Annotated in this window: 105 protein-coding genes and 5 pseudogenes (1 of these 110 only partly in view); 62 read left to right on the forward strand and 48 right to left on the reverse strand. The window is 59.4% G+C overall.

The window, feature by feature from the left end:
* Positions 1-699 carry the 5' portion of an alpha/beta hydrolase gene (locus FHT84_RS20290; RefSeq protein WP_113248540.1) on the reverse strand. Its footprint begins 51 nt before the window's first position, so 699 of the gene's 750 nt are visible here — the first part of the coding sequence; its start codon is at positions 697-699; the stop codon falls past the left edge of the window.
* Between the two features lie 224 nt (positions 700-923).
* A complete protein-coding gene (locus FHT84_RS20295; protein WP_113248541.1) occupies positions 924-2,390 on the reverse strand; it encodes a mechanosensitive ion channel family protein in 1,467 nt (488 codons plus the stop codon).
* A gap of 593 nt (positions 2,391-2,983) precedes the next feature.
* On the opposite strand from FHT84_RS20295, the gene FHT84_RS20300 reads away from it, so the two are divergent.
* The 3 genes from FHT84_RS20300 (at position 2,984) to FHT84_RS20310 (ending at position 6,320) form a co-directional block, all read left to right on the forward strand.
* Entirely contained in the window at positions 2,984-3,958 is a 975-nt protein-coding gene (locus tag FHT84_RS20300; protein ID WP_113248542.1) for an alpha/beta hydrolase, read from the forward strand.
* 100 nt (positions 3,959-4,058) lie between these two features.
* The gene (locus FHT84_RS20305) at positions 4,059-4,733 is read left to right on the forward strand and encodes a type 1 glutamine amidotransferase domain-containing protein (RefSeq protein WP_113248543.1); all 675 of its coding nucleotides are present in this window, start codon (positions 4,059-4,061) and stop codon (positions 4,731-4,733) included.
* Positions 4,734-5,084: 351 nt separating this feature from the next.
* On the forward strand, positions 5,085-6,320 hold the full coding sequence (locus FHT84_RS20310; RefSeq protein ID WP_162736900.1) for an MFS transporter: 1,236 nt from the start codon (positions 5,085-5,087) through the stop codon (positions 6,318-6,320).
* Positions 6,321-6,572: 252 nt separating this feature from the next.
* Here FHT84_RS20310 and FHT84_RS20315 read toward each other — a convergent pair whose 3' ends face one another.
* From FHT84_RS20315 to FHT84_RS20330, 4 genes are all read right to left on the reverse strand, one after another.
* On the reverse strand, positions 6,573-9,485 hold the full coding sequence (locus tag FHT84_RS20315) for a winged helix-turn-helix domain-containing protein (protein WP_183763858.1): 2,913 nt from the start codon (positions 9,483-9,485) through the stop codon (positions 6,573-6,575).
* A gap of 288 nt (positions 9,486-9,773) precedes the next feature.
* Complete coding sequence (locus FHT84_RS20320) at positions 9,774-10,550, reverse strand: molybdopterin-dependent oxidoreductase (protein ID WP_113248546.1); 777 nt, start codon at positions 10,548-10,550, stop codon at positions 9,774-9,776.
* Positions 10,547-11,407, reverse strand: a complete 861-nt coding sequence (locus FHT84_RS20325; RefSeq protein WP_113248547.1) for a cytochrome b/b6 domain-containing protein — start codon at positions 11,405-11,407, stop codon at positions 10,547-10,549. Before FHT84_RS20325 ends, FHT84_RS20320 begins: the two co-directional genes overlap by 4 nt.
* Positions 11,408-11,534: 127 nt before the next feature.
* Positions 11,535-12,122: a hypothetical protein gene (locus FHT84_RS20330; protein ID WP_246698587.1), complete on the reverse strand. Its 588-nt coding sequence runs from the start codon at positions 12,120-12,122 to the stop codon at positions 11,535-11,537.
* A gap of 284 nt (positions 12,123-12,406) precedes the next feature.
* Here FHT84_RS20330 and FHT84_RS20335 point away from each other — a divergent pair, with 284 nt between their 5' ends.
* Positions 12,407-12,964, forward strand: coding sequence for a sigma-70 family RNA polymerase sigma factor (locus tag FHT84_RS20335; RefSeq protein WP_112342906.1), 558 nt, complete (start codon positions 12,407-12,409; stop codon positions 12,962-12,964).
* Positions 12,951-13,592 carry a DUF1109 domain-containing protein gene (locus FHT84_RS20340; RefSeq protein WP_112342905.1) on the forward strand — a complete coding sequence of 214 codons (642 nt, stop codon included), beginning with the start codon at positions 12,951-12,953 and terminating at the stop codon, positions 13,590-13,592. Before FHT84_RS20335 ends, FHT84_RS20340 begins: the two co-directional genes overlap by 14 nt.
* 492 nt (positions 13,593-14,084) lie before the next feature.
* Here FHT84_RS20340 and ugpC read toward each other — a convergent pair whose 3' ends face one another.
* The 8 genes from ugpC to FHT84_RS20380 all read right to left on the reverse strand — a co-directional run bounded on the left by ugpC (position 14,085) and on the right by FHT84_RS20380 (position 22,964).
* A complete protein-coding gene (gene ugpC / locus FHT84_RS20345) occupies positions 14,085-15,188 on the reverse strand; it encodes a sn-glycerol-3-phosphate ABC transporter ATP-binding protein UgpC (RefSeq protein WP_113248550.1) in 1,104 nt (367 codons plus the stop codon).
* Positions 15,188-17,296, reverse strand: coding sequence for an ADP-ribosylglycohydrolase family protein (locus FHT84_RS20350; protein ID WP_113248551.1), 2,109 nt, complete (start codon positions 17,294-17,296; stop codon positions 15,188-15,190). The genes ugpC and FHT84_RS20350 overlap by 1 nt, the downstream gene beginning before the upstream one ends.
* Before the next feature lie 28 nt (positions 17,297-17,324).
* Positions 17,325-18,158, reverse strand: coding sequence for a carbohydrate ABC transporter permease (locus tag FHT84_RS20355; protein ID WP_113248552.1), 834 nt, complete (start codon positions 18,156-18,158; stop codon positions 17,325-17,327).
* Positions 18,155-19,000, reverse strand: a complete 846-nt coding sequence (locus FHT84_RS20360; protein WP_112342902.1) for a sugar ABC transporter permease — start codon at positions 18,998-19,000, stop codon at positions 18,155-18,157. Before FHT84_RS20360 ends, FHT84_RS20355 begins: the two co-directional genes overlap by 4 nt.
* Before the next feature lie 51 nt (positions 19,001-19,051).
* Complete coding sequence (locus FHT84_RS20365; RefSeq protein ID WP_113248553.1) at positions 19,052-20,371, reverse strand: extracellular solute-binding protein; 1,320 nt, start codon at positions 20,369-20,371, stop codon at positions 19,052-19,054.
* 24 nt (positions 20,372-20,395) lie between these two features.
* Positions 20,396-21,409 carry a LacI family DNA-binding transcriptional regulator gene (locus FHT84_RS20370; RefSeq protein WP_113248554.1) on the reverse strand — a complete coding sequence of 338 codons (1,014 nt, stop codon included), beginning with the start codon at positions 21,407-21,409 and terminating at the stop codon, positions 20,396-20,398.
* 487 nt (positions 21,410-21,896) lie between these two features.
* The gene (locus FHT84_RS20375; RefSeq protein ID WP_183763861.1) at positions 21,897-22,088 is read right to left on the reverse strand and encodes a hypothetical protein; all 192 of its coding nucleotides are present in this window, start codon (positions 22,086-22,088) and stop codon (positions 21,897-21,899) included.
* A gap of 426 nt (positions 22,089-22,514) precedes the next feature.
* Positions 22,515-22,964, reverse strand: coding sequence for a cupin domain-containing protein (locus FHT84_RS20380; protein WP_113248556.1), 450 nt, complete (start codon positions 22,962-22,964; stop codon positions 22,515-22,517).
* 41 nt (positions 22,965-23,005) lie between these two features.
* Here FHT84_RS20380 and FHT84_RS20385 point away from each other — a divergent pair, with 41 nt between their 5' ends.
* The 3 genes from FHT84_RS20385 (at position 23,006) to FHT84_RS20395 (ending at position 25,588) form a co-directional block, all read left to right on the forward strand.
* Positions 23,006-24,031 (forward strand): LysR family transcriptional regulator, encoded by a 1,026-nt coding sequence (locus FHT84_RS20385; protein ID WP_246698575.1) that lies wholly within the window; start codon positions 23,006-23,008, stop codon positions 24,029-24,031.
* A gap of 958 nt (positions 24,032-24,989) precedes the next feature.
* A complete protein-coding gene (locus FHT84_RS20390) occupies positions 24,990-25,295 on the forward strand; it encodes a hypothetical protein (RefSeq protein ID WP_183763864.1) in 306 nt (101 codons plus the stop codon).
* 92 nt (positions 25,296-25,387) lie between these two features.
* On the forward strand, positions 25,388-25,588 hold the full coding sequence (locus tag FHT84_RS20395; RefSeq protein WP_113248557.1) for a hypothetical protein: 201 nt from the start codon (positions 25,388-25,390) through the stop codon (positions 25,586-25,588).
* A 170-nt stretch (positions 25,589-25,758) separates the two neighbouring features.
* Here the strand turns inward: FHT84_RS20395 and pepT are convergent, their stop codons facing one another.
* The 7 genes from pepT to FHT84_RS20430 form a co-directional block, all read right to left on the reverse strand.
* Entirely contained in the window at positions 25,759-27,003 is a 1,245-nt protein-coding gene (gene pepT / locus FHT84_RS20400) for a peptidase T (protein WP_183763959.1), read from the reverse strand.
* Between the two features lie 96 nt (positions 27,004-27,099).
* Positions 27,100-28,383 carry a CapA family protein gene (locus tag FHT84_RS20405; protein WP_113248558.1) on the reverse strand — a complete coding sequence of 428 codons (1,284 nt, stop codon included), beginning with the start codon at positions 28,381-28,383 and terminating at the stop codon, positions 27,100-27,102.
* A gap of 98 nt (positions 28,384-28,481) precedes the next feature.
* Positions 28,482-30,152: an ABC transporter ATP-binding protein gene (locus FHT84_RS20410; protein WP_113248559.1), complete on the reverse strand. Its 1,671-nt coding sequence runs from the start codon at positions 30,150-30,152 to the stop codon at positions 28,482-28,484.
* Complete coding sequence (locus tag FHT84_RS20415) at positions 30,149-31,024, reverse strand: ABC transporter permease (protein WP_113248560.1); 876 nt, start codon at positions 31,022-31,024, stop codon at positions 30,149-30,151. The genes FHT84_RS20410 and FHT84_RS20415 overlap by 4 nt, the downstream gene beginning before the upstream one ends.
* Before the next feature lie 11 nt (positions 31,025-31,035).
* Positions 31,036-32,013, reverse strand: a complete 978-nt coding sequence (locus tag FHT84_RS20420) for an ABC transporter permease (RefSeq protein ID WP_112342896.1) — start codon at positions 32,011-32,013, stop codon at positions 31,036-31,038.
* A 5-nt stretch (positions 32,014-32,018) separates the two neighbouring features.
* The gene (locus FHT84_RS20425) at positions 32,019-33,608 is read right to left on the reverse strand and encodes an ABC transporter substrate-binding protein (RefSeq protein WP_113249044.1); all 1,590 of its coding nucleotides are present in this window, start codon (positions 33,606-33,608) and stop codon (positions 32,019-32,021) included.
* 259 nt (positions 33,609-33,867) lie between these two features.
* Positions 33,868-34,326, reverse strand: coding sequence for a hypothetical protein (locus tag FHT84_RS20430; RefSeq protein WP_246721539.1), 459 nt, complete (start codon positions 34,324-34,326; stop codon positions 33,868-33,870).
* Positions 34,327-34,543: 217 nt separating this feature from the next.
* Here FHT84_RS20430 and FHT84_RS20435 point away from each other — a divergent pair, with 217 nt between their 5' ends.
* On the forward strand, positions 34,544-34,816 hold the full coding sequence (locus FHT84_RS20435; protein WP_113248562.1) for a helix-turn-helix domain-containing protein: 273 nt from the start codon (positions 34,544-34,546) through the stop codon (positions 34,814-34,816).
* A gap of 1,216 nt (positions 34,817-36,032) precedes the next feature.
* Here the strand turns inward: FHT84_RS20435 and FHT84_RS20440 are convergent.
* A complete protein-coding gene (locus FHT84_RS20440) occupies positions 36,033-36,269 on the reverse strand; it encodes a hypothetical protein (RefSeq protein WP_169645938.1) in 237 nt (78 codons plus the stop codon).
* Positions 36,270-36,330: 61 nt separating this feature from the next.
* Here FHT84_RS20440 and FHT84_RS20445 point away from each other — a divergent pair, with 61 nt between their 5' ends.
* Complete coding sequence (locus FHT84_RS20445) at positions 36,331-36,486, forward strand: hypothetical protein (RefSeq protein ID WP_162736903.1); 156 nt, start codon at positions 36,331-36,333, stop codon at positions 36,484-36,486.
* A 631-nt stretch (positions 36,487-37,117) separates the two neighbouring features.
* Here the strand turns inward: FHT84_RS20445 and FHT84_RS20450 are convergent.
* Positions 37,118-37,759, reverse strand: a complete 642-nt coding sequence (locus FHT84_RS20450) for a TetR/AcrR family transcriptional regulator (RefSeq protein WP_113249045.1) — start codon at positions 37,757-37,759, stop codon at positions 37,118-37,120.
* A gap of 70 nt (positions 37,760-37,829) precedes the next feature.
* Between FHT84_RS20450 and FHT84_RS20455 the strand changes: the two genes are divergently transcribed.
* Entirely contained in the window at positions 37,830-38,999 is a 1,170-nt protein-coding gene (locus FHT84_RS20455) for an FAD-dependent monooxygenase (protein WP_162736904.1), read from the forward strand.
* A gap of 1,867 nt (positions 39,000-40,866) precedes the next feature.
* Here FHT84_RS20455 and FHT84_RS20460 read toward each other — a convergent pair.
* Together FHT84_RS20460 and FHT84_RS20465 are read right to left on the reverse strand one after the other, a co-directional pair.
* On the reverse strand, positions 40,867-41,433 hold the full coding sequence (locus tag FHT84_RS20460) for a hypothetical protein (RefSeq protein ID WP_183763867.1): 567 nt from the start codon (positions 41,431-41,433) through the stop codon (positions 40,867-40,869).
* The gene (locus tag FHT84_RS20465; protein ID WP_162736905.1) at positions 41,426-41,641 is read right to left on the reverse strand and encodes a hypothetical protein; all 216 of its coding nucleotides are present in this window, start codon (positions 41,639-41,641) and stop codon (positions 41,426-41,428) included. The genes FHT84_RS20460 and FHT84_RS20465 overlap by 8 nt, the downstream gene beginning before the upstream one ends.
* A gap of 528 nt (positions 41,642-42,169) precedes the next feature.
* Between FHT84_RS20465 and FHT84_RS20470 the strand changes: the two genes are divergently transcribed.
* Complete coding sequence (locus FHT84_RS20470; RefSeq protein ID WP_113248571.1) at positions 42,170-42,643, forward strand: cupin domain-containing protein; 474 nt, start codon at positions 42,170-42,172, stop codon at positions 42,641-42,643.
* A gap of 132 nt (positions 42,644-42,775) precedes the next feature.
* Here the strand turns inward: FHT84_RS20470 and FHT84_RS20475 are convergent, their stop codons facing one another.
* The 4 genes from FHT84_RS20475 to FHT84_RS20490 all read right to left on the reverse strand — a co-directional run bounded on the left by FHT84_RS20475 (position 42,776) and on the right by FHT84_RS20490 (position 46,761).
* Complete coding sequence (locus tag FHT84_RS20475; RefSeq protein ID WP_113248572.1) at positions 42,776-43,294, reverse strand: GNAT family N-acetyltransferase; 519 nt, start codon at positions 43,292-43,294, stop codon at positions 42,776-42,778.
* A gap of 64 nt (positions 43,295-43,358) precedes the next feature.
* The gene (locus FHT84_RS20480; RefSeq protein ID WP_113248573.1) at positions 43,359-44,762 is read right to left on the reverse strand and encodes a hypothetical protein; all 1,404 of its coding nucleotides are present in this window, start codon (positions 44,760-44,762) and stop codon (positions 43,359-43,361) included.
* 33 nt (positions 44,763-44,795) lie between these two features.
* Positions 44,796-45,842 carry a class I SAM-dependent methyltransferase gene (locus FHT84_RS20485; protein WP_183763870.1) on the reverse strand — a complete coding sequence of 349 codons (1,047 nt, stop codon included), beginning with the start codon at positions 45,840-45,842 and terminating at the stop codon, positions 44,796-44,798.
* Positions 45,843-46,041: 199 nt separating this feature from the next.
* Positions 46,042-46,761 (reverse strand): LuxR family transcriptional regulator, encoded by a 720-nt coding sequence (locus FHT84_RS20490; protein WP_113249046.1) that lies wholly within the window; start codon positions 46,759-46,761, stop codon positions 46,042-46,044.
* 575 nt (positions 46,762-47,336) lie between these two features.
* Here FHT84_RS20490 and FHT84_RS20495 point away from each other — a divergent pair.
* Positions 47,337-48,041, forward strand: coding sequence for an autoinducer binding domain-containing protein (locus FHT84_RS20495; protein ID WP_112342879.1), 705 nt, complete (start codon positions 47,337-47,339; stop codon positions 48,039-48,041).
* A 3-nt stretch (positions 48,042-48,044) separates the two neighbouring features.
* On the opposite strand, the gene FHT84_RS20500 is transcribed toward FHT84_RS20495, so the two are convergent.
* The gene (locus FHT84_RS20500) at positions 48,045-48,365 is read right to left on the reverse strand and encodes a transcriptional repressor TraM (protein ID WP_113248574.1); all 321 of its coding nucleotides are present in this window, start codon (positions 48,363-48,365) and stop codon (positions 48,045-48,047) included.
* Between the two features lie 237 nt (positions 48,366-48,602).
* Between FHT84_RS20500 and FHT84_RS20505 the strand changes: the two genes are divergently transcribed.
* The 3 genes from FHT84_RS20505 (at position 48,603) to FHT84_RS20515 (ending at position 49,911) form a co-directional block, all read left to right on the forward strand.
* Positions 48,603-48,824 carry a helix-turn-helix transcriptional regulator gene (locus FHT84_RS20505; RefSeq protein WP_112342877.1) on the forward strand — a complete coding sequence of 74 codons (222 nt, stop codon included), beginning with the start codon at positions 48,603-48,605 and terminating at the stop codon, positions 48,822-48,824.
* Between the two features lie 86 nt (positions 48,825-48,910).
* Positions 48,911-49,516, forward strand: coding sequence for a DUF433 domain-containing protein (locus FHT84_RS20510; protein ID WP_112342876.1), 606 nt, complete (start codon positions 48,911-48,913; stop codon positions 49,514-49,516).
* Between the two features lie 20 nt (positions 49,517-49,536).
* The gene (locus tag FHT84_RS20515) at positions 49,537-49,911 is read left to right on the forward strand and encodes a DUF5615 family PIN-like protein (RefSeq protein WP_113248575.1); all 375 of its coding nucleotides are present in this window, start codon (positions 49,537-49,539) and stop codon (positions 49,909-49,911) included.
* A gap of 2 nt (positions 49,912-49,913) precedes the next feature.
* On the opposite strand, the gene FHT84_RS20520 is transcribed toward FHT84_RS20515, so the two are convergent.
* Genes FHT84_RS20520 through traA form a run of 4 tightly spaced genes read right to left on the reverse strand, consistent with a single transcriptional unit; the run spans position 49,914 to position 55,572 of the window.
* The gene (locus tag FHT84_RS20520) at positions 49,914-50,516 is read right to left on the reverse strand and encodes a TraH family protein (protein ID WP_113248576.1); all 603 of its coding nucleotides are present in this window, start codon (positions 50,514-50,516) and stop codon (positions 49,914-49,916) included.
* 16 nt (positions 50,517-50,532) lie between these two features.
* Complete coding sequence (locus tag FHT84_RS20525; RefSeq protein ID WP_113248577.1) at positions 50,533-51,696, reverse strand: conjugal transfer protein TraB; 1,164 nt, start codon at positions 51,694-51,696, stop codon at positions 50,533-50,535.
* Positions 51,686-52,252: a conjugative transfer signal peptidase TraF gene (gene traF / locus FHT84_RS20530; protein WP_183763873.1), complete on the reverse strand. Its 567-nt coding sequence runs from the start codon at positions 52,250-52,252 to the stop codon at positions 51,686-51,688. Before traF ends, FHT84_RS20525 begins: the two co-directional genes overlap by 11 nt.
* Positions 52,249-55,572, reverse strand: coding sequence for a Ti-type conjugative transfer relaxase TraA (gene traA, locus FHT84_RS20535; RefSeq protein WP_183763875.1), 3,324 nt, complete (start codon positions 55,570-55,572; stop codon positions 52,249-52,251). Before traA ends, traF begins: the two co-directional genes overlap by 4 nt.
* A 254-nt stretch (positions 55,573-55,826) precedes the next feature.
* On the opposite strand from traA, the gene traC reads away from it, so the two are divergent.
* The 4 genes from traC (at position 55,827) to FHT84_RS20555 (ending at position 58,723) form a co-directional block, all read left to right on the forward strand.
* Complete coding sequence (traC, locus tag FHT84_RS20540; RefSeq protein ID WP_113248580.1) at positions 55,827-56,135, forward strand: conjugal transfer protein TraC; 309 nt, start codon at positions 55,827-55,829, stop codon at positions 56,133-56,135.
* Between the two features lie 4 nt (positions 56,136-56,139).
* The gene (locus FHT84_RS20545) at positions 56,140-56,355 is read left to right on the forward strand and encodes a type IV conjugative transfer system coupling protein TraD (protein WP_169645944.1); all 216 of its coding nucleotides are present in this window, start codon (positions 56,140-56,142) and stop codon (positions 56,353-56,355) included.
* Positions 56,342-58,297: a Ti-type conjugative transfer system protein TraG gene (gene traG, locus FHT84_RS20550; RefSeq protein ID WP_169645945.1), complete on the forward strand. Its 1,956-nt coding sequence runs from the start codon at positions 56,342-56,344 to the stop codon at positions 58,295-58,297. Before FHT84_RS20545 ends, traG begins: the two co-directional genes overlap by 14 nt.
* 264 nt (positions 58,298-58,561) lie before the next feature.
* Positions 58,562-58,723 carry a hypothetical protein gene (locus FHT84_RS20555; protein ID WP_169645911.1) on the forward strand — a complete coding sequence of 54 codons (162 nt, stop codon included), beginning with the start codon at positions 58,562-58,564 and terminating at the stop codon, positions 58,721-58,723.
* A 62-nt stretch (positions 58,724-58,785) separates the two neighbouring features.
* Here FHT84_RS20555 and FHT84_RS20560 read toward each other — a convergent pair whose 3' ends face one another.
* Together FHT84_RS20560 and FHT84_RS20565 are read right to left on the reverse strand one after the other, a co-directional pair.
* Complete coding sequence (locus tag FHT84_RS20560) at positions 58,786-59,094, reverse strand: DUF736 domain-containing protein (RefSeq protein WP_169645946.1); 309 nt, start codon at positions 59,092-59,094, stop codon at positions 58,786-58,788.
* A 636-nt stretch (positions 59,095-59,730) separates the two neighbouring features.
* A pseudogene (locus FHT84_RS20565) lies at positions 59,731-60,194 on the reverse strand (zincin-like metallopeptidase domain-containing protein); the annotation flags it as partial.
* 511 nt (positions 60,195-60,705) lie between these two features.
* On the opposite strand from FHT84_RS20565, the gene FHT84_RS20575 reads away from it, so the two are divergent.
* On the forward strand, positions 60,706-61,008 hold the full coding sequence (locus tag FHT84_RS20575) for a hypothetical protein (RefSeq protein WP_113249047.1): 303 nt from the start codon (positions 60,706-60,708) through the stop codon (positions 61,006-61,008).
* Between the two features lie 186 nt (positions 61,009-61,194).
* Here FHT84_RS20575 and FHT84_RS31495 read toward each other — a convergent pair.
* A pseudogene (locus FHT84_RS31495) lies at positions 61,195-61,421 on the reverse strand (IS30 family transposase); the annotation flags it as partial.
* Positions 61,422-61,684: 263 nt separating this feature from the next.
* Between FHT84_RS31495 and FHT84_RS20580 the strand changes: the two are divergent.
* From FHT84_RS20580 to FHT84_RS20640, 13 genes are all read left to right on the forward strand, one after another.
* Positions 61,685-62,308, forward strand: coding sequence for an acyl-homoserine-lactone synthase (locus FHT84_RS20580; protein ID WP_112342866.1), 624 nt, complete (start codon positions 61,685-61,687; stop codon positions 62,306-62,308).
* Positions 62,309-62,318: 10 nt separating this feature from the next.
* Entirely contained in the window at positions 62,319-63,296 is a 978-nt protein-coding gene (gene trbB, locus FHT84_RS20585) for a P-type conjugative transfer ATPase TrbB (RefSeq protein ID WP_113248585.1), read from the forward strand.
* Positions 63,286-63,669: a TrbC/VirB2 family protein gene (locus FHT84_RS20590; protein WP_183763878.1), complete on the forward strand. Its 384-nt coding sequence runs from the start codon at positions 63,286-63,288 to the stop codon at positions 63,667-63,669. Before trbB ends, FHT84_RS20590 begins: the two co-directional genes overlap by 11 nt.
* On the forward strand, positions 63,662-63,961 hold the full coding sequence (locus tag FHT84_RS20595) for a conjugal transfer protein TrbD (protein WP_183763881.1): 300 nt from the start codon (positions 63,662-63,664) through the stop codon (positions 63,959-63,961). The genes FHT84_RS20590 and FHT84_RS20595 overlap by 8 nt, the downstream gene beginning before the upstream one ends.
* A gap of 10 nt (positions 63,962-63,971) precedes the next feature.
* Entirely contained in the window at positions 63,972-66,428 is a 2,457-nt protein-coding gene (locus FHT84_RS20600) for a conjugal transfer protein TrbE (RefSeq protein WP_183763884.1), read from the forward strand.
* Positions 66,400-67,203, forward strand: coding sequence for a P-type conjugative transfer protein TrbJ (trbJ, locus tag FHT84_RS20605; RefSeq protein ID WP_113248587.1), 804 nt, complete (start codon positions 66,400-66,402; stop codon positions 67,201-67,203). Before FHT84_RS20600 ends, trbJ begins: the two co-directional genes overlap by 29 nt.
* Positions 67,200-67,388, forward strand: a complete 189-nt coding sequence (trbK, locus tag FHT84_RS20610) for an entry exclusion protein TrbK (protein ID WP_112342860.1) — start codon at positions 67,200-67,202, stop codon at positions 67,386-67,388. The genes trbJ and trbK overlap by 4 nt, the downstream gene beginning before the upstream one ends.
* On the forward strand, positions 67,382-68,563 hold the full coding sequence (gene trbL / locus FHT84_RS20615) for a P-type conjugative transfer protein TrbL (protein ID WP_183763887.1): 1,182 nt from the start codon (positions 67,382-67,384) through the stop codon (positions 68,561-68,563). Before trbK ends, trbL begins: the two co-directional genes overlap by 7 nt.
* 18 nt (positions 68,564-68,581) lie before the next feature.
* Complete coding sequence (locus tag FHT84_RS20620; RefSeq protein ID WP_183763890.1) at positions 68,582-69,244, forward strand: conjugal transfer protein TrbF; 663 nt, start codon at positions 68,582-68,584, stop codon at positions 69,242-69,244.
* A gap of 16 nt (positions 69,245-69,260) precedes the next feature.
* Positions 69,261-70,073 carry a P-type conjugative transfer protein TrbG gene (trbG, locus tag FHT84_RS20625; RefSeq protein WP_183763893.1) on the forward strand — a complete coding sequence of 271 codons (813 nt, stop codon included), beginning with the start codon at positions 69,261-69,263 and terminating at the stop codon, positions 70,071-70,073.
* A 3-nt stretch (positions 70,074-70,076) separates the two neighbouring features.
* Entirely contained in the window at positions 70,077-70,514 is a 438-nt protein-coding gene (gene trbH, locus FHT84_RS20630) for a conjugal transfer protein TrbH (RefSeq protein WP_169645954.1), read from the forward strand.
* An 11-nt stretch (positions 70,515-70,525) separates the two neighbouring features.
* Positions 70,526-71,821 carry an IncP-type conjugal transfer protein TrbI gene (gene trbI, locus FHT84_RS20635; protein WP_183763898.1) on the forward strand — a complete coding sequence of 432 codons (1,296 nt, stop codon included), beginning with the start codon at positions 70,526-70,528 and terminating at the stop codon, positions 71,819-71,821.
* Positions 71,822-72,159: 338 nt separating this feature from the next.
* Positions 72,160-72,888: a calcium-binding protein gene (locus tag FHT84_RS20640; protein WP_183763901.1), complete on the forward strand. Its 729-nt coding sequence runs from the start codon at positions 72,160-72,162 to the stop codon at positions 72,886-72,888.
* A 56-nt stretch (positions 72,889-72,944) separates the two neighbouring features.
* Here the strand turns inward: FHT84_RS20640 and FHT84_RS20645 are convergent, their stop codons facing one another.
* Together FHT84_RS20645 and FHT84_RS20650 are read right to left on the reverse strand one after the other, a co-directional pair.
* Positions 72,945-73,556, reverse strand: coding sequence for a hypothetical protein (locus tag FHT84_RS20645; protein ID WP_183763904.1), 612 nt, complete (start codon positions 73,554-73,556; stop codon positions 72,945-72,947).
* A gap of 332 nt (positions 73,557-73,888) precedes the next feature.
* Positions 73,889-74,398, reverse strand: coding sequence for a LysR substrate-binding domain-containing protein (locus FHT84_RS20650; RefSeq protein ID WP_112342851.1), 510 nt, complete (start codon positions 74,396-74,398; stop codon positions 73,889-73,891).
* 214 nt (positions 74,399-74,612) lie between these two features.
* Here FHT84_RS20650 and FHT84_RS20655 point away from each other — a divergent pair.
* Positions 74,613-75,125, forward strand: a pseudogene (locus tag FHT84_RS20655) (zinc-binding dehydrogenase); the annotation flags it as partial.
* 119 nt (positions 75,126-75,244) lie between these two features.
* Here the strand turns inward: FHT84_RS20655 and FHT84_RS20660 are convergent.
* Complete coding sequence (locus FHT84_RS20660) at positions 75,245-76,141, reverse strand: LysR family transcriptional regulator (RefSeq protein ID WP_112342850.1); 897 nt, start codon at positions 76,139-76,141, stop codon at positions 75,245-75,247.
* 137 nt (positions 76,142-76,278) lie between these two features.
* Between FHT84_RS20660 and FHT84_RS20665 the strand changes: the two genes are divergently transcribed.
* The 5 genes and pseudogenes from FHT84_RS20665 (at position 76,279) to FHT84_RS20680 (ending at position 79,726) form a co-directional block, all read left to right on the forward strand.
* Positions 76,279-76,608 carry a nuclear transport factor 2 family protein gene (locus FHT84_RS20665; RefSeq protein WP_183763907.1) on the forward strand — a complete coding sequence of 110 codons (330 nt, stop codon included), beginning with the start codon at positions 76,279-76,281 and terminating at the stop codon, positions 76,606-76,608.
* Positions 76,605-77,384 (forward strand): SDR family oxidoreductase, encoded by a 780-nt coding sequence (locus FHT84_RS20670; protein WP_112342848.1) that lies wholly within the window; start codon positions 76,605-76,607, stop codon positions 77,382-77,384. Before FHT84_RS20665 ends, FHT84_RS20670 begins: the two co-directional genes overlap by 4 nt.
* Before the next feature lie 129 nt (positions 77,385-77,513).
* Positions 77,514-77,639, forward strand: a pseudogene (locus FHT84_RS31500) (IS3 family transposase); the annotation flags it as partial.
* Positions 77,640-77,798: 159 nt separating this feature from the next.
* Positions 77,799-78,107, forward strand: coding sequence for a DMT family transporter (locus FHT84_RS20675; protein WP_183763910.1), 309 nt, complete (start codon positions 77,799-77,801; stop codon positions 78,105-78,107).
* 290 nt (positions 78,108-78,397) lie between these two features.
* Complete coding sequence (locus FHT84_RS20680) at positions 78,398-79,726, forward strand: acetyl-CoA hydrolase/transferase C-terminal domain-containing protein (RefSeq protein ID WP_113248599.1); 1,329 nt, start codon at positions 78,398-78,400, stop codon at positions 79,724-79,726.
* A 19-nt stretch (positions 79,727-79,745) separates the two neighbouring features.
* Here the strand turns inward: FHT84_RS20680 and FHT84_RS20685 are convergent.
* A pseudogene (locus tag FHT84_RS20685) lies at positions 79,746-80,035 on the reverse strand (DDE-type integrase/transposase/recombinase); the annotation flags it as partial.
* Positions 80,036-80,131: 96 nt separating this feature from the next.
* Positions 80,132-81,334 (reverse strand): FAD-binding oxidoreductase, encoded by a 1,203-nt coding sequence (locus FHT84_RS20690; protein WP_112342846.1) that lies wholly within the window; start codon positions 81,332-81,334, stop codon positions 80,132-80,134.
* A gap of 229 nt (positions 81,335-81,563) precedes the next feature.
* On the opposite strand from FHT84_RS20690, the gene FHT84_RS20695 reads away from it, so the two are divergent.
* Positions 81,564-81,848: a helix-turn-helix domain-containing protein gene (locus tag FHT84_RS20695; protein ID WP_162736927.1), complete on the forward strand. Its 285-nt coding sequence runs from the start codon at positions 81,564-81,566 to the stop codon at positions 81,846-81,848.
* Positions 81,838-83,160 (forward strand): type II toxin-antitoxin system HipA family toxin, encoded by a 1,323-nt coding sequence (locus tag FHT84_RS20700; protein WP_183763913.1) that lies wholly within the window; start codon positions 81,838-81,840, stop codon positions 83,158-83,160. The genes FHT84_RS20695 and FHT84_RS20700 overlap by 11 nt, the downstream gene beginning before the upstream one ends.
* A 645-nt stretch (positions 83,161-83,805) precedes the next feature.
* Here the strand turns inward: FHT84_RS20700 and FHT84_RS20705 are convergent.
* The 6 genes from FHT84_RS20705 to FHT84_RS20730 all read right to left on the reverse strand — a co-directional run bounded on the left by FHT84_RS20705 (position 83,806) and on the right by FHT84_RS20730 (position 90,872).
* Positions 83,806-85,320, reverse strand: a complete 1,515-nt coding sequence (locus tag FHT84_RS20705) for a carboxypeptidase M32 (protein WP_112342843.1) — start codon at positions 85,318-85,320, stop codon at positions 83,806-83,808.
* A 15-nt stretch (positions 85,321-85,335) separates the two neighbouring features.
* A complete protein-coding gene (locus tag FHT84_RS20710; RefSeq protein ID WP_113248600.1) occupies positions 85,336-86,340 on the reverse strand; it encodes an oligopeptide/dipeptide ABC transporter ATP-binding protein in 1,005 nt (334 codons plus the stop codon).
* On the reverse strand, positions 86,337-87,335 hold the full coding sequence (locus tag FHT84_RS20715) for an ABC transporter ATP-binding protein (protein WP_245430378.1): 999 nt from the start codon (positions 87,333-87,335) through the stop codon (positions 86,337-86,339). The genes FHT84_RS20710 and FHT84_RS20715 overlap by 4 nt, the downstream gene beginning before the upstream one ends.
* Positions 87,336-87,340: 5 nt before the next feature.
* A complete protein-coding gene (locus tag FHT84_RS20720; RefSeq protein WP_112342840.1) occupies positions 87,341-88,189 on the reverse strand; it encodes an ABC transporter permease in 849 nt (282 codons plus the stop codon).
* Entirely contained in the window at positions 88,186-89,124 is a 939-nt protein-coding gene (locus FHT84_RS20725; RefSeq protein ID WP_112342839.1) for an ABC transporter permease, read from the reverse strand. Before FHT84_RS20725 ends, FHT84_RS20720 begins: the two co-directional genes overlap by 4 nt.
* A gap of 170 nt (positions 89,125-89,294) precedes the next feature.
* Positions 89,295-90,872 carry an ABC transporter substrate-binding protein gene (locus FHT84_RS20730; RefSeq protein ID WP_113248601.1) on the reverse strand — a complete coding sequence of 526 codons (1,578 nt, stop codon included), beginning with the start codon at positions 90,870-90,872 and terminating at the stop codon, positions 89,295-89,297.
* Positions 90,873-91,044: 172 nt separating this feature from the next.
* Here FHT84_RS20730 and FHT84_RS20735 point away from each other — a divergent pair, with 172 nt between their 5' ends.
* The 20 genes from FHT84_RS20735 (at position 91,045) to FHT84_RS20830 (ending at position 114,203) form a co-directional block, all read left to right on the forward strand.
* Entirely contained in the window at positions 91,045-92,055 is a 1,011-nt protein-coding gene (locus tag FHT84_RS20735; RefSeq protein WP_112342837.1) for a GntR family transcriptional regulator, read from the forward strand.
* 14 nt (positions 92,056-92,069) lie between these two features.
* Positions 92,070-92,771, forward strand: a complete 702-nt coding sequence (locus tag FHT84_RS20740) for a creatininase family protein (RefSeq protein ID WP_112342836.1) — start codon at positions 92,070-92,072, stop codon at positions 92,769-92,771.
* Positions 92,768-93,784 (forward strand): 2-dehydropantoate 2-reductase, encoded by a 1,017-nt coding sequence (locus tag FHT84_RS20745; RefSeq protein WP_112342835.1) that lies wholly within the window; start codon positions 92,768-92,770, stop codon positions 93,782-93,784. Before FHT84_RS20740 ends, FHT84_RS20745 begins: the two co-directional genes overlap by 4 nt.
* Positions 93,781-94,527, forward strand: coding sequence for an SDR family NAD(P)-dependent oxidoreductase (locus FHT84_RS20750; protein ID WP_112342834.1), 747 nt, complete (start codon positions 93,781-93,783; stop codon positions 94,525-94,527). Before FHT84_RS20745 ends, FHT84_RS20750 begins: the two co-directional genes overlap by 4 nt.
* A complete protein-coding gene (locus tag FHT84_RS20755) occupies positions 94,524-95,897 on the forward strand; it encodes a dipeptidase (protein WP_113248602.1) in 1,374 nt (457 codons plus the stop codon). The genes FHT84_RS20750 and FHT84_RS20755 overlap by 4 nt, the downstream gene beginning before the upstream one ends.
* Positions 95,858-96,868: a M14 family metallopeptidase gene (locus FHT84_RS20760; protein ID WP_112342832.1), complete on the forward strand. Its 1,011-nt coding sequence runs from the start codon at positions 95,858-95,860 to the stop codon at positions 96,866-96,868. Before FHT84_RS20755 ends, FHT84_RS20760 begins: the two co-directional genes overlap by 40 nt.
* Before the next feature lie 188 nt (positions 96,869-97,056).
* Positions 97,057-98,058, forward strand: a complete 1,002-nt coding sequence (locus tag FHT84_RS20765) for a GlxA family transcriptional regulator (RefSeq protein WP_245430377.1) — start codon at positions 97,057-97,059, stop codon at positions 98,056-98,058.
* Positions 98,059-98,310: 252 nt separating this feature from the next.
* Positions 98,311-99,984: an ABC transporter substrate-binding protein gene (locus FHT84_RS20770; protein ID WP_112342831.1), complete on the forward strand. Its 1,674-nt coding sequence runs from the start codon at positions 98,311-98,313 to the stop codon at positions 99,982-99,984.
* 73 nt (positions 99,985-100,057) lie between these two features.
* A complete protein-coding gene (locus FHT84_RS20775; protein ID WP_112342830.1) occupies positions 100,058-101,071 on the forward strand; it encodes an ABC transporter permease in 1,014 nt (337 codons plus the stop codon).
* A gap of 3 nt (positions 101,072-101,074) precedes the next feature.
* The gene (locus FHT84_RS20780) at positions 101,075-101,950 is read left to right on the forward strand and encodes an ABC transporter permease (RefSeq protein WP_112342829.1); all 876 of its coding nucleotides are present in this window, start codon (positions 101,075-101,077) and stop codon (positions 101,948-101,950) included.
* Positions 101,947-104,043, forward strand: coding sequence for an ABC transporter ATP-binding protein (locus FHT84_RS20785; protein ID WP_183763916.1), 2,097 nt, complete (start codon positions 101,947-101,949; stop codon positions 104,041-104,043). Before FHT84_RS20780 ends, FHT84_RS20785 begins: the two co-directional genes overlap by 4 nt.
* Positions 104,040-105,311 (forward strand): MFS transporter, encoded by a 1,272-nt coding sequence (locus tag FHT84_RS20790; RefSeq protein ID WP_112342827.1) that lies wholly within the window; start codon positions 104,040-104,042, stop codon positions 105,309-105,311. The genes FHT84_RS20785 and FHT84_RS20790 overlap by 4 nt, the downstream gene beginning before the upstream one ends.
* Positions 105,308-106,741, forward strand: a complete 1,434-nt coding sequence (gene hydA, locus FHT84_RS20795) for a dihydropyrimidinase (protein WP_113248605.1) — start codon at positions 105,308-105,310, stop codon at positions 106,739-106,741. Before FHT84_RS20790 ends, hydA begins: the two co-directional genes overlap by 4 nt.
* On the forward strand, positions 106,738-107,511 hold the full coding sequence (locus tag FHT84_RS20800) for an SDR family oxidoreductase (protein ID WP_246698574.1): 774 nt from the start codon (positions 106,738-106,740) through the stop codon (positions 107,509-107,511). Before hydA ends, FHT84_RS20800 begins: the two co-directional genes overlap by 4 nt.
* Before the next feature lie 35 nt (positions 107,512-107,546).
* Positions 107,547-108,587 carry an NAD(P)-dependent oxidoreductase gene (locus FHT84_RS20805; RefSeq protein ID WP_183763919.1) on the forward strand — a complete coding sequence of 347 codons (1,041 nt, stop codon included), beginning with the start codon at positions 107,547-107,549 and terminating at the stop codon, positions 108,585-108,587.
* Entirely contained in the window at positions 108,587-109,528 is a 942-nt protein-coding gene (locus FHT84_RS20810; protein ID WP_112342824.1) for an allantoinase PuuE, read from the forward strand. The genes FHT84_RS20805 and FHT84_RS20810 overlap by 1 nt, the downstream gene beginning before the upstream one ends.
* Complete coding sequence (locus FHT84_RS20815; protein WP_245430375.1) at positions 109,521-111,230, forward strand: thiamine pyrophosphate-requiring protein; 1,710 nt, start codon at positions 109,521-109,523, stop codon at positions 111,228-111,230. Before FHT84_RS20810 ends, FHT84_RS20815 begins: the two co-directional genes overlap by 8 nt.
* Positions 111,231-111,251: 21 nt before the next feature.
* Positions 111,252-112,586, forward strand: a complete 1,335-nt coding sequence (locus tag FHT84_RS20820; RefSeq protein ID WP_112342822.1) for a dihydroorotase family protein — start codon at positions 111,252-111,254, stop codon at positions 112,584-112,586.
* Between the two features lie 10 nt (positions 112,587-112,596).
* Complete coding sequence (locus FHT84_RS20825) at positions 112,597-113,370, forward strand: SDR family oxidoreductase (protein ID WP_112343057.1); 774 nt, start codon at positions 112,597-112,599, stop codon at positions 113,368-113,370.
* A gap of 47 nt (positions 113,371-113,417) precedes the next feature.
* Positions 113,418-114,203, forward strand: a complete 786-nt coding sequence (locus FHT84_RS20830) for an SDR family oxidoreductase (RefSeq protein ID WP_112342821.1) — start codon at positions 113,418-113,420, stop codon at positions 114,201-114,203.
* Positions 114,204-114,644: the final 441 nt, after the last annotated feature.

Here is a 114,644-nt window from a genome sequence, read left to right on the forward strand (position 1 = left end):
CATCGCGACATGGCTGGAAGGTATCTCAATCGCCTTCGCATTGGCCGCCTTCACCTGATCCTTTTCCAGTTGCGGCGGAATGATCTGGTCCTTGGTTGCCACTACCATAAAGGTCGGTTTTTCACGCCAGGCGGCTGCAGTGACCTTCGCGCTCAGGCACCTGATGTGAAAGGGGCCTTGCGTTGCAGCGACGACAGCCTTCGATTCAGGATCGAGATCGGCGGCGAAGTACTTCTTGATTCCCTGGTCGCTGATTCTCAGGAAGCCGTCGTCATCCTTCATGTACTCCTTACGACTTTCCAGCAGGGGGTATTTTGACGTGATGTCCTCCAACGACTGCCCCTTGTCGGGCGCGTAGGCTGCCACATAGACCAGAGACTTCACCTTGGGATCAGCCCCCGCTTCCGTTATGACGACGCCCGCCCAGGAATGCCCGACAAGAACCACCGGCCCCTCGGCGTTCTTGATGGCGCGCTTGGCGGCGCTGACATCATTGTCCAGCGAGTCGAGAGGGTTCTGGACGGCTATTACCTTGAGGCCGGCCTTTTCCAGGTGTGGGATAACCTTCTGCCAGGAGGTGCCGTCGGCGAAGGCTCCGTGCACGAGGACGACGGTTTTGGCTGGCGCATCCGCAGCCAACACCGCGGTCGATGCCAAATTTGAAATCAGAACTGCGGCGAGTGGCAATATCTTCATCATGTCAGTCTCCTTGTTGCCGGGTAGGCGAGCTTGAGAGTTGATCGATTGTCGAGCTTTTCCGGTAGGCCCGATCCGTGTCCAAATGAGATGCGCGGAGTGAGGGATTGGCCGCATTGGCCCGCCGCGTACTCTGGGAGCCTCCCGTGCGGGACGCTTCCATTGCACCCAGGCTAGAACACGGCACCTCGGATTTCGCGTTAATTCCTGAAAAAGCTCGCGAAATGCTAGAGATGGAAGAGTCGTAGAATTCGCATCCTCAAGTCAGGTACTGTCTTTGAAGCGTGATTAAGTCCGGCTTGGTGCAACGCTTCCTCGGCCTTGGTCCGCACCGAGAGAAGGGCTGCGAGGTCCTCTGCGATAGTCGGGCGTTCTCGAAGCAGGTCGGCAATCTTCGCCTTGCTTATCTGATAGAGGATAACGTCCGTGAGACACTTCGTATCAGCGACTTCCTTACCACCGAGGAGAACGCCACGCTCTCCGAGAAGGTCACCAGGCGCGAGACGGGCGAACTCGATCCTGCCTTCTTCACTGCCGTCTTCAACGATCGCCACTCCGCGCGCCAAGATCATCAGGGACGTCGTGGTCGAGCCCTTCTTCGCAATAACCGCACCCTGCTTCATCATCAGGCGCTCCGCCGCGGCGACCAATGCATTCCTCTCGTCATCAGAGAGATTGGCAAAAATCGGAGCCATGTTTACGAGGCGCCTCACAATGTTGGGTGGACCGTCAGCGCTCTCCGGGTGCTCTCCTGGAGGGTCTGAAGCGAGGGCAAATCCCGCAGCCATCGTATGGCGATAGACCAAGTCGAAGATCTCGTTTTTCGCCTTCGTGACGGACAGAAGAGTAGGGACGCGGAACGACAGCTCTACCTCGATGCAATCCCGGCTCAGCCCTAATATCGAAACAGATGGGCTCGGTGTTCTCAGGATTTCGCTACTGCTGAGGAGGACCTGTTGCATCGTGCTCTCGATGAGGCTCGGTTGCGAGTTTGCCTGCATTTTTACCGTTAGACTCGCTCCGTGCGACATGTCGGGAACGCTCAGGTTCGTAATGCGGCTCTTCGCAAGCATGCTGTTTGGGACAACCACCAGATCACCGGTTTTGTTGAGGAACTGCGTGGATCTCCAATTCGTCTCCACGACTTTTCCCTGGACATCATGGTCCAGAACAACCCAATCACCCACGGAAAGGGGCCGGTTGAGATTGAGAGCTATACCGGAGAACACGTCGTTCAACGTGCTTTGAAGAGCAAGGCCAAGCACGATGGCGAATACTCCCGACGTCGCTATGATTGTCCCGACCGGCAGGCTGAAAACATAGGCGATGATGCATAACGCGGCGCTGACATAGATAATCGCGACAACGAGATCCTGAAGAAGTCTTCCTTCGCGGGGCTTGTGTTCGAGTATCAGAAATACCCGGGCGCAATTGGCCAGCACCATTGCGCCTGCGAGCCACCAGACGGTCTTGAGAACACCACGCACGAGACGCAGCGTAACCCCGGGATCGACGCCTTCGATCGAGTATGGCGGAATGTTGTTCCACAGCAACAACGTGGTCAACGCAGCGAAGAAGACGCAATCGATGATCAGGCGGCGAGTCCCAGGTGCAGGGAACACAATATGTGCGGCGCCTCGGGCCGCAAACAGCACGCCGAACTGTATCCAGATATCCGTGAGTACGGATGGCATTCATAACTCCCGGCGGAACTTGAATGGCTGCCGTGCTCCGACGTCGCGGCTGTTCGCAAGATATCAAAGCGATACGACACCTTTGAGTGGCAAGCAGGTGAAATCGTGTGAAACCTCGTAAAACCTGCCACCTCGCAAGTGTCGGCGTTGAAACTTTTTCGCTATTTGACGACCTTTAGCACCCGCTCTCGGTCCGCGCTGGTATCGTGCAGCCTCCACATCCCGGCCTGCCACATCGCTCACAGCCGGTATCGCTTTATGGTCACTGAGCCTCAAGATGCGGGAGTTTTACCGATGCTGGAAGAGACGCTCGAGCAGATCAATGAGCAACTCGAGCTTTCAAGGGCGGGTGAAATCATCGGGCGAGCCGTACTTCAGTTCTAAGAGCCTGTAACTCGTCGATTAGGGGACTGCGGTGATTGCCGCAATCCGCTTGCCGCGCCTGAGCATCCTCGCTGAACCAACGCTTAATCCAGCGCGAACGATATTCGTTTCCCTGGGATTTACGAGGATTAACTCGTTCGCGGTTCTGCGGTCAGGCAATATCCAACAATTAATAAAGTACTTTGCGATCGTAAGAAGGAAGAACGTGCATGCGCTGTTTTGTCTTGGCTTTGCTGCTCGCTATCATCTCAGCGCCACCTATTGCGCGGGCTACGGATGCCGCCGCGCAGCAGGCCCCAGAGATGCACGTTCCCATCGTCACCGTGCACTACCGGTCAGCCAAAATCCAGGGCTTGAACATTTTCTACCGAGAGGCCGGACCGGCGGACGCCCCCGTCGTGCTCTTGCTTCACGGGTTCCCGACCTCTTCGCACATGTTCCGAAATCTCATTCCCCAACTGGCGGATCGATACCACGTTATCGCCCCCGATTATCCCGGCTTTGGGCAATCCGACGCTCCGGATCACAAGGATTTCAAATACGGCTTCGGCCCGTATGCCGACATCGTCGACGAACTGCTGTCCCGTATCGGCGTCAAGAGTTACGCGATGTACGTGATGGACTACGGCGCACCTGTCGGTTACAGGCTTGCACTGAAGCATCCCGATCGCGTCACCGCGTTGATTATTCAAAATGGAAACGCCTATGATGAGGGCCTGCGAGGTGCCTGGGACCCTATCAAGGCCTACTGGGCAGACGGATCAAGTGCACACCGGGACGCGCTGTCCGGCCTGGTGACTCTCGATGCGACCAAGTTCCTATATACCGACGGGATGTCGGACGTCAGCCGCATAAGTCCAGACAACTGGGTTCAGGACCAAGCGCTGCTGGACCGGCCTGGTAACAAAGATATCCAAATGGATCTCTTCTATGACCACCGCACCAACGTGCCGCTCTATCCGGCATTTCAGAAATACTTCCGCGACTATCAGCCGCCGACGCTAATCGTCTGGGGAAAGAATGATAAAGTCTTTTCCGAGGAAGGAGCGCATGCCTATCTTCGGGATCTGCCAAAAGCCGAAATCCACTTGCTCGATAGCGGACACTTCGCGCTCGAAGACAAGTTGGATGAAATGGTTCCGCTAATTCGCGGCTTTCTGGATCGTGAATTAGCCAAACCATAGATGAGGCCCAGACGAGCCGGTCCTGTCGCTTTAAGCTCGCGTATGGCGTCTGCCGACGATCAAGATCCCGCATACTCAACTATCAACGAAGGAGAAGACAATGACAAAGCACGTCCTATTCATCGTCACTAACGCAGCGGTGATCGGTCCGCACAATCGCCCCACTGGGTTCTTCTTCGCGGAAGTCGCCCACCCGTTCGACGTCCTCGACAAGGCGGGCGTCGCCGTCGAGTTCGCGTCACTGGCTGGCGGATGGACTCCGTTTGACGCCTATGACGAGAAAGACGCCGCGCAGAAAGAGTTTCGCGAGAGTAAGGCTTTCCGCCGACTGAACCGCAGTCGCCGGCTGTCCGAAGTGGACGCCGCGGATTATGATGCGATCCTCATTCCAGGCGGCCTGGGGCCGATGGTCGACATTCAGCGCAATCCCCAGGTCCAGAGTTCGATCGTGCGCGCCTGGACGACGAATAAGATCGTCAGCGCGGTCTGCCATGGACCGTGCTCGCTGCTTGGCGTTGATCTTGGCGACGGGGCACCGTTCGTACGCGGCAAAAAGGTTACGGGCTTCTCGAAAAAAGAAGAATACGACTACGCCCGCGAGGATGTACCGTTTGAGCTTGAGGATGCCCTGACGGGCGAGGGAGCTGTCTATTCGTCTGCGGCGAACTGGGAGCCCCATGTCGTCGTTGATGGTCGCCTCATCACCGGCCAGAATCCGGCTTCGGCTGGCCCCCTGGCGCAGGAGTTGCTTGCGGCCCTCAAAAAGCAGGGGTGATCGAAACGCTAGCTTTCGCCCCTGTCCGAGCCCGGGCGTCACGGATTTTCCCGAGCCGCCGTAGGGGGGCCTGGTGGAGGCTTCTCGTGGAGCCGAAACTCATTCAAAGGGCCGCTTACCGTCGGAGCGAGCGCTGCGGACGCATCGTCTTTTACGGTCGCAGCACAGGGGATGTTGCAAGGGCTAAGGCGCTCGATGCCACGACCTCTTGCTTCGGCGACTGCCGTTTCACGCCGGCTCGGCAACCGTTGCCTCGCAGCGGCACCCGTAACCTCTTGCATAAGCTGCTGACGGAGATACGTTGCGCATCATGGTTGCCGAACTCTTGGTTTCGATGAAGGGAAGTCTTTGGTGAAAGAAACGGACTTTTCCGAGTTTAGGAACGGCTGGCGGATCGTTTTGGCCGGCCTTCTTGGAACGGCTTTCGGCCTGCCTGCCATTCCGTTCTACACAATCGGCGTTTTCGCGCCGATTTTCGCGAGAGAATTCGGCTGGTCGTTCGCAACAATTTTTGGCGGCCTGTCGCTGCTCGCCGCTTCAGTTCTTATTATTGGGCCATTTTTCGCGATGCTGATCGACAAGTTCGGAGCGCGCCTGGTGGCATCGGCCTCTCTGCCGTGCCTGGGCTTGAGCTATATGACGCTCGCGGCGTCGAACGGCTCGGTCGGACAATATTATCTCTCGTGGCTGGCTATTGCGATCTTCGGCCTGGGGGCGACGCCAGTCGTTTTCACACGGGTGATCAACAGTGCGTTTGAGGAGCGGCGGGGCCTTGCCCTTGGCCTCACCTTGTCCGGCCCCGGTTTATTTGCCTTTGTGGTGAAGCCGCTCGCTCAATTATTGATCGAGACCGGCGGTTGGCGTGTCGCAATCGTCCTAGTCGGCGCAATGCCGATACTCATAGCGTGTCCGATGGTTCTTTGGGGCTTCGCCGGATTGCGCGCCAGGAATGTTGATGCGGGACCAGTGCGAGTGAATGCTTCGGAAGGCATGACCGTACGCGAGGCCTTTCGCTCGCGCTCCTTCTGGCTTCTGGCCGTCGTTTTCATCCCGATGTCGCTCGCCGTCGCGGCGCCGCTTCCCAATATCGAAAACATACTTCGTTCGTTGCGCCTGTCGCCAGGTGAGATCGTCCCGCTCGCCTCGCTTGTCGGAATAGCGGCCGTAGCCGGTCGGCTTCTTGGCGGCGTTCTGGTCGACAGATTCTGGGCGCCTGCGGTCGGCACGGTCATATTGGCGCTCGGCGCGGTCGCCTGCTTTATCCTTTCGCTGGACGATGCAAACTTCTTCATGGCTTGCATCGCCGTTTTATTGCTCGGCCTCGTTTCAGGAGTGGAATTCGACCTAATGGCTTATCTGGTTTCCCGCTATCTCGGGATGCGCAGCTACGCCACCATCTACGCAATACTATACGGAATATTCGTGGTGGGCGCCTTCGTGGGGCCAAGCCTGTTTGGCTACGTATTCGACCGTACGGGCACCTATACAGGTATCCTGAAAGCCTGTGCGCTGCTGCTTATCGGTGGCGCAACAACGGTTCTCTTTCTGGGGCCTTATCCTATCAGGAAAATCCAGAGATTCGCGTAGCGCCGCCGGGCCGATCCCGATCGTTGTGGCTCAGTTCCGTTTTTAGGTTGTCAACCAGCCGACCCGCTGTCGCCACGATATCGTCTGCGAAGTTGCTCAGATGGCCGACTTCGGTCCGCGATCCAATGCAGCGCTAAAATGGGTAGCCGCCGCATGTCGTGACTGACCATTGTCAATAAAGCGGGCAATGCGCTCCCGCAGGATCAAGTGAATAGGCTTTGGTCATCGCAAATCACCGCCGAACGAAGCGGATCACGAAATGCCATCGACAGGAATCCCAAACGGTTCAATCTGAATGTCCGACGCTCTGGTGCCCCGAGGGTTTTGCCGGCAGGCTTCGAGAAGTTGACGCGCCTTCATCACGCTCACGCAGGGCAACACGTCATCGAACTGGGCGCAGACGGGCGACAGCAACTCGGCCGCCGCCGCATGCCGATCGGCTTCCGCCCATAGCTCCGCTAGCGCCGTCGACGCCCGAAGCCGGAAGAAGAGCGCACCGCTTTCCCTTGCCGTGTCTGCGGCGAGCAGCAGGGTGTCAGAGGCGCCGGACAAATCGCCATCCAGTCGCTGCAGCATTCCGCGCACGCGCAGCAGTTCCGGCCGGGACCAGTGCTCGCCTTGCCGGTCGGCGCGGTCGAAGGCTGCGCGCAGGCTGTCACGGGCAAGCGCGATGCGTCCGCCGCGCAACGCGGCTTCGGCGAGGGTGGTGAGATAGAACGGCACCCGAACGAGGAAGTTGTTGGTGATGAGCTGCTCGATGGCGAGGTGCATGGCGTCAACCCCTTCGGGGTCGCCGTCCATGCTCGCAACGGCGCCATCGTAGAAGCGACAGACTGGGTTCCAGATCGCGATCTCACGTAGAGCAAGATTGCGTGCAAGCGCCTCGACATGTAGGCGCGCGATCCTCGTCTCCCCTGACCACAGGGCGATCGGTAGGGCCGCCTGCGCCAGAGCGTTGGAATGAGAGACCACATGGTCGAGCGCGAGACTGTGGTCGAGAGCATCCTTTAGTGCCGCCGTCGCCTCGCTGCGATCTCCCGCTACCCAGGCCGTCATCGCCAGGGCCACGCGGATCGACACGAACCGGTCCATCTGGAAGCGGGCGACGCCGGAGCGCTTCGCGGTGGTCGCGTGATCGCGTGCAAGCCGCTTCAGGTCATTATGCGCACGCCGGACATCGCCGCAATAGAAGAGGGCCGTCAACCTGACCCGTTCTCCCTCCGCGACAGCCAGCCGTTCATCCTCTCGGCCGGCGAGTTGGGCGAACTCTTCAAGCGTCGCGATCGCCTGCCGATGCCGCCCGGTGAAAGTTTGCAATATGCCGTAACCCCACAAGGTGCGAAGCTGATAGTCGACATTCCCGATCTCCCGCGCCAGCCTGTTGGCCTCCATCCACGCCGCGTCGGCTTCGGGACCGAAATGATCCGAGAAATTGAGGCCTGAAGCATAAGACGCGATGAGCTTCATGTTGACGGCGGCGTCGCAGCGCGACAGGGCATCCGCACATTGCAGCGCCCGCTCGACACGTCGCCGGCTTTCGGCGACGGTTGACAATTCGTCCCATAGCGGGATTGCGGCTGCGGTGAGGCGAACGCCGACCTCTGGTTGTGCGCCGTCGCCGAGAGCCCAGTTGATCGCCTCGCGCAAATCGTTCGTTCGCTGTGCGTAGCGAGCGGTCCAATCGCTCCTCGGTCTCCAAAGCCACTCCGCCTCGGCTTGCTCGAACAGTCGGAGAAGATACCGCGCGTGGCTCGATCGGACGTGGGCAGCTTCTCCACTCCTGTCCAGCCGCTCGGCGGCGAAACTCCGGGTGCTATCGAGCAGGCGATAGCGTAGCCCCTCGGCGTCGTGCGCGGCCGACAAGAGCGATTTGGCCGCGAGGCTTTCCGTGCAAATCACGATGTCCTCTATGCTTCGGCCGAGGTCACCCGCGACTCCGATGACATCGGAGAAAGAAAAGCTTGCCGAGAAAACCGACAGAAGACGCAGAAGCTGGGCTTCGTCCTTGGATAGAAGCTGATAGCTCCAGTCCAAGGTCGCGAGCAAGGTCTGGTGCCGTGGCGGAGTACCGGCGGAACTGGCGACAAGTGGCTCGAAACTGTGTTCGAGAAGAATGAGCAGCGTTGTCGGTTTCAAAACCGGAAGCTGCGACGCGGCAAGTTCGATTGCAAGCGCAATTCCGTCAAGACGTCGGCAGATGGCCGCCACCACAGGTGCGCTGGCGTCATCAAGTTGGTACCCGTAGGCCTCGTTTGCGCGTTGAACAAAGAGCTGCACGGCGGGGAAGGTTAGGGCCGCGGTCCGGTCTTTTCCGCTGCGCTCATCTGGATATGCCAGCGGAGACAAGCGATAGACGCTCTCCGACCGCGATCGAAGCGGCTCGCGGCTCGTGGCGATAATATGAAGACCGGGAAGCGCAAGCGTAAGGTGTTCCGCGATCGCCGAAGCGGTGCTGAGAACATGCTCGCAGTTGTCGAGCACGAGCAGCATTTCGTGCCCCCGCAATGCCTCGACGATTCCGGCAAGCGTATTTGACCATTTGCCGCCGATTCCGAGCGCGGCCGCTATCGTCGCGTCGACAAGCTGAGGATCGCCGATGACGGCAAGATCCACGAAACAAACACCCTCCCGATAGTGGTCCAGGAGGCTTTTTGCCACGGCGACGGCAACAGTCGTCTTTCCAACCCCCGCCTGTCCGACAACCGTTAACAGGCGTCTTTTCGGAAGCCTCGCACCGAGCTCCGCAACGATGTCGTCGCGACCGACGAGATGCGGCAGGCGAGGCAATTCACGGGTGGAAGCCTTCACCGGATCGAAGGAGTGTTGCCTCCGGTCTCCACCGTAGGTGCGCACGGGCGCAACGAAGCGGTAGCCGCGCCCCGTCACGGTGGCGATGTACGACAGGCCTGAAGCGTCCCTTGATAGGGCACGGCGCAGCGCGGCGATGTTGACTTTCAGGTTGCTCTCATGAACAAAGATGTCCGGCCAAGCGAAGCTCATAAGCTCGTTCTTGCCGACGACCTCCCCCGAGTGACTGATGAGCTTGTGGAGCAAATCGAGAGCTCGGCTTCCCACGCGTACCGGCTTGTCCCCAAGCATCAGCAGTTGCCGGTCCGGAATGAACCGATAATCACCAAAGCAATATGTTTTGCCGTCCGGTTCCATGCACCTCAAATGACTCCGCCATGAACGTGCTGTTCTGATTTGCGCCGAACTTCATTCGGCCGAGCGTATCCAAGGCTCAAATCTAAAGCTTGGCACGTATGAGCGAATCTAGCTGCATTTTGCGCAAACGTCACCTATGCGTGTGTTTGCCACGCATGTCGAGCCTTCATGACGGAAAAGGTTTCTTGCAATGGGAAGGAGACGCGGTATCAAAACCGCACCTTACGCCTATGCCACTGATCTCGTCTATGGTCGCTGCGGCCAATCAGTGACGTCTGGCACGACATCTCAGATGCCGGCATACCATTCGTAGCCACGATCCTCCCAGAACCCGCCGTTACCACCCCAGAGGTCATCAAACCGATCACGTATTTCGATGCGCATGACGTATTTGGCATGTTTGTAGCCAAGATGACGCTCGACTCGCAGGCGCAAGGGGGCGCCGTGTTCGACTTCCAGATCCTTCCCGTTAAGCGAATAGGCGAGGATCGACTGCGGATGAAAGGCGTCGATCAGGTCAATACTCTCGTAGTAGCGGCCGCTGCCATCGAGTGTTTGTTCCAGTTCATCTGCGCAATAGAAGACGGCGTAGCGAGCACCGGGCTTCAATCCGGCAGTCTGCAGGATTAACCCGAGAGGAACGCCCTGCCATTTACCGATGGCGCTCCAGCCTTCGACACAGTCGTGGCGGGTGATCTGGGTGCGAGAAGGCAGCTTCTTCAGATCGGCCAACGAAAATTCCATCGGCCTATTGACCATGCCGTCGATCTTGAGCCGCCACTCGGCAAATTGGGTTTCGACCATCTGGATATATTCAGCGCTGTTGGGCTGAGTTGATCCATTCGGATGAAAGCTCGGTGAAATGTCCGCGTCGGTATATTCTCGGGCAAGCGTTTGCGGAGAGACGATGAGCCGCTGTGTGCCCATGGTCAGCCGCTCAGCCAGAGCGAGTACCTTCTGGACGTGCTGGCTCTGAGAAATGTCATCGCAGCCGGTCAGGCCTACGGCGCCCAGGCTGGCGGCCGAGCCGATGAGAAAACGGCGGCGGGTGAAGATGGAGCTCATCGGTCGGTCTCCTCGTTGATGATCGCGTAGCGGCCGGTCACCATCGAACGCATGTTGTTCCAAAGGCCGGAGAGAATGACCATCGCGATATGCACGACGACGAAGGCCACCAGGCTCCAGGCGGTGATGAAATGAATGGAGCGGGCCGATTGGCGACCACCAAAAATATCGAACAGGAAGGGGTAACCGGCGTCTATCGCGGGTGACATGGTCAATCCCGAACCGATCATCAGCGGCAGCAGGACGAAAATTACGATGAGATAGGTCAACTTCTGCAACGCATTGTAGCGCCGCGCCTTTTCGCCCTGCGGGAAGCGCAGCCGGGCGTGGTCCTTGATTTCATGCCATATATTTCTGGGCGCGATATCTCGAGCCGTCGGTGCGAGATCGCGGCGGAAATGACCGCCGATCAGGCCATAGGCTATGTAAACGAGCCCATTGATGACAAACAGCCAGGCGAAGAAGAAATGCCAGCGTCGGCCAGCTGCAAGATCCTGGTAGCTGGGTATCGTCGCCCAGGCCGGGAATGCGCGCGGCATGATTTCGCCGTCGGCCGTGGAAGCACCGAGTATGCCGGTTGTGGTGATCGAGAGACGGCCGATACGCACTATTCCCGTGATGTTGTCGCCATCCTGATTGCTGGCGATTTCGAACCATGACGGATCTTCAACCGCGCCGTAATTTCCCCAATGCAATTGTGGATCTGCATTGAAGATCTGCATGCCACTCATCAGCAGCAAGGTCAGACACAGCACATTGATCCAGTGCGTTATCCGCGTAAGAGCCGAATGACGGCGAATGAAGATCTTGGCTGGGGGCGGTGGCGGCGCTGTGCCGATCTGCTCGATGCTTGTCATGGACAATTCTCCTGACGTGCCGCCGGACGGCGGTGTACGAAATCATATGCTGCGACGCTATCGCGCTCATTGAGCTGCCCGGATGCGATTGGCAACCGGGCAGCCCCGTGATGTCGGCATCGATGCGTCACATTGGCGGGATGACGCCGTTTATGCCGACCACGACACGGTCGGATTCAACCGTATTGTCTCCATCGGTCGTGCCGTTGATGATGACTCCTGCGCCGGGCTTGATGTCGTCCTTCGTCGCCTTGCCGAAGGTGACGACCGGCGTGCCTGGAGGGATCGAGATCTTCTTCTCGCCGCCTTTGTAGGTGAGCGACAGGGTGGGACCATTGACCGAGGTGACGGCGCTGGCAACCGTCGCATTGGTCATCGAGCTCTTCGGCTTCAGATCCCAGCCGTAATCGCCTTCGCCGGTGCCTTTCATCGCGGCGGGGAAGATCAAGACTTCGAGCGCCCCGTTGATGCCGCTGTCGGTCGGAACGGACGCGATGCCGACGAAATCCCCAGGCTTGATGTCTGTCACGGAGGCGTTGACGATGCCGTTGATGGCCCAGCCGGATTTCAGCTTGATCGTCACGTCCTTGCCTTCGCGCGATTTGACCATCAGCGTATCGCCGCTGAGGCTTTCCACGACGCCGCGAACGCGTGCCTTGTCGGCAGCCTGTGCGGATAGTGTGGTCACGGCACCAAGCGCCAGCACCATACCCATGATCTTCAACTTCGTGAGCGACATTCTGCTCTCCATATCTTTCATCTTTTCGATATGATACCCATCCGGCTATCTCGAGCGGGTAGGGCGATCGTTCTGGAAATGAGGCACGGCGGCGATGGCATCTTGCCAGCGACAACCGATTGTCCCTCAATTCCGCCCCCTCATTCGGCGCTTGTGCGAATGCGTTACAGCGATCACGTCGTTGTGATCGCAAGAAGGGCGACAAAAAATCCGGTTCAGGATGTAACAAATAACGCCGATCAACGAATGACTGCACGCGAATGACGAAATCGGTATCGGAACAGGTCCTGAAAGGCTTGATGCTTCTCTCGCTTGACGGCGATGAGGCTGCGTACAGGCGTTTGCTCGTCATTTTGCGAGATCTGCTTTTGGCATTTTATCGAAGGAGGCTTGGATCGAATGCAGACCGTGACGCCGAGGATCTAGTTCAGGAGGTGCTTTTGGCGGTGCATAGCCGGCGCATTACCTATGATCGGGAACGGCCGTTCACCGCGTGGTTTTTCCAAATCGCGAAATACAAGCTGATCGACCACTTCAGGGTAAATGGCAGCAAAAGAGGCGTGGAAATTGCTTTGGGAGATGAGATCGCGGCTGAATTTCGAGAGGAGACACTCTTTGCTCACCTCGATATCGACCGTCTTCTCGACCAATTGCCTGCCAAACAGAGGGAGCTTCTGCGGCAGGTAAAGATTGCAGGAAAAACCACTGCTGAAGCCGCGAGCGAGAGCGGCCAGTCGGAAGCAATGGTTCGCGTCAGCATTCATCGAGGGATGCGCGCGATTGGACGCACGCTGGGTTTTGCCAATGACGAAAAATGATGAATTCATCGAGGTTCTGGTACGCGATCTCACTCCGGTTCGCCATCATGCGCTGCGAGTGAGGCTTGGGCTTACAATCATTGTCGGCGTGACCGGCGCGGCCATCGCACTGCTGATATCGCTCAGCTTTCGCCCGCATCTGCACCACGTGACGGTGGCGGCGTTTTTGGTGAAGTTTTTATATACAGCCGTACTAATGAGCGCGACGATCGTGGCTCTTGAACGGGTTGCGCGCCCAGAGGGTTCGATTGGAAGTATGGTTCGGGTTCCGGTCGTGGCATTCAGCATTGTCGCGCTTCTGGCCATCGCTCAACTCGCGCTGTCGCCAGCTTCATCCTATCCAGGTTTGATCATCGGATATTCAGCGTTCTTTTGCCCGTTCCTGATCGTGGCTTTCGGCATTCCCGCTTTCTGCGCCAACATGTGGTTTCTCAGGCGTGCAGCCCCCACGCGCCCGGCACTTGCCGGCTTTGTCGCGGGTGCTTGTGCCGGGGGCGTCGGCGGCTGGGTATATTCCTGGGCCTGTGTCGAAAACGGTATCCCATTCATCGCGATATGGTACACGTTCGGCATCGTGCTGGGCGGGCTGGTCGGAAGCCTGTTCGGGAAAGTCAGCCTGCGCTGGTAGCTTCGTTTTGACGTGCAGAGGGCGAGCGGCCGGAGACGATCGGGCATTTTCGCCTTATAAATGGTAGTCATTGATCCTACCAATCAGGCGCTGAGGTGTGGCGGTTGAAGTCACAGCTTTCTTCCGATACCTTTCAACATGGCTAACATCGGTTTTTGAGAGGGGCCGCGGAGGGGTTACTTATTCTGACAGATACGCCTCCGTTGAAGCTGAGTTTTTTATAGCATGCATTTATGGTGCCATGTTTTCTGTCCGCGCCCGCGAGAAGCCTGAGATATTCGCCACGATACTGGCGCCTGCGATCAGGCGGCTGACCTGGGCAATATGTTGCTGAAGGTGCGCCAGTCGATCGATTCGGCAACACTCGATGTCGGCCTTGCCGATATCGGCTGTCAGGACCTGTGTCGTGGGCCCGATCAACTGATCGAACAGGTATCCCGCCAATTCGACATGGCGCGGGTTGAAGTGCCGCCTTACGGCGGCGCTTTGGCGTCACGAATGTTGCAGATCCCGCTCGACGGCCTTGTCGGTCAGCCGGCGTCCGCCGGCATCGAACAGGCAGATCCGTTCCGTTCGGGGCTGCAGCCAGATCGTCTCTTCCAGTTCGATATCGAGCCGGTCATGGAAGACGATGACGATTGTCTGCCCGCCCAGGGTCGCCGTTATATGCGTTTCGGAACCGAGCGGCTCGACGACTACCACGCGCGCGGGAATGCCGATATTTGCAGGCGAGAGGGTGAAATATTCCGGTCGGATGCCGTAGACGCCTTCCACACCGGAAACCCTGGGAGCGTTGTTGGGCAGGGGCAACAGGACGCCTTCATTGGTCTTGAAGACAGGCTTTCCGCCACCAGTGTCGAAGCGTCCATTCAGGAGGTTCATGGCCGGCGAGCCGATGAACGCGGCAACGAAGGTGCTTTGCGGATTGTCGTAAAGCTCGAGCGGCTTGCCGATCTGCTCGATATGGCCGCCGTTCATGACGACGATGCGGTCGGCCATGGTCATGGCTTCAACTTGGTCGTGGGTGACGTAAACGGTCGTCGTTGCCAGGCGCCGGTGCAGGCTCTTGATCTCGGCACGCATGGCGACGCGAAGCTTCGCGTCCAGATTGGACAGAGGTTCGTCAAACAGGAAGACTTGCGGATTGCGGACGATCGAACGGCCCATGGCGACGCGCTGGCGCTGGCCGCCGGAGAGCTGGCGGGGATAGCGCCCGAGGAGATCGGTGAGGCCGAGAATCTGCGCGGCATGTGCCACGCGCTTTTGCTTTTCTTCCTTCGCGGCTCCGGCAAGTGTCAGCGAGAAGGCCATGTTTTCGGCGACCGTCATATGCGGGTAGAGCGCATAGTTCTGGAAGACCATGGATATGTCGCGTTCCTTGGGCGGCAGGTTGTTCACGACGCGTCCGCCGATGCCGATTGTGCCGCCGGTAATATCTTCAAGGCCGGCGATCATCCTGAGCAGGGTTGACTTGCCGCAGCCAGACGGGCCCACAAGGACGACGAATTCGCCGTCGGCAATGTCGGCCGAGACGCCGTGGAGAACCTCCACGGCGCCATAAGCCTTGCGTGCCTTATCGATGGTGACCGTTGCCATCATACTCCTCCTATCCGGATCTCGTTCGACGACAAGGCGCCTTCATGGATGAGAAGGCCGACGCCGCCGTCACGGAAGGCATCGGCGGCGGTATCTTCCGCCGTCACCGAAACACCGTCGGCCTCGAAGGTGATGCGCGCACCCTGCGCCGAGATCTTCATGGCGATATGCTTGTCGAACTCGGTCTTGAAGGCGGTTTCGGCAAGAACCTTGGTTTCCTCGTCACGCACCTTGACGATCTGCATCTTGCCGTCGCGCGTCACGCGCGCGCCGTAGTATCGGCGCAGGCCCTGAGCGCGGATGGCAAGGCCGCCGTAATTGCCGAGATGGATCATAACCTGGCCTGAGGCCTGGTAATCGGTCCATTGGCGCGTGCCATGAATGATGATGCCTTCGCCTCGGTTCTGCGCGATGCGGAAGGCGGCCGGGAAGCGCTTGGAGAAGAAGCTTGCGCCGTTCACCCAGGCCATGCGCCAGAAATCGCCATCGCCAGCCGGGCGCTTCAATGTCAGTTTGGGCGCGCCGTCCCAGCGGAGATAATCCACGAACACGCGGCCATCGGCGCGCCTGCCGGTGCCGGTTACGGCGATGCCGATCTCGGCGATCGGCTGGCCGTCGGTCTCAGGAAGGGTCCATTCGAGAATGGCTTCCGAGCCGGGCTCTATGACAACCAGCGCCGAGTCGATGTCGCTCAACTGATCGCGTCCATCATAGACCCGGATGCGTAAACGCGCTTCGATTATGCCGCGGTTCTGGCCGTCGGCCTTGACGCGGGCCTTCACCGTCTGGCCCGGATAGACGAGTGGTGTCGCCATTAGGTCGTAGGTGCGCATGTCGAGCATTTCGCGTGGCGAGAATGTCGGCGTCGTCACGACGGCGCTTTGCGCCGGTCCGAGGGCTTCGTAGTCGATCGTCAGCGCGCGGCCGCTTTCGAATTCAGTATTGCCGACACGCACGCTGCTTGCCGCGCCGAGACCTGTCAGAGGGCGGAAGCCCTGCTGGCTGCCGGGAAGTGAGAAGTGAAACTGCGCACCGCTCTTCGGGGCCTCGAGCGACAGTTGCCCGGCAAGCTGGAGACCGAGATTGGTCAGGAAATAGGCCTGACGCACCGCATCGTTGATAGAATTGCCGCCGTCAGCTGAGGAGATCAGCATGCGGTCGGCGATGGGGCCGCGAAAGTCGGGGCCTTCGGCAAGTCCATCAAGGCCGTTCATGATGCCGAGCAGGCAGCCGACGTTGCCGGCGTTGCAATCGGTATCCCAGCCCGATGTATTGATGATCATCTGCGCCTTCTGGAAATCATGCGGCGCATAGAGCACCGTCATGATCATCAACGCGTGGTTGGGCATGATATGGCAGTTGCCGGGATATTTGTCGTAGCCGTAATTGTCCTGGATCTTCTGGCGTGTGTCGCGCCAATCGGGATGCGCCTTGTGCCAGGCCCTGATGTCGGCAATCAGCCGGGCGATCTGGCTGTCGCTTGGGATCTGCTTGAGCCCGGTATCGATCAGATGGTCGATGTCGGAGGTGACGAAAGCCTCGGCTTCCATCGCTGCCCAGAGCATGGCGGCATAAACGGATTCGCCATCATGGCTGACCTTGCCGGCCTGTTCTGCAAGCTTGGCCGCGAGTTCCGGCTGACCGGGGGCGACCATCGCCCATCCATCGATGAAGATCTGGGCGCCGATCTGCTCGGCAACGCCCTGGCCATTGGTGGTGATCGAACCGGACTGCGGGGCCGGCACGCCCTTCTTGAGATTAAGCCAGGCGGTGTGTTCGGTGGAGTTGCCGTTGCCGCCCCACCAGAGGATCGTGCGTTCCTCGACGATGTAATTGAGCCAGGCCTTGCCGATTTCTTCGGCGGAGAGGTTCGGCTTGATGCCGTAATCTTCCAGCGCGCGGATGAAGGTGAAGGTGCCGGCGACATCGTCGTCGGTGACGACGAGCGGCTGGTTCAGGCGTTCATGCACGTAATATTCGATAGGGCCGAGTTCTTCCATGATCTTCTCGTAGGTCCATCCCTCGAAGGGGCGGCCGAGATAGACGCCGATGAGCTTGCCCAGGACACCAGCATAGACACGTTCGAGATAGTCGTTCGGAAGCTGCATTGCTTACTCCATTTATCGATAAATTCGTTCAGCCTTTGACGGAGCCGCCAGCCATGCCCTCGATGAAGCGCTTCTGCATGAAGACGAAAAGCGCGACGACAGGCACGACGATGATGAGCGCTGCGGCCATGATCTCCCCCCAATCGGAGCTGTACTGGCCGGACAGCAGGAAGAAGGCGATGACGGCGGTCATGTTCTCCTGCTTTTGCAGGAAGGTCGTGGCGATCAGGAACTCGTTCCAGGAGTTCAATCCGATAATCAGCGCCACGGTGAGGATGCCCGGCGAGACGATCGGCAGCATCACCCGCCAGAAGACCTGCCAATGCGTAGCGCCGTCGACGATCGCTGCTTCCTCAAGCTCCTTTGGAACCGCCAGAAAATAGGTTCTGAGCAGCATCACGGCAAAGGGGCTGTAGAGCGCGGTGTAGATCAGTGCCACGCCGAAGATGTTGTTGATCAGCCCGAGCTTGGCGAAGCCGAAATAGAGCGGGAAGATATAGAGCTGGATCGGTGCGGTCGTGGTCGCCAGCAGATAGAAGGTGAAGATCTTCCAGCTTTTGATCTTGCGGCGCGCGATGACATAGGCCGTCAGCGACGATGTCGTGCAGACGAGCGCGATCGTCGTGCCGGAGACGATCAGCGAATTGACGAAAGTCTTTGAGAATTTCGCGTGGTTCCAGGCATTGGCAAAATTCTGCCAACGGATCGTTTGTGGCAGGCCGAGCGGATTCTGCACGATCTGAGCCGCCGGCTTCAGCGAGTTCAGCACCAGAAGCGCGATCGGGAAGAGGGCGATGAAGGCGAATATGCCGAGAAGGATGTAGCAGATCCAGAGGGTCAGGCGGCTTTCCACGAGCCTCATTGTTCGCCCTCCCTGGTTTGGATGCGCACGTAAAAGAAGGTGCCGATCAGCCCGAACAGGCTGATGACGAGGGCTGCGGCGGCCGCTTGTCCGACGTTCAGATCATAAAAGGCCTTGCGATAGGCGAGTGTCGAAAGCAGTTCGCTGGAGAAGGCTGGGCCGCCCTGGGTGAGGATGTAGACGAAATCGAAGGCGAGGAACGACCAGATGACGGTCATGATCATCATCAGCGTGATCGTCGGCCGGATGCCGGGAAGCAGCACATAGCGCATCATCTGGACATAGGTCGCGCCCTCGATGCGGGCCGCCTCGATCTGTTCCTGCGGCACCTGGCGGAGTGCGGCGAAGAAAATGACGCAGAGAAAGCCCCACCAGTGCCAGAGGTCAACGGTCGCGACGCCGAACAGCGCGATCGGCGGTTGGGTCAGCGGATTGGGGATCGGCAGCCCGTATTTTTTGAGGAGGCCGAAGACACCGGTCACGGGGCTATAGATCATACCCTGCCAGATGCGGGCCGTGATCGCGGTCGCGATGACGACGGGCAAGAAATAGACGACCTGAAAGAAATTGCTGCCGCGGCGCACGATCAGCAGCATCGAGGCGGCAAGCAGCCCCATGAGGATTGGCACCGTCAGGAAGACGATGGTCCAGATGATGTTGTTGCCGAGCGCCAGCCAGAAGACGCGGTCACCGGCAAGCGCGCGGAAATTGTCGAGGCCCGCAAAGGTGGGCGGGGAAATGCCGTCCCAATTGCAGAAGGCGAGTGCCACCGTCAGCAAAGCAGGGACGAGGACGATGATGATATTAATGATCATCGTCGGAACGAGATAAAGTCGGTGCATAATATCCTCCGGACGAGGACGGCGCTTTCAACGCCGTCCTGCCGCGGCTTGTCAGGTGCGGGGTGGGACCGCCGGCGCCTTGCCGGCGTCGCGTTCCTGCTTGAAGGTCTCGTCAAGTTTCTTCAGGAAGTCGGTCGACTTCGTTTTCTTGAGCCAGACCTCTTCCATGCCGCTGACCAGGTATGTGTCTGTGGCCGGCGGCAGGAAGGTCCAGGTCGTGTAACCGTATTTGCCGGCGGCGACTGCGCCTGCCAGCTGCTTCATGGCGTCCTCGTAAAGAGGCAGGACTTTATCGGAGAGCTTGACCTTGGAGAGATCGGCCAGCGGCAGGTTCCATTCGCCCTGCCAGACCGAGTTCATCTTGCTGTAGTAGTCGTCGGTGAACATGTAATCGAGAACGGCAGCGGCGCCATCGGCATTGCCTGACTTGGCGTTGATTGACAGCGTCGAGCCGATGCCAAGTGCGAAGATCGGATCGCCCTTCTCGCTCGGGAAGCCGACGAAGCCGGGCTCCGCGTTGTTCTGCGGAAAGTAGGTCTGGACGTTGGTGAAATTCCACGTGCCCGTCGGTGCCATTCCGGCCTGGCCGCTGGCGATCTGCGCGAAGGCCTGTTCCAGGGTCAGCGAGAAGTAGTTTTCGCCAAAATATCCCCTGTCCCACCACTCCGCGAGCTTGTCGATCGAGTGGACAAAGGCGGGATCGGTCCACGGAATGGCGCCCGTCAGCGCTTTGTAGACATTCTCGGGTCCGGCAATCGAATTGATGGCGATCGAGACATAATGCTCGTTGGCCGGGCGCCAGTCGGCATTGCCGGCACCGAATGGAGTCAGGCCCTTGGCCTTCATCTCGTCGGCAAGCGCCTCGAAATCAGATATCGTCGTTGGCACCTTCCATTTGTTCTGTTCGAACAAGGTCCTGTTGTAGAAGAGGCCGAGTGTTTCATATGTCTTCGCGAGCGCGTAGAGCTTGCCGTTGTAGCGGCCGAGATCGAGGAAGAGCGGCAGCAGACGCTCGTCCCATCCGTATTTCTTGGCGTAGTCGTCAAGCGGCATGAGTTGACCGGCCTGTGCCATTGCCGCGACATAACTCGGGCCGGCCGTGAAGACGACATCGGGGCCGGTGCCGGCCAGCATCGCGACGCGCAGCTGCTTGTCGAGATCCGAGCCGCGGAAGTCGATGCTCAGGAGGTCTTCGGGATGTGCCGCATTGAACGGATCGATCAGAATGTTCTTGAGGTTATCCTGGTTCTCCGGCGAAGCGGATTCGTACCAGAAGGATACAGGCTTCTGATCCGCCGCGAAGGTGAAGCGGGACATAAGCGGCAGGGCAGCCAGGCCGAAGCCGGCTTTCAAAACTGTACGTCTGTGCATCGGTTTTCTCCTCCCGATTTGGTTTTATTCGTTGCTAGTCGAACCCCTGACGATGAGATCGAAGGGCATTTCAACGGCGGTTCCAGCACCGGTCTTCTCTCCGCGCAGGCGTTCCATCAGCATCTGCGCGGCACGTTCTCCCATTTTCCATTGAAACTGCGCGACCGTCGTCAGCGTCGGGGTGACGAGCTTGGCGGCGGAAATATCGTCGAAACCGACGACGGCGATATCCTCGGGAATGCGGATGCCGCGCTCGCGCAGCGACTGCATCACCCCGATCGCCATCAGGTCGTTTGCGGCGAAGATGGCGGTCGGTCTGAAGTCGCCGCCGAGGATGCTCTCAGCCGCTCGGACGCCGCCCATCTCGGAAAATTCATCATCGGTAACAACATGGTCGGGATGGCCGAACTCTGCGAGTGCCTTACGATAGCCCTCGATACGGTGGGCCTGTGGACCGCCGCGACCGGCGACCAGCGCGATGCGCTTATGACCGAGGCCCAGCAGATATTCCGTCACCGTCTGCGCCGCCGCCCTACTGTCGACATAGATGTCGTCGATCGGGATTTCGCCACCGCGCTTCTTGGATGATTCAATTCTCACTATGGGAACGCCGGCCTCGACCAAGGAATTGAAATCCTTGGCCTTCAGCGTGAAGAAGACGCCGATTACGCCATCGACACGACCCTGTCGGGCCCAATCGAGAAAATGACGTTCGCGCTCGGGCGTCCCGTCCGTGTTTACCGTGATCACATCGTAGTTCTGACCGTCAGCGACCGATTGAATGCCGCGGATCAAAGACGGATAGAACGGATTGGTGATGTCGGGCACGATGCAGGCAATGGTCATCGTGCGGCTCGTCTTGAGCGCTTGCGCAAAACGGTTTGGTACGTAGCCAAGGTCCTTTGCCGCCTTGGTGATGCGCTCCCATGTCTCCGCGGGAATGGATGCTCCGCCGCCGCTCAGCACCATGGAAACCGTAGCCTGCGAGACCCCCGCAGCCCTCGCCACATCTTTTTGCGTCGCCCGCCCAGTTGTCATCGCTTGTGTTCATTTATACGTATTAGTGATACGTATCAATAAAACGACGTTCTCAATGTGTCAAGCGTGCCACGTACGCCAAGAACGGCCTCCAAGGTGCAGGCCTCTCATCGTCACAACTTCAGGCTGCGATTTCGCATGCGCCTCTACACTGGAATTGGCTTTACTTTAGTGGGTGGAGGCTTTCTCGTTGGCGAGAAAGATAACATAGTCCTCCGAAGCGTCGGCCAAAGCTAACGCGATTTCCTCGATCAAAAATCCTTGCTGCAAATTCCTCTATCATTTCCAACATCGCGATTTCGACACGGGCACGAGCAGGGCCTCGGGGCCTTGCGGATATGCTATTATTTGCCCGCCTACACTCATTTCATATCCCTTCTTAAAGGCAAGAGCGCTAATGACATTACGCACATCGTAGAGATTACGCGAGTAATGGATGAATAAATAGAAAATTTCACAACTATTATTGGCAGCGTTATTTAACGATCTAATGTTCCGGTTTAAAGCTATACTTATAACTCCATGCATCAAAAAGCGGGATTTTTTGGGCGCTACGCTCGAAATGGTTCTGGTTGAACAGCGTGATGGCAAGTGCTTCGGCGATGCTCGATCTCCAGTCGTGACTGACGACGGAGAACCGCTCGATGCCGAGACCATCGATCAGAGCAATCGCGTCCATTGCAAGAACCGCGCTGTTTGCAGTGTGCAATGACATCTCGTTCTGGAAAATGATTCCGCCGAAGGCCCCGCAGGAAGGCGCAATGAAGCGAAGGTTCCGGTCCTGGAGCGGCGACGAAATCGCCGTCTAGATGGAGGCGTCGTCAGGCCATTCATGCAGCGAGAGAAGGGGATGGCGTCGCGTGCTCCGCAATCTTCGAAAGCGATCTGCAGGTCGTGAGTGTCAAGGTGTGACTGACAACACTGCTAGCTCTACAAGGCAACGCGCCGATCCACTGGCGTACATTGCGCGCCAGAACTCGCATCTACACTTGGCAGCGCCCTGCATGACGCCGGATTGCCGGAATAACGTGTCTTGAACCTACCGTAGCAGGATAGAACATCCGGATGACAGGCCTGTATTTTCTCCCATAGGCTGCACGGCTGGCTAGGCCGCGCCCAACGGCGGTCCAGTGAAGCGAAGGCCGTGCCTGCCCGCAGATTTTGCAATCATTTCCATATCCTGTGGGATTTGGAACTGGCCTGCAGCCATTTCCGCGAAAAAGCCTTCAAAGCCGCCCGGAGTCAGGATAACCAGATGCCGCGAAGGCATATCGCCGACAACCCGGAAGGTATGTTCGATCCCCCGCGGCACAAACATGGTTTCGCCCGGCCTTTTGGTAAAGGTGTGACCTCGCGTCCAGAATTCGCAGCAGCCGGAAAGAAGGACGAATGTCTCATCCTCTCTTTCATGAACATGTCGCGGCGGTCCGCTACCAGCGGGCGAGAGGCTGTCGACGATGGACATTGCCCCACTCGTCGCCGCGGTTGCGAGAATAGTTCGGTAATGAACGCCGAGCCATTTAATAGTATCGGTGTGTTCAAGAAGATCAATCATCGCTTCCTCCGTTGTCGGAATGGAACGAAAGCGCTTTCGTCTTGCAATTCTTAGCATTCCGGGCGTTATTAGAAAAATCGTTTGATGATATAGAAGCTATCGATAAAATGAATTTCGCGGCCTTGGATCTTAATCTTGTGCGTGTGCTCGACGCATTGTTGCGGGAAGGATCGACGGTTAAAGCTGGCGAAAAGCTGGGCATGTCCCAATCGGCAGTTTCTGGCGCACTTTCGAGACTGCGTTATGCACTCGATGATCAATTGTTCGTCCGTCATGGTCACGGCCTGCGACCCACGGATTATGCGCGAGATTTAGCGATACCCCTCCGCGAGACGCTAGACAGATTGGAAGCAACCTTGAGTGGTGCATCCTTTGATCCCAAGAGCGCCAGCATAACTTTCAAGTTGTCAGGTAGCGATTTTTTTGCGGAGATGCTCATGCCGCGGCTGGCGCGAGAGGTTCACGAGCGTGCACCGGGCATTCGGGTGCAATTGGTCGACCTGGTGCCAAACAGCTACATCGAGTCTCTTGAGCGATATGAGGCCGATATGGCTCTCATTCCTGCTGCAGAATTGCCGGATTGGTCGGAACGACGCCCATTATTCCGTTCGTCCTTTGTGACCATCGCACGTAAAGGAAACGTCGCGATCGAAGCAGCGGGAATAAAGGCAGGCGAAACCTTGCCCATCGAGCTGTTCTGCGATCTTGGCCACATCCTCTTCTCGCCGGAGGGAAAGACCAAGGCCATGGGCGATGCGGCTCTGGCGAAGATCGGACGCTCACGAAATGTAGTCATGACGGTTCCTGTCTTCTTCGGCGTCTGCCGGGCTGTCGGCGAGAGTGATCATATTGCACTCGTTCCTCGCCAGCTGGCGGAACGGTTGGCGGATCTTTTCGGGTTCGCTCTTTATGCGCCACCTATGCAGCTTCCGCCAGCACTGATCGTTGGCGTGTGGCATAAGCGGTCCACGGGGAACCCGGCTCATCGCTGGATCCGGAACCTCATCGCCGAGATCTTGTTGCCGCTTAACGTCGGCGAACAGCCGCTGCCTAACGAAACAAGGTGAGAGCGATTTGATGCCGATCAGCGCCAAGCATCCCTGAAGCTCATCTTGGTTTCGAGCGGTTGACGGAGTGGTTGAGCATTCCGAAATCGACGCCCTCGTTCCACGCCATCACAAACTGAAGATAGGGTGGCAATACTGGCAGGAGGGAGGGGACGCTGAGTTCAACCAATGAAAAATGATCAGCTTAGAAAGCTGGTCTAGCATTATCGCGATTAACGCTGCCATGGCCACCCAAAGTAGTTGCATCACTAAGCTCCTTAGATGGTCGCAAGCGCCAGTACTTTAAATGTCCGCGAACGCCCTATTCTCGACGTCACCGTTGCTCGCTGATGCGAACTCCGACCGCCCCCGTGTGTAATGATGGAAGAGATCTTCATCGAGATGGCCCCCCATTTGAGCAGATCACCTTTTCTCTTATGATCGCCTTGAACTCCCTCCTCAGTTTTGCGCGTCTCGCATTTATCACAGCGCAACGTGTACTCTCGACGCCAAGTGCCGAAAGCCACGAGTAGGCCGCCAGCGCATCGATCAAGCTGCGTCTGCTGCCGCGAAGTGAGCTAGCTGGTCGTCGTAAGCTTTGAGAAATGCGGGTCTTGCGGTCAGGCGCTCGACGTAAGCGCGGCAAGCTGGATGATTTGCTAGCCCTCATCCCATCTTGCACATTCTCTCGCCCGTTATGTTATTTTGGAAAACAGTGTAACTGTCGGAGCCGCACTATGGAGGGTAGAGTGCCAGTCGAGAATGACGATGACTATTGTCGTGAGAAGTTCAGCAGCGGCGATATCGGCCATTACCTGCATCTGGAACCGCAAGTCGGACGCGACGCGGCCCGCGTAGCCGGCAAGGCTGCGTGCGGTTGCAGCATAATATGCCAAGCTTAGCAACGCTGCGTCGGTCCGACGTTATGAAGCGATCGAGCAGCAACTCGATAACCAGATCGAATGACGGCCGAGGTCTAATGCGGTATGGCGGTTGTTTGTTGATGCGAATGTGTCTTGCGATGCCATCATTCGCGGAAAATGACGCGCTCCCAGGCGATATCCGCGCGTTTATCAAACGCCGCGATAACTGTGATCATTTCCGTGGCGAGACAGCCTCCGTTGAAGATCGTCAAGCCGAAATCGACAGGCAACTGGACAGGCTGTGCCGCGGAAGCGACGCTGATGTGGCCCATCTGAAGCGAAAATACATAGGGAAGAAGACTGTCCTGAAGATTCTTGGCACTTACGATCCCGTTATTGAAGGCGGGGATGTGAACGAGTGAGGTGTGATGCGCAGATCACCATCTGAAAATGCGACTTGAAGTGAAACGAATGTTACAAACGTCAAAGAGAAGCTAATCTGGAGATGGATGCCATGTCGAGTTCTTCCAAAGGCCTGATAACTGCTGTCGCACTTATGATTGGCGGCGCAGTAGCTTTCTTCCTCTTTCTTTACATCACAGGGCATGATCCCGATGAGCGCCCATTAAGCTTGGTTGAGTGGGTTATCGCCGGGATCCTAATCGGGCCGGGATTCGGTTATCTTCTGAAATGGAAAGGCCAAAAAGGCCGTTAGAATTTCCTACTGGCTGCGCCTCGACTGGGTTCACGTCGAGCTTGCATCAAATTCTGAAGTTCACCGCAACAGTTGCTGTCGTGAATTGCCCCGCCATAAACTGACCTTGAGCCACTTCGCATCGGAAGCATAGACGGTTCCGACAGCGACAGGTCGCGGTTCATGTCCTCTTAATGGCAGTCCGGTATCTTTTCCCTGGTGGCCAACTGACATATTCGTGCCGCAACATCCAGCGATCTTTCGAAGGCTTTTATGGGTAGAAACTCGAACCTGGAATGGAAGTTATGGGCCCCAGTAAAAAAGTTGGGTGTCGGTATTCCTCTAGCGGAAAGCACGGCACCATCGGTGCCGCCACGCATGGGCAAGAGCTTCCTTTCGATCCCGAGATCACTGAGGGCCTCGAAAAGTAGCGTTGCGGCACGATTATCAGCGGAAAGGCTGCTGGCGATATTTTGATAGGTATCAGCCAACTGGCAACGAACAGCGCAAGTCGGATATCGCGATCTAATCAAATCCGCGACCTCGACGATCCGATGTTTGCGGACATTGAAGCCGACCTCGTCGAAGTCCCGGATCAGGGCGGTCAATGTCGCCTCGCTATCGTTTGCGATCAGATCCTTGAACCAGAAAAACCCCTCGCGATCCTGCGTGTTCTCAGGTGTGTCCCAACGCTCGAAGTGAGAGATGAAGTCGATCGCCATCAGCAGCGGATTGACGAGGGTGCCCTTCGCCGACATGGGGTGTGCGCTGACACCGGTGAAGACGATTTCACACGTTGCGGCGTTGAACGTCTCCAGGACCACCTCGCCAAGCCCGCAGCAGTCGATCGTATAGGCGAAATCGCAGGGGAAGCGGGAAAGATCGAGCGCCTTGGATCCCCGCAACCCGACTTCCTCGTCCGGCACGAAGGCGACGAAAATGTCTCCGTGATCGCCTTGTGCATCGAGCCGAGCAACCAGCGTCATTATGACCGCGATCGCCGCCTTGTTATCCGCGCCCAGGACGCTGGTGCCGTCGCTGAAAATGATCTCCTCTCCTGTCCAGGAGCGGATCTCCGGATGTTCGGCGACGCGCAGCCAAATGTCTTCCTGACGATTGAGGCAAAGATCCATGCCCTCGTAGCGAAGAACTTGCGGGCGGACGACCGGGGACAGGCCCACGTCTACGGTGTCGAGATGGGCTATGAAGCCTACTTTTGGAGCCTTCGGTCTGTTCCCACGCTTCACGCCCGTGACAATGGCATGCTCGTCGACCAGGACATCATCAACCCCGAGCGTTCGCAATTCCTCAGCTAGTAAGTCGGCGAGCTTCAGCTGCCCAGGCGATGAGGGCAGCAATTGAGAACGGCCGTCGCTCTGGCTCTCGATCGCCGCATAGCGAAAAAATCGGTCGATGAGTTCGTCTCGAACTTGCATGTTTTTCATCCCGTCTAGGTTGACCCAAGAAGATGCCGCTTTCATTCGCGGCATTTCCATTTCTTGGCGCGTCGATCATAGCATTCGAGCGGGGTGTCAGATCACAAAGCGATCGTGCATGACCTCTGAACCTGATGTCCCCGGCTGGAGCCGCACGACACCGATATTGTCCTCGACCACGACATGGACGCCGAGGCCGGCGGATTGTTGGGAAAACCGCCGCAAGATTCTCTCGGCGCTCTTCCCTATTGCCAGATGTGGCACCAGCCGACGCTCCAGCAGACCGTCCTTCAGTCCCTCGTCGCCGCCGATGATGACGGGATGAAGGTTTATGTCCGTCAGATTGTTGTTCCGGTCGAAAGAGCACGAGCCGATCACGCTCTCCCAAACCTCCGGCGCCGTCCAGGTCGATTTCTCCGAGCGGACATGGAAGATAAAGTTGCCGAGGCTGTAAAAGATCGGCTTGCCGCGATAGATCTCCAGTGGCTGGAGAACCGGTGCGCCGTGGCTGACAAACATGGCGGCGCCGGCATCGATGCATTGCCTGGCAACGCCGCCAACCCATTCGGGAACCTGGTACCAATCCGAGGCCCAGTGATGATGGTGAAGGTAGGCGACCACCAGCGACCCGTCGGCCGCGGCAGTGTCGATAGCCGCGAGATTTCTCGCCATGTCGCGCTCATCGATCTTCACGCCACGGCCGAACCTGTTGGATCGCGTGAACACCGCCCGCCCGATACCGATCTCGCAGTCTGGAGCCAGCCGGCGCGGATCGTCTGGCTGGCTGTCATTGGCAAGATCGATCGCCGTGTAGCCGACCCGGTCCCGGATCACGCCGATCCGCCGGAACGCGTCTTCGTCCACTTCGATCACCTGTGACAGGCCAAGCCGGTTCACGCCGGGGCGTTCGGGACGGCCGTTGTCCGCATCCGCTGCATACATGAAATCCGGGCCGGGGCCGCCATCCATTGCGACGATCGCGACACGTCGGCCGTTGATGGTCCCCACGCCCGGACGCGAGGCCTCCTGAGCGTTGCAGCCGAGACCGGCGTGAAGGAAACCCCGCTTCTCCACCTCCTCCAGCGTCGACAGCACGCCCGGCGGACCAAGATCAAAGGCATGATTGTTCGACAGCGAAAGTGCCCCGAAGCCGATGGATCGGAGAGCATCCAGGACTGCCGGTCCGCTGCATCCGAAGAACGAGCCCTTGAGCGGCCAACCGCCGTGATGTCCAAGGATTGTCCCCTCGAAGTTAGTGAACGAAAGATCGGCCCCATAAAGCAGCGAGCGAACCTGCTCGAAGGCTGGAGCGCTGATATCGCGAATATCGTGCTTTATGAGCGATTGGCCGGTGACGACCAATGTGAAGCTGTTGTTCATATGTCACCTTTTGCAGTGGCGAAGGCCACCAATTTCCGAAAACCAAAAAACCAAATATTGAAGCGCGCCGGCACTCAGCCGACGCAACAAATCGAAGCTCAGGCGGTGAAGCGGTGAGGCCGCGCACTGATGAGCGTTCGCGTGTAGGGGTTGCCGGATTGCGAGAAGATGACGTCGCAAGGCCCGGCATCCTCCACCTGGCCATCCCTGAAGATGTAAAGGGAATCGCAGAGCTGCTGCACGACGGCCAGATCATGGGAGATGAAGATCATTGTTATGTCCCGCTCGGTGATGGTGTCGTTCAGCAGCCTCACGATCTCGGCTTGCACGGAGACGTCGAGAGCCGATGTCGGTTCGTCCGCCACGATGATTTGCGGCCTTGCCAGCAGGGCTCGCGCGATGCAGGCGCGCTGCTTCTGGCCGCCTGAGAGCTGGTGCGGATACCGGCTTAGCAGGTTTCGCGCGAGGCCGAGCCGATCCATCATCGTCACGAGATCGTCATGCTCCCCATCGTGACATGAAATTTCGCCAAACCGGATGCTTTCGCTCAGTGTCTCCTCGATCGTCATCCTGGGATTGAGCGACATGGCCGGATCCTGAAAGATCATTTGCACGCGGCCGAGAAGACCGCTGTGCCGACCATTCTTCGAAATGTCATGCTCGTTTCCACCGATGACGATCCTGCCGGCAGATGCGGTGTCCAGACCAGCGACGACACGGCCGAGCGTCGTCTTGCCGCTGCCACTCTCACCGACAATGCCAGTGATCGTGCCGCGCCGCAGCTCAATATTGACGTCACGCAGCGCGAACTTCGGGCTGTTCCGGCCCAGGCGCCACGCCAAGCCCGGCGAGAAGGTCTTCGAAAGACCTTCAACGACGAGAAACATGTCCTGACGGTCGTTGACGTCAGACGACGGGTCATGCTCTCCATCATAGTCCGCGTTCATAGCTGGCGCGGAAATGCGCAGCCGTGGCACCGCCGCGAGCAGGTTTCGCGTATAGTCGTTGCGCGGAGCGTCCAGGATGGCGGTGGTACGATCCTGCTCGACCACCTGACCCTTCCGCATGACCAGGACCCGGTCGGTGATCTCGGAGACGACGCCCATATCGTGCGTGACGAGGATGATCGAGACGCCGGTCTCATCGACGAGGGTTCGAAGGAGCCCGAGGATCTGTTTCTGGACGGTGGCATCCAGCGCCGATGTCGGCTCGTCGGCGATGATGATGTCGGGAGAACCGGCAAGCGCGATGGCGATGACGATCCGCTGCCTTTGGCCGCCGGAGAACTGATGTGGATAGTCGCTATATCGCCGCCCCGGGTCGGGGATTCCGACCCGGACCAGCAGATCGATGGCATGCGCGCGCGCTTGGCATCGTGAAAGAGATCGGTCCACCGCCAGGATCGTCTCCTCAACCTGCATCCCGACGCTCATCAGGGGATCGAGCGAGGACGTATGATCCTGAAAGATCGCCGATATCCGCCGCCCGCGAAGGGCATCGCGCTCGCCCGGCGTCATGGCGCCGATGGATTTGCCATCGAATTCGATCGTTCCGGCGGTTTGCTGGAATTCCGGTGCAAGCAGACCGAGTACGGCATTGCCCAGCGTGGATTTTCCCGCTCCCGACTCGCCGATGATGCCGAGGATCTCACCACGATCTAGCTCGAAGCTCACATTGGTCAGGATTGTCACAGGCCCGGAGGCCGAGAGGTGACGAAGGCCAAAGTTTCTTACCCGAAGCAGGGGAGTCTTCACATTCTCTTCGCTCATACCGTGCGGCTCCTTGGATCGAGGCGACGGCGAATATCCTCGCCGACCAGATTGATGCTGGCGATCAGCCCGAACAAGGCGAGACCGGGAAAAAGGCTTATCCAGTACTGGCCGGTCAGGAGATACTGAAAGCCGTTCGCGACGGTGGAGCCGAGGGAAGGCGTGTCGAGCGGGACCCCAAGGCCCAGAAAGGACAGTGTCGCTTCGAGCGCGACCGCATGACCGATCTCGATCGGTATCAGTGTCACGGCCGGCGCGATGCTGTTCGGCAGCAGATGACGGAAGATGATCCGCGAGGTCGGCATCCGCAGCAGGCGCGCGGCATCCATGTAAGGCTTGCCCGCCTCACTCAGCGCGATGCCGCGCGCCAGCCGTGCATAGGTCGCCCACTGGGCAATGATCAGGGCCAGGATGATCCGGTCCATTCCGGGCCCGAGCGTGACGATGGCGATCAAGGCGATCAGGATCGTCGGAAGGCTGAGCTGCAGGTCGACCAGCCGCATGATCGCGATATCAACCCACTTGCCGAAATAGGCCGCGCTGACGCCAGCCGTCAGTCCGATCAGGGCCGCGATGGCGGCGCTGGTGACCGATACGATGAGGCTGATGCGCAGCCCATACAGGATGCAGCTGACGATATCTCTGCCGAGCCCGTCGGTCCCGAGCAGGTAAAGATAGCCGCCACTGCCCGATGTGCCCGGCGGAGAGGACGCCTCCCAGCCGTAGATCTGCAGCGGATCATAGGGATTTTGCGGTGCGATCGCCGGTGCGGCGAGGGCGAGGAGAATATAGACAGCGAGAAGGATGTTGGATGCGGTCAGGACCCGCGGATACGAACGCCTCTTCAACGCCTTGAGAATTTCAGCTTTCATGATGGATTACCTTATGAAGACAGGCGCACACGTGGGTCGAGCACGGCCTGAAACAGGTCGACAAGGGCATTCAGCACGACGAAGGCGACCGCGATGAAGGTCAGGGTGGCCATCACCACCGGTCGGTCGAGAAGCTGGATGGAATCGATCAGCAGCTTACCGACGCCCGGCCATGCGAAAATCGATTCCACGACCACCGCGAAGGCGAGCATGCCGCCGAACTGCAGGCCTATGATCGTCACGATCGGCACGCTGATGTTGGGAAGCGTATGGCGAAGCAGTATTCTTCGCGCGGAAAGCCCTTTGGCGCGACAGAACCGCGTGAAGTCCAGGTTTTCGACCTCGATCGTGCCCGCGCGCGACAGCCTGGCGATCAGCGCGATATTCGGGATTGCAAGCGCCAGGGCGGGGAGGGCGAGATGCCACAAGCCGCTTGCGGTGAATACACTCCATTCCACTCCCAGGATGGCCACAGTCGAACCCCGGCCGCCGGATGGGAACCAGCCCGTCAGGATGGCGCCGACGAGGATCAGCATCATGCTCAGCCAGAATGAGGGAATGCTCAGCGCGAACACGCTCGATCTCAAGATGGTCTTATCGAGCGACGTAGCTTTCCTCCGGCCGGCAAGGAGCCCCACTCCTGTGCCGACCGGAGCCGCGATGAGCATCGCCACACAGGCGAGCTCAAGCGTCGCGGGAAGCTTCGCTATGATCAGCGCGAAAGCCGGCAGGTGATAGATGTAGGACGTGCCGAAGTTTCCACGCACGACATTGTCCAGGAAGAGGAGATACTGGCGCCAGATCGGTTGATCGAGCCCGAGCGCGATCGTCGCGCGCTGAATATCCTCGGGCGTGGCGGTTTCCATATTGACGATGCTGAAGACCGGATTGCCGACGCTGTGAAGCCCGATGAAGCCGATCAGCGACATGGCGAGGAGGAGAAGGAGGGCTTGCGAAAGCCTTCCGAATGCGACTGAAACCAGGGCCATGATACTTACTCCGTCGCTGCCAGCGCCTGCATGGCGGTCGTCCAGCCACGGGGATGCATCACGTAGGAGGCGATCCGCGGCCCGTAACCGACGATGTGATGGAAGTGATAGAGGGGAATGATCGGCTGGTCGGCCATCACGAATTCTGTCGCCGCGGCAAGCGCCTTGTTCCGCTCCGGCCCGCCCTGCATGCTTTCCGCCTTGGCGAGCATCGCGTCGAAAGCCTCGTTACGATAATGCCCGAAGTTCAGGGCTCCGGTGCCACGGCCGGGATTGGGGGAGGCAAGCAGCGCATCGAGGATGACATCCACCGTTTCGCCCGAACTGCCGCCATACCACAGGGCGTAGTCGCCCGCCGCCCGCTTGGTGTTGAAGACAGAAAACGGCGAGGCGATCGGCCGGACGCTGACGCCGATGCGAGCCCAGCTCTGCGCGATGGCCTGAAGGCTTTCGGCGTCGCCGGGATAACGGCCGGCGGGACCGGCGAGAACGACGTTGAAGCCGTTCGGAAAGCCTGCCTTCGCAAGCAGTGCCTTCGCCTGCTCATAATTCGGAGCCTCAGGCTTCAGCCTGGCCGATGTGCCTGGCAGGCCGGCCGGAAAGACCTGCGCGGCGGCCGTGCCATAGCCCGAGAGGATCTTGTCGACGAGGATACCGCGATCGGTCGCCATGGCGAGCGCCCGGCGGACGGATGGGTCCTTGAAGGGGTTGGGAATGGGTTCGCCGGCCTTTCCCGTGACGTCCGGGAGCGTATTCCTGCCCACGTCGAACTGCAGGAAATTGATCCGCGCCGCGCCGATGCTGGCGATCCTGACGCCGCGATTTTTTAAGGAGGCGACATCGCGCGCGGGAATGGCGTCCGCCACGTCGACGTCGCCGGTGGCCAGCGCCGCCACGCGTGCGGCGGGGCTTTCGATGACCCGGAACGTCACTGCGGACCAAGTGGGCTTACCGCCCCAATAGTCGTCGTTTCTGCTGAGCTTCAGTGTCTCGCCGGAGCTCCAGCTCTCGAACTTGTAAGGTCCCGTGCCGACAGGGCGGCCAGTATTGAGCTCCTCGGTGGTCTGGAAGCCCTGCGCCGGCCGGTGCATCACGAAGATCGAGGAGAAGGACAGCGGCAGGTTCGGGAGATTGCCGTCCGTGTCGATGACCACGGTGAGGGGGTCTTTTGCCGCAACCGACTTGATCCCGGTCAGATAGGACCGAAAGCCGCCGCTCGGTGGCTTCAGGACATCGCGGATGCGCTCGATCGTATAGACGACATCGTCCGCCGTGAACGTCGAGCCGTCGTGAAAACGGACATCGTCGCGAAGCTTGAACTCCCATTGCGTGGCAGAGACGGCGCGCCAGGAGACCGCGAGTTCGGGCCTGAGGTCGAGATGCTCATCCTGGTAGACCAGCCGTTCGTAGATGTGGGAGAGCAGCGACGTGTTCTCGTTGAGGTTCGCGTAATGCGGATCGAGCGTCATCAGCTTGTACGAGGTCGCGATCCGCAGTTCCTGAGCCCCCGCCACCCCGGCCAGCACGCTCCAGGCGGTAAGCAGGATCAGCGGCGCGGTGAGCATGAGCCGACGCAATGGATTTCCGAGTGTCATCATGAAGTTCCCTTTTTTGATTTTTGGCGCGGCCGACGCCGCCGCAGCGGAAGCGATCCCACCACGCATGTCTGTTGAGATGATTTCTTCAGGGATCCGGCTCGCACCGTTTGGCCTCGCCAGCCCTCCCGATAAGCAGCCCCGAAGCGCAATCCTCCGATCACAAAAGGCATCACCACGTCAGCGGAGGCGAACGAAAACCAATAATTTCCTAGGGGGAATCGAAACGGTGAACCTGACCTACGGCAGACGCGCGGTGCTAAACGCCGTGAAGGGCTCCCTGCATCGCCGCCGTCACCTGACGACGTACGCTCCCACGAGACGATATCTCCGCGTCGATCTTCAGCAAGTCGGCGATGAGGGAACGAAGCTGCGCCCAGGGATACTCTTCGCTCGAAGCGGATGGTTGCCATCTGAAGAGCATGGCATCGAGCTTGACAGTCGCACCTAAGATCGATTCCGCCGGCGTATCCCACAGCCTTCCGGCCAGCTCGTCCTCAATGGCGGCCGCGCGTTCCTCTTCCTGGACCGCTTCGCAATATCCGATCTCCTGGTCGGCGGCCTTCCAGGCTTCAGGCGCATCGGATGGCGTGCCAACCATCTCGAACAGCCTCTGTTCGAGCCCCTGCTGCCGCAGACATGATTCGATCAACCGGTGCCGCGCCACGCACCATTGCTCCCAAATGGTAAAGGCAAGATCGTCATTTTGGATATCCAAGGGGCTCGTAAGTCGGGCTGCAAGCCCAGGATGTGTGGGAAAAGACGCCGTCACGAAGGAATGGAGGTCTCCCTGCGTGACCCTAGACAAAGTTCTGCTATTGTCGGAATCAGCCATGATCCGAGCTCCCGTAAGCTTAGGTTGTGGTCAGGCTGCATGCGGTGTGCCAGCACCGGATGCAGCTGCTAGTAGCACTTACGTAGCACACGAGATCCGATTGATCAATTCGAAATCACATGAGTTTAACAAAATCACCGGCACGCAACTGCGCGCGGCGCGAGCAATGCTTCGTTGGAGTGCAAAGGACCTTGCGCAAGCTGCGGGAATTGGTGTCGCGACAGTCAGTCGCGCAGAGGTCGAAGACGGAGTGCCTTCCGTGACGACTGCAAATCTAAAGGCCATGCAACTGGCTTTGGAAACCGCCGGAATAGAATTTATCCCCGAAAACGGCGGCGGAGTCGGTGTTCGTCTCAAGAAGCCGGGGGCGTAGCGTACCCTCTGCACCCCGGCCAGTGCTGGGCAGGCCAAGCGCTGATCTACACAGCAAGGGGCCTAAATTGGATGCCAATAAGAGGTGAACTTTGGACGCCGATTGACACTACATGTGCCGTAGAGCTCATCGAGTTCGTGCGAATCCATTCGATCACCCGTCGTCCATGGCTTGTGTGTTTGGCACGACTCCTTGTGGAATTCAATGGCGCGGGGTTTCTCGCTTAAGGGGCTGGTTGTCTAAATGAGGAAATCAGGAAATAGCTAAATAGAGAAGCTCCTATGGCTCCTAAGTGCGCTCGAAGGGATAGGCTAACGTATCTCTCAGCCACTCTAAGGCATTCATTGCCCATGAGACGCATCGCCGAGGCTTGGCAACGCTCCAGGCTCTAAAGCCGCTATTGACGAGATTGTATCGATCCTCAGTATTTGAGGCAAAAGGTGCAAGCTGAAAGTCATTTGCCAAGGAAGTCTTCAATTTAATGAAGCAGGTGTGTGAGGTGTCTGTCTGGCCGTTGATCGTCCATCCCTTTGGCTTTGCGAGCCAGGTGGAATCTCCACGAATGCATCGCTCGCTTACGTGTTCTACTAGTTTTCCGTTGTCGGAAATATCGCTTGTGATCTGAATCCCGCTCACGAAACGCTGATCATTTTGCGGCGTCCATTGCACACGGATTACGAGATCCCGATCGCTTAGCTGCTGCAAGTAGTCAAGCGTATCAAAGTTAACCCAGCCACCCCTCATATCTGTTCCTGATCCGTTCACCATGAATTGGTGGTAAATGAGGATTTTGTCCGTGAGCCGCACGCGGATTCAGCCCTGAATCGGGACGTGCTCCAGGAGATCCGTGTCCAGGTTGAGTTGGCGCGCGTTCATGTGGCGTCGAACCAAAGAAGTTCAGCGAGAGTGCTGTCATCGGGCTGTAGACGGCACTGGATCACAAGCATTGCCGGCGACCGGATGGATTTAGTGCGTACAACGTCGCCGACCCGAATTGTCATAATTTTTCCCATTGCACATAGTAGTCGCCAAATCGGCGCCGACCGCGTTTGCGTCTGCTAATAAGGACACGGATGACCGCTTGCATAAGCAAGTCCGGCGGGTCGTCTTCCAACTCTTGTAAGATGTCGTCAATCGTTTCCCTCTTGGTCCAGGACGTGCCCATAAAGATGTATGTGACGCGATATAGGGTCATGGTGCAGCCATATCGCGCCGGTCACCACCCGCTCCTGAATGGGTAGGGGAGGGTAGTCATGAAATTCTTGGCTGCCCTGATCGGATCCGCGATATTTCGGAATTGCTGCTTCTCCTCGACCGTGATGGCGAACAACTGGCCGCCCATGCGGAGAAACAGCTTGTTGTGTTCCATGCCTATCCCAGTCTCGCCGCTCTCCGGCATGCGATCGGTCAAAGCTTCGGCGATGTGATTGTAGATCTCGTTGCGCGTGGTCATGGCAAATCTCTTTCACTCACCAATGTGTTTCGTGATCTCGGCTGTGAGGAGAATTGCCACGATGACGAAGAGAATGGCAATGGCAAAGTTTCCCGATGCCGTCGCTTCGAACAAACCAAGAAACTTGATGCTGAGCGAGGATTGCATGGGCAGACCTTTCACCAAAATTAAAGTGATGGCCTGCTGCCTGCTGTGCACTGTGCCGGGCAACGGCTAAATCTGCAAGGGGTAGCGCGGCATGAATTACAGGGATCACGCCGCTGCTCACAGGGCTAGCTCCTTCTGTCCGGTGACGGCGTGCCAAAAGTCCAGGCGATCGCCGATGCTATTCCCTGCGGGAGCCGTTTGAAGCACTGTGTTCATGGGCAGCGGCCAACGGCGACAAGATTGAGGCAGCCACGCTACGCTATGGCAACATGGGAAATCGTCGCTGACAGTGTCGCTATGACCGCTTCTGGCGCGCAGGGGACATGACTATGCCGCGGAACTATGTCACCTTCCAGGCCATGCAATGACGACCGATACGAACCTTCACTCGCAAATTAATCAATTCAGATCAATGGCTTAGGCGCAGGGATTCTCGAGTTCCGGATGGTTAGGAGCGTAAGGGAATTCAGACACAATTGCTCCGAACACGCGCTCTCGCCGATCACTCGCGTGCATGGAAAAATCAATGGTCCAGCCGAGGAGCCTTGAAGAGGAACTAGATGAGCGTCACGCCGTGGCACGCGCTGCATATCTCAATCGTGACATAGTCGCATATGGTGCGCTGTTCTCACCCGATCTGGCATAAGCAGCCTCCCGGCCGGGAATGATCGGCCTAAAGCCGAAAAGGATCAATTGCCGGATCAGGCATAGGCGGTACCGGCGAGCGCCGCCCCAACCCCAACCGTCCCTCGATCAATCAGGTCCAGGAAAATACGGTTCGCATCGTTCGTGTCGCGCGTGCGGCCAAAGAGCACATGCGCCTGAATGAATGCTACGCTCCATACAGACGCGATCATGCCGGCGGCAAGATGCGCATCAGGATCGTCACGCGAGCGGTTGGCGGCATCGGCGAGGACATCGGCTAGCGCGCGGACAAAGTCGTCGCGCATCTGGCGGGCACGCGCCTTGAGCGATTCGCTGGCGAGCGCCGTTTCCACAAACAGGTATGTGCCGCCAAAGAGCGGATAGGAAGGATGAGGCTGCTCAATCAAGCGATGCGCCAAAGCACCTAACGCGTGAATGGGCGAGGTGCCCGCATCACGCGTTTGGATGGCCGCAAACGCGATGTCCCTCATCTCCTGCTCCCGATCGAAGAACATGTCCTCCTTTCGGGGAAAGTGGTTGAACACCGTCATTCGCCCCACGTCGGCAGCCGCGGCAATTTCGTCGATCGTCACGTGGTCGAAGCCCCGCTCAAAGAAGAGGCGGGTCGCAACATCGGAGATGGTTTGGCGCGTTACCAAGCGCTTTCGCGTTCGCCGCTTGATGGCTGACTCAGACATGCCTTGCTTTCTATACGCAGTATATTTATGTATCGAGTATATTTTACACAGATTCGATATTGAGGGCTCCTTGGTCAATCCGTCAACCTCCGTCTTCTCCCCTACCCATGTTGACCACCCGTCGGTGCTGGTCAGCGGCGCAAGCTTCGCCGGTTTGGCAACCGCCTATTGGATGACAAAGCTCGGCTATCGCGTGACGGTCATTGAACTTGCTAGCAGTTTGCGGCGAGGCGGCACCCCGGTCGATATCGAGGGCGAGACGATAGAGATCCTGTCCCGCATGGGGATGATGGAAGCGGTACGTGCAAAAGCGCTTCCTCCGCGCGACCTTGAATTCAAGGACGAGGAGGATGCCACTTTGGGCGGGTTGACGGCAGCCTCCGGGCCTGACGATCCATCGGGGCTACGATACGAGATCCATCGCAATGATCTGCTCGACATCCTGTTCGAGTCGATCGACGGCTCCGTCGAAATATTGTTCGGACGATCCTTGAGCCAATTGGAGGATGGGCCAGCAGGCGTCGCAGTTACATTCAGCGATGGCTCGCGGGGCGACTATGCGCTGGTGCTTGGATGCGACGGCAATCGCTCCAATACCAGAGAGCTTGTGTTCGGAGACTCCGACTCATCGTCCTATTTCATGGGTGGCTACTTCTATCTGCGAGTAGTGCCGGAGTCCGGCATGCTTCCAGCGAACAAGACGCAGATCTTCAGCGTGCCGGGCCTGACGGCCATGCTGAATGGTTATGACGATCGCACCGACATCGCCCTAGCGTTTCGCTCCGATCACCAGATCGTCTACGACTATCGCGACAAGGAGCAGCAGCGCCGCCTCATCCATGATCACTTCGACGGGCTCGGATGGAAGGTACCGGCCATGCTCGCTCACGTCGACACGGATGGCGACTTCTACTTCGACCGGGCGAACCAGATCAGGATGCAGCGCTGGTCCAAGGGGCGGGTGGCGCTAGTTGGTGACGCGGGATACTGCGTTTCCCCCGTCGCCGGCATGGGAGGATCCATGGCCCTGATCGGCGCGGCGCGGCTGGCCGACGCTCTTCGGCGCCATCCGGGCGATCATGCCGCCGCCTTCCAGGAGTACGAAGACAAGCTGCGACCCTTTGTGGAAGAGGTGCAGGAGAGAGCAGCCACCGACGGCATGTCATTGCTGTTTCCGGGGGATGAGCTCGAACTTGCGGAGCGCGACCGCAAGCTCCGCGAAGGGACAATAAATCTGTGAGACTCAGCACCACCCTTAGAAGTTTCGTCCAGTGAGCAACGCGCCCACGGCGTAATTGTCGGTGAACGCCGGAAAGGGGACGCGTATAGCTGCTGTTTAAACCGTCCTAGGCCTGTATTCGGAGTGGTGACGCAAACATCAGATGTCGTCGGGCGACGCCCTTTGATATCCCGGCAATAGCGACCGCCATCATACGGCGGATGGTCACATTGAAGCGTCCGACGACGCATTTGATTGGGGGTAGCGCCGTCGGACCCTGCATTCACCGGATCGGGGGTGGCATCCAATCCGACGGCTGACAGGATGACATCTACCAAAGGTTTAATGAAGCTGCCCGGACGGGTGGTTCCGGAATCGCAAGGATACGGATTTTTGCAGGATCCCCGGGCAGGAAGGACCAGGCGGAAGACGGATCAAGACGAGGGTCTCGGCTGGGTTCTCTTAACAGCCGCCTTCGCAAAAAAAAGCCGGACGTTAGGTCGGGCCGAGCCGGGCGGGAGCGCATCAAACTGTCGCCCTATCAAGGCCCCAGTGGTCTGAAATGAATTGCCCTGCCTGGTGGGGCCAGACAGGGCAGCAACAGGAGCACTATTGAACGCGCGAGTGGGGGTGAACTGGAGTCCAGTAACTTGCGCAACTCAATCTATCATTGTGCGCAAGATTTGTGAATACTACCATTCATATCTAGGCCGGACATGAGGAACCAGAGCCAGGTTCTTTCGCGCGGACTACTCGCAAACGGTTTCGCGGACGACCACCCGATGAGGATGGCGATAGCCGTAGCGCCTTTCTGTCCAGCACCGGCGATGATAGCTGTGCGCGGGTCGTTCCATTTCGTTTTGCATAAGGCTGCTGCGCGGCGACCCACCTTTAAATGTAATCGGTCAGGAGCTCTGCTGGCGGATACCGACCAAAGTCCCGACCAAGGGGAGACTTACGCCTTGGAGTTCATGACGCCCATCAGAATGGATGGACTCGTCGTCTGCATAAGTAGGCGGTGGCGACTGAGGGTTTATACGTGCTCTCGCCTCCAAGACTGAGGAAGCGGTATTATGCCCTTTCGGAAATTCACATCTATTCCAAATGATCCCAATTTCCGCGAGGCATTATTGCGTTGGGCTCGCCAGCTTGTCGGATCCGAGGCAATCGCAAGACGTGTGGCTCAGCGGACGATCGATGTGCTATGCGACAATCCCAACCTCCTCGACGGACGTGACGTAAACGAAGCGATTTTCACGCTATTGCGTCGGCACGCGTTCGATGAGGCCGAATTGTCTTCCGCGAATAGCCTTCGAGATGATGGCGCCATTTCTGAAAAGCGGCCTGTATGCTGATGTGGACGGCCCATTGCTTGTTAGCAATTAGCCCTGCCTCGGGGGGTCTGAGGCAGGGCTGTGAGGCTAAGCAATTAACCTCGAATGCAAAGATCCGGTTGGGCAGATCCGTTCGCACGGTCATTCTCTAAGCGGCCTTCCTGAAATGAGCATGGAGGCTCCGCTTGCCAGTCGCAGGCAACGCGAAAGCCGAGATGAACGTGCTAGATTTTCACGTCTTTCCATATCGGCTTGCGAATAATCCTGATCTCCGTGAGCCGTCGCACGCTCATACCGACGAGCTCTCTCGATGGAGGGCTTACCAGGTGGGCGGTCAGATAGTCCTTCCTCTTGCATTGCTTGCATCGGAACTGCTTTGCGATTTGCCGAACCGAGATGTTTCCGCATAGCTGCAGGAGATCCACCGGCTCGTAGAAGCGCTTCACCTGGCAAAACGCACAGTCGATTTTGACGTAGTAGGCCCCTGTCGCGTAATCGCGCAACGTTGACGCTGACAGCACCTCTACCCGGCTCGGAGCTTTCTCGGGCATTTATCATGCGCTGGGCTCAGCGCCGCCCTCTTCTTTGAATGATATGGCGTTGACGAAGATGCCGATGGTCTCATCCATGCTTGCGCCGGCCTTCGTCCATGTTGCTGCGCTCGTCATGCCTCTGACGCTCACTATTGCGCAGGCCTCGCCGGCCTCGTCGTCAATGGCGACTTCCAGCGAACCAACATGAATGCCGTCCGGAGCGAGGTAAATGCCGACACAGTGGAAGTGGACTTCCGTCCGGTCCGCCACGGCCGATATTAGCTCTGGTTCCACCTGATCTGCCGGAATTTCGCTCGGAGGAGACCAATAATAGAATGGCTCGATGCGGGGGTAATCCCGCAGAGTGTCGAGGATTTGCTGCACGCGATCGAGATGACTGCGTAGGGCAGGAGATTTCATCATCCCGCGATCCTTGAAGCGTTTGTCGTAACAACGAATGTTCACATGGCGCACGAATTCGCTAAGGGCCATTGCATCGCTGCCGCTGATCGTCATGGTGTCAGCCTTCGGCCTCGGCCCGTCACTGCCTTCGTCAGCATCATTTTCCAGATAGATCACGTCACCCATGGCGGTTCTCCTCCAATCTGGCCATGTCATAGGCGCCAAGCCCTTTCAGCACGCTCCTGGCGTCGCTAATCCGACGCTGAAACGCATCCGATTTGGCGACTGCTCCGTCGCGCCGACGCTGGTCAAAAACATCCTCGCCAAGGAATGCGACGAGATCCCTGAAAACCTCTGCGTCGTGGGGCGTAATGGTGTAGCCGGTCGTTTGCATGGCACACGTCTCCGTTCCGCCGGGGTGGCGGTTCGTTTCCTCGAATTTTGTGTAAACCCAGGCCATTAGCCTTGTTTGTTCTATAGATGTTCTCATTTTGGAGAAGAGTCAAGTCCGCGGCGGGTGGCCAGAATAGCACCGTTGACGCGTAGCTGATGGTGCCTTGGCATGGGCAGAATTACATGAGCCATGCAACAAGGAAAAGATCCGGGTCGAGGTTCAACGTAGGCACTTGCTTTCGCGGCCGAATTCTCGTCTGCGGGGCAGTTGGCCGGAATCGGCTGCGTGATCCTTGTTGTCTGATTGCTCGGTCAGAGCGGCATAAAGCTCTACGAAGAAGTCAGGGCGGTGGGATTTCGCAGCCCGTTTATCTTCATGCGCCGCCGGGCTACGCAGTCGATTGGCGACAGCACAACGACCGAACAGCGCCGACTTGTTCAGGGTGGACTTAGTGACGTTTAAGTAGCTTAATTGCGGGGCCGCTGTCGGGGACGGGATGCCCGACGAGAGCGAAGGGGGGAGTGCCGAATGTCATCTCGGAAGGCGATCATTTCGTTGCCCGACAAGCCGCGGGTAGCAAGGACTCCTTTTGGAGCGAGGATCGTAATCCACGCCACCGCCGCCGAGACCGGGGGAGCCCTTGGCATGTGGGAGACGTTCACCCCACCGGGACAGGGGCCAGCGCCTCATACCCATACCCGGGAGACCGAAATCTTCCGAGTGATAAAGGGACTATATCGCTTCGAATGCGGAGGCGAGATATTCGATGCGCCGCCGGGGGCGGTGGTCGTCCTACCACCTCATGTCCAGCATGCGTGGAGAAACATCAGCGACGAACCTGGTCAGATGTTCGGGACCGTCATTCCCGGCGGCTGCGAGCAATTGTTCATCGACATCGAGGCGCTTCAGGCCGACACACCTGAGAAGATCGCCGTAATCGAAGCGCGACTGGGGATCATGAACGAGATGACGAGGGCACTCGGGCTGGGCACTAGGGTGTAGCGGACACCCGGTTGTCGATCGCCGCAGTGACCGCACCCAGCAAGTCCTGGTGCCGTACTGGCTTCGTCAGGAATTCGACAGCACCAGCCTTCATCGCTCGTAGCTAACTTGGGATACGGGCGTGGGAACCGCTCATCCGCCCAATCGCCACACCATGATAATGTCGTCGACTTCCCTGCCTCCATCAAGCACTCCGCCGGGAATTCGGCCGACCTCGACAAATCCATGGCGCAGATAGAACTGCATCGCCACCGCATTCTCCGCATTGACCGCGAGTTCCAGCTGCGCAATTCCAAGACGTCTTGCGTAATCCGAAACCGCGGCCAGAAGATCGGCAGCGATCCCGGTTCCACGCTCACTCTTTCGCAGATAGACACTCACGATGGTTGCGCGATGCGCCATTTTCCTCGGTCGATGACACGACAGGCCCATCATCCCAACCGGCTCCTTATTGATGAATGCGACGAAAACCGGCTCGCTCAACCGGTTACGCCACTCCTCGTCCGGAAGATCTACCCAATCGTCGTGGACGCTCGCAAATGAGGACGGGTCGCACGAAAGTGCCTCCAGACGAATGCGGCGGAAGATTTCGACATCGTCGACTGACAGGCGCCTAATCAATAGCCTTCGTGCGTTTGGCGACATGTCCATCTCCAGTAGGGTAGGCTGGTTATGACGGGTGAGGGAGCCGCATGTTTTTCTCTAAGGGAGTTTGCTACGACGACCGTGCCCACCGCCACTCTGGCGGCGGAACGCGAATTTCCTCGCTCTTCATGCGCGCCGTCAGCCCCGCCCAAATCGGATCGCCGGTAAAACTCGCGAGATCACCGCATGTCTCGGCAAGCGTCTGCTTGCCGTAGAGCTCGAGCAGATCCATCACGGTCTCATTCTCCAAGTCCGCGAAGGGGGAACCATTATGCGGCTTCAGCACGCGATGTCCCCATACGCCTGGACGGACGTCGGCGCGGAGGGCGTGCAACAAACTGGTTTCACCTGTTTTCTGAAGCGCTGTCGCAAGAACATGACGCATGAGGGGATAGTAGGCGACCTGACGACATCCACCGAGAACGCGTGTTCCAGGCAGGATGGAGATCACCAGAAACGTCATAAACAGGCTGGGCACGATTCTACGTTGCCGGAGCGCCACGGCGATACTCGCGGGTTTGAACCGTACGTCCGGCCGGGATCCTTTGACGTCCCAAAGGAGGCCATCTTTCAACCGCAAGGGAAAAATCTTGCCGTCAGCCAACCCCCAGAAGAGGTCTGTTGTCCTGCGGATCCATCCTGCCCATGGCCCGGCGTCAAGTTCATCGATCGCCTCCAGGATGGCGGAAGCCCATGCGCCATCTCCACCGATGCACTTTGACAGCCACGAGTCCGTATCCTCAAGGTGATCGGCTACGAGATCAGCGACGTCGATGTCGTCAAGCTGAAGCAACCGAACCTGCCTCGGAAAAAACCGCGCCCATAGGGCCTGATTTCCGGCCTTGATCGCCTCGGCGGCCGATGCGAAATCTTCACTGGGCAGGATCGTTTTCAGCCTTTCCACCGATGGATTGGCCGCTTGTCCGCTTTCGCGTCCCGACAGCAGGAAACGATAGGGACCGTTTGATCCGCATAGGCTATAGGCGTCCATTCGGCTTCGCGGAAGACCGAACACATTGATCGGTTCGTTCTCAAGATTGAGCCAACCGGGACCCTTCTTCGCCTTCTCGATGAATTTGACAGTGGAGGCGCCATACCAGATATGCCATTGAAGTCGACGAGCGCTAAGACCAAGCAGGCTGAACAGATGTGTGTAAAAGGCATCGGGCTCTATCAACAGATGGCAATGCGGTCCGGTTTGCATGACCGGCGCCGTGGTCAATTGTTCCGCGGCCTCTCGCGCCTGCGCGCGATCCGCACCTGACCTTAGCGCTGTTCGTTCGACACAGGCTTGCAGCCGGATCATCGCATCGCGGCGGATAGCGCAACCGGCTCGGTGGCTCTCGACTTCGTAGAGAGCTCTCGCATAATCCTTGAGCTCTCGGTTCCAAAACTGGTCAAGACCTGGCATCACGTGTGACAAGGCCTTCTTCAGGTCCGCCAAAGTCAAACACCCGTTGGAACTTGCATCCATGCGTGTCTGGTTCCCTTGTTTTGAACGGCGATGTCAGAACCGTCCGGCGGGGCGAGCAGCGCGCCATGCCCAAGGCTCATCGAGCGGCGGCGCTGTCTCGCGCGCGAAAACGAGAGGCAGCTGCTCGTAGCAAAACTCTTCCGGAATCGCCGGCTTCACCATTGAGCTGACGAAATCTAGCAGGGAAGCGGCCGAATTGGACGACACTATCGTGTAGAAATTGCCACTGTTCCAGGTGACGACGGAACAGCTGAAATACGCCCTCAGAGCTGAAATCGTGGTTTCCAGGTCGACTTGATAATCTGCCATCGTGTCGAGAACTTCGCGCTTCTTTGCGACGATCTGCGTCTGCGAAAAGTAGCGTGACTTGAAGTCTTCGTCCTTTTGACGCTCGCGAGCGAAGTAGGCCTTGATGTCTGGGTGTATCAGCTTTTGAACCTGTATCAGCAATCCGCCAGCCCGAATCCGCGGGGCTATGACGGAGAGCTGGGCTTCCCGATCGCGGCCATACATCTGGAAGGTCGTATCCTCCAGCACCAGGTCATATCCGTCTCGAAACGGTTGAAGATTATCATCGGTAGCATAGCGCTCGTCGTCCAGTTCGAAGAATGGACCGTGATGGAAATGGGCATGCTCACTTCCCCGGCGTGCGAAGAAACTGCTGCGATTGCCGTCTGTCGGGCTGCAGCACAGGGTTTTCAGCCTTCCGTCGCCCAGTCTTGCCAGCGCTCTTGCAAGAGTGCCAGCTCCCGCCCCGAGCGTATAGACGGCAGCGGCTTGCCGCCTCCGTCCCCATGCGCCCAGAGCAAAGGCGAGCATTGCGGCACCCATTCGGCACTCCTCTTCCAGGCGATAGGGAATACTTGCGAAATAATGATTGTCGAAATTCCCCCAAAGGCGGCGGTGCGTGTCCCAGAACACCATGGAGTCGAGATCGAATTCCAGGAGCGATAAGTCGGGTTCGGGAGTGCCAAGGTCAGGCATTCCGCCAAGACCGCGTGCGGTTCGCTCGAAAAACGGCGCGAACGCGTTCAGGCGGGGCGCCTTTTGCCAAGCATCAATCGTCTGCCTATCCACCATGATCCAATCCTTCCTGTAAGGCCGAAAGGAGCAGCCGCGTCGCGATAGGACCGCGGTTCCAGACAAGACTACGGCTTGCTGCAGCGCAGGCTCCTTGAATGCACAGATGTCATCGAAGAGGGATGGCGCTGCAATCGGTCGATTTTATCAGATTGACGGACAAGCGGAGGTTGTCGGATTGGCACCGAATGGCATTGGCTCACACATCAATGATCTCCAGGAAACTCGCCCTGGCGACCGCTTGGTAAAGCGTCCTGGCGCCGAGCTTGCGCCTGGCCAGGCGGAGATAAAGCCGTATTGTCCCTTCGGAAATCTGTAGTCTAGCGGCAATCTGCTTGGGGATCTCGCCGCGCGCGATAAGCTGCAGGCACTCCCGCTCGCGTCGAGACAACATATCGCGAGCGCCGCTTGCCCGAAGACCGGAGACAAGTACGGCCTTATCATGCAGATAATGGGAGAGAACCTGCAGTTCCCAGATGCTGGCATCACGAAGTCTCCGCCAGTCCGACCGGTTCGCAGCCGACGTTACCGAAAAAAGGGAACGCTCTCCGTTGGCCCCTCTCACAGGCATGGTGAGGCCATGTCTGCCGACGCCAAACCCTCTTGCATCCCTCAAGAAGGCTTTGCCCTTTAGGGATTGCGCGCGTAACGCATGCCAGTCCACCGGGAGAAAGCCGGTACGGCTGATCTCGATGACGGGATCAATTTCGAAATAGTTTCTTCGTAAATAGATATCCGTCCATTCGGGCGGATAGGTCGTGCAGAAGAAGGGATAGGGAAGGGGAGAAATACCGGCACGAACGACAAGCAAAGTTGCATGTGCAAAGCCATATCCGCGGCGGATTTCCGAGAGAACGAATTGCAAGTCATCGGCCTGCCGCGCATTTTCCAGTGTGTTCAGCACAGATGACAGTCGCATTTCCTCTGCATGCGGCCGCGCCATCAGCCTTTTACTCGGGCAGTGCAGCGTTTGACGAAACCCATTCCCAGCCCGCCACTATCCAATGATCATCCTCGAAATCTTGTCGGATCTGGTGGCCGAACGTGCTTATGGTCTGAATGCACCCCATCCGAATCCGTCAGAATACGCGATCTCCAAAATTGTCGGCCGATGACACATGAGCAATATGAGGATTCATCAAGTCTGGCGGCAACATGGAAGGCCGGCGCCCCAGGGGGTTACGAGCATTGAACTTCATGTTGCTTGGGACCATGCAAGGAGCCTCGTAGCCAAGGAGCCGAGCCGCGAGCGGCCGCTTTCTGTGTTCTAACGTCGAAACCGAAGTTTGATTCCGACACCGCCGAACTTGCTCGAAACAAAAAAAATAGTACCCGTTAAGCGCGAATGACGTTATCATAAATTGTTCATAAACACCGGGAAATGCGAGTCACGGCGGGAGGCCGTGGTCGCTGAGATAGTCTGGCGTTGCGGAACCCGGCACTTTGCGAACAGACGAAAGGGAGGACTGACGCAACCGGACTGGAGACAACTTTATGGATAGTGATCTTCGCTCTCTCATCGACATGACCGAGACCGCCCACGATGAACGCATGGTCAAGAGCGCTCTGAAGACATTCACTCATTCATGTGGCTTCGAGCGTTTCGCGTTTCTGCGGACCGAGGGCCTACAAATCCGAACATTCAATTCGTATTCGGAGGAATGGCAGGGCGTTTATTTCGAAAGTCAGTATTCGTTAATCGACCCAGTTATCACCGAAGCCAAACGTCGCATGGACATGTTTAGCTGGAGGGCCGACGACTGGCCGGCGCGGGGATCCTCTGAACTCAGGCGCTTTCGAGACCAGGCAATTAAGCATGGCATTCGTAGCGGCGTGACGATACCCGTCGCAGGAAGCTTCGGCTCCACGATGATGCTGACCTTTGCGTCCTCTGCACAGTCCGCAGACATTTCGAAACTTCAGGATCGACAAAAGGCGATTCATGCAGTTCTCGCGGTCCACTACGGCCTGAAAATCATCGCCGCCTCTACCATTTTTGCACCAAAGCGATTGCTTTCTCCCCGGGAAGCCATGTGTGTCATGTGGGCCGCGAAAGGCAAAACCGCTCCAGAAACCGCCACCCTGACGGGGATCAATGCGAGGACGGTGCAGCATTATCTTGATAGCGCGCGTCGCAAGCTCGAAGCTGCGACGGTTCCACAACTTGTCGCAATCGCAAAGGATCACGGATTGGTCTAATCTTCACTTCTCGTCGTCGAGCGGAACCTCAGGGACATAACCGAGAATGTCGATGATTTCCGAAAGCTCTTGCTGTTGTGCCTCGGATTTCTTCTGGCGCGCGAGATATTCGTCCTGCAGACTGGCGAGGACATCGTCGGAGACCGACGGGTCCGCCGACGCGCGGGTCCATTCTTCATAAACGGCCTCGTCCGCGACAAGAAGGCGGCGGTGTTCAAGGATCGCGGAAACAGCCAGCGCTTCCAGCTTCGACTCTGGCATCGACCGGTAGCGAGATTCACGCGCGGCCTGTTCGTCTGCCTCGGATGAGCTGGCCTCAATCATCCCTGTCTTCTCCTGCTTTATTTTTGCGGTCGCCAATATCCGAGGCTTACTGGCATCACGCATGGTTGCGGTCGATTACCAACTTTCTGAAGGTCGAAAGGGAAATTGATTTTTTGCGGGTCATCGCCCAACATGCGCACCCTTTGGCGTCCCACATAGCCTTGATTTTGCGAACAAAATAGCTTTGTCGAGTATACTCCGTGGTGAAATACTCTGCAAGAGGTTGCTCTCTCGATCATGGAGATTCGAGAGGTGCTTGCACGAAACTTGAAAGCTGCGCGTCTGGCCAAAGGCTTGTCGCAAGAAGAACTCGCGCATCGAGCAGGTATTGACCGAACCTACATCAGCTCCCTGGAACGCAGCATATACAATGCCAGTATCGACGTGGTGGATCGCTTGGCAAAAGTCTTAGAAACAGAAGCGTCTGATCTGCTGAAACGGCGGCCGGAAAAGAAGTGAAGCCGCGATCCTGACTGACGAAAATTGTCGCAGGACTTTACGATAGATATCGCCTGAACTATATATTCTCCACAAGGAGAATGATTATGGCCACCGCTACTCGCGCTTACACGCCCACCGAAGCTGCAGCGCTCAGCGAGATTGCAGTAAAGTCGGTGCATAATGCAATCGACAAGCGGATCATCGCTGCCCATTTAGGACGTGGAGGGCGGGAACTTACCGACGAGGATCTATTGCGCCTCAAGCTCTGGTACGGCGTCGGATCGATCCTCACGGCCGAGCGCCGCAAACGATTGTTCGAGACAATTGACCGGAATCCCGACGCCGATACGGTGAGGGCAGATGACTATTTGATCGTCGACGTAGCGCGGGCGAGGGAGCAGCTGGCCGCGCGTGCAGACGCCCTTCGAGAGGCCGAGCAGAAGATCCAGACTGTGAAGGGCGTCGCAGGCGGCGAGCCGGTGTTCACCGGAACTCGAATTCCGGTGCGCATGATCGCTGCTATGAGACAGCAAGGTGCCAGTACGGCAGAGATCGTCGAGGGCTATCCTTCCGTCACAGCGCGGATGGTGGAACTCGCCGAAATTTGGGCGGCGGCTCACCCTGCTAGAGGGCGCCCAAAAAAGCTGTCGGAACAGGGATTGAAGGTGAAATCGGTGAAGCGTTTGCCGCTGGCCAAAGTTGATTCCTGAAAATCCTCGGGCGCCGCTTCTTGAAATTCCTTATCGATGAATGCCTGCACACCTCGCTCGTGGCTGTGGCGCAAGAACACGGCCACGACTGCTTTCATGTCAATTGGCTTGGTCTTAGCGGCGAGACTGATTGGGACCTGATGCCCCGCATTCTCGCGGATGATTTCACGTTCGTGACGAACAACGCACGCGACTTCAGGAAACTGTCCGCGAAAGAGGAGCTGCATGCTGGCCTGGTAATCATCGTGCCGCAGGTCCTGCCGGGTTTGCAGCGCGAATTATTCATGGCGGTGCTGCAGGAACTTGCCGATTCCCAAGAGATCGTGAATGAAGTGGTGGAGATTGCCATCGAAGATGGTGACGTTATCCTGACGCGCTATGCGCTGCCGGAATAACGTCAATTTCCGCCAATGCCGGAGAGATCGATCCGAATTCCCGCCCGATCAACCTCCTCATTCGTGTCCGATTGCTTTTCCGGTGTCGCCACTGCCTCGTCATCGACCGAATTCACTTCGCTTTGCTGCGGCAGTTCTATGGCACCTCCCGGATCCGCTGCGTGGAATACGCTTACGCCTTCAAATTCACCCGTTTTCCAGGCATAAACGGCATCCTCGAAAATCTGCGGGAAAACCTCTTCGCTCTTGGGGTTGCCGTACCACCTGGCTACGATCCTTAGAACCTTGGCGAACAGTGCGGTTCCTTTATGAAGGTTTTCGCAAGGCTCCACGAGGTCCGGTAACAAGTCGGCAGCGTCCTTGGAGCCGACGCCAGCGGGGAGCTGCGTCAGGCCGACGCGAACGACGGCCTGTCCGACATATTGCCTCGCGATCGCCATTGCCTCGTCGACCGACTTCGCCTTCGGCACGAGGACCAATCGGCCGCCGGATTTGACCGTGACGGCGAAGGGATCCTCCGAGCCTGCGGCTGCCACGAACTGCTCGACGACCGGGGGCCTGAGTGAAGGATCGGCGCATTCCTTGATAAACGTAGGATCCAACATGACGTCTCCTCGGGCTTCAGGTGTTGAACGAAAAAACGAGCGGTTTTGCGAAGAGCTTTGCCCAGGCGATGGCGCTAGCGTGCTGGATCGCAACGATAGACGTCCCTCTGGTCCACCATCCGTTGCCGACGGCGATGATCAGGTCGGGGTCGTCGAGCATCGATTGCAGCACCGGCCAGACGATCAGTTGCTCGTAGCAGATCAGCGGCGCGCCTCGCGCACTCCCAAGATCGACAATGGGATTTGCGAAGAAGTGCGCTCTCGCTCCGCCGCTCTGGCCGAACCACGTCCGCCAGGGCTGCCACATCGAGCCCGGCACCGGCATGCGTTCGCGATAGAGGACCCTGGCGTCGGTTGCGGAGATGGCAACGAGCACGTTGTCGTAGCCAGCCGCATCCACTGTGGTAGCCCCAGTGACCGCCGTAACGTCCGTATCTTCAAGAGCCTTGACCCACAGCCGTTCGACCGACGGCGTCCAGAAGCCCAAGGCGCTCTCGGGCAGCACGATCATTGGGCTGCCACCAACTCCACGAACCTTCACCGTTGCAATCAGATCACGGTGGCGTTGAATGCTGGTGTCACGGCCGAGCGATGACCCCATTTCGAGATCGACGCCCTGCCAACCATCGGGTAGATGCGGCCCGGTCCAGGTAGCGGCGGACCAAAGCCAAAAGCCTGCGAAGGCGATCATGACAGCCGGCCACATGCGGGTTACGAGGCCCATGAGGCCGGCTGTCGTTGCCGCCAGTCCCCACCATCCCCATCCCGGAAACAGAATGCCGGCCGCCGTCACCGGATGTGCCCAGCCGATGATACCGAGGGGTGGAAATGCCATGAGGACCATCGCAGCAAGATAGTGATATGGGCGAACACGGGAGCGCTTTGTCCAGAGGGCCGTATGCACGCCAACAAAACTCACAGACGCACACAACCATAGCAACAGACCGGGCCAAAGGTCCGACGAATAGAAAGTTGCGACGCCCTGCGGCAGACCACGTGACGCCGCAAGAAAGTATTCGGCAGAAACAAGCGCCGCCACCCATCTCGTTTGCGCCCGCGCCCAAAGAATCGGGAACGCCAGTGCGGTCGGAAGCAGCAAGATATGACCACTCCATCCAACTATTCCGGCGACAATCGAAACTGCGATAAGCGGTACCGGCTGGAAGCAATCATGGCGCATCGGTCAATACCGGTTGCGCGAGACCCAGGATCCCGGAAGCGGGGACGGGACCAAAATAGCGGGAGTCAAAGGACCCAGCGAAAGCCGAATGAAGGAAGATGCAGCCCTCTGGCACGATCCCTCCGCCGAAAGGCGTCAGCGACCGTCCCTGCCTATCTCGCTGTGCAATGGTGGAGGAGGCAACCGGGCGGCCATCCACGGTCACACTGGCGCCGACGTCGACCCGTTGTCCCGCAACGGCCATCACCATCTTGATCAAAGGTGCAACCCCACTTGGGCACAAGCCGGAGCGCAGATAGCCGCGACTGCGCGCCTCCTGCATGGCTGGCGTCCGAGGCGGGCAAACGAAGACCAGATCGCCAACGGCCGCCGGGCGATCGAGTTCGACGATACGCCAGAGACCGAGTGGCTCGCTGGGCGTAAGATTGAGCCGGAAGCCACCGAGCCAGGCGGCCGCGATCGCGCCGAGAAGTGCCGCAGTGATTACCGCCAAGATAAGAGACAGAGCTTTTCCTGGTCGCCTCAACGACGATGCTTCAACAAGAAAAATGTTCATTTCAGCGACAGCCCCTCGGTCCTGCTCAGGCGAAGCGTCTCGGCCTGTTTCAGGGCTTCGACCGTTCGCTCATTGGCGTTCAGCTGTTGCACTGTACGCATCAGGCTCCATGCCGATTGGACCTCCGCCTTCTGAGCTGGGTTCATGCCCGCCGTGACCGACCTAAAGGTTTCCCCGTTCGCCTCTTTGGCGCCCAGGGGCAGGAAGGTCCGTTCACCGAAACGCTCGGCAACCGCCTTGGCAAATCCCTCCAGCTCCGCCTTCACCATTTTATCGGCAAGCGCGAACTCGAGCGCCGACGGAAGATCGTTTCGATCAATGGCGTCGCGCACCCGCTCGAGCGTCTGGCGTGCACCTGGCGACAGCGCCGGAATGTCGATTGCGACCCTGCGACGAGCCGCCATTTCATCAGCCTGATACCGCTGTTCCGCCTGTCTGCGCTGACGCAGGTAATCGCTGAGACTCTGCACCAGGGTTGGTACATTGCCTTCCGCCCACTCGCGTTCCTGCCTGTCGGCGCGGCTTGTGAGCAGGCCGGTCTTCCCCTTGAGGGTACCAAAACTTTCCGGCTCGTCGGCGATCTTCGCCAGTGTCGATCTGGCGGTCGCTCCATCCTTCAGTATGGCGTCGACGTTGACGGCCTTGAAGGCGGCTTCCGGCTGCGCATAGACGAGATGGAAGCGGGTCGAGACGTCTTCCCATTGCTTCTTGAGACCGGGATCGGCTTCGACCTTTTCGGCAACCGCTTGCTCGACCGTTTTCGTAGATATCGTGATGCCGGCAACCATTGGGCTGACCTCATTGGTGCTTGGGGATTGGGTCGGTTTGGGGCTGGCACTGAGGCCGAGTTGGACGCCGACGGCGAGGAGCCGGTGGGCAAGACCGGCGAGTTTCTGTTTCTGGCGGATCGTCCATTCAACCCGGTCGCGGACAACCGTTCGGGCGACATTGACGATATGGAAGCCGCGGGCTTCGGCAAAACGCAGTGCCTGGCGATAGAGACTGCCCTTCTCGTAGTCGAGCGTGGTTTCCTTGGCTTGTCTGCGTGACAGGATCTCGACCAGGCCGCCGGCCAAAGCAAAGGATCGGGTACCGTAATAGACGCGGAGATCCTCGCGATGACGGGTCATGGCCACATAGGTCAAATGCCGATCAAGCGAGAGTGACGCGAGCACCTTCACTCGGTCGACGGTAGCGCCCTGGCTCTTATGGATCGTGGTGGCATAACCATGGTCGAGATTGTTGTAGAACCGCTGTTCGACGATAATCTGTCGCCGGTGCTCGCCCTCGCCGATCTCGGCGACAATACGGTTTTGAGCGGTTTCGACGACCTTGCCGAGCATGCCGTTCTTGACGCCGAGCGATCCTTCGTTCTTCAGAAAGACGATCTGGTCGCCGATGGCGAAGTTGCGGTGCCCGTCCTCCGTGCGGAATGCAAAACCTTCACCAAGGATGCCACGCGTGACGAGCTCGGCCCGCGCCATGTCGTTGAGCATTCGCACGTCGCGCCGGAGGTGGGCGAGGATCAATGTCGTCTTCGTCGGGTCGAAGTCCCGGCTCCAATCGGCGATAAGCCTATACGCTGTCTCGTCCTTCAGTCTCAAACCGATCATTCGGCCATGAACGGTATAGGCACCGATAGCCTTGCGGATGTTGCCGCGGGCGAGGTCGAGCGACGCATCGCGCATCCATTGCTCGCGCTGGCGATAGATGGTTTCGAGTTCGGAGTAACCTATGCGGTCGGCAATCGCCCGGAACGCGGCGCCGGCTTCGATCGGCTGGAGCTGTTCGGGATCACCAACCAGGACAAGCTTGGCGCCGGCCTTGGTCACCGTCTCGACCAGCTGCGCCATCTGCCGCGACGACACCATGCCGGCCTCGTCGAGAACGAAGACCGTCTTTGCGTCAAGCTGGTTTCGGCCGCGGCTCCAGCGAAGCTCCCAGGATGAAAGCGTACGCGAGGCGATCCCTGCTTCCTTCTCCAGCCCTTCGGCAGCCTTGCCGGCGAGTGCGCCACCCACGACACGATAGCCGGCGGCTTCCCACGCTTCACGCGCTGCCGTCATCATCGTGGTCTTGCCGGCGCCGGCACGGCCTATGATCGCTGCGATCCGTTCGGGTCCAGCGACATGTTCGATCGCTGTCCTCTGCTCCTCCGATAAGCGCGAATGGCGCGCGAACGTCCTCTCGAGCACTGCTTCCCGAACGCCATGTGAAGATCGCCCTGAGAGCCAGATTGCACGGTTGGCCATCTCTGCTTCAAGCCGGATCAGCTCGCGCGTCGTGTACCTGGCCGGCACTCGGGTTCCGGTCGCGAACGAGATCCTCTCGCGCTCGAGACGGAGCGCTTCAGGGCTCTGCAGGACGCGAACCATCAGGTTTTGGAAAAGGACGGCATCGTCAACATAGCGATGCAGGATCTTCGCAACGTCTTCGGCATCGAAGACGCTCTTCTCGCGGGTGATCAGGTCGAGGACGATCTCCGGCCGGCGCTGGATGCGTCGTGTGTTCTCGCTTCGCCGCTTCTCCTGCAGCTCGATCCGTTCGAGCTTTGGCGGCCCTGCCGACGACTTGATCTTCGCCTGCTCGGCCTTCCGGTCGATAGCCGTCGCGCCGACACCGACATGGATGGTCGGCTCCACGTCGACACCCTGTTTTTCGAAGGACCGGCCATCGACGCGAATATCGAGCCCGGTCATCGCCAGATGCCGGTTTTGGCAGGCGAACCAGCCATCGCGAAGAATGTTGAAGTCGTCGGGGCTGCCAGCCCAGAGTTCGTAGACGATCTTGCCGGCGTCGTTGCGGATCGGGTTTCCGTCCAGCCCGCGAACCGCAACCTTCTTGGCACCGAACCCGTCCTCAGTGAGCGGCCTCAACGTCGTCATCAGATGCACATGCGGGTTGCCCGGTGCATCGTGATAGACCCAGTCGGCGACCATTCCGTTAGCGGTGATGTGCCGCTCGACGAAATCCCGAACAAGCGCGATATTCTGCTCGGCCGTCAGTTCGACGGGCAACGCGATCGTCACATCCTTGGCGATTTGGGCATCGGATCGCTTCTCGAAAACCTCGACCTTGTTCCAGAAGGCTTCCGACGCACCTGAGACCGGACGATCGGCGATCATCGACCGCAACCATTCGGGTGCGTCTGAGGGGATGACGAACTCCTCATGCAGGAGGCCTTGCTTGCGGGTGTAGTCGATCGTCCGCGCTTCCCGCTCGTAGTCCATCTTGGCGCAGTGGCGATAGGCCGCCGACAGCACAGCGCTGCGGCCGGAGCCACGGGCGACGACGCTGACGGAGAAATGAGGTACGGCCACGGCGGCATAAGCTCCCGAATGCGAAGGAAATCGACGCGTTTGTCGGGAGCGGCGGCCCTTCCGGGGTCTCTCAGCAACACGTCGCATCAGCGACGTATAATTGCGCCCTTGGAACCCGCTCCTTCGGAACGGCCGGGATCATTCACCAAAGCATCGCCACTGGCGATTGTAGGATTCACCGTAGTGCGTCGCGCACCCTCATCCGAAAGACTGGCTTTCAAAGACACGCTTTCTCAGCCAGGAGACGATCGGAAATGAAGAGACCTTCCTCGAAAATCCGCGACGAAATCGCCAAGCTGCAGGAGCAGCTCAAGGCTGCGGAAACGCGCGAGGCCGAGCGGATCGGCCGCATTGCTTTGAAGGCTGGTCTCGGAGAAATCGAGAGCGACGAAGCCGATCTTCAGGTAGCCTTCGAGGACATCGCGAAGCGCCTCCGAGGAAGCCAGGATGGCGGGAGCGAGGCCGCGACTGGCGGCAAAAAAGGCGATGGCGGAGGCGCGGCGGGTGCATCGACCGCGGCGGTCTCGCCTGGCACGGCTCAGGGCGGCAATGGCGAGGCTTGAGCGGATGGCGAGAACAACGACATCGGACGCGCGCAAGAAGGACACCCGCGAGAAAATCGAACTCGGCGGCCTGATCGTCAAGGCAGGCTTGCGATACGAGAAACGCGCGCTGCTGCTCGGAGCATTGATCGAACTTCGCTCACGTCTGAGGTCTGACGAAGGCGAACGGGCGCGGTTGATCGCGATCGGAGTGAAGGCGTTTAGCGATGAGAGCGAATAAGCTTGCTCTCGCCGCACCGATCGTGCTGATGATGCTTACCGTCATCGGCATGACCGGGATCGAGCAGTGGCTTTCGGCCTTCGGTAAGACGGAGACCGCGAGGTTGACATTGGGCCGGGCCGGCATCGCCATTCCCTATGTTACGGCCGCGGTCGTCGGCGTGATTTTTCTCTTCGCGAGTGCCGGCGCGAGCGGTATTAAGTTCGCAGGCTGGGGCGTCGTTGCGGGAAGCACGGCAACGATCCTGATCGCGGCAATACGCGAGATGGCACGGCTTATGCCGTTCGCCGGTCAGGTACCGCCGGGCGAGTCCATCATTTCATATCTCGACCCCGCAACCCTGATCGGCGTGACCGCGGCACTGATGGTGGGAAGCTTCGCGTTGCGGGTCGCGCTAATCGGCAATGCCGCCTTCGCGCGCTCCGCGCCGAAGCGCATCCGGGGACAACGGGCGCTGCACGGTGAGGCCGACTGGATGAAAATGCAGAACGCAGCAAAACTTTTCCCCGACGCTGGAGGCATCGTCATCGGCGAACGCTACCGGGTCGACAAGGATACCACGGCAGCGCGCTCGTTCGGTGCAGACGACACCGAGACCTGGGGCGCCGGCGGCAAGTCACCGCTGCTGTGTTTCGACGGTTCGTTCGGATCGTCGCACGGCATCGTGTTCGCCGGTTCGGGTGGCTTCAAGACGACATCCGTGACAATCCCGACGGCCCTCAAATGGGCGGGCGGCCTTGTCGTGCTGGACCCTTCGAACGAGGTCGCGCCGATGGTGCATGGACACCGCAAATCCGCCGCGCGGTTCATCCGCATACTCGATCCGAAGGAACCGGAAACCGGGTTCAACGCGCTTGACTGGATTGGGCGGTACGGCAGAACCAAAGAGGAGGATATCGCTTCGGTCGCATCGTGGATCATGAGCGACAGCGGCGGCCCGCGTAATGTCCGCGACGACTTCTTTCGCGCATCCGCACTTCAGCTGTTGACCGCGCTGATAGCCGACGTCTGCCTGTCAGGTCACACCGACCAGGAGCACCAGACCTTGCGCCAGGTCCGTTCGAATCTGGCCGAGCCGGAACCGAAACTGCGCGAGCGGCTGCAAGCGATCTATGACAACTCGAACTCGGATTTTGTGAGAGAGAACGTCGCTGCCTTCGTCAACATGACGCCGGAAACCTTCTCCGGCGTTTACGCCAATGCAGTCAAGGAAACACACTGGCTGTCGTACGCCAACTATGCGGCACTCGTGTCGGGCTCGGCCTTCTCGACCGAGGCGGTTGCAGACGGTAAGACCGATGTGTTTATCAACATCGACCTGAAGACATTGGAGACGCATTCCGGGCTCGCGCGGGTCATCATCGGCTCGCTCCTCAACGCGATCTACAATCGCGACGGCAAGGTCCAAGGCAGGGCACTCTTCCTCCTCGACGAGGTGGCGCGACTGGGTTACATGCGCGTTCTGGAGACGGCGCGTGATGCCGGCCGAAAGTACGGCGTCACGCTTGTCATGATCTACCAGTCGATCGGGCAGATGCGGGAAACCTATGGCGGTCGCGATGCCGCAAGCAAATGGTTCGAAAGCGCAAGCTGGATTTCGTTCGCGGCGATCAACGATCCGGACACTGCCGACTACATCTCGCGACGATGCGGCATGACCACGGTCGAAATCGATCACGTCAGTCACAGCTTCCAGTCGAAGGGGTCGTCGCGAACACGATCGAAACAGCTCGCTGCGCGGCCGCTGATCCAGCCGCATGAGGTTCTCCAGATGCGCGCCGATGAGCAGATCGTGTTCACTGCGGGAAACCCGCCGCTTCGATGCGGCCGCGCGATTTGGTTCCGGCGTGAAGACATGAAGGCCTGCATCGGCGAGAACCGGCTTCATGGGTTGGAAAGCCGTCTTAAGCCTTTGCGATCGGATCGGCGCACAGCGCCGTGAGCAGGGCTGATCCAGAAAGATGAAGAGTATCGGAGAAATAAGCGCGAGCGTTCGCCCGTCGGGCGAGATTTCGGGAATTCTCGTCGTGCGAGGCCGGGAATAGCGCAGCCGCAGGAGCCTCAACATCGTGGCCCGAAGGGGAGGCGGGACCGACTGCGCCCCGCGCCTCGCACACCGTTTGGCCGGCCGTTCCGCTAACTCGTCTCGCTTCGCGGAAAAGGATGATCCCTTTTCCACCGCAAATGAGAGACGACGGCAACAGCGTTGAAGCAAGCTGCTGCCGCTGCTGCCGGCCCGAGATCACTCACGAATGAAATGGCCGACCTCGATGCGGAAGTCGCTACCTTGCGGCGTCAGCTTGCAAAGAAGCTCATCGAGCAGAACGCGCAATTGCGCAAGATCCTCGCTAGCTTCGACGCGCGTTAATCGCGCGCTGCTATTCGGATAGGGGAAAAGGCTCCGCCGATGGCGGAGCCCCGTTACGTCGATCAATCCCGGTTTGGGCGGGACCAGATGAGCTGGAGACCGTCTTCGCCTTCCACCTCGGCAAGCGTTGCGTAGATCGGAGCCGGGAAGCTCGGATCGTCCAGCTTGACCGAGAGGTAATCGCGGCCTTGCTCGGAGGTCTTCTGCCAGGCGGCGCCGAGTTCAACGCTGCCGACGTAGACGCGGAACTGCGGGCCCTTGTCGGAAGGGTTCTCGATCCGGACGATGCGGGCCTTGATGTTGAGGGCGAGAGTGCGAATGGAGCCGGTGAAGCCGTTTTCGGCGGAGGTGAAGGTACCGATGGTTGCCATTGTCGTATTCCTTTCTTGTGTATCGGGCCGCGCCCATCGCGGCCTCGATGGCTGTCGCAAAGACCGGTGGCGATCGGACCGCACCCGATAGGGCCGCAATGAAATGGAGGGCGGCAAGTCGCCGATTTGTTAGTGGGCGAGGAGGAAGGTGCAGCCTTCCGGGGTAAGAAATCGGCGAGTTGTCGTTGCGGGAAGACGATCGAGGCGCAGCCGGTCTCCGGTCAGACATGCCTCATCGAGCCCGCAGATGGGTTGCCGGAAACTCTCACGGAAGGGATATTGCAATGGCGTTCCGCCGCATTTGCCTTGGGTAGGGATGCTAGCCTGCGCCATGCCGCACTTGCACCGTCGTCGTTAGACGCTTCAATTGGGGAACGGGCCCTTCGCAAACATCGGCCGGCTTGCCACCACGCCTCGTGCGATGTCGTTGCCCTCGCGAATCGCTACCTGGAGGATCAATGCGTCAGCAGACCAAGCCGTCCATCGTTGAACGCAAACCGTCCCGTAAACCTAAACTCGACGCTTCAAAAACGTCGATCTGGGAAGGCTTGGTGCTAACATCGCACAAGGTATCAAGGAGCAGCGGATATGGACCACGCGGCCGCCACCGGTGGTGACGACCACGCTTGAACGGCAGGCCGCGGCCTTCACATCCGCTTCCGGCTGCTGGGAATGCAGAAAGCTCACAGCGCGTTTCGCATGCGCTGCCGCCTGAAAGATCGCCCACTTGTCGTTGGCCAACTCCGAGAGCCACTACTGCAGATAAGAAGCATGATCCGGCCGCGGCTCGAGCTCCGGCGCGACACCGAGGTCGGCGCAGAGGAAGCAACTGCCAAGTTCGGCGATGAGTTCTTCCCGCGCCCGCTCCGTCCGGTCCTTGGCATAGCGCGACAGGTCACGTCCCACGCGATGTTCTGTCGGCGTCTAGTGGGTCGCCTCATGGCTGAGGACGGCCGTGTATCCGGCAGCGTCGCGAAACGCCTCAAAGGGCGGCATCTGGATGTAGTCCATGACCGGGGATAGTGGGCCTGATTGCCGCCGTGCCGAATGACTGCGCCGATATCGCGGAAGAAGCAATCGGCGCTCGCGATCCGCTCGAGCCTGCCCTCGCGCAGAGAGGCTGGGTCGGACGCCACTCGGCGCGACAGGCCTTGAAACGCCCGACCGCCGGTTCAGATCGCAGCGAACAAGGAGGGCAGTCCGGCACGGGTCCGATGCCAATCCCGAACAACGAGAAGGACCGTGGCCGAGCCCTCAATGCCGATGACATCGAAGTCAGGCAACTTCAGCACCAGCGCCCTCGTTTCGGGTCCGCCTATGTCGCGGCTTGAGAACGGATCGCGCTCAGCGACTGGTTATATGGCCGCAGCAGCGGTGATCGCAGCGACGAAACCGCTGCGTTGGATAGATTTATCCCCTTGCGGCACACCTATAAAAACGGCCTTCCGCTGGTGACGGAGGCCTCGACCGAATCTAGGATGGGATGTAACCCAGGTTCGCTACTCTGACCAGCGAGGACGGCAGGATGCAGCCCTCATGTTGCCATCGTTTGTTATGAACAACGGATCGCCGGCATACGGCATGACTCGGATTGACATGAGGAATTTCTCGATGCTGAAGACCACCATTGCCACAGCAATTGGCATGTTCGCTCTCGCTCCACTTGCCAATGCCTCGAGCGACGCCGCTTGGAATGCCCTCTTCGCTAAGGCGAACGGCACCTGCATCGGTCAATCTCGCATGGTCTCTCCCGAGGCGACCGCACCAGTCGTTTTCGATGATGTCATCGGAAAGATTGCCATTCTGCTCCGCGAAAAGAACCCGGAGTCCAAGAAGATGGTCAATATGATCTGCCTATACGACAAGAGATCAGGCAAGGCTTCGATCGCTGAATATCAGTGGTTGGCGCAGTAAACGCGGCTACTCACTCCCGGAACGAGTTTGTTTCCAACATTTCTAGGGTGTCGCCCGGTGGGATCGTCTCAACCTCACGACCGTCCGTGTTCGTCTGCCGCTGGACGGCACTTGTTATTGGTAGCTCTGACGTAGCCAGAAGACTCGCCGGGAACGGTAGGGGCGTTTAACCGCCACGTGGTAGGGCAGGGCTTGGACGAGGTCATCCATCACGGGTCGGGACTGCCGATCATCGTTGCGCAAAGATCGCAAAGTGGCGACCCGCTCGACAGGCAATGTCATGTTGGTTTTTCCGAAATGCTTGCGGAACTGGGTTAGATCGCATTCCAATGGCCAAACTGCTTGCGATCCACAACGACGTCCGGGCGGCGCAGGATGTTCAGTTCCAGACTAAGCCGTTGACCATGTCGCTGGGAGCGGCCTTGACGCCTCCATTCTGCCCTACTCGCCGCGTGGCAGGCGTGGCGAGGAACAGTTTGAAGGCGGCGGCAACTTTGGCCAGAAAACGCTACCTGCAAGAGTCTGCTCACATCAGAGGCCAAATCGTACTCGAACCGACTTTCCCCGAGTATACAGCGACCGCGAATCGCACCGCCGCATTGTAGGATTCTACAACTGCCGCACGATTCCAATCTGTGCTGATTTCTACGCAGAAGAAACAACGACGGAGAAGTTCATGCGAGTTGTCGCGTTCTCAACGCCCCGGACGATCCAAGAGGCACACCTCCTCCACAGCCATCACAAACTTCGTGCCCATGTGTTCTCCGGTCGCTTAGGCTGGGACGTCAAGGTAACTGCGGGATGCGAGTCAGATGTATTCGACGCTCTTGGGCCGACTTACGTCCTCGCGATTTCTGACGGTGGCCAAGTTGCGGGATGTGCAAGGCTGCTCCCGGCGCTTGGTCCGACCATGGTGACGGAGGTCTTTCCCTCGCTTCTCCCGAACGGCCAGCTGAATGCGCATAACGCAATGATCGAAAGCTCCCGCTTTTGCGTCAACACTGCGCTTAAGGAGGGCAGGGGAGAGGGCTCTGTGCATGAAGCGACCCTGACCATGTTTGCAGGCATTATCGAATGGTGCATGGCGAACAACTTCGCGGAAATCGTTACGGTGACCGATGTCCGCTTCGAGCGAATACTCGCTCGTGTCGGTTGGCCGCTCCAACGCTTGGACGAACCCAGGAAGATCGGTGATACCATGGCAGTAGCCGGTATCTTGCCTGCCAATGACAGGACGTTTCAGAAGCTCCGCCCCTTCAGCTACCGCTCGGAATTCACCCCTAGCAGCCAGGCAGCGTAAGGAGAAATCGGTGAACCAGCTTCGTTCTCACCCCCGGCTTGTCCGCAAACTTCAAGAAGCACTCGGCGATCAGCTCTGTGTAGCGCTGGATGACGCAACCGTCGTCGAGATTATGCTCAATCCAGATGGAAAGCTTTTCATCGAGCGGCTGGGGCACGGTATCGCTCCGGCCGGCGAGATGTCGTCGGCAGCAGCTGAAATGGTGATCGGCACCGTGGCCCACGCACTTCAATCGGAAGTCGACACGCAACAGCCGATCATCTCAGGCGAGCTCCCGATCGGCGGTCATCGGTTCGAAGGTTTGCTGCCGCCGGTGGTGACCAAGCCTGCCTTCACGATTCGCCGGCGCGCCTCGCGTCTGATCCCGCTCGACGATTACGTGCGCTCCGGCGTGATGACACCGGATCAGGCCTCTACGATCCGAAGCGCTATCTCCTCCAGGCTGAACATCGTCATTTCCGGTGGCACGGGCTCGGGCAAAACAACCCTCGCGAATGCGGTGATCGAAGAAATCGTCAAGAGCGCACCGGAGGATCGGCTCGTCGTTCTGGAAGATACCGCCGAGATCCAATGCACGGCCGAGAATGTCGTTCTTCTTCATACCAGTGACGCAGTCGACATGGCGAGGCTCTTGAAGAGCACCATGCGCCTGCGTCCCGATCGGATTGTTGTTGGAGAAGTCCGTGACGGTGCCGCTCTCACATTGCTTAAAGCATGGAACACTGGCCACCCGGGCGGCGTGGCAACCATTCACTCAAACACTGCCATATCCGCGTTGCGGCGGCTTGAGCAACTCACCGCCGAGATGAGCCAGCAGCCGATGCACGAAGTGATCGGCGAAGCAGTCGATCTCGTCATCTCCATCGAACGGACACCGCGAGGACGGCGCGTTCGCGACGTCATCCAGGTCGAGCGCTTCACCAACGGCCAATACGAAATCGAATCCGACCCGCTCACCGAAAAAGAGGAAGCACCCCATGTCGCCTAAGAACGTGAGTTTCACCATTGCGCTGCTTGCCATGCCTTTCGTTCTTGCCACCGTTGCGCCGGCGTTCGCTAGTTCCGGCGGCAGCCTGCCGTGGGAGGGGCCATTGCAGCAAATCCAGGAATCGATCACCGGTCCGGTCGCCGGCGCCATTGCACTGGCCGCCGTGGCCATCGCCGGCGGAATGCTGATCTTCGGCGGCGAGCTCAACGATTTCGCGCGGCGACTGGTTTATGTCGTTCTCGTCGCCGGCATCCTGCTCGGCGCCACCAATATCGTTGGCCTGTTCGGCGCCACCGGCGCTTCGATTGGACTGTCTGATGGGCAGTTCACATCGACCCGACAGCCCTCAGAGGGGGAGAGGATTCATGGCTGACTCCCTGTCCAGCCTGCAGCGCAACCGCATCCACCGTGCGCTTTCGCGTCCGAACCTCCTACTGGGGGCCGACCGCGAACTGGTGCTGCTCACCGGTCTGGCCGCAGTCATCCTGATCTTCGTGGTGCTGACCGTTTATTCGGCGCTTTTCGGCGTTGCAGTTTGGATTGTCGTCGTCGGACTTCTCAGGACGATGGCGAAGTCCGACCCGTTCATGCGGCAGGTCTACATCAGGCATATTTCCTACGGGCCCTATTACAAGGCGACCACATCCCCTTGGCGCCGGTATTGAGGAGACGGCCATGGCAGCACTCAAACGCTTCCGCGCGACCGGTCCATCCTTCGCCGACCTCGTTCCCTATGCTGGCCTCGTCGACAATGGCGTGCTCCTGCTGAAGGACGGGAGCCTGATGGCCGGCTGGTACTTCGCCGGGCCGGATTCGGAAAGCGCAACCGACCTCGAACGCAACGACCTGTCGCGGCAGATCAATGCAGTGCTGTCGCAGCTTGGAAGTGGCTGGATGATTCAGGTCGAGGCCATCCGCATTCCGACGGTCGACTATCCATCGGAAGATCGTTGCCATTTCCCCGATCCGGTCACGCGTGCGATCGATGCAGAACGCCGGGCGCATTTCGAGCGCGAGCAGGGGCATTTCGAGAGCAAGCACGCCCTCATCCTGACCTACCGGCCGCTTGAGTCCAGGAAGACCGCCCTCAGCAAATATATCTATTCGGATGAAGAGAGCCGGAAGAAATCCTACGCGGACACGGTGCTGTTCGTTTTCAAGAACGCCGTCCGTGAAGTCGAGCAGTATTTCGCGAACACGTTATCGATCAGACGGATGGAAACCCGTGAGACGATCGAGGGGGGAGGGGAGTGGGTTGCCCGCTATGACGAGCTGCTTCAGTTCGTCCGCTTCTGCATTACCGGCGAGAACCATCCAATCCGGCTTCCGAATATTCCCATGTATGTCGACTGGATCGCGACGGCCGAACTTGAGCACGGCCTGACACCGAAGGTCGAAAACCGCTGCCTTGGCGTCGTGGCGATCGACGGTCTGCCGGCGGAGAGCTGGCCAGGCATTCTCAATAGTCTCGACCTCATGCCGCTGACCTATAGATGGTCGTCCCGCTTCATTTTTCTCGATGCGGAGGAGGCGCGGCAAAAACTCGAGCGCACACGCAAGAAATGGCAGCAGAAGGTCCGGCCGTTCTTCGACCAGATATTCCAGACGCAAAGCCGGTCGATGGACCAGGATGCCATGACGATGGTGGCCGAGACGGAGGATGCCATCGCTCAGGCCTCATCGCAACTGGTTGCCTACGGCTATTACACGCCGGTCATCGTGCTGTTCGACAGCGATCGCGAGGCGCTGCAGGAAAAGGCTGAAGCAATCCGCCGGCTGATTCAGGCTGAAGGCTTTGGCGCTCGGATCGAAACGCTCAACGCGACCGACGCCTTTCTCGGCAGTCTGCCAGGCAATTGGTACTGCAATATACGCGAACCGCTGATCAACACGAGAAACCTCGCGGATTTGATCCCGCTCAACTCGGTGTGGTCGGGAAACCCGATCGCCCCATGCCCGTTCTATCCACCGAATTCGCCGCCATTGATGCAGGTCGCCAGCGGCTCCACTCCATTCCGGCTCAACCTGCATGTCGATGATGTTGGCCATACGCTGATTTTCGGACCAACCGGCTCCGGCAAGTCAACGCTTCTGGCGCTAATCGCTGCGCAGTTCCGGCGATACAGCCAAGCTCAGATCTTTGCATTTGACAAAGGAAGCTCGCTTTTGCCGCTGACGCTCGCAGCTGGCGGCGACCACTATGAGATTGGCGGCGACGCCGAAGGAGACGATAGGGCCTTAGCCTTCTGCCCCTTGTCCGAACTCGCAAGCGACGCCGATCGGGCCTGGGCGACGGAATGGATCGAGATGCTGGTCGGCCTGCAGGGCGTCACCATCACGCCCGATCATCGCAACGCCATCTCCCGTCAGATCGGACTGATGGCGAGTGCCTCCGGTCGTTCGCTTTCGGATTTCGTGAGCGGCGTGCAGCTGCGCCAGATCAAGGACGCACTGCATCACTACACCGTCGATGGGCCGATGGGGCAGCTCCTCGATGCGGAGCAAGACGGGTTGACCCTTGGTGCCTTCCAGACCTTCGAGATCGAGCAGCTCATGAACATGGGCGAGCGGAACCTCGTCCCGGTCCTGACCTACCTGTTCCGCCGGATCGAGAAGCGCCTGGACGGGTCTCCCAGTCTCATCGTCCTCGACGAGGCTTGGCTGATGCTCGGCCATCCCGTGTTCCGCAACAAGATCCGCGAATGGCTGAAGGTGCTGCGCAAGGCCAACTGCGCAGTGGTCCTTGCGACCCAATCCATCTCGGACGCCGAGCGCTCCGGGATTATCGGTGTCCTGAAGGAGTCGTGCCCGACCAAGATTTGCCTCCCGAACGGGGCCGCTCGTGAGCCGGGAACGCGGGAGTTTTATGAACGGCTTGGTTTCAACGAGCGCCAGATCGAGATCGTATCAGGCTCGATCGCCAAGCGCGAATATTACGTGGCAACGCCGGAAGGCCGGCGCCTCTTCGACATGTCACTTGGGCCGGTCGCGCTGAGCTTCGTCGGCGCCTCCGGCAAAGAAGACCTGAAGCGCATCCGCGCACTGAAATCCGAACATGGCCGCGATTGGCCAATCCGCTGGCTTGAAACAAGGGGAGTTCACGATGCCGAATCGCTACTCAAGTCCGAATAGTTGGCTCGCCTGCCTGGCAGTCGCTACCCTGACGATCGGAGCCGCCGCTTCAGCATGGGCGGGGACCGCCACCGGTGCTGCGACGGAATGGACGCAGCTCGCCAACAATGCGCAACTCGTGGACCTCATGAAGAGTTCGGGCATCCAGGTCGACAATCAGCTGACGCAGATCAGCCAGCTCGCTGAGCAGATCGAAAACCAGCTTAAGATCTACCAGAACATGCTGCAAAACACGGCCCAGCTTCCTGGTCATGTCTGGGGACAGGTCGAAAGCGATCTCAAGCAGCTGCGCAGTATCGTCGACCAGGGGCAGGGCATCGCGTTTTCGATGGGCAACGCCGACGACGTTCTTCAGCAGCGTTTTCAAAGCTATGCCGATCTCAAGACCAACTTGCCGGATAATGCCACATTCTCCTCGACCTACCAATCCTGGTCAAATACCAATCGCGAGACCATTGCCAGCTCCCTGAGAGCGGCGAGCCTGACGGCCGGCCAATTCGACAGCGAGGAGGAAACGATGTCCTCGTTGAGATCGATGTCCGAGACGGCCGATGGGCAGATGAAGGCGTTGCAGGTCGGGCATGAAATTGCCGCCCAGCAAGTCGCGCAGATGCAGAAGCTTCGCGGTCTCGTCTCCCAGCAGATAACGATGATGGGAACCTGGCTCCAGACGGAGCAGACCGACAAGGATTTGGCTCAGGCGCGGCGTGAAAAGTTCTTCAATGCTGAGGTCAAGAGCATTCCCGAAGGTCAGAAAATGGAGCCCCGCTGGTGAGCCGCGCCGTCCTCATTGGCCTGCTGCTTGCCGCCATCGCTGCGATCCTATTGATTGCTGATTTCACGGGCACAGCCAAACCGGCCCTCAGCGAGGAGCAACGTGCCCTTCGCGAGAAATTCTTCGGCTCCGGCAAGGAGCTGCCACCAATCAAGGACGGCCAGGAGATGCGTTCAAGATGGTGAAGAGGAATTTTGCACGTTCATTCCTGATCGCCGGACTTGTCTGCCTCGCCTGCGCGGCACCGGCGTTCGCACAGCAGGGACAGGTCCTCACAGAACTGGAAAACCAGGTGTCAGCTGCTGCGAAGGGATGGGAGACCACCATCACGGATGCGGCGAAATCGCTGTTCTGGATCCTCGCGACGATCGAGATCGGGATCGCTGCGGTCTGGCTCGCGATCCAGGCCGCCTCACTGGATAGTTGGTTCGCCGAACTCGTAAGGCGGATCATGTTCATCGGGTTCTTTGGCTTCGTTCTCACGCAAGGCCCGACGTTTGCACGTGCGGTGGTCGACAGCCTTTTTCAGATCGGCTCAGGCGGGGGTTCAGCTTCACCCGCCGAAATATTCGACGCCGGCATCCGAGTCGCCTCGCAAATGTCACAACAGGCGAAATTCGGGGTTTTCGAGGACAATTCGTTGGCGATCGCGGCTGTACTTGCGATGGGTGTCGTCGTCATTTGCTTTTCCCTTGTCGCAGCGATCTTTGTATCGGTTATGGTCGAGATGTATGTTGGTCTGCTCGCCGGCATGATCATGCTGGGGTTGGGCGGCTCGTCCTACACGAAAGACTTCGCCGTCCGTTACCTCATATATGCCTTCGGCGTCGGCATGAAGCTGATGGCGCTGGTGATGATCGCCAAGATCGGGTCGCAGGTCCTCTTAGGGCTAGCGAATGCTCCTACGGCATCGTCCGATCAATTCGTGACCACTTTATCGATCGCCGGCATTTCCGTGGTAGTCTTCATCATCGCCATGTATGTGCCGAACATCATTCAAGGCGTTGTCCAGGGAGCCTCCGTCAGCGGCGGCATGGAAACGATCCACCATGGTGGGCAGGCGGCGTCCTTCGCCACCGGCGCTGGGTTCCTCGCCGCGGGCGCTGCCGGCGCCGGCTTCGCGGCGGCCCAGGCCGCGCGGGCCGCCGGCTCCTCCGTCGCTGGTGCAGCACTTCGCGGCATCGGTGCGGGCTTCAGTTCGGGTGCGCAGGCAGCCGGCTCAGCGGCCAAGGAAAAGGCAATCGGCTCTCCCGGCGCCTATGCCGGCTCCATTCTCGGACTTGCCAACGCGAAGCTCGATGAACAGCGCAGCGGCCACAGCGGACCCAAGCCGCTTCCTGAACGCAATGACAAACCGTAATCACGAGGGAAAGGATAAATGGCAGCGAACCGCGCCCCTGATAATCCGTATCTTGCCGCACGCCTCGAATGGAACGAACGCTATGGCTCCTATGTAAAGGCGGCCGCCGCTTGGCGGATCGTCGGCATCCTTAGCCTGGCGATGGCCGTGATCGGCTTCGGCTACGCAATGTATCTTAGCACCCAGGTGAAGCTTGTCCCCTACATTGTCGAGGTTGACAAGCTTGGAACCGCAGTAACAGCTGGCTTCCCCGAACAAATCGAATATGCCGATGTGCGCGTGGTGCGCTCGACGCTCGGCAATTTCGTCACCAGCTTCCGCTCAATCACGCCCGATGCCGTGGTGCAGAAGCAATACATCGATCGAACCTACGCCCTTCTTCGCAACTCCGATCCGTCGACTGAGAAAATCAACGCCTGGTTCCGTGGCAATTCGCCTTTCGAGAAGGCGAAATCTTCGACAGTTGCCATTGAGGTCAACAACATCGTGGCGCTTTCAAATCAGACCTACCAGATCGACTGGACGGAATACGAGCGGGACCGGAAGGGCAAAGAAACCGGGACACGGCGGTTCCGAGGCATCGCAACGGTCGCGCTGACCGCGCCACAGGATGAGGCGACGATCCGCCTCAACCCGATCGGCCTCTATGTCCGGGATTTCGATTGGACGGCACAGCTTTAAGGGCAGGGATATCTGAATGCAAAAAACAGGATTGATCGCGGCCGCTGGCTGCATAGCCGGACTCGCCTTTGTGGCGGATGCGCAGGCGCAAAGCATGACGAACAATGAGGTGAAGGGCACGAATATCTCTCGGAAATGGCGGGGAACGTCCGGCCTGGTGACCACGGGGGCGGATGGCAAAGTCATCTTCCTATTCGGCGAGACCCAGCCCTCCGTCGTCTGCTCGCCGCTTCAGGTCTGCGATATTGAGCTCCAGGGGGGCGAGATCGTGCGCGACGTCTTGGTCGGCGACACCGTGCGGTGGAAAGTGGAACCAGCGACCTCAGGCGCCACCGGAGGCCAGGCGATTCACCTGATCGTCAAGCCGTCTGAACCCGGTCTTGTGACCTCGATGGTGGTCACGACATCTCGACGCACCTACCACATTCAGCTCAAGTCCCATCCTAGTCAGTACATGGCGCGTGTCGGCTTCGAATATCCGGAAGATGTTTCGACTAAGCTTGCAGACATCAATGCGAGGCTCGAGATAGGCGGCATTCCGGGAGCGGCGCCGGACAAGCTGAACTTTTCCTTTTCCGTGAGCGGCAGCGCACCCTGGAAGCCGAAGCGGGTCTATTCGGACGGCGTGAAGACCTACATCCAGTTCCCGAGAGTTATCTCGGGCCAGGATGCGCCGGTACTCTTCGTCGTTTCCGGCGGTCAAAACCGGATCGTGAACTATCGGATGAAGAACGACATGATGACCGTCGACTATGCGATCGACAAGGCGATCCTCGTTTCGGGCGTCGGCTGGCGGCAGCAGAAGATCACCATTCAGCGGGGAGGGTGATCGATGGGTAAGATCTTCGGATTTCTGATCGTGGCCGCGCTACTCTCCAGTTGCCAAACGGCCGACGACGCGCTGACCACGAGCTCAGCTCCTGTCACCATCACCGGAGCCGCCGAGAGTGCCATTGCTGGCGATATGGCAAGCCGGCTCGCCGAGCAGATCGGCTCGGCCGGTGCGACGGCGATCAAGATGGAAAAGGACACCTCGGAATTCGCGACAGCACTCGAGGCAGCCCTGAAGGGGTGGGGCTACACGGTCGTCACCGACGGCAAGGTTGCAAAGGACGTCAAGCCGGTCGAACTTGCCTATGCAATTGACGGCTTCGACGGGCAGGTTCTTGCTCGTCTGTCGACACCTTCCATCGTTCTCGGTCGTGCTTATACGACAACGGCGGCTGGCGCCACGCCGGCCAGTCCGCTTTCGATCATTCAGCGCAACTGAAGGAGGCCGACATGGTCCAATCCCTCCAGCTTGGCACGTCAGGCCAAGCCGATGGCCAGAATGGCATGCGACGGCTCAACCGCCTGCCGATCATCGTAGCCGTCATCGTCATCGCTTTGTTTGCAGGAGTAGTCGTCATCGGCCTGTCGCTGCGTAGCCTTTCCTTTCATCGTGGCGACATTGAGCCTGCCTCCAACACTCCTGCGACCAGCTTTGGCGACCAGCTCAAGCGAGGTATAACGGATGGAATTATCGGCGAGCCAGAGAAACAGGCGGTGTTTCAACCGAGCCCTGTCCTCGAAGAGAAAATGGAAAAACACGAATCGATCGTCGAGCGACAACCAGCGGAACAGCAAGATCGCCGACCAAGGCCTGAGTCGGAAGAAGAGTGGAAGGCGCGTTTGAAGCGGGAACAGGATGAACAATATATCCGCGAGGCTCAGCGCCAGCGGATGGCCCGCCTGCAGGCGCGCGCTACGGCGCTTGATTCACCGCTGAAAGTCGACATCTTAGATGTCGAGAAGGCAGCGAGCTCCACTAATGAGACTGGCCTACAGCCGGCAAATGTCGCTGCGAACGGTACTTCGGACCTCTACGCTGCTGCCATGAAATCCGGCGTCCTGGGCCAAAACGTCGACCAGAACGGGCAGACGTCGAAGGAGGATTTCTTCAATCAGGACATCAAGGATCTCGGCTACCTGCCGAACCAGGTCGTACCGCAGATGTCGCCCTATGAATTGAAGCGCGGTTCGGTCATCCCGGCGACATTGATTACCGGCCTTAACTCCGATCTGCCTGGGCGGATCACCGCTCAGGTCAATCAGAACGTCTACGACAGCGCGACCGGCTATCGCCTCCTCATCCCGCAGGGTGCCAAGCTGTTCGGTCGCTACGATTCCAAGGTATCGTTCGGGCAGGAGCGCGTTCTCGCGGTCTGGTCGGATCTGATTTTCCCGAACGGATCCACCCTGCAGATCGGTGGCATGGCCGGCACAGATGCCGAAGGATATGGGGGCCTTCAGGACAAGGTTGACCGCCATCTCTGGAGGACATTCGGTTCAGCAGCGCTGGTGGCTATCATCGGGGCGGGTATCGACATGTCAGTCCCGGAGAGCTCGACGCTAGCAACGCAGGATACGGCCTCGGATGCAGCACGGCGAAATTTCGCCGAAAGCTTCGGCCGGGTCGCGGAACAGACGATCTCGAAGACCCTCAATGTTCAACCGACGCTCCAAATTCGGCCGGGCTATAGATTCAACGTCCTGGTGGACCAGGACGTCATCTTCCCAGCTCCCTACCGAGGATGAAAACAGCCTCGACGATCCGCCAGCGCCTTCGTGCGTGCCTCGTACCATAGACGAGCGATATTCCTCCCCAGCCCGCTCTCGGCTATTCCCCTCTGGAGGTTTTCACCTTCACACCTCAAGGGCCGCGGTATCAGCCGGCCCTTTTTCTGTGGGTTGACATAGCTCCATCTGGCACTAACGACGCTTCGGGTGGTTTGCTCATCATGCACGGCCCCAATACGTTGAAGCGTAAAACGGCACATTTTTGCTTTCACCCCAGACGTCATTAATGAATTTTTGATGAAACTTTAAATTGTCAACTGCGCTTCTTTTGCAATTTCAATGGTTGAATCGAACAGTTGAACAAATTTACCAAATACTCATCAAGGGTTGCAGAAAACGCTTTAATCCTTCAGCTTCGACTACACGTTTCCGGTGGCGACGGGAACGACACCCTCAATGGCTACAACGGCAACGATGCTCTGTATGGCGGCGCCGGGACCGACATTTTGAACGGCGGAATTGGCGACGATTCTCTCTACGGCGGAGCAGACGATGATCAGCTCTTTGGAGGAGCTGGGAACGACTGGCTCACAGGAGACGCCGGCAACGATTATGCAGAGGGTGGTGCGGGAAATGACGTGTTTGTCGGAGTTGCGGGGAACGATACCCTATTCGGTCAGGCCGGAGCCGACCAGTTCTTTGGTGACGCAGGCACAGACACGATGGATGGTGGCGCGGGAAGTGACCGCCTTTGGGGAGGAGCAGGCAACGATCAGTATCAATACAATGGCCAGGGCAACGACTACATCAATGACGGTATAACCAACACAGGAACTTCCCGCACTGATACGGCATACGATCATGACGTTCTGTTCGTCACGTATACCGACGCCGATCTCGGGCTCTCACAGTTCGGCGATGAACTCTGGTTCTTTTCTCTCGCTGGTTATGCCAACGACAACAACGTGGATAATGCTGTCATTATCGAAGACTTCTTTCTCGGCGGCCACTATGTCGTTGAAACTTTGTATGCGGCAAACGGACAGGGCGGGCAGTACGACCTGACGACGCTCCTCGCCGCTTGATATCTCCATTGCAAAGCAGGCAAGCCGACGATATGTCGCCGGCTTGCCTCATGAGGCTACTGCCGACCGAGATAATCAGCCCTTTCTCGTTCGATGTTGGCGTGTTTCGCATACAGATTTTGAAGTTGATCGTATAGCGGATCTGTCTTCATCGCTACGTAGTCGATTGTTGACCCGGACTGTTCGAACGGGGCAAGCGCATTATATTGGCTTTGCGACATTGCCGTTCCCGCTTTAACGATCCGTCCACCAAGCATTTCGGCGATCTTATCCGCCCTGTTCTGAGCAGCGGCAGGGCCGCTCGATGCGGCATCCTCGTTAAGTCCGGCTAGAAGCTTGTTGATGCGCTCGCCAAGCTCGTTGCTATCGGTACCAACGACGCCTTGATTGTCGATCGTTGCAACAACTTCGCCCGCAACTGTAATCGTTGCATATGGTTTCACGCGCGGGTCGTTTGAATAGTCCGGGTTGGACGTTTGCGTATACTGACTTTCCAGATACTTCTTATTTGCTTCTATGTGGCGCTGATTCGCCTCCATGAATTCCTGATATTTGTCTTCTGAAAGCTCGGCCACGTTGATCGGCTTCAAGTCCAGCGCCGTCATGGCGATCTTGCCTTGAAAAATACTAGCCGAAGCAGATGGACGGCTATCGATCGTTGGCCTCATATCGGATGTATCCGATCCCTTGCCGCCTCCTTCGTCGTCGGAAGTTTGTCATATACATCACCACTGGCCGAATTCGATCGATCAGCGATAGAGTATCGAGTTGTTGAACTGTAGTATGAAGTTGCTCCAACAGAAGTCATGATCAATCCCCATGGTTGCTCATTCCCATCGTGACACCCGTAGCTTGTCTCAACCTATCCTTGCAGACGGATTTCAACGACTAAGCCGTGCTCGAGGACTCTGATCTCATCAAGGTCACTGCTGGAGATTAACCGCTAACGATTCCTCTGACACGCTAGTGTTCCCCGTCGTGGCGCAAGCGACAGCGATCTCTATGGCATCTTGCAGAACCGGACCGAGCCGTCGGCCTTTTTGCCAGAAGATGGCGTAGTGATAGAGAGCGCTAGGCTCAAAGGGCGGATTTCGACAGGAAAGGCGGCAAACTGACGGGCGGCGAAGGTGTTGCTGCTTGTGATGCCCAGCCCTGCGGCGACGAAGTTGACTTCCTGCCCAGTGACATCGAACTGGATCGCCAGGTTGGGCTCTGCACCCATGTAGCGCATCGCGTTTTCGTTCATATGATGCGACTGCATCTGAGGCTCCACATAGGTGAGGGGTTCGCCGATCAGGTCCTCAGGTCTGATGACGTCTTTCTGCGAGAGCCGGTGCCCACGATGGAAGATGTAGACATTGGTCGCCGTCGCTATTGGGCACCACTCGAAGATCTTGTCGTCCAGCGGCAGTCGTCCCAGACCGATATCCGCGCGTCCCTCCAGCACATGTTCGATGACTTCCCGATAGTTTCCGACCTGAGCTGAACCGAAGTTATGGCCTGTCGGGATCGCAACGTCCTGATAACGTCCGGAAGCAGTCTCATTGAAAAGACGTAGGGTGCCGCGATGCTGATGGTGTCACTGTCGATGCCCCGGATCGATGTCACTGTTTTGGCGATCCGCTCCATCTGGGCAAAGGTCGCATCGGTATTCCGAAACAGCGCCATCGCCTGGGCACGAGGAACCAGTCGGCGCTTGTCGCGTATGAAGAGTTGGCAACGCGGCGGTCCTCCTTACGAAATGGGCCTGGGCATGGGTGGCGGCGACCGTGGGCCGCGACGAGCAGGCTGAGGTCGCACGTGCGGCCGGGGCAGATCTCATCGTCAACAGGCACAAGGAGGACGTCTCTCAGGCCGTACGACCGGCGACCGGCGGCCACTGGGTTGACCGCATTGTAGACGTCGACCTCTCTGCCAACGTTGACGTGGCGGTGGCCTGTCTGGCGCGCGACGGGGTCGTCAAGGCCTATTTGACGGAAACGCCGCAGGTCAGGCTCACGATCCCGTTCTTCCCGACGCTGATGGCGGTTTCTCGTTCCGCTTCGTCTATGTCTACACCATGCCGGAAGCAGCGATGCGGCAGGCGGCCTACGAGGTTTCGGCCTGCGCCACCTCGAGGGCATATGCCCCACGGGATTGCGCAGACATACACCCTCGACGAAGTGGCCGAAGCACACGAGTTCCAGGAGAGCGGCAAGCCCGTCGGAAAGGTTCTCCTCCGAATTCAGAATCCGTGACGCGGCCAGCCTAACCTCGGCTCCTCAGGCGATGACGGCTTTCGGCTCCAGGAACGCCTCTAGGCCGAACACACCGTGCTCGCGACCGATAGCATTGGCACCGCGATACGCCAGAGCTATCACCCCTTTGCAAAATCGCGAGCGGCTTGGACGAACGCAGTGAAGGCCGCGGGCGGGTTCTTCCTTCCGGGGTAGTAGAGCGCCAGCGGCGCCAGGAATGGCGTCCAGTCCTCCAGCACGCGCACAAGCCTTCCGGCTGCAATGTCTTCTCGCACATCCGCCTCCATAACGTATCCAAGGCCTACTCCGTTCTGTGCGGCTATCCTGACTAGGCTCGACTCGTCCAACGTAATCGACCCCTGAACGTCGATCTGAACGGCATTTCCGTCCTTTTCGAATTTCCACCGGAACAGAGCGTTGTTGGGAAGACGCGCGCGGATGCAGCGAAACCGGTACAGGTCAGTCGGCACAGTCGGTGTGCCATGGGTGCGAAGGAATTCCGGCGATGCGACCACTGCATTGCTGCGCTTCAGGCCCAGAGGCACAGCGATCATGTCGGCCGGGACGAGATCGGCCGGCCGCAGGCCGAGGTCAAAACCGGCCGCGACGATATCAACGATCCGTCCCTCGGTGACTAGGTCGACGTGAACCTGGGGATAGCGCTGTATGAACGAGAGGATCAGCGGCTCCATCACTTCGCGAGCTGCGGTGGCAAACGCGTTGATGCGCAACGTGCCCGTCGGCACTTCCTGGAGCGATTGGGCCGCCAGCATGGCGTCGTGGATGTCGGTCACTGCCGGCCCGACCCGGTCGACGAAGGTCTTGCCCGCCTCGGTCAACGAGACGCTGCGCGTCGTCCGGTTGAACAGGCGGATGCCGAGGCGCTGTTCGAGCTTTGCGATGGAATTGCTCAAGGCCGTCGTGGACACGCCGAGGTCCAGAGCGGCAGCCCTGAACGACCCGAGGCGGGCGATGCTGAGGACGGCATCGAGGTCAGCAAGAACAGATCGGATCATTGTCCCTCTTTTCGCAACGTCTCATCCTCTTTCATCCCGCTTATTCCGTCAATGAGGGTGATCTAAGTTGGGGTCAGTCGATCTCGCAGGGAGGTCAAACCACAGCGCAAGAGGCTGTTTCAGGATAGGAGAACCGAATGACCATCAAACTTCCGAAGGCTATCCAAGACTATTTCGACGCAGACCGGACAGGCAGCCCCGATACCATCGCGGCCACATTCACCGAGCACGGCATCGTGAAGGATAAAGGCAAGACCCACGAGGGACGCGAGGCCATTCGCGGATGGATGGCTGATGAGGCCCAGCAGTACAGCTACACGGTCGAACCCTTCTTGATCACCATCGAAAACGGGAAGACTGAGGTAATGGCCCATGCCATCGGCGACTTCCCTAGCAGCCCGATCGGCCTGCGATTTATCTTCGTGCTTGCAGGCGACAAGGTTGCCGAACTGGAGATCACCGTATGAGCGCATTTCTTACCCTCAAGGGCCGTCGCGCCCTCATCACCGGCGGCACCTCGGGTGCGGGCGCTGCTACCGTGGCGTTGTTCAAGGAGTTTGGCGCCCGCGTGCTGACCACCGCCCGCAAGAAGCCGGCGGAGTTCTCCGGCGCGGCCTTCGTCGAAGCAGACCTGGCCGCGGTAGACGGCGTCCAGACTGTCGTTGACGCCGTTCACCAAGAGCTCGGCGGGCTCGACATCCTTGTGAACGTGCTGGGGGGCTCCTCGGCCCCTTCAGGCGGCTTTGCGGCGCTAACCGACGAGGAGTGGCAGAAAGAGTTCAACCTCAACTTCTTTCCCGCCGTCAGACTGGACCGCGCTCTCATTCCCGGTATGATCGCTCAGGGAAGCGGGGTGGTCATTCACGTGACCTCGATCCAGAGGATTCTTCCACTGCACCAGGCGACAACAGGCTACGCGTCGGCCAAGGGAGCCCTCAACACCTACAGCAAGAGCATCTCCAAGGAGGTCTCCCCCAAGGGCGTGCGCGTAGTGCGGGTCTCTCCCGGTTGGATCGCCGATCCAAGCTCCAACGGTCTTGCCCTGCGTATCGCAGAGGAAGCCGGCATCAGCTACGACGAAGCTGTGGAGACGATCATGAACTCGCTCGGTGGCATACCGCTCGGGCGACCGGCCAAGCCGGGAGAGGTCGCTGACCTGATCGCGTTCCTGGCATCCGATCGAGCATCCTCCATCACGGGAACCGAGCATGTGATCGACGGTGGGACGGTGCCTACCGCCTGAGCATTTAGGTCATCCACCGCCGTTGCAGGTCAGGCGGGTGCGTCCCACCCGCCGATCTGGGATGCCCGGCGAAATGAGAAACTGACCCTCGTGTCCAAACGAGGAGAGATGGATGAGCACTAGCGCGATGTCACCCGCGGTTCGCCACGCCGAGAGCTGGCTGAGAAAACGGTTGCGCAATGCGCTGTGAGCATCGTGCGGTTATGCAAGACATTTGGATTCAGCGAGACCTGTTATCGGTATAGTATCCGACTCGGGATAAACGCCCGACCTTCATATCGACAGGCTGAAGGGAAGGCTCTGGGGCGCAACGCTCTGCGATCTGATTGTTCTCGCCGTCACCGTCCCGGTGAGCGTCGGCTATGTCGCGGGTGCACGGCTGTCGGCTCGGATCGGATTATTCGCCGCCACCACATGGTCGATTCTCGTCGGTGCAGAGATCGCCTTGCCTGCCCTTCCGACGTTGGTGGGGGCGAGGTCACGTCGAACGGTTGGGCGGCCCTTGCCTTCCTGATCATGGTTTGCACCCTCATTGGGTTTGCGGCCTGGTTCTGGGCGCTCGCCAAAGGTGGGGTCGCGTCGATCGCGCCACTGCAATTTGCAAAGCCCATCGTCAGCCTTATCGTCGCGGTGACGTTGCTGTCCGAGAGCCTTTCGGTGACGAGCCTAGTCGCCTGGTGCCTGATCTCTTGTGGTTTATACCTGTCGCGGCGCGCCTTGTGAGGTCGGCCTGGCCGGCCCCAAACTGCGAAAATGGCCGACTTGGCGAACAATGGTGTGAGAAAGGCTGCGGGTTTCCATGCCGAGCTGGGCATGCCGCTTGATCCCGGGAATGTTACCGCCCTCACACATCACTGTTCGTCCAGTCTTGCCAGAACACGCATTACGCGGTTTTGATAAAGGCTGTTCTGGGCAGAGGAGAACAGCCGCAACGATCATAGATGCCGGGGAGGGCATCAACATGCAGATCGATGCTGATTTTTTTCTGAGAATGACATCGGGAGGAGGACCCAATGACTGGTACGCATCAGATGCTGTATCGCGAACGGCTGCGATCCGCAAAGGAGGCCGTCGACCTAATTCCGTCGGTCGCGAAGGTCGCGATGCCGATCGCTGCGGGGCAGCCACCCGCCATTCTTGCGGCCCTTGCCGAACGGGCTCGGGCGGGAGCCATCGACAATTTGCGGCTCCATTATCTTCTTTGCACCGGCGTTGCGGGAACCAGCGTCTTCGATTTCGACCTGTGTGACCAGATCATTCCGATAAGTTACTTTCACGGAGGCGTGGAACGTGCGCTCGACAAGAGGCGATCGGCGGAAGCATTGCCGGCCGTCGACCTGGTGCCCTGCCATTTCAGCCAGGTGCCGCGCTCGCTGGTCGAGCATGTCGGGGTGGATACGCTGATCGCAACGGTCGCGCCGATGGATGCGGATGGTAATTTCAGCCTCGGCGTCAGTACAGATTATGCGCTCACCGTATCGCGCAAACCGGGAATTCGGCTGATCCTCGAAGTCAACGCAAATATGCCCTATGTTCGGGGCGATTGCATGATTCCCATATCGAGCGTGACGGCGCTGGTCGAAAATGACGTCAGCCTGCCGATACTGCCGGCAGCTCCAAGCAATGAGGTAGACGATACCATCGGCGCGATCGTCGCAGGCTTGGTGGAAGACGGCGATTGCCTGCAAATGGGCATCGGCGCGTTGCCGGATGCGGTGTGCTCACGCCTTTTGCATCATCGTCATCTCGGTATCCATACGGAAATGATGACGGTAGGCCTCGCCGATCTGCTTAAGGCGGGTGTGGTCGACAATAGCCGCAAGCAGACGCATGTCGGGCGGTCGATCTTCACCTTCGCGCTGGGAGATCAATCGCTTTACGACCTCCTGCACGACAATCCGGACATCGAAGCCCATCCGGTCGACTATGTGAACAATCCTTTCGTCATTTCTCAGAACGACCGGGCGGTGTCGGTCAATGCGACGCTGCAGGTCGATCTGAACGGGGCGTGCAATTCGGAATTCGTGAATGGCAGGCAATTCAGTGCATCCGGCGGCCAGGTCGATTTCGTGCGTGGCGCCTATGCGTCGCGGGGCGGACGGTCGATCATCGCCTGTCATTCCACCGCGGCAAAGGGCACGCTTTCGCGCATTGTTCCGGCGCTCACCGGGCCGGTGACCACATCGCGCAACGACACCCATATCATCGTCACCGAATATGGATGGGCGAACCTCAAGGGCAAGTCGGTGGCCGAGCGAGCAAAGGCATTGATTGCGCTGGCGCATCCTGATTTTCGCGAGGAGCTGGACCGGGCAGCCCACGGGGCAGGGCTTTATGCCTGAATTGGCGAACTTTAGACGCGCCGATCGACCGAAATCCTTGCCGGGTTCGTTCTCGCTTCCGAAATGGTAGACGTGAATTCTCGGCCCTGTTGTTCAGGCCTTTATGAGAGCGATGCTCGACGGCGGGCATGACCTGACGCCGGGCGGCGCCGTAAAGGATCGCAGCTTGTCGGTGATGATGTGTTTGGGCGCCAAGCCCTGTTTCTTCAGCAAACGGACCAGCAATCGCTTGGCTGCCTTGGTGTTGCGACGAACCTGAACGATTTCATCCGGGACATACCCGTCTGGATCCACGGCGCGGCACAGCCAGCCCAAGATCATCCATTCCCGGCAGCAAGACTCGCAGTCGTTCCCATAGGCGGTAATCAACACCCGCTTTCCGCCTCACCAACGACCGTGCAGAACTCACCCCGTGGAAAGCTTAACCGGTCTCGCTTTTAGCACTTTGCCTGGATTCATCATGTTATGAGGGTCGAGGCTATGCTTGATCGCCAACATGAGATCCTGCTCGATGTCGCCGCGATATTTGAGGAACGCATCGGTCTTCATGCTTGCAAGACCGTGTTCAGCGGCGACGGAACCGCCGAATCGGTGGGCTTGATCGCAGATGATGCCCTCAATTTCCTCCGATCTGGCTAGAAACTCCTCGGCCGGGATTCTTTCCGGTGCAACGATCCCTAAATGGATATTGCCGTCGCCAAGATGGCCGAAGGCAACGATCCGGGCGCCGTCGACCGCCTTTGTGATCTCGCTCGAGCAGCTGTCAAGGAAGTGGGGTATTACTGAGATCGGAACGGAAATATCCCCCTGGATCGTCGGCCCCTCCTTCATGTCGGCTTCCGCCAATGCTTCGCGAATTGCCCAGAAGCTTCTGCTTTGTTCGATGGAGGCAGCGATGGCCGCATCGACGATTAGGCCGGATGCATGGGCCTCGGAGAGCGTGGCTTCGATCCGTTCCTGCTGAGAGACGGCCTCGTCGATTGAGGAGAACTCGATGAGCAGTTGCCAATCGTGCAGCCTGTCCAAAGACATGCGGTACGCCGGAAAATGCTTAAAGGCGAGCTCCAGACCATTGCGCGGCATGAGCTCGAAAGCCGTTATCTGCCCACCGGTCCGCTGCTTGGACAGGGCCAGCAGCTCCAGTGCCGCTTGGACCGACGGCACGGCGCAGACAGCTGTGGCGATAGAGGCAGGCTTCGCAAACAGCTTCAGCACGGCGCCGGTGATGATGCCGAGTGTACCCTCGCTGCCAATGAAGAGCTGCTTCAGGTCGTACCCCATATTGTCCTTACGCAGTCCACGCAACCCATTCCATATCCGCCCATCCGCCAACACGACTTCCAGGCCGAGAACCAAGTCTCGGGTATTGCCATAGCGTATGACATTGCTGCCGCCGGCATTGGTGGCAAGGTTGCCGCCGATCTGGCAACTCCCCTCGGAGGCAATGCGCAAAGGGAAGAGGCGCATCGCTTTCGCCGCTTCGGCCTGAATCGCAGCGAGCAGGCATCCCGCCTCGACAGTGATGGTGTCGTTGATCGTGTCGATATCCCGGACCTTGTTCATCCGTGCGAGGTTGACAATGATTTCGACACACTCGCCGGCCGACACGGAGCTCCCTTTGACCTACTATGGCCTATACTCGCGGTGTATAAAATTCTGGCCGCGAGCCCCCACTATGACCAATCAAATGAACAAAACTTGCCCGGATGTAAGGTTGATGTCATACTGTACAGAATTCTGGACGTCAGAGGACTTCATGTCCACTCAAATGAACGAAGCGAGATATATCGTGCCCCGTCAGAGAAGCTATTCAAGAATCACGCGCCAAGCCCTCACCATGCTCGGCAAGCTGATCCGCGTCGGCCGCGCCGAGCGCGGCCTGACCGCGCAGGAACTGGCCGACCGCGCCGGCATCAGTCGCACGACCCTATCCAGCATCGAAAAGGGCGCACCCAGCCCCGAGATCGGTATCGTCTTCGAGGTCGCTTCAATCGTCGGTGTACGCCTGTTCGACTATGACGAGCGCGCCCTGCAGATGCACAACGCCCGCCTGGACGAAAAACTGACCCTTCTGCCCAAAAGCGTCCGCCACAGTGTGAAGGAGGTCGATGATGACTTCTAAGGCGGATGCCACCGAAGCCTTTGTCTGGATGTGGCTGCCGGGGGCGACGGAACCGGTGGTCGCGGGCCGCCTCGATCAGGACGGCGAGCGCCTGCTCTTCACCTATGGCTCCAGCTATCGGCGCCGTAAGAACGCGATTTCCCTCTATGAGCCGGAACTGCCGCTTCAAGAGGGCACGATCCCCCCGATCAGTGGCCTGTCGATGGCGAGCTGCATTCGCGACGCCTCGCCGGACGCCTGGGGCCGCCGAGTCATCATTAACAGGCTGACGGGCAAAAAGCCCGACGCTGCCGGCGTGCCTAACATCAACGAGCTGACCTTTCTGCTCCAGTCGGGCTCCGACCGGATTGGCGCCCTCGATTTCCAGGCATCGGCCACAGAGTATGTTCCCCGCCTTGCCGCGCAAGCCTCGCTTGACCAACTCCTCGAAGCGGCCGAACTCGTCGAAAAGGGCGTCCCACTTATTCCGGTACTCGACCAGGCACTCAATCACGGCACCTCGATCGGCGGCGCGCGCCCCAAGGCGCTGATCGATGACGACACGAAGAAGTTCATCGCCAAATTCTCGGCCACCAACGACACCTACAGCGTCGTGAAGGCCGAATTCATCGCCATGAGGCTTGCGACCGCCTCCGGGCTCAACGCCGCGTCCGTAGCAATGACCCGTGCCGCGCAAAAGGACGTGCTGCTGATCGAGCGCTTCGACCGCAGCCGCACCAAGAACGGCTGGACGCGGCACGCCATGGTCTCGGGCCTAACCATGCTGGGCCTTGATGAGATGATGGCCCGCTATGCCTCATACGAAGACCTTGCCGAGCTGATCCGCCACCGCTTCACCGACCCCAAGGATACGCTCAAGGAGCTGTACGGGCGGATTTGCTTCAACGTGCTGTGCGGGAACACCGACGACCATGCTCGCAACCATGCCGCCTTCTGGGATGGCAAGGCGCTGACCCTGACACCCGCCTATGACATCTGTCCGCAAGGCCGCACTGGCAACGAAGCCACGCAGGCCATGCTGATCAAGGGTGAGAGGCGCGCCAGCACGCTCGCCACCTTGCTCGCTGCCGCGCCTGACTATCACCTGAAAGAAACGGAAGCCGCCGCGCTGATCGAGCACCAGATCAAGACCATCGCCGAACACTGGCGAGAGATCTGTGACGAAGCAGCCCTCAGCCCTGTCGACCGCAAGCTGTTCGCCGGGCGTCAGTTTCTCAACTTTTATGCCCTCGAAGGCCTCCATAACCACAAGTCACTGCAGGATGCATTCCGCACCGCGCGCGAAACCCTGATCGCCAGCGGAGGTGGCTGACGATGACCACGCCCAGGCAACTCAAAAGAGGCGCATGGCCGGGAGCATTCCTCCACTCCCTCGGCCATGAGTCATGGACTGCCGAGCAGACCGCCTCCGGCATAAACATCCGTGGCGGCCGCGATCGGGCGCCCTTTTCTTCTTGGGCAGGCCCGCGCAGATCACCAGCGCGCTAGGCTTCACCTCGATAGAAGTACCGCTTTACCGCTGGCCGCGGGCCAGTCCGCAAGGCAACACGAGGTGAAACCGGCACAGGCGATAAATGTGACCGCAAGCGCTAATGACAAATGCAATCTGGCGATTGCACTTGAACATTCGGTATCGTGCCTGGCACCTAGGAAAACTTGCTTTCTCGAGGTTTTCGACGGGCCGCCCCCGGAAGGGCGGCCCCGCGGCGGGCAAAGCTTTGCCGAATTTCAGACATCGCGTGCATGAAAATTGAAGCCGTTGTATTGAGTACACGCCACTCTATGACGCGCAGACAGAACGGCCATAGTTACTCGTGTGCTTATGCGCAACTTCATGTGCGGCCTGTAATATCTGCTGTAGGCGTCGTCTGAAAGGCATTCGCCGATTTTGCGAGCCGCGAAACTCTGGCTAGATCTTTCTAAGGCCAGCTTGCGGTCGGTGAGTGACCTTGCCCAATCAAGCGGTGAGGTCTTCTACCTTGAGTTTCAGGTCGCTGACATAGGACGCGACGGAAAGGTCTTCGCCCGTCGCGTCCACCAGCAACTGGCTCGGTCTTTTCGACCGTCCGTATTGATGGACATTCTCGTTCAGCCAGGTCTTCAGCGGGAGGTAATCGCCGTCTTCCAATCCACGCTCGATTGCTGTCTCCTTGCGGGCGGCGGCGAAGAACTGCGAGGACATGATGTTGCCGATCGTATAGGTGGGGAAGGAGCCGACCATGCCTGACGACCAGTGAACATCCTGCAGCACGCCGAGTGTATCGTTCGGCACATCGAGGCCGAGATAGGCCCTCATCTTTTCGCGCCAGATCTCGGGCAGATCAGCAACACGGATTTCGCCCGCTATCAGTCCCGCCTCGATCTCCGAGCGCAGAATGATGTGCAAGTCGTAGGTCAATTCGTCGGCCTCGACACGGATGAACCCTGGACGTGCAGCGTTGACCGCCCGCCAGAAATCCTCCGGAGTGACGTCGCTTAGCTGGTCGGGGAAGACCCTCTGCAGATCGGCGAAGTTGAGTTCCCAGAAACGGCGGGAGCGGCCGACGCGGTTTTCCCAGAGGCGAGACTGCGATTCATGTGTGCCAAAACTGGTGCCGCCGACCGCGTGGAGATTTACGAAATCGGTGGTGAAGGTGGAACGGCTGAAGGCTTCAGATATGCCCTGCTCATAGATGCCGTGACCTGCCTCGTGCCAGACTGCGAAGAGGCCGCCGGGCAGCCAGGTTTCACGAAAGCGGCCGGTGATGCGCACGTCGGAACGTGTGAAGGAAATCTCGAACGGATGGACGGTGTCGTCGAGGCGCCCACGATTGAAATCATAGCCGAAGCGGGCTGAAATGAGACTGGAGAAGGCGCGCTGCTTGTCGACCGGATAGGCGCGATCGAGAATTTCTGACCGCACGTTGGCCTCTTTCGACTGTGCGAGCAGGGGCAGAAGGCCATCGCGCAGCTCGTCATAGATGCCGCGCAGCCGTGACCAGCTCATGCCCGGCTCGTAAGTTGCGACCAGCGCATCGTAGGGATGCTCTTCATAGCCGATGTCGGCAGCGATCTCACGCTGCATCTCCATCGTGCGTTCCAGAAGTGGTGCAAAGGCGGCAAAATCGTTGGTGGCGCGGGCCTTGGTCCAGGTGGATTGCGCGACGGTCTTCAGTTCGGCCGCGGCGCTGACGAGACAGGGGGAAATACGCGAAAGTGTGCCGATGGCTTCGGCTGCCTGCTCAACCGCGAGACGGCGTGGGTCGGCGGTATCGGCGCCGGACAATTCCGAACGCGCGCCTTCGATGGCGCGCTGCAGCTTGTCGCTCGTGGCAAGGTCATGGGCAAGGCCGACCAGTGTAGCTATCTGCTTGCCACGTGCATCGACGCCGCCTGGCGGCATCATGGTGCGTGCATCCCAGGTGAGCAGGTTCACGGCGCAAAGAATATCATTGATCCTGGCGATGTCGGTTTCGAAAGCGGCAAAGCTCATGGTCATCTCATCCTGTCAGGGCGTCGGCGCCCCAAAATCTTGAAGGTGGCAGGCGGCAAGCTGGCCGTGACCGCGCGGCGTCAGAAGTGGTCGCTCGACCCTGCAGCGGTCGAAGGCATGCGGACAGCGGCTGGCGAAGGCGCATCCCGGCGGCACCGCCAGTGGGCTTGGCAGTTCGCCCCGCGCCGCGACCATGCGGTTGCGACGCGACGGATCGAGTTCCGGTGCGGCATCGAGCAGCGCTTTGGAATAGGGGTGACGCGGGGCGGTGAAGAGACCTTCCGACGTATTCACTTCCACCACCTGCCCGAGATACATGACAGCCACGCGATGCGAGATGTGGCGTACCAGCCGAAGGTCGTGAGCGACAAAGATGACGGTGAGGTGCAATTGCTCCTGAAGTCGCAGGAGTAGATTGACGACCTGGGCCTGCACCGAGACATCGAGCGCCGACACCAGCTCGTCTGCAACGATGACATCGGGCTCCACGGCAAGCGCTCGCGCAATGCCGATGCGCTGGCGCTGGCCGCCGGAAAACTCGTGGGGATAGCGCGCGGCGGCGTCCTGCGGCAGGCGTACAAGTTCAAGCAGTTCGGCAATGCGATGGTCGATTTCGGCGGCAGGGCGCATCTTATGGACGGAGAGCGCTTCTCCGAGGATCTGCGAAACGGTCATGCGGGGGTTGAGCGAACCGTAGGGATCCTGAAAGATCATTTGGACGCGCCGGTTGAAGGCGCGCCGTTCGCCGCGGCGGAATGTGCCGATATCCTTGCCCTCGAAACGGATCGCTCCGCCATCCGGCTCATGCAGACGCACCAGACAGCGTGCCAAAGTCGATTTTCCGCAGCCGGATTCTCCGACGATGCCAAGTGTTTCACCGCGATGGATCTGAAGCGAGACGTCGCGCAGCGCGTGGACTGCGAGCGGCGGTTTTCCTTGAAGGCGGCGCGCCAGCGAATAAGGACCGGCAAAATGTTTCGAGACGCCATCGATCGAAAGAATGGGAAGGTTCGCGTTCAAATGATTGCCTCCGCCGTCGCCACGAGGTCATGGTGGAAACAGGCAACCATCCGGCCGTGGGGAGTCACGGTCTCCAATACCGGCCGCTCTTTCAGACAGTGTTCGGTTGCAAACTTGCAGCGCGGATGGAAAGCGCATCCTTCCGGCAGATTGGTGAGGCTCGGCGGCGTGCCCTCGATCGACTGAAGCACGGTTCGCGACGTGCCGGAGCGCGGCACCGATCCCAGCAGGCCGCGCGTGTAGGGATGGCGCGGCTTGCCGAAGACATCCGCAACCGTTCCGGTCTCGACGATGCGGCCGGCATACATGACCGCCATGCGGTCGCAGGTCGCGGCGACCACGCCGAGGTCGTGGGTGACGAGAACGACACTCATCGACAATCGATCGCGCAGATCGAGCAGCAATTTGAGGATCTGATCCTGGATCGTGACGTCAAGCGCTGTCGTCGGCTCGTCGGCGAGCAGCAGCTTCGGCGAGCAGGCAAGCGCGATAGCGATCATGGCGCGTTGGCGCATGCCGCCCGAAAACTGGTGCGGATATTGCTGCAGCCGCCGTTCGGCGGCGGGGATGCCGACGATGTTCATCAGCTCAAGCGCGCGGGCCCTGCGTTCTCTCGCGTTCAGCGCCGTGTGGGCGGCGAGGTTTTCCTCGATCTGCATGCCGACCGGCAGCACCGGATTCAGCGCTGTCATCGGTTCCTGGAAGATCATCGCGATCTCGCCGCCACGAACCTTGCGCAGTTCTTCGGCCGGCATGGCGACGAGATCGCGGCCGCGCCATTCGACACGTCCGCTCACCTGTCCTGGTTCGCGGATCAACCGCATGATGGAGCGCAGCGTCACGCTCTTGCCGGAGCCGGATTCGCCGACAAGGCCGACAACTTCGCCTGGCGCCACATCGAAATCCACATCGGCGGCCGCGATCGCCTGTCCACGCGGCGTATCGAAGGTCGTCGTCAGGCCGCGCACGATCAGCCCGCCTTTGTCGTTCGGCATGCCCATCATCGTTTGACCCTCAACAGTTCCGCGACGCCATCACCCGCCAGGCTGAAACCAAGGCCGGTCAGCACGATCGCGACGCCCGGAAAGACGGAGATCCACCAGGCCGTATTCATGAAATTCTTGCCATCCGCGATCTGCACACCCCATTCGGCTGCCGGAGGCTGGGCGCCGAGACCGAGATAACCAAGGCTTGAGCCGAGCAAGATAGCGAGCGCCATGTCGGTCATCCAGTAGACGATCGCCGGGGTGATCGCATTGGGCAGCAGGTGGCGAAAGATGATGCGCAGCGGCGCATAGCCCATGACCTTGCCCGCATCGGCATAATCGAGCCGTTTTTGCACCTTGATTTCGGATGCGACGAGACGCGCATAGAAGACCCAGCCGACGACGCCGACGGCGACATACATGTTGCCGAGACCGGGGCCGAGCACCGAGACGATGGCGATGACGAGCACCAGAAACGGAAAGGTAATCGTCGCATCGACGATGCGCCCGAAGATCGATTCCCAGATGCCGCCGGCATAGCCGACGAAGGCACCGACAATCGTGCCGAAGATGAAGGGGCCGATCGTTGCGAAGATCGCGATCTGCATATCGATCGTGTAGGCGTGAATGACGCGCGAAAGCACGTCGCGGCCGAAACTGTCGGTACCGAAAGGATGCGCCCAGCTCGGAGGTTTCAAAAGCGCATTATAATCGAACGTCGTCGGATCATAGGGCGCAATCAGCGAAGGCCAGATAGCGATGACCAGGCTGAGACCGAGAATGATGCCGCCCCAAATCAAGGAGCGGGGCGGCCTGCGCAAGCGCGAAGCGGAGCGAGCGGCCTTGGCTGCGATACCTATCATCGGGCAATCCTCGGATCGAGCCAGGCCTGCACGATATCGGTGACGAGGAAGGTCAGTGAGACGAGGATCGCAAGGGCGATGGTCAGACCCTGCAGGACCGGATAATCGCGGCCGTAGATGCTCTCGATCAGCAGGCGGCCGGCGCCGGGAACGGCAAAGACCGTTTCCGTGATGACGGCGCCGCCGAACAGCGTGCCCGTCTGGAGGCCGAACAGCGTCACCGTGGAAATTAGCGCATTGCGTAAAACATGGCGCATGAGGATGACGCGCGAGCGCAGCCCCTTGGCCGTGGCAAAATCGACATATTCGGCATTCATCACACCGATAATGGAGGAGCGCAGATTGCGCATGAGCACTGCGGCAAAACTCAATGCCAGGGTCAGGGCCGGCAGGAAGAGATGATAGATCCGATCACCGAAAGTGTCGCCGTAGCCGCCGACCGGGAAGATTTTCAGCTGAGCGGCAAATACCGTCAGAAGCACGATGCCGACATAGAAGACCGGCATGGACAGGCCGACCTGAAATGTCCCGCGAATGATGCTGTCGGGAAGCCGTTCGCGCTTCAGCGCGGCGACGAAGGCAAGCGGCACGGCAAGAACGAGGGCGATCAGGGCCGACATCATGGTCAGCATCAGCGTCACTGGAAGCCGTTGCAGGATCAGCGACATGACGGAAACCTTCAAGCCGATGGAATTGCCAAGGTCGCCGGTCAGAATGCGCTCGACGTAATAAAGGAACTGTATCGGGACGGGCTTGTCGAGCCCGAGCTGCCTGTTAATGCGCTCCACATCCGCGTCGATGGCTCGGTCCCCGAGCATGGCACTGGCGGGGTCACCCGGCAGCAGGCGCACGAGCACGAATGTGACGATGAGAATGAAGATCACCGTCGGGATCATCTGAAGCACGCGCCGAATTATGAAACTGAAAAGGGGCAATAGTCGCTCCCGGTCTTCCCTTTAGAACGCCGGGTGTCCATTCGGACACACTAACTCTTTGAAACTACGCATTAGCTTTCCGAAAATTGGTCTCGATTTTCGGGCCGATACCGCAATCGAAAAAAGGCCGCAGGCCTCGTGGAAGGCCCGCGCAGCAGGCTCGTTCGGGATTACTTGTCTTTCCAGGTCTTGGCGAAGATGTTGTTGCCAAGCGGGATCTGAAGGAAGCCGTGAACCTTCTTGCTGAGCGCAACCGGGTAGGGCGTCTCATAAAGAGGCACGGTCGGTCCCTCGGTGTTGTAGATGGCCTGCATCTTCGCATACTGCTCGGCGCGCTTTTTCGGATCCATCTCCTTCTGGGAGTCTTCGAAGAGCTTGTCGGCCTCGTCGCTCTTCCAGCCAGTGTGTAGGGCGTCGATCGTCTTGGAATAGACGAAGTAGGAGGTGATTTCGTTCGGATCGGCGATGTCGTCCGTCCAGGCGGCATTGCGCATCACGAAAGTACCGTCGCGATATTGCTGGGTGCGGGTCGGGTTATCGACCTGCTGCAGTTCCAGCTTGATGCCGATCTGCGCCCACATCTGCTGCAGGGCAGTGGAGATACCGATTTCATCCTGATTGCCCGCGAGGACCAGGATACTGGTCGAGAACCCCTTTTCGAAGCCGGCCTCCTTCATCAGGCTCTTCGCCTTTTCAAGGTCGTAGGGATAAAGCGGCTTGTCCCCGACATGCAGCGGCGTCGCCGTCGACATATAGGAGGTCTGCGGCGTGCCGACGCCATGGGTGACAATCTGGATGATCGCATCCTTATTGACGGCATAATTCATCGCCTGACGAACTTTGGCGTTGGACAGAGGATTGTCCTTGCCGCCGAGCTGCGGGCGCACGTTTAGCGTGATGTATTCGACGCGGGTCGAAGGGTAAAGTTCCATATTGAGATTGTCCGCCGACTTCAGTTCGTCAACGCGGGCATAGGGAATGAACTCGGCCCCATCGATCTCACCGGAAGTGAGTTTGAGGATACGGGTCGCATCGTCGGGGATCAGCTCGAAGTCGATGCCGTCAAGATAGGGTAACGGTTTGCCGTCCTCGCCCTTACCCCAATAATATTCGTTGCGCGCCAGTTTCATGCTGGAGCCGCGATTCCACGATTTCAGCACGAAAGGACCGGAACCGATCGGATGCTCGCCGAAGGCCTTGGCTTTTTCTTGATCGGTAGCACCTGGCGAAGCCTCAAAGGCCTTTTCCGGCATGATGCCGGTGTTGAACACCGTCAGCGCGGCGAGGATGGCGGGGTCCGGGTGCTTGAGTTTGATGGTGACGGTTTTGTCGCCCTCGGTGGTCACGTCATCGATGGACTCGATCATGAAGCCCCAGATGCCGTTGCCCTTCTTGGCAGCGCGCTTCAAAGACCAGGCGACGTCGGCGGGGGTGATCGGTGAACCATCGGAAAACTTGATGCCGTCCCGCAGAGTGAGCGTTACACTCTTGCCGTCGTCGGCGAGCTTATAGTCACTGGCGAGGCCCGGCTGTACGCCCTTGCCATCGTCGGTCGGCAGGAGCAGAGTGTCGTAAAGGTTGGATAGGATCCAGATGTCGACATTGGCATCGTTCAGGACCGGATCCAGAAAAAGGCTGTCGGCGTAACGGCCGTAGACCAGCGTGCCGCCCCGCTCCAGGGCGAATGCTGAAACACTGGTGCCGAGTAAAACTACAGCGGCTACGGCCGCACGAGCGATCGTTTTCATATCATTCCCCTTTTATAAAATTAACTGTTCTTGTTGGCTATAACGATTTCATGCGAAAAATGGCCTGTCAACCTAATTTTGCGCGCAACGTTCAAGGCGCTTGACTTGCAAGCGCGTCGATTTCACAATAATCGTTATAGTGTCCTATAACAGATCGTACCGAACGGGTTTCATGGATTTTTTCATCGACCGGGATCTGCCTGTGCCATTGCGCACGCAGCTTCATGGCCTCATTGAATATGGTATCGCCTGCGGTGAGCTGGCTCCGGGAGAGGCACTTCCTTCCGTCCGCGAGCTCGCCGATAAGGTGGGTGTTGCGCCGATGACGGTCAGTCAGGTCTATGCCGATCTGAAGGCTGCTGGCCTCATCGATACGCGTCCCGGTTCCGGCACTTTCGTCAGCGACAGCCATCAGGCGCGGCTTGCGGGACGGGCCGATGTCACGGAGCTGCACCGCCAGATCGACCACCTGATCGATGAAAGCCTACGGCTCGGCATTCGCTCATCGGATCTGGTATCGCTTGTCAATGCTCGTGCCTTTTATCGTGACAGTATCGGGCCGCGGCTGCGGATCGTCATGATCGGCATCTTTCAGGATGCGACGGCAAGCTATGCCCGTTTCATTGCTGCTCGCCTCGGGCGCGAGGTGACGGTCGAGCCGCTCACTGTTTCGGCGATCGAACGCAATCCGGCAGCCAAGGCGCGCGCCAATTCCGCCGATCTTGCCATTACATTTGCCAACCGCCATCGCGAGGTCGCCACTCTGGTGCCGAATACCAAGGTGGTGACCATCAGCTTTACGCCATCGGAGGAGACGCGCAGGGCGCTTGCTTCTCTCGATTCACTGGCCTCGATCGCCGTTGTCTCGCGTTTTCCAGATTTTTTACCGATCATGAAAAGCGGTGTGCAGCGTTTTGCACCGCATGTCAGCGAAATTACCGCCACCACGTTGGAGGCGCCGGCGCTGGAGCCATTGCTCGCCAATGTTTCCGTCGTGATCTTCGCATCGGGTGCGGAACGCGTGATGGAGCTCCTGCCTGCTGGAGTTCAGGCAATCGAATACCGCCACGCGCCGGACACCGGCGATATCGAACGGGTGATCGTGCCGATCATCCGGGCAGACGGAGCCTCGCCCAGAGGCGAGGAAAATCCCAAGCAAAACGAGATTGATGCAAAGGTCTAGCAAAGGCAGACGAGATGAGAGTATCTGAGGCAAACTGGCAGCAGATCGAAGCCTATCTGAAAACCGATGACCGGGCGATCCTGCCGCTCGGCAGCACCGAGCAGCACGCCGGCCTGTCGCTCTCGGTTGATTCAATTCTGTCGGAGAAAGTGGCGGCCGATGCTGCTGCCCCCCTCCGCATTCCGGTCTTCCCGGTCGTGGCCTATGGGATTACCCCCTATTTCCTCTCCTATCCCGGCACGATCAGCATCCGCCAGGAAACCTACATCAGCCTGGTTCGCGATATTCTCGACGGTCTTAGACGGCAGGGCTTCCGCCGTATACTGGTCGTCAACGGCCATGGTGGCAATCAGCCGGCCGGAAGCATGGCGATCGAATGGATGGCCGATAATCCGGATACGGCGGTGAAGTTCCACAACTGGTGGAATGCGCCGAAGACCTTCGCCAAGGTGCAGGAGATCGACACGCTCGCGTCGCATGCGTCATGGATGGAAAACTTCCCCTGGACCCGTCTCCAGGGCATCAAGCAGCCGACGCAGCGGAAGCCAATGATCGATCTCGCCCGTATGCGCGTCATGTCGCCGGACGCCGTCAAGGCGTATCTCGGCGATGGCAACTTCGGCGGCTATTACGAGCGACCGGATGAGGAGATGCAGGCGATCTGGGATGTGGCTGTCGAGGAAACCCGTGCGCTTCTCGAAGGAGGCTGGGCATGAGCGACCCGATCCTGATCTGGGGCGCCGGTGCGATCGGCGGTACGTTGGGTGCCGCCTTCATCCGCGCTGGCAACGAGGTGATCTTCGTCGATAATGTGAGGGAACACGTCGATGCCATCAACGAGAAGGGCCTGACGATCGTCGGCCCGATTTTCGAGGATGTGGTGCAGGCCAGGGCCTATCTGCCGGAGGAGCTGGAGGGTACATATGCGCGCACCTTCCTCTGCGTGAAGGCTCATCATACCGAAGACGCGGCACATATGCTTGCCGAGCATCTTGCCTCGGACGGCTACGTGGTGTCGGCGCAAAACGGTCTAAACGAGCGCGTCATCTCCCAAATCGTCGGCGAGCACAGGGTCATCGGCTGCTTCGTCAATTTCGGAGCGGATTATATCGAGCCCGGCGTCGTCCAATATAGCGGCCACGGTGCCGTCGTCATCGGCGAGCTTGACGGACGCTTCACCACTCGTACCGAATACATTTACGACCTGATGAAGCAGTTCGAACCGAAAGCCCTGATCACCAACAACATCTGGGGTTTTCTCTGGGGCAAGCTGATCTATGGCGCGTTGCTCTTCGGCACTGCGCTGACGAATGACAGCATTGCCGATGTGCTCGACAATCCGATCGCCAGGCCGGTTCTGCGCAGGCTGGCACTTGAAGTCGCGACGGTAGCGGCAATCAACAATATCAAGCCGGAAGCCTTTGACGGCTTCGACCCTTCGGCTTTCGGTCCGTTGGCGACGTCGGAGCAGACCAACAAGTCCTTTGACGATATGTCGGTCCACAACCGAAAATCCGTCAAGTCGCACTCCGGCATCTGGCGTGACCTGGCGGTGCGCAAGCGAAAGACCGAAGTCGATGCGCAAGTGTTGCCGGTGGTCGAGATCGGCCAGGAATTGCGGGTTCCTACACCGCTCGCAGCGCGCGTCATTTCCATGATCCATGAGATTGAGGACGGCAAACGGCCCCTTGCCATGGCCAATATCGAAGAGCTTGCGAGGGTCGCATGAATATCTCCTTCGATGGAAAGGTGGTGATCGTCACAGGGGCTGCTCATGGTTTCGGCCGGACGATCGCTCAAGGTTTTGCAAGCCGCGATGCGCGTGTCCATGTCTGCGATGTGAATGCGGCCGGACTGGCGGAAACCGTCAAACTCTGTGGTGAGAAGGCGACGGCGCATGTGCTCGACGTCGGTAACCGCGCCGACGTACAGGCGCTGGTGCCGGCCTTCGGCGAGGTCGATATCCTCGTCAACAATGCCGGCGGCGTACGCGGGCAGGTGGGCCGGCCAATCGAGGACATTTCCGAGAGCGACTGGCAGACGATCTTCGATGTCAATCTGTCGGGCGCCTTCTTCATGGCGCAGGCAGTGGCCCCCGCGATGAAACGGCGCAAGACGGGCCGGATTGTCAACATTTCGAGCGGCGCCGGCCTCGGCATTTCGCTGACCGGCATCCAGGCCTACGCCAGCGCCAAGGCAGGCCAGATCGGCCTCACCCGCCAGCTTGCTCATGAGCTCGGGCCATGGGGCATCACCGTCAACAATGTGGCGCCGGGCTTCGTGCGCTCCAACCCGACGACCGAACGCCAGTGGGAAGCGATGGGCGAAGAAGGTCAGGCGCGGCTTCTGCACAATATCGCGCTGAAGCGCCTCGGCCTGCCCGAAGATATCGCCGCGATGGTGATGTTTTTTGCTTCCGACTATGCCGGGTGGATATCCGGTCAGGTCATCAGCGTGGACGGCGGCAAATGAGCGTCGAGACCTATCTGGAAGACAACTATCCAGCCGCTCTCGACGATCTCAAGGCTTTCTGCCGCATTCCGAGCGTCAGCACCGATCCCGCCTTTGCGGAGGGTATGCGACAGGCTGCGGCATTCGTGGGAGATCGCTTGCGCAAGGCAGGCTTCTCGGCCGTCGAGATGCTTGATAGCGGTGGTCATCCGGCCGTCTATGGCGAGATCCTCTCTGATCCGGTCCTGCCGACCTATCTCGTCTACGGTCATTATGATGTCCAGCCGCCGCATCCGCTTGAGAAGTGGATGACGCCGCCTTTCGAACCGGACGAACGCGATGGCAGGCTCTATGCACGTGGCGTCTCCGACGACAAGGGACCGCTGCTAATCCCGATCATCGTTGCTGAGGCCTTCATGCGCGTCGAAGGTCGGTTGCCGGTCAATCTCAAAGTGTTGATCGAGGGCGAGGAGGAATCCGGCAGCCCGCATTTCGCGCATACGCTCGAAAAATACCGCGATAAGCTCGGCTGCGATCTTGTGCTTTCTGCCGATGGCGCCATGTGGCGCCCTGACAAGCCATCGATTACGGTGGCAAGCCGTGGATTGGCTGCTCTCGATATTGCCATCACCGGTGCCGCCAAGGACCTGCATTCTGGCCGCCACGGTGGCAGTGCGCCGAACCCGATCGCAGCCCTTGCCGGCCTGCTCGCAACCATGCACGGTCCGGATGGGCGCGTTAGCGTCGAGGGCTTTCTCGATGGAGCCACACCGCCCGATCCGAAGATTGTCACGGCAATCGAGGCATCGCAATTCGATAGCGCCGCCTACTATCGGGAGATCGGGGTTGCCGGCGGTGAACCGATCGACAACGGCCGCGAGCTGCTGATCCGCCAATGGCTGGAGCCGACCCTGGAATTCAACGGGATCTGGGGCGGTTATCAAGGCAAGGGCACCAAAACGGTCATTCCGAATACGGCCAGCGCGAAGATCACCTGCCGCCTCATTGCCGGGCAGAAGCCGGATGCAGTGATCGCCGCCATTAGCCGCCATCTGCATGAGCATCTGCCGAAGGGTTTCCAGCTCGAGATCCATCGCCATGGGCCGGGCAGCGAGGCCGAATTCGTCGATCCCGACCTGCCGGCGTTGAAGATTTCCGAAGAGGTTCTTGGCGAATTGCTAGGCGCAAAACCCTTGCGCGTCGCCATGGGCGCGACGATCCCCATTGGAAGCGCCTTTCGCAACTATCTCGGCAGTCCCTCGATCTTCTTCTCCTTCTCGACGGCGGACGAGGACTACCATGCGCCGAACGAATTCCTCCGGCTTGGCAATTTCAAGCTGGGCATGCGGGCATGGACGATGCTGCTGAGGCGGCTTGCTACTTCAGCCTGAACGACACCAAGACGAAGAAGCGCGCCGATGGCGTTTCGACGGAGGATATTTCGATGACATCCTTGCCTGCGCTACGTACCGGAAAGCCGCGGTCGGAATTCGGCCATGTCCGTCCGACCAACGAGCTGGAAATCCCCTTCGCGATCATCGAGGGGGCGGAGGAGGGGCCATGCCTGCTCGTGACCGCCGGCGTTCACGGTTCGGAATTTTGCTCCATTGAGGCAGCCGTCCAAATGATGAAGACGAGCCCGGAGGAGATCAAGGGCACACTCATCGTGCTGCCAATTCTGAATGTCGAGGCCTTCCGCCGTCGCAAGATCTATGTCATGCCGCAGGACGACAAAAATCTGAACCGCATGTTTCCGGGTAAGCCCGACGGAACGACGAGCGAGCAACTGGCACACTGGCTGGTAACTGAAGTATTTCCGAAAGCAGATGCTTATATCGACTGCCACGGCGGCGATCTCGACGAGGGGCTGGCACCGTTTACGGTCTTTCCGGCAGGCTGCAAGAAATCGCAAGCGCTTGCCGCCGTCTTCGGCATCAAGGTTGCCGTTGCGGCCGGTGGGTCCGGTTACACGGTCGATGCGTCTCACAAGCTCGGCATCCCAAGCATCCTACCTGAAGTCAGCGGCAACGGCCTTTGGGGCGAAGAGACCGTGACACAGATGACTGATGGCATCCGCCGCGTCATGCAGCATATTGGCATGCTGCCCGGCGAGGCACCAACCACGAGTCTCGACGTCGTGACCATGTGGGTGCCGACAGCATCGGTCACCGGCCTCTGGTACCCGAATAAGGATTTGGGAGAGCCGGTGGTAGCAGGTGAACTGTTGGGCGAAATCAAAACCGTCTTCGGCGAGACGCTGGCAAGCATCCATTCCGAAAAGTCAGGCTTTATCCTCTATCGGCTGACGAGCCTGTCGGTGAATGAGAAGGAAGCCCTACTGGGCGTCGGCACACCAGTCTAGGCAAGAGAAACTCGATATGCCCTTGGGAAACAAAAACAGCGGGCATTCTGTCTTTTGGGCATGGCGTTCGTTCTGATCAGCAATCCGGATCGGACGTTCAATATATGGCTTATGTTCACTGTTTGGATCGGATGTTTCTGACCTGTCGCGATGATTGATCAATCGAGACTGTAGGCGGTGGCTTTGGCATGCAATACGGTTGGGAAATGACGCGACAATCCTTTTCTTTTGGACAGCTGAAACATAGCGAGCGGCCGGTGCGTATCGGCTTCTTCCTGGCGCCCGATTATCCGCTGATGACCTTTTCGGCGGCACTGGATTCATTGCGCCAGGGAAACCGCCTGCTCAAGCGTAAGGCCTTCGAATGGGTCCTAATCTCGGCCGAGGGCAAGCAGGCGAGGTCGAGCAGCGGGCTGGCCTTCCCAGTGGACTATGCGATGGCGCAGGCTCCGAAATGCGATATTCTCTTCGTCTGCGCCGGCGTCAATTACACTGAGAGTTACGATCCGGCGCTGTTTTCCTGGCTACGCCGCGTCTATTCCGAGGGCTGTGTTCTCGGCGGCGTGAGCACCGCCGTATTCTATCTGGCGAGGGCCGGGCTGCTCGAGGGGCGCCGCTGCGCCATACATTGGGAATCGCTGCCGTCGTTTCGAAGCGAGTTTCCCAATTGCTTGGCGACGGATGATATCTTCTCCGTCGATGGCCGCCTGATTACGTCCTCCGGTGGCACCGTCACGCTGGACATGATGCTTTACCTAATCGCCGCGATCGAGGGTCGCGACCTTGCAGAGCAGATTTCCGACCAGTTCAATCATCCCCGCATGCGTCGCCAGAACGACGTTCAGCGCATGGTGCCGGAGGACCGTTTTGGTATCAGGAACGCCAAGCTCGGTTTCGTCATCCGTCGGATGGAAAGCAGCTTGTCGGAACCTATCGAAATCGCGGAGCTTGCTGCAAGCGTCAAGGTCTCGCCGCGCCAGCTGGAGCGATTGTTTCGCACACATCTCAGCAAAAGCCCGTCGCAGTTCTACATCGACCTGCGCATGGCGCGGGCCAAGGAATTGTTGATCCACACCGATCTCAGCGTCTCCGATATCGCCGGCGTCTGCGGCTACGAATCGCCGTCTCATTTCAGCCGATTTTACCGCCAGCACTTCAAGGAAAGCCCTGCCGCCACGCGCCGCGCCTGATCGGCACAGCTGCAATTTCTGCCTGTCTTTCCGATCGACGGACATCGTTATTGGTGCAATGCAGCAATATGTCGCCTGGCGCATATTTCATGTCGGATGAATGCATTCTGTCGCATTCGTATTGCCTCTAGATTTGGTCTCGACGGCGAAAACGGACATTAGATCCGCGCAGGCCGAAGCGGCGGGAGACCCGCTCCGCTTCGCATTCAGACAATAACGGGAACAGTTTGCACGAACTAGGAGAGCATCCTCGTGGACAAGAATCAGCATTCCTATATTCCGACGCTTATCAAGGACCTTTCGGACGGCAGCATCAACCGCCGGGACTTCCTGCGCAAGTCGACGCTTCTCGGCCTCTCAGCTGCCGCGGCCTATTCGCTCGCCGGCCTTGCACAGCCTTTCGGCGAAGCCAAGGCCGACGACATGCCGAAGGGCGGCAACCTGCGCATTGGCATGCGCTGCATGGAAATCAAGGATCCACATCTGGCTGACTTCGCCGAGAAGTCGAATGTCATCCGCCAGGTCTGCGAATACCTGACCTTCACCGACCGCAACAACATCACCCATCCCTACCTTCTCGAAAAATGGGATGTCAGCGACGACCTGAAGACCTGGACGCTGCATGTTCGCAAGGGTGTCAAGTGGCGCATGGGCGGCCGTGAGCTCAACGCCGACGACGTTGTCTGGAACCTGAAGCGTGTCAGCGACCCGAAGGTCGGCTCGTCTGTTCTTGGCCTCTTTACCGGCTATCTCGTCCAGGAATATGACGGTGGCGAGAAGGACGACAAGGGCAATCCGAAAAAGTCGAGCAAGCTTTGGGCCGACAATGCGATCGAGAAGGTCGACGACTACACGGTTCGCCTCAACTGCTTCGCGCCGCAGATCGCCGTTCCCGAACACCTCTATCACTACCCGATGTTCATCCTCGATCCGGCCGACAACGGCTCCTTTGGCCCTGACGCCAACGGCACGGGCCCGTTCGAGATGACGGAATACACGGTCGGCAAGGCTGCCAAATATAAGGCGCGCACCGACTACTGGGGCACCGGCCCCTATCTCGCAACGTTCGAATTCGTTGACCTCGGCGACAATCCAGGGGCAGGCATCGCGGCCATGGCATCCAAGCAGGTTGACGGCCTGTCGGAAGCTGACGCCGTGCAGATCAGCTCCATGAAGAACTTCCCGCATGTGGCGGTCTACAAGGTAGAGACGACGCAGACCGTCGTCGCCCGCATGCATCCTGACGTAGAGCAGTTCAAGGATAAGCGCGTACGTCAGGCCATGCGCTTTGCGATCGATCGCGACAAGGTTATCCAGACGTCCCTGTTGGGCGCGGGCACGCCGGCAGAAGACCACCACGTCGCCCCGTCGCATCCGGAATATGCGGCGTTGCCGAAATATCCGCGCGATATCGCCAAGGCCAAGAAGCTGCTGGCCGACGCTGGCTATCCCAACGGCTTCGAATTCGACATGGTCACGCGTCCGGATCCTATCTGGGAGCTCAACACGGCACAGGTGCTCGCCCAGCAGTTCGCCGACATCGGCGTCAAGATCAACATCAAGTCGCTGCCGAGCGCCCAATATTGGGAAGTCTGGACCTCCGCCCCTTTCAGCCTAACGGCCTGGGGCCACCGTCCGCTCGCCATCATGACGCTGTCGCTCGCCTATCGCTCGAACGCCGCCTGGAACGAATCCCACTATGCCAATCCGGAATTCGACCAGCTGCTGACTCAGGCCGAGGGCATTCTTGATCCGAAGGAACGCAGCAAGGTCATGGCGAAGATCGAGGCGATCATGCAGGATGACGGGCCGATCGTTCAGCCCTTCTGGCGCGTCTTCTCGACCGTGATGGACAAGAAGGTCAAGGGCTTCGAGCTCCATCCTTCGCAGTACATCTTCGCGCACCAATACGCGATCTCCGCCTGATCGAGCGGCCAGATCGCCCGGTTTCCGCCGGGCGATTCCCTTGAAGGCCCGCGAGAAAACCGGACTGAGTGCAATGTCGAAATTCCTTTTCAAACGGCTGGTCATGATGCTGCTCACCATGCTTTGCGCATCCTTCCTGGTCTTTGCTGTCTGCGAATTTACGCCCGGCAGCGTGGCGCGAAAATCGCTCGGCCCCTTTGCCACACAGCAACAGGTCGATATCCTGACCGAAAAGCTGAAGGCGAATGATCCGCTGCTCGTGCGCTATGGTCGCTGGCTCGGCGTGCTCGTCGGCGTCATTCCGGATCCGCTGCAGGATCCAAGCACGGGCCTCAATTTCACGGATCCACGCGGGGCGCAATATTTCGGCAATTTCGGCTATTCGACGCTGAACAAGCTGCCAGTCAACGACGTGATCTGGAACAGACTGGGCAATACCGCGATCCTGGCCGGCTTCGCCTTTATGCTCATCGTGCCGCTGTCGATCATCTTCGGCATCCTGTCGGGGCTAAAGGAAGGAGGGGTGCTCGATCGAACGCTCTCGATCATCTGCATCACCTTCACCTCCATCCCCGAGTTTGCATCGGGTGTCTTCCTGGTAACGCTCTTCGTCATTCTCTGGCCTATCCTACCAGGCACGAGCCCGCTCAACAGCGACGGCGGATGGCCGGTGCCCTATCAGTTCGTCCTGCCGGTCGCCGTGCTCGTCATCTACGATTTCGGCTATGTCGCCCGCATGATCCGCGTCTCGATGATCGGCGTCATGGAGCGGCCCTATATCCGCACCGCTGTGCTAAAGGGCATGAGCACCCGCCGCATGGTTCTCGGCCATGCGCTGCGAAATGCGATGATCGCTCCCTTCACCGTGCTTCTCCTGCAGATCAATTTCCTGATCAGCGGTGTTGTCGTCACCGAGCTTGTGTTTGCCTATCCGGGCTTTGGCCGGCTGATCCTCGATGCCAGCCTCTTCGGCGATATCGCGACGTTGGAGGCGGCGACTCTGATCACCGTGGCCGTCGCCGTCGCGACGCAGCTGCTCGGCGACCTCGGCTACATGCTGCTCGATCCACGCATCCGGGTGAGGTAAGCCATGGCAATCCAAGACAATATTGCCGCGATAAAGGTGACGGGTGTCAAGCGCGCGGCGAGGCCGAGCTGGATGCGGATCTTTCATTCCAAGACGGCCATCGTCGGCCTGTTCCTCGTCGTCTTCTGGGTGGCCGCAGCCGCCCTCGCGCCCATCCTGCCGCTGCCGTCTCCGACGGATTCGGACGTGATGGCGATGGGCAATCCCTTTCCATCAGCCACGCATTGGCTCGGCACCGATATTCTCGGCCGAGACGTTCTCTCCCGCCTGATCTTCGGTGCGCGCACCGTCCTCTTTGTTGCGCCGCTTTCGGTCGCTGTGGCGATGATCGTCGGCATCACCATGGGCATGGTGGCCGGTTACTACAGCGGCTTGATCGACGCGCTGATCAGCCGCTTCTCCGACATCGTGCTCGCCTTTCCTGTTCTCGTGATCTACGTGATCCTGATCGCCAATATCGGGCCCTCGGTGCTCAATATCGTCATCGCCACGACGATCGCCTCGTCGCCGGGCATCGGTCGCATCACCCGCGGCCTCGTTCTCAGCCTCAAGGAGCAAGAATATATCGCCGCAGCGAAGCTCAGAGCCGAAAGCACGCTCTACATCATGCTCGTGGAGCTCCTGCCGAACTGTCGCAGCCTGCTCATCGTCGATGCCTGCTTGCGCATCGGTTATACGATCATCACCATCGGCATTCTCGGCTTTCTCGGTCTCGGTCTGCCGCCACCGAATCCGGACTGGGGCGGCATGGTCAAGGAGAGCGTCACCGTTCTCAATGTCTGGCCGCTCATGTCGCTCATTCCGTCCGCCGCCCTTGTCAGTCTCGTGCTCGGTTTCAATCTTCTTGCCGATGGCATGCGTGAGGCGTGGAAGCCATGAACCTGTCCGTCTCCAACCTGCAAGGCGCCGCCATGCCCGACGCTTCAAACACCGATCTGGCACCGCTACTCGATATCAGGGATCTCAGGATCGAGTTTCGCGGCAAGAGTGAGACAGTGGTCGCGGTGCCGAATCTCTCTTTCTCCGTCCGCCCGGGCGAGAGCTACGGCCTCGTCGGCGAGTCCGGCTGTGGCAAAAGCACGACGGCCATGGCGATCATGGGCTATCTTGGCAACACAGGCGTGATCGCCGGCGGCAGCATCCGCTTCGATGGCGCCGAACTCGTCGGCGCCAGGGAAAAGCAGCTGCGGGCGATCCGCGGCCGGCGCATCGCCATGGTCTATCAGGACCCTATGAGCGCGCTGAATCCGGTCAAGACGATCGGATCGCAGCTTGCCGAAGTGCCCTTGCTGCATCTTGGCTCGACGAAGGCGGAAGCGATGGAAATGGCCGCTGCCATGCTCGACGACGTCCGCCTGCCAGATGCCGGCGACATGCTGAAGCGTTATCCGCATCAATTGTCCGGCGGCCAGCAACAGCGCGTCGTCATTGCCATGGCGCTTCTGGCGCGGCCCTCGCTGCTACTGCTCGACGAGCCGACGACAGGCCTCGACGTGACAGTCGAAGCGGCCGTCATCGACCTCATCGGCGAGTTGCGCCGGCGCTATTCGACCAGCCTTCTGTTCATCTCGCACAATCTTGGCCTGATCGCCGAAACCTGCGACCGCGTCGGCGTCATGTATTCCGGTGAGATGGTGGAGGAGGGCAAGACCGGCGATCTCTTCCGCAGGCCGCGCCACCCCTATACGCAGGGGTTGATCGACTGCATTCCCAATATCGGCAGCGACAAGCGCAGCCGCGCGCTCGCCGCCATCCCAGGCCATATTCCGCTGCCGCAGGAGCGGCCGGAAGGCTGCTTCTTCGCGCCTCGTTGTGCCGGCTTCACCGCCGGCCTATGTGACAGGCCGGGCCTCGCACTGACCGAGGCAGGCGCCGACCATCTGGTCCGTTGCGTCCGCTGGCCTAACATGGAACGGCCTGTCGGAAGGCTGCCGGCGGAACTCGGGCAGGTCGCGCCGAAGGAAGAGGCAATCACGCTCTCCGACGTCACCAAGCTTTACCGCATCGGCACCGACAAGACCGTCAAGGCCAACGAGGCCGTCTCCTTCGGCGTGCGCAAGGCCGAGATCGTCGCTCTCGTCGGGGAGTCCGGCTGCGGAAAATCGACCCTTGCCCGCATCGTTACCGGTTTGGACAGCGCGACGTCGGGCTCGATCCGCATGGCGGGCGAGAATATTGCCGAGCTGCAGGCGCGGCAGCGACCGCGCAACATGCTGCAATCGATCCAGATGATCTTCCAGAATCCGGACAGCACGCTCAATCCCTCGCATTCGGCCGCCTTTTCCATCCGCCGTTCGATCAAGAAATTCGGCATTCGCAATGGCAAGGCGGCGATCGAGGAGCGCGTGCGCGAGCTTCTGGAAATGGTGCGCTTGTCGCCCGCGGTCGCCGACCGCAAGCCGAACCAGCTCTCCGGTGGTCAGAAGCAGCGCATCGCGATCGCCCGCGCCTTTGCCGCCGATCCGTCGCTGATCGTTGCCGACGAGCCGGTTTCGGCACTCGATGTCTCCGTGCAGGCGGCGGTGGTGACACTCCTTCTCGATATCCAGAAGGAAAAGCACACGACGATGCTCTTCATCAGCCACGATCTGGCGCTGGTGCGGCATGTCGCCGACAAGGTCGTCGTGATGTATCTCGGCAAGGTCATGGAACAGGGCACGGTCGAAGAAGTCTTCGGCGGCGGCACGCATCCCTATACCGAAGCGCTGATCTCTGCGATCCGCAGCCCCAACCTCGACGAGGCAACGCGTGAGCGGATACGGCTGACCGGCGAAACGCCGAGCCCGGTCAACGTGCCGGCAGGCTGTCGCTTTGCCACCCGCTGTCATCGCAAGGTCGGCGGAATCTGCGACGCGGTCGCGCCGCCGATCCGGCAGATGTCTGAGACGCATCAGATCGCCTGCCATATCGAGAAAGATCGTTTGCGCTCCGAACTGCCGGTCTATGCATCGGTGACGGGGGAGGAGGGATGAGCTCCGAGACCTCCATCGCGGCGAGCTTCTGGAAGAGGGCGCCGCGTTTTCGCGCGCTGGTGCCTGTCATGGTAGGGATCTGCGTCATCGGCACCGGAAACAGCCTGCTGACGACCTCGGTTTCGCTGAGGCTCAGCCAGCTCGGGATCGATCCTGGCGTCGTTCAGCTTCTCCTGACGGGCTTTCCCGTCGGATTTCTCGCCGGCTGCCTTGTGGCGCGTCTTCTTGTCGCCCGCCTCGGCCATCGCGTCGCATTTCTGGTGGTCAGCTTCCTCGCGACCTTTGCCGGCTTCGGCTATATGGCAACGGCGGCGACGCCCGTCTGGCTTGTCCTGCGCTTTCTCAGCGGTTTCTCGATGGCCGTCCTCTTCGTGGTCTCGGAGAGCTGGATCAATCTTTATGCCGATGAGCGCAATCGCGGCGCCTATTTCTCGCTTTACATGATGATGACCTCGCTCGCCGTGCTTTTCGGCCAACTGCTGGTCGAGGCCGCAGGCCCGCATTCGCCGCACCTCTTCCTGATGGGAGCCCTGACGATTACGGCAGGCACGCTCTATTGCCGGTTTGTGGGACGTCCCTGGCCGGCACTGCCGATGCGATCCGTTCGCCCCCTGCAGACAGATGTCACCGCGGCCGATCAGCGTTACGGCCTATGGAAGCTCGCCGTTCTGGCCCCGGTCACGATCATCGCCGTCTTTCAGGCGGGCATGACCAACATGAACGTCTTCGCGTTGACGCCGCTCTATGGCGCGAAGATCGCGCTTCCTGCATCGACCACGATTGGGCTGGTGACGGCGTTCAGCATGGGCGGCATGCTGGCCCAGACGCCGGTCGGCTGGCTGTCGGATCGCTTGGACCGCCGCTGGATGCTGCTGGTACAGGGCATGCTTGCGGCAGCGCTCTGCGCGGCGGTCATCCTGCTCGCGAACCATTATGTGCCGCTGCTCTTCGTGCTTTTCTTCCTCTACGGCGCGACCGCCCTGACGATCTATCCCGTCGGCATCGCCTTTGCCAATTCGCAGATCGATAGTCGTCACATGGTGTCGGCATCGGGCGGGCTGTTGCTGCTCTATTCGATCGGCAATGTCCTGACCCCAGGAATTGCCGCCGGCCTCATGGACTACGTCGCGCCCTATGCGCTTTTCATCATGCTCGGCAGCGGCGCCGCGCTGGTTTCGGTCGGCGCCTGTTTCAACCTTCGGCGCAAAGCCGCCACGCAAATTATGGAGGCGGCGCCCGATGGCCTTGCTTCCGGAGTGAACCAATGAGCAAAGATGTTCCCTTCGATCTCGTCATTCGCGGCGGCCGCGTCGTGCTTCCGGATGAGACACGCGAAGTCGATATCGGCATTCGTGATGGCAAATTCGCCGCCATCGCCAAGGGTCTGCCCGAGGGCAAGAGCGAGATCTCGGCCGAGGACAGGCTTGTCCTGCCGGGCGGCGTCGATAGCCATTGCCACATGGATCAGCAGCCCTGGGAAGGGAAGGCCACCGCCGACGACTTCAACACGGGAACGCTTTCCGCACTGTGCGGCGGCACGACCACGGTCGTTCCCTTCGCCATGCAGATGCGCGGCCAATCGTTGCGCGACATTGTCGAGGACTATCACGAGCGGGCGCGGCCGAAGGCGCATATTGATTATGGGATTCATTTGATCGTCGGTGATCCCTCGCCCGAGGTGTTGTGCGACGAAATCCCGGCGCTGATCGCCGAGGGCTGCACCTCGATGAAGATCTATCTCACCTATGACGGGTTGAAGCTCGACGACTACGAGGTTCTTAACGTACTGGATCTCGCCCGCTCGCATGGCGCGATGGTCATGGTTCATGCGGAAAACGACGCCTGCATACGCTGGCTAACGGAAAAATTCATCGCCGCCCGCAAGACGCAGCTGCGCTATCACGAGAAGACCCATTCGGAGATTGGCGACCGCGAAGCGACCTATCGCGCCATCAGCCTGTCGGAACTGGTCGAAACGCCGATCCTTGTCAGCCATGTCGCCGCCGGCGGTGCAGTCGAGGAAATCCGCCGCGCCAAGGCGCGAGGCCTGCCGATCTATGCCGAAACTTGCCCGCAATATCTCTTCCTCTCGGCCGAAGACATCGACACACATGATCTCTCCGGCTCAAAATGCGTGTGCACGCCGCCGCCACGCGACAAGTCGCACCAGCCGGAGATCTGGCGCGGCATTCTCGACGGCACGCTTGAGGTCTTCTCATCCGACCATTCGCCATGGAATTACGCGGACAAGATCGCCGGCGGGCCGGACACACCCTTCAACCGCATCCCGAACGGCATCCCCGGTATCGAGACACGTCTGGCGCTGCTATTTTCGGCAGGCGTCAACGGCGGACGCATGTCGCTGCAGAAGTTTGTTGATCTGACTTCTGCTGCGCCGGCGCGCCTCTTCGGCCTCTATCCGCGCAAGGGCCTGATCGCTGTCGGCTCGGATGCCGATATCGCCATCTGGGACCCGGATCGCCTCGTCACCATCAACAACGACATGCTGCATCACGCGACCGATCACACCCCTTATGAGGGGCAGACGGTGCGCGGCTGGCCGGTCATGACGATCTCGCGGGGCGAGCTCGTCTGGAACGACGGCGAGGTTCTGTCGCAGCCCGGCCGCGGCCAGTTCATCCCGCGCCTGCGTCCCTTCCCGCCGCAGCAGGGGCTTTCCAGGGTGCTGGCGTCATGACCTCGGACTCCGATCCCATGACTGCCCGACTTGCCGGCAAGGTCATCCTGATCACGGGTGCCGCCAGCGGCATCGGCGCGGCCATCGCGCGGCGCTGCCTTGCCGAGGGCGGCAGCGTTGTCTGCGCCGACCATGCGGAGGATGCCGCCGCCAATCTGGCCGAGGAACTCGGCTCGCGCGCGCTTGCCGTGCGCTGCGACGTCACCGACGGGCGTTCGATGGAGCGCGCGCTTGATACGGTCCGCGGCCGGTTCGGCCGGTTGGACGGCCTGGTTCACAATGCCGCTGCGCCATCTCTGGATGGGACGGTGGTCGATCTCAGCGAGCAGCAATGGCGCCGCGAGCTCGATGTCAGCCTGACGGGGGCTTTCCTGGCATCGAAGTTCGCATTGCCCCTGATGATTTCTGGTGGCGGCGGTTCCGTGGTCCTGATCGCCTCGCAATTCGCGCATGTCGCAACCGCCAAGGCCGTCGCCTATTGCGCCGCCAAGGCAGGTCTCGTCCACCTCGCCAAGGCCATGGCGATCGATCATGCGGGTGAGGGCATCCGGGTGAACAGCCTGTCGCCGGGCGCGGTCGCAACGCAGCGGCTTCTGCAGCGCTGGCCGGATCTCGAAGCCGCCGACCGGCAACTCGGCCCGGCGCATCTGCTCGGCCGGATCGCCCAGCCCGACGAGATTGCGGCCGCGACCGCCTTCCTGCTCTCGGCCGACGCCTCCTTCGTGACGGGCACAGACCTGCTCGTCGATGGCGGCTATGCGGTGCGCTGAACCCATGAATGCAATGATCTGGATTGGATTTTGAAATGACCCTTCTCGTCACAGGCGGCACAGGCTTCGTCATGAGCGTCGTGGCACGGACCTGGCTGGATCGCGATCCCACGGCCCGCGCCGTCATCCTCGATCGCTCCGGCCTCGATGCCATGGCCGAGCGCTATTTTGCGCCGGTGCGCGATCGGCTTTCGGTCATCACCGCCCATATCTGCGACCCTTCGCACTGGTCGGCCGCGCTTGATCAGCACGGCATCAGCGTCATCGTGCATGGCGCGACGATCACGCCGATCTCGCGCGGCAGCGCTGCCGAGGCCAAGCGTCAGCCGGAGGCCGAGGAGCCAGCCAGGATCGTCGATGTCAATCTGATGGGCACCGTTCACATGCTCGAATGGGCGCGCAGCCGCCCCTCCGTCAAGCGCTTCATCTATGTCAGCTCCGGCTCGGTCTATCGTCATCACGGGCCGGACTGGGCCGGCGAACCCCTGCCGGAAGACGGCTATGTCGCGCCGCTGACGCTTTACGGCATCTCCAAATTCGCCTCCGAAATGGTGGTCAACCGCTATGCCGATCTCTTCAGCCTATCTGCGCTCAGCGTCCGTCTCGCCTCGGTTTACGGAACGATGGACCGGGCGACCGAGAGCCGCAATTTCCGCCATGTTCCGAACAAGGTGGCGCATATGGCCCTGGCAGGTGAGGTAATCCGGCCAAACAGCCTGGAATCAGTCGGTGACTACGTCCATTCCGCCGACGTCGGCAATGCCGTCGTGGCACTGCTGACGGCGCCGCGGCTTCGCTATCGCCACTACAATATCGGCAGCGGTCGCACCTCGACCACAGGCGACATCATCGAATGGGCGCGGGAGCGCGTGCCTGATTTGAAGGTCGAGGTCAGCCCACACGACACCGCCAATGTCATCCAGGACGCGACGCTGAAGGACGGCATGTGGGGCGAATATGATCTCGCCCGCATCGAGCGCGACACGGACTGGCGCCCGCGCCCCGCCAGGGAAGCCTTCCACGACTACATGGACTGGATCGTCGCGAATGAAGGCGCATCCGGGGAGACGAAATAATGTCGGCACCCGTCAAACCCGAAAACACGGAACGCCAGGCGCGCGATTTTATCGGCTATGGCCCGAAGCCGCCCTTCATAAGCTGGCCCGGTGGCGTCAAGCTCGCGATCAACCTGGTGCTGAACTACGAGGAAGGCTCGGAATATTCCTGGCTGGAGGACGGCCGCAACGACAATTGGGGCGAGTACAATATTCCAAACAGCCCGCCGGTGCGCGATCTCGGCACCGAGACGCATTTCGAATATGGCAGCCGCGCCGGTGTCTGGCGGCTTGCGCGCCTCTTCGATCGCTACAAAGTCCCGATCACCGTGTCAGCCTGCGCCGTCGCGCTTGAAAAGAACCCAGCCGTCACCGAATGGATGAACGCCCGCGGCCATGACCTGCTCGGCCACGGCCTGCGCTGGAGCGAATATTCGACCATCGAGCGCAAGGACGAGGAGCGCCAACTGCACGATGCGGTCGCTCTCTACAAGAAGCTGACCGGTCGCCGCCCGATGGGGTGGAATTGCCGGTCCTTCCCGAGCGTCAACACCCGCGATCTCATCGCGAAAGAGGGCGGTTTCCTCTATTATTCTGATCCCTGCAACGACGACCTTCCCTATTTCATCGATCACGACGGCACGCGTCTGCTCGTCGTCCCCTATTCCAAGACATTGAACGACAGCCGCTATCTGATTGCGCCCGGCTATAGCAATCCGCGTGACTTTGCCGAGGATTGCCGCTCCGCCATCGACTACATGATGGGGGAGGCGGATGAGACCGGTGGCCGCATGCTGACGATCGGCGTTCATGCGCGCTGGATGGGTCAGCCGAACCGCGCATCGGGCCTGCGCGATGTCATCGAACATGTCCAGAAGACGCCGGGCGCTGGCTTCATGCGCCGTGAGGATATTGCTCGCCACTGGCTCGAGAACCACGAGGCCTTCGGCCGCGATGCGTGACGGGATCGAGAGCGGCATTGAGCCATCGAGGGAAACGAGGGAAGAACGGGCCATGTGGGGCAAGGACATGAGCGGCGCGGATGTCGTGGCCTCCATCCTGAAGCAGGAGGGCGTGAAGCACATTATAGGCTTCCCGAACAGCGAACTATTCGACGCGTGTGCTCATCTCGACATTCCCCCCGTCATCACCCGCACGCCCCGCGTCGCCGTGAATATCGCCGAGGGCTATGCGCGCACCACGGCCGGCCGCGAACTTGCCGTCGTCACTGTGCAATACGGCCCCGGTGCAGAGAGCGCCTTCGGTGGTATCGCGCAAGCCTTCAACGACCGTGCGCCAATCCTCTTCCTGCCGACGGGCTATCCGCGCGGGTCTGAGGCAGTGGCACCGAATTTCGAGGCGAGCCGCAACTTTCGCCATGTGACGAAATGGTGCGAGGCGGTGACGCGCGTCGAGCATCTGCCGAAGCTGATGCATTCGGCAATTTCCCGCGTTCGCAACGGCCGTCCGGCGCCGGTTCTGTTGGAGCTGCCCGTCGATCTGCTGGCCGAGCGGCATGCGCCTTCCGCCAATCCTTATCTGAAGCCGAGGCGCAGCGTGCCGCAGGCCGATAGCGGCGAGATCGCCGAACTGGTGGCGATGCTGCTGGCGGCCAAGAACCCCGTCGTCTTCGCGGGGCAGGGCGTGCTTACCGCCTCGGCTTCGCAGGAGCTCGTGGAATTTGCCGAGCTGTTCCGCATCCCGGTCATGACGACGCCAAACGGCAAGAGCGGCTTTGCGGAAAACCATCCGCTGGCGCTCGGCACGGCCGGACGCGCGCGGCCGGCGACGGTCGATCATTTCCTGGACAAGGCCGATGTCGTGCTCGCGCTCGGCACCAGCCTGACTCGCTCGCACTACATCCTGCCGATCGCCAAGGACAAGGTGCTGCTGCAGGTGACGATCGACGAGGGCGATCTCGGCAAGGATTATGCGATCGCGCAGGGCGTGGTCGGTGACGCCCGCTCCGTGCTCCGGCAAATGATTTCGCTGGTTGGCGAGGGGCGTCTTGATGTTCCGGCACGCACTGAAATGGAAGAGGAAATCCGCGCTGTGCGCGCCGCCTTCATCGAGCGATGGATGCCGCTCCTGACAGCGGAGAGCGAGCCGATTTCTCCCTATCGCGTCGTCTGGGAAATCATGCGCGCGGTCGATCCGGCAAAGACGGTCATGACCCATGATGCCGGCAATCCGCGCGATCAGTTCAGCCCCTTCTATGAGGCGACCGTGCCTGGCAGCTATATCGGCTGGGGCAAGACCACGCAGCTTGGCAGCGGCCTCGGCTTTGCGCTCGGTGCCAAGCTGGCGCGACCAGAGGCGACGGTCGTCAACCTGATGGGCGAGGCGGCCTTCGGCATGGTCGGGATTGATTTCGAGACTGCGATCCGTTGCAACCTGCCGATCCTGACCGTCGTCATGCGCAACAACGTGCTCGGCGGCTACGCCGCCAGCATGCCGATCGCCACTCAGAAATACGGAGCAAACCGTATGTCGGGTGCCTATGCGCCGATCGCGGAAGCGCTGGGCGGCTATGGCGAGTGTGTGACGTCGCCGGCGGGCCTTCGTCCGGCGCTTCTGCGTGCCCTTGGGAGGGTCGGTGCAGGTCAAGCCGCGCTGATAGAGGTGGTGACCCACGAAGAACCGCGCCTGCCGGGCCTCTGCTGACGAGTGATCGGGATGAGCGGTATGTTCGATACAATCATATCAGGCGCGACCATCGTCAATGCGAGCGGCGAGGTAAGGGGTGACGTCGTCATCTGCGACGGCCGGATCGCGACAATCCTCTCGCCCGGCGAGGCGGTCGAAGCCCGCAGCATCGTGAATGCCGAAGGCTGCTATCTTCTGCCCGGTCTGGTCGATGGCCATGTCCACCTGCGCGAACCGGGGCTCACGCATAAGGAAGATTTCGACAGCGGGACGCGTAGCGCTGCCTTGGGCGGTGTAACAACCGTGCTCGACATGCCGACCGATGATCCCTGGACCGCGACGGCCGACCAGCTTACCGCCAAGATGGAGATGGCTAGGGGAAGGATCCATGTGGATGTCGGCTTTCAGGTTGCCCTCAGCCGTGAGACCGCCCCCCTGGATCGATTGCTGGATTTGCGACCGGTTTCGCTGGAGCTATTCACGGCCGATGTGCCTGACGCCTTCCTATTCGACGGCATGGATGCCGTCTCGCGGATCGTCAGTCGCCTTGCCGAAAGCGATACACTCATCGGCATTTCGCCAGGCGACCAATCGATCTTGGTCGGCAGCAGCTTACGCAATCGTACCGGGGATATCGCGGCATTTCTCGAAAGCCGGCCGGCTCTGGCTGAGGCATCGGGCGTCGTCCGCGCCATTCTGGCGGCGGCGGGCACGAATGCCCGCATCCATGTGCGCCAAGTCAATTCGGCGCTTGGCATCTCCACGTGGCGGCGACTGCGGGACATGGCTGATGCGACGGTCGAGACGACGCCGCAGAATGTCTTTTTCACCGCCGCCGACTACGAGAGGTCGGGCGCAAACCTAAAAGGCTCGCCGCCTTTCAGGGCGCCGGCCGACGTCGAAGCGCTGCGAGCCGCCCTTTCCGAGGACCTGATTGATATCGTGGCCACTGATCACGCGCCGCACAGCCCCGCCGAGAAGGCAGCTACTTATGCCGCGTTCGCAGATATTCCGGGTGGAATGCCGGGGCTTCAAACCCTGCTTATGACCATGTTACGGCTAGTCGAAGAACGGGTCATCGGGCTCAGCGATCTTGTGCGCATATGTTCTTTCAACCCCGCTGGACGTTTCGGCTTAGGTCGTTCAAAAGGCGCGATAGCGACTGGCTTCGATGCCGATATCGTGGTGCTCGACCGGCGCCAGCCGAGCCGGATCACAAATGCCGATCAGGTCTCGCGCGCCGCCTATACGCCATTCGATGGCTGGAACGTACCGGGTATGCTGACCCGGGTGTTTCTGAAAGGTCAGGAGATCGTTCGCGATGGAAAGATCATCTCCGAGAGACGCGGCAGTGTCGTCACCCGTGAAGCCTGAGGACCAGCCGATGCCCATGCTCCAGAACAGAATTGCCATCGTCACTGGTGCCAGCTCCGGCCTCGGGCGCGCCATCGCGTTGCGCTACGCCACCGAAGGTGCCTTCATCGTCATCGCCGACATGATTGAGACGCCGATCGAGGGTGGCGAAACAACGCTGGAGCGCATCCGCGCTACCGGCGGCAATGCTCTTTTCGTAAAGACGGATATTTCTAACTGGGATGCTGTCGATCATCTGGTCGGCGAGACTGCCCGCCATTTCGGGCGACTCGACGTGATGGTCAACAATGCGGCAATCTACACATCGACCAATTTGCTGGAGACGACGCCGGAGCAATGGGCGCGCGTCATCGGCGTCAACCTCACCGGCTTCTTCTATTGCTGCAAGCGCGCCGCGCAACAATTCGTCGCACAGGAACCAGTCGGCGAGGTGCGCGGGCGCATTATCAACATTTCCTCGCAGCATGGCATGGTCGCTTGCCCCGGCGATTTTCCCTATGGCGTCAGCAAGGGCGGCATCGTGCAGATGACGCGGCAGATCGCGGTGGATCATGCCGACGACCTGATCATCTGCAATGCGATTGCGCCGGGTAAGATCGTCACCGGCAAGCCTGGTGTCGCCAATGATTCCGATGCACTCGACTATTCGCGCCGCCGCACGCCCTGGCCGCGTCTCGGCGCCCCGGAAGATGTTGCCGGCGCAGCTCTGTTCCTGGCAAGCGACATGTCGAGCTACATGACCGGCATCAACCTCATGGTAGACGGCGGTTGGATGGCCGGCTGACCTGCAAAGCAAACCGGTTGTGTGCCGGAAAATGAAAGGAAACACGCATGGATCTAGGACTGAAGGAAAAAACTGCGCTCGTCCTCGGCGCAGGCGGTGGCCTCGGCGGCGCAATTGCCAAGACATTGGCCGCCGAAGGGAGCCATGTCGCTGTCGCCGATATCAACAAGGAAGCGGCTGAAAAGGCGGTCGCGGAGATCGAAGCAAGTGGTGGCAGCGCTGTGGCGATCGCCTGGGATCTTGCCGACCTCAGCATCATCACCTCGAACCTCTCGACGATCGAAGCCCGGTTCGGATCGGTCGACGTCCTCGTCAATATCACCGGCGGCCCGCCCCCGACGCTCGTTTCTGGCCAGAATGCCGAAAGCTGGCGTAAGCATTTCGATAGCATGGTGCTGTCGGTCATTGCGATTAGCGATGCCGTGCTGCCGAAGATGCGCGAGAAGAAGTGGGGGCGGATCATTACCTCGACCTCGTCGGGCGTTGTCGCGCCGATCCCGAACCTCGGACTTTCGAACGCGTTGCGCATGTCCTTGGTCGGTTGGTCGAAGACCCTTGCAGGCGAGGTCGGCCGCGACGGCGTGACGGTCAATATCGTGCTGCCTGGCCGCATCGCCACTCAGCGCATCACCTTCCTGGATGAGCAGAGGGCCAAGCGCGAAGGCCGCTCGGTAGAAGATGTCTCGGCGCAAAGCACCGCCTCCATTCCAGTCGGCCGCTACGGCGATCCGCAGGAATATGCCGATGTCGTCACCTTCCTGGCGAGCACGCGTGCATCTTATGTTACCGGAAGTGTTCTGAGGATCGACGGCGGTCTGATCGCAAGCGTTTAGATGCGGTAGCTCAGGCATTCCAATCGGCTGACTATGTTCCAAGGGCTGGTGATATCTGGCAATATCGCCAGCTCTTATAGTTTTGTTGGCTATCGGGAGCGCCGCGCAGCTCGTCGCCACTACTTCTAACCTGGGCAAGATCCCGCTCGTGGCAGTCATTCACCGTCGCGTCGGCAATATTGCGCCACCGAATAATGATTGACGTTCCACCAAGGCCGCTGAGGTTGTAGCCTTGCCGCTGTCGACCCCTTTGGGGCCCGCGGGATCGTTCGCAACGCGAGATAGGTACTCGTTCCAAGCGCTTGTCATGGCCGATCAGTACAAGAACAATCCCACCGACGAGGGGCCGGCAGCCAGAGCAGCAGTGCAATGCTTGCATTGCTGGTTGCATCGCGATAGCTTGTCGAAGCCGGGGCGATTTGGTGGCTTCTACAGCTGCTT

The sequence above is a fragment of the Rhizobium sp. BK289 genome (assembly GCF_014193575.1).
Taxonomy (GTDB): Bacteria; Pseudomonadota; Alphaproteobacteria; order Rhizobiales; family Rhizobiaceae; genus Rhizobium; species Rhizobium tropici_C.

What these genes read in the sequence shown, in the direction of transcription:
- FHT84_RS20295 (WP_113248541.1), bottom strand. Translation starts at nt 2,390, where the DNA reads ATGCCATCCGTACTCACGGATATCTGGATACAGTTCGGCGTGCTGTTT.
- FHT84_RS20300 (WP_113248542.1), top strand. Translation starts at nt 2,984, where the DNA reads ATGCGCTGTTTTGTCTTGGCTTTGCTGCTCGCTATCATCTCAGCGCCA.
- FHT84_RS20305 (WP_113248543.1), top strand. Translation starts at nt 4,059, where the DNA reads ATGACAAAGCACGTCCTATTCATCGTCACTAACGCAGCGGTGATCGGT.
- FHT84_RS20315 (WP_183763858.1), bottom strand. Translation starts at nt 9,485, where the DNA reads ATGGAACCGGACGGCAAAACATATTGCTTTGGTGATTATCGGTTCATT.
- FHT84_RS20320 (WP_113248546.1), bottom strand. Translation starts at nt 10,550, where the DNA reads ATGAGCTCCATCTTCACCCGCCGCCGTTTTCTCATCGGCTCGGCCGCC.
- FHT84_RS20325 (WP_113248547.1), bottom strand. Translation starts at nt 11,407, where the DNA reads ATGACAAGCATCGAGCAGATCGGCACAGCGCCGCCACCGCCCCCAGCC.
- FHT84_RS20330 (WP_246698587.1), bottom strand. Translation starts at nt 12,122, where the DNA reads ATGGGTATGGTGCTGGCGCTTGGTGCCGTGACCACACTATCCGCACAG.
- FHT84_RS20335 (WP_112342906.1), top strand. Translation starts at nt 12,407, where the DNA reads ATGACGAAATCGGTATCGGAACAGGTCCTGAAAGGCTTGATGCTTCTC.
- FHT84_RS20340 (WP_112342905.1), top strand. Translation starts at nt 12,951, where the DNA reads ATGACGAAAAATGATGAATTCATCGAGGTTCTGGTACGCGATCTCACT.
- ugpC (WP_113248550.1), bottom strand. Translation starts at nt 15,188, where the DNA reads ATGGCAACGGTCACCATCGATAAGGCACGCAAGGCTTATGGCGCCGTG.
- FHT84_RS20350 (WP_113248551.1), bottom strand. Translation starts at nt 17,296, where the DNA reads ATGCAGCTTCCGAACGACTATCTCGAACGTGTCTATGCTGGTGTCCTG.
- FHT84_RS20355 (WP_113248552.1), bottom strand. Translation starts at nt 18,158, where the DNA reads ATGAGGCTCGTGGAAAGCCGCCTGACCCTCTGGATCTGCTACATCCTT.
- FHT84_RS20360 (WP_112342902.1), bottom strand. Translation starts at nt 19,000, where the DNA reads ATGCACCGACTTTATCTCGTTCCGACGATGATCATTAATATCATCATC.
- FHT84_RS20365 (WP_113248553.1), bottom strand. Translation starts at nt 20,371, where the DNA reads ATGCACAGACGTACAGTTTTGAAAGCCGGCTTCGGCCTGGCTGCCCTG.
- FHT84_RS20370 (WP_113248554.1), bottom strand. Translation starts at nt 21,409, where the DNA reads ATGACAACTGGGCGGGCGACGCAAAAAGATGTGGCGAGGGCTGCGGGG.
- FHT84_RS20375 (WP_183763861.1), bottom strand. Translation starts at nt 22,088, where the DNA reads ATGGACGCGATTGCTCTGATCGATGGTCTCGGCATCGAGCGGTTCTCC.
- FHT84_RS20380 (WP_113248556.1), bottom strand. Translation starts at nt 22,964, where the DNA reads ATGATTGATCTTCTTGAACACACCGATACTATTAAATGGCTCGGCGTT.
- FHT84_RS20390 (WP_183763864.1), top strand. Translation starts at nt 24,990, where the DNA reads ATGCGGTATGGCGGTTGTTTGTTGATGCGAATGTGTCTTGCGATGCCA.
- FHT84_RS20395 (WP_113248557.1), top strand. Translation starts at nt 25,388, where the DNA reads ATGTCGAGTTCTTCCAAAGGCCTGATAACTGCTGTCGCACTTATGATT.
- pepT (WP_183763959.1), bottom strand. Translation starts at nt 27,003, where the DNA reads ATGCAAGTTCGAGACGAACTCATCGACCGATTTTTTCGCTATGCGGCG.
- FHT84_RS20405 (WP_113248558.1), bottom strand. Translation starts at nt 28,383, where the DNA reads ATGAACAACAGCTTCACATTGGTCGTCACCGGCCAATCGCTCATAAAG.
- FHT84_RS20410 (WP_113248559.1), bottom strand. Translation starts at nt 30,152, where the DNA reads ATGAGCGAAGAGAATGTGAAGACTCCCCTGCTTCGGGTAAGAAACTTT.
- FHT84_RS20415 (WP_113248560.1), bottom strand. Translation starts at nt 31,024, where the DNA reads ATGAAAGCTGAAATTCTCAAGGCGTTGAAGAGGCGTTCGTATCCGCGG.
- FHT84_RS20420 (WP_112342896.1), bottom strand. Translation starts at nt 32,013, where the DNA reads ATGGCCCTGGTTTCAGTCGCATTCGGAAGGCTTTCGCAAGCCCTCCTT.
- FHT84_RS20425 (WP_113249044.1), bottom strand. Translation starts at nt 33,608, where the DNA reads ATGACACTCGGAAATCCATTGCGTCGGCTCATGCTCACCGCGCCGCTG.
- FHT84_RS20440 (WP_169645938.1), bottom strand. Translation starts at nt 36,269, where the DNA reads ATGACCACGCGCAACGAGATCTACAATCACATCGCCGAAGCTTTGACC.
- FHT84_RS20445 (WP_162736903.1), top strand. Translation starts at nt 36,331, where the DNA reads ATGACGAAGAGAATGGCAATGGCAAAGTTTCCCGATGCCGTCGCTTCG.
- FHT84_RS20450 (WP_113249045.1), bottom strand. Translation starts at nt 37,759, where the DNA reads ATGTCTGAGTCAGCCATCAAGCGGCGAACGCGAAAGCGCTTGGTAACG.
- FHT84_RS20460 (WP_183763867.1), bottom strand. Translation starts at nt 41,433, where the DNA reads ATGGGTGACGTGATCTATCTGGAAAATGATGCTGACGAAGGCAGTGAC.
- FHT84_RS20465 (WP_162736905.1), bottom strand. Translation starts at nt 41,641, where the DNA reads ATGCAAACGACCGGCTACACCATTACGCCCCACGACGCAGAGGTTTTC.
- FHT84_RS20470 (WP_113248571.1), top strand. Translation starts at nt 42,170, where the DNA reads ATGTCATCTCGGAAGGCGATCATTTCGTTGCCCGACAAGCCGCGGGTA.
- FHT84_RS20475 (WP_113248572.1), bottom strand. Translation starts at nt 43,294, where the DNA reads ATGGACATGTCGCCAAACGCACGAAGGCTATTGATTAGGCGCCTGTCA.
- FHT84_RS20480 (WP_113248573.1), bottom strand. Translation starts at nt 44,762, where the DNA reads ATGGATGCAAGTTCCAACGGGTGTTTGACTTTGGCGGACCTGAAGAAG.
- FHT84_RS20485 (WP_183763870.1), bottom strand. Translation starts at nt 45,842, where the DNA reads ATGGTGGATAGGCAGACGATTGATGCTTGGCAAAAGGCGCCCCGCCTG.
- FHT84_RS20490 (WP_113249046.1), bottom strand. Translation starts at nt 46,761, where the DNA reads ATGCGACTGTCATCTGTGCTGAACACACTGGAAAATGCGCGGCAGGCC.
- FHT84_RS20495 (WP_112342879.1), top strand. Translation starts at nt 47,337, where the DNA reads ATGGATAGTGATCTTCGCTCTCTCATCGACATGACCGAGACCGCCCAC.
- FHT84_RS20500 (WP_113248574.1), bottom strand. Translation starts at nt 48,365, where the DNA reads ATGATTGAGGCCAGCTCATCCGAGGCAGACGAACAGGCCGCGCGTGAA.
- FHT84_RS20505 (WP_112342877.1), top strand. Translation starts at nt 48,603, where the DNA reads ATGGAGATTCGAGAGGTGCTTGCACGAAACTTGAAAGCTGCGCGTCTG.
- FHT84_RS20510 (WP_112342876.1), top strand. Translation starts at nt 48,911, where the DNA reads ATGGCCACCGCTACTCGCGCTTACACGCCCACCGAAGCTGCAGCGCTC.
- FHT84_RS20520 (WP_113248576.1), bottom strand. Translation starts at nt 50,516, where the DNA reads ATGTTGGATCCTACGTTTATCAAGGAATGCGCCGATCCTTCACTCAGG.
- FHT84_RS20525 (WP_113248577.1), bottom strand. Translation starts at nt 51,696, where the DNA reads ATGCGCCATGATTGCTTCCAGCCGGTACCGCTTATCGCAGTTTCGATT.
- traF (WP_183763873.1), bottom strand. Translation starts at nt 52,252, where the DNA reads ATGAACATTTTTCTTGTTGAAGCATCGTCGTTGAGGCGACCAGGAAAA.
- traC (WP_113248580.1), top strand. Translation starts at nt 55,827, where the DNA reads ATGAAGAGACCTTCCTCGAAAATCCGCGACGAAATCGCCAAGCTGCAG.
- FHT84_RS20545 (WP_169645944.1), top strand. Translation starts at nt 56,140, where the DNA reads ATGGCGAGAACAACGACATCGGACGCGCGCAAGAAGGACACCCGCGAG.
- traG (WP_169645945.1), top strand. Translation starts at nt 56,342, where the DNA reads ATGAGAGCGAATAAGCTTGCTCTCGCCGCACCGATCGTGCTGATGATG.
- FHT84_RS20560 (WP_169645946.1), bottom strand. Translation starts at nt 59,094, where the DNA reads ATGGCAACCATCGGTACCTTCACCTCCGCCGAAAACGGCTTCACCGGC.
- FHT84_RS20575 (WP_113249047.1), top strand. Translation starts at nt 60,706, where the DNA reads ATGCTGAAGACCACCATTGCCACAGCAATTGGCATGTTCGCTCTCGCT.
- FHT84_RS20580 (WP_112342866.1), top strand. Translation starts at nt 61,685, where the DNA reads ATGCGAGTTGTCGCGTTCTCAACGCCCCGGACGATCCAAGAGGCACAC.
- FHT84_RS20590 (WP_183763878.1), top strand. Translation starts at nt 63,286, where the DNA reads ATGTCGCCTAAGAACGTGAGTTTCACCATTGCGCTGCTTGCCATGCCT.
- FHT84_RS20595 (WP_183763881.1), top strand. Translation starts at nt 63,662, where the DNA reads ATGGCTGACTCCCTGTCCAGCCTGCAGCGCAACCGCATCCACCGTGCG.
- FHT84_RS20600 (WP_183763884.1), top strand. Translation starts at nt 63,972, where the DNA reads ATGGCAGCACTCAAACGCTTCCGCGCGACCGGTCCATCCTTCGCCGAC.
- trbJ (WP_113248587.1), top strand. Translation starts at nt 66,400, where the DNA reads ATGCCGAATCGCTACTCAAGTCCGAATAGTTGGCTCGCCTGCCTGGCA.
- trbL (WP_183763887.1), top strand. Translation starts at nt 67,382, where the DNA reads ATGGTGAAGAGGAATTTTGCACGTTCATTCCTGATCGCCGGACTTGTC.
- FHT84_RS20620 (WP_183763890.1), top strand. Translation starts at nt 68,582, where the DNA reads ATGGCAGCGAACCGCGCCCCTGATAATCCGTATCTTGCCGCACGCCTC.
- trbG (WP_183763893.1), top strand. Translation starts at nt 69,261, where the DNA reads ATGCAAAAAACAGGATTGATCGCGGCCGCTGGCTGCATAGCCGGACTC.
- trbH (WP_169645954.1), top strand. Translation starts at nt 70,077, where the DNA reads ATGGGTAAGATCTTCGGATTTCTGATCGTGGCCGCGCTACTCTCCAGT.
- trbI (WP_183763898.1), top strand. Translation starts at nt 70,526, where the DNA reads ATGGTCCAATCCCTCCAGCTTGGCACGTCAGGCCAAGCCGATGGCCAG.
- FHT84_RS20645 (WP_183763904.1), bottom strand. Translation starts at nt 73,556, where the DNA reads ATGAGGCCAACGATCGATAGCCGTCCATCTGCTTCGGCTAGTATTTTT.
- FHT84_RS20660 (WP_112342850.1), bottom strand. Translation starts at nt 76,141, where the DNA reads ATGATCCGATCTGTTCTTGCTGACCTCGATGCCGTCCTCAGCATCGCC.
- FHT84_RS20665 (WP_183763907.1), top strand. Translation starts at nt 76,279, where the DNA reads ATGACCATCAAACTTCCGAAGGCTATCCAAGACTATTTCGACGCAGAC.
- FHT84_RS20670 (WP_112342848.1), top strand. Translation starts at nt 76,605, where the DNA reads ATGAGCGCATTTCTTACCCTCAAGGGCCGTCGCGCCCTCATCACCGGC.
- FHT84_RS20675 (WP_183763910.1), top strand. Translation starts at nt 77,799, where the DNA reads ATGGTCGATTCTCGTCGGTGCAGAGATCGCCTTGCCTGCCCTTCCGAC.
- FHT84_RS20680 (WP_113248599.1), top strand. Translation starts at nt 78,398, where the DNA reads ATGACTGGTACGCATCAGATGCTGTATCGCGAACGGCTGCGATCCGCA.
- FHT84_RS20695 (WP_162736927.1), top strand. Translation starts at nt 81,564, where the DNA reads ATGCTCGGCAAGCTGATCCGCGTCGGCCGCGCCGAGCGCGGCCTGACC.
- FHT84_RS20700 (WP_183763913.1), top strand. Translation starts at nt 81,838, where the DNA reads ATGACTTCTAAGGCGGATGCCACCGAAGCCTTTGTCTGGATGTGGCTG.
- FHT84_RS20705 (WP_112342843.1), bottom strand. Translation starts at nt 85,320, where the DNA reads ATGAGCTTTGCCGCTTTCGAAACCGACATCGCCAGGATCAATGATATT.
- FHT84_RS20715 (WP_245430378.1), bottom strand. Translation starts at nt 87,335, where the DNA reads ATGCCGAACGACAAAGGCGGGCTGATCGTGCGCGGCCTGACGACGACC.
- FHT84_RS20720 (WP_112342840.1), bottom strand. Translation starts at nt 88,189, where the DNA reads ATGATAGGTATCGCAGCCAAGGCCGCTCGCTCCGCTTCGCGCTTGCGC.
- FHT84_RS20730 (WP_113248601.1), bottom strand. Translation starts at nt 90,872, where the DNA reads ATGAAAACGATCGCTCGTGCGGCCGTAGCCGCTGTAGTTTTACTCGGC.
- FHT84_RS20735 (WP_112342837.1), top strand. Translation starts at nt 91,045, where the DNA reads ATGGATTTTTTCATCGACCGGGATCTGCCTGTGCCATTGCGCACGCAG.
- FHT84_RS20740 (WP_112342836.1), top strand. Translation starts at nt 92,070, where the DNA reads ATGAGAGTATCTGAGGCAAACTGGCAGCAGATCGAAGCCTATCTGAAA.
- FHT84_RS20745 (WP_112342835.1), top strand. Translation starts at nt 92,768, where the DNA reads ATGAGCGACCCGATCCTGATCTGGGGCGCCGGTGCGATCGGCGGTACG.
- FHT84_RS20750 (WP_112342834.1), top strand. Translation starts at nt 93,781, where the DNA reads ATGAATATCTCCTTCGATGGAAAGGTGGTGATCGTCACAGGGGCTGCT.
- FHT84_RS20755 (WP_113248602.1), top strand. Translation starts at nt 94,524, where the DNA reads ATGAGCGTCGAGACCTATCTGGAAGACAACTATCCAGCCGCTCTCGAC.
- FHT84_RS20760 (WP_112342832.1), top strand. Translation starts at nt 95,858, where the DNA reads ATGGACGATGCTGCTGAGGCGGCTTGCTACTTCAGCCTGAACGACACC.
- FHT84_RS20765 (WP_245430377.1), top strand. Translation starts at nt 97,057, where the DNA reads ATGCAATACGGTTGGGAAATGACGCGACAATCCTTTTCTTTTGGACAG.
- FHT84_RS20775 (WP_112342830.1), top strand. Translation starts at nt 100,058, where the DNA reads ATGTCGAAATTCCTTTTCAAACGGCTGGTCATGATGCTGCTCACCATG.
- FHT84_RS20780 (WP_112342829.1), top strand. Translation starts at nt 101,075, where the DNA reads ATGGCAATCCAAGACAATATTGCCGCGATAAAGGTGACGGGTGTCAAG.
- FHT84_RS20785 (WP_183763916.1), top strand. Translation starts at nt 101,947, where the DNA reads ATGAACCTGTCCGTCTCCAACCTGCAAGGCGCCGCCATGCCCGACGCT.
- FHT84_RS20790 (WP_112342827.1), top strand. Translation starts at nt 104,040, where the DNA reads ATGAGCTCCGAGACCTCCATCGCGGCGAGCTTCTGGAAGAGGGCGCCG.
- hydA (WP_113248605.1), top strand. Translation starts at nt 105,308, where the DNA reads ATGAGCAAAGATGTTCCCTTCGATCTCGTCATTCGCGGCGGCCGCGTC.
- FHT84_RS20800 (WP_246698574.1), top strand. Translation starts at nt 106,738, where the DNA reads ATGACCTCGGACTCCGATCCCATGACTGCCCGACTTGCCGGCAAGGTC.
- FHT84_RS20805 (WP_183763919.1), top strand. Translation starts at nt 107,547, where the DNA reads ATGACCCTTCTCGTCACAGGCGGCACAGGCTTCGTCATGAGCGTCGTG.
- FHT84_RS20810 (WP_112342824.1), top strand. Translation starts at nt 108,587, where the DNA reads ATGTCGGCACCCGTCAAACCCGAAAACACGGAACGCCAGGCGCGCGAT.
- FHT84_RS20815 (WP_245430375.1), top strand. Translation starts at nt 109,521, where the DNA reads ATGCGTGACGGGATCGAGAGCGGCATTGAGCCATCGAGGGAAACGAGG.
- FHT84_RS20820 (WP_112342822.1), top strand. Translation starts at nt 111,252, where the DNA reads ATGTTCGATACAATCATATCAGGCGCGACCATCGTCAATGCGAGCGGC.
- FHT84_RS20825 (WP_112343057.1), top strand. Translation starts at nt 112,597, where the DNA reads ATGCCCATGCTCCAGAACAGAATTGCCATCGTCACTGGTGCCAGCTCC.
- FHT84_RS20830 (WP_112342821.1), top strand. Translation starts at nt 113,418, where the DNA reads ATGGATCTAGGACTGAAGGAAAAAACTGCGCTCGTCCTCGGCGCAGGC.